Origin of the sequence: Halococcus sp. IIIV-5B (assembly GCF_003602035.1) — an archaeon.
Taxonomy (GTDB): Archaea; Halobacteriota; Halobacteria; order Halobacteriales; family Halococcaceae; genus Halococcus; species Halococcus salsus.
The window spans coordinates 56521-152502 of sequence record NZ_QZWE01000007.1 but is presented as its reverse complement, the minus strand read 5'-3'; the positions used below and the strand labels follow the sequence as shown (position 1 = coordinate 152502).

Below are 95982 nucleotides of genomic sequence, written 5' to 3'. Positions count from 1 at the left end.
TCCCACCCTCCCCATCCTCACGAAACGGACCACCGCGTCTCACGACGAGACCGTCCCCGAAAGGTGCGTGTTGCGATGGACTTTTGTCGTGTGGCTGCAAGACCAAGACGCAATGAGCACTCAGCGGCGGTGGAGGAGATGAATCAAGAACCGACGGAGATCACGGTCGTCGGGAACGACAGCACCGGACTCATCGCCAGGATCACCTCGTTGCTGTTCGACCGGGGAGTCAACATCGAGGACCTGGACCAAGCAGTCAGGGACGAGGTCTTCCGGATGACCCTCCGGGTCGATACCTCGGGGATGGACGGCTCCGAGGGAGAACTCCAACGTTCGCTCACCGACTTGTGTGACGAACTGGGATTAGATGTGAAAGTCCGGTTCCCGACCCGTTCGGAGCCGGACTCGATCGCCGTCCTCGTCACGAAGGAGCGCCACTGTCTCGAAGCGATGCTGGAGGCGTTCGCCACCAACGGCTCCGGGGCCGAGGTCGACGTCGTCATCGGGAACCACTCGGAACTCGAACCGCTCGCTCAACGGTACGACGTCCCGTTCCACGACGTCGGTGACGGCAAGGGCAGCCCGGACGAGGACGAACTGCTCGGGCTGCTCGCCGAGTACGACACCGACCTCATCGCCCTGGCACGCTACATCCGGATCCTCGGTCCGGAGGTCGTCTTCCGGTACGAGAACCGCATCATCAACGTTCATCCCAGCCTGTTGCCCGCCTTCCCCGGTGCCTCGGCGTACATGCAGGCTATCGAGAAGGGCGTCCGGATCGCGGGCGTGACCGCCCACTACGTCACCCCCGACCTCGATCAGGGGCCGATCATCACTCAGCGAGCCTTCAACGTCCCCGACAACGCCTCCGAGGCGGATTTAGAGCAGAGAGGCCAGCCGCTCGAAGCCGAGGCGCTCGTCGAGGCCGTCCACCTGCATCTCGACGGGAACGTCTCGGTCGGGCGCGGCCGAACGCACGTCCAGAACCCGGAAGAACGAGTGCTCGGGCTGCCGGACGAGGTCGACCGGTTGAACCCCTCCGAACCCGTCGACGCCGAAGCATCGCTTGACGAAAACGAGAGCCCTCCGAATCAGTGACCTGACGGTGGGATAGTCGACCGCCGAATCACCCGCTCCGCTACTTCGGAGGACATTAGCACCGACGTGCTTCGCTCTCTATCGATTTCGAGTAGGTCTCGGCGAAGAAGCGTGCAAACGAACCGGACAGCGACGACCGGACGGAAAGTCTACCGCTGGTCTTCGCGGTAGGGCGAGGGGGCGACCGTCGCCCTGATCTCCGTCTGGGTGTGCCGTTCGACCATCGGGTTCGACGAGCCCTCGGGTTCGCCCCAGGTGAACGCGACCTCCGTTCCCGGTTCGCTGTACTCGGTGTCGACCAGCGCCAGCGAGAGCATCTCGCGCTCGTTGTAGATGTAGCTCTTGTCGGTCGACACGCCGACGGTCTCCCCGTCCACGTGGATCTCGTCGTAGACACACGCCGAAGCCCGCGGGTGGGGGAACTCCATGAACTTGTGCGTCTCGCCCTCCTCGAAGAGCGACGCGAAGACGTCGAGCACGTCGTCGCTGTTCCACACCAGTGTCACCCGCTCGCGGTCGGGGTCGTCGATCTCCGCTTCGAGGGACTCCTTCCCGACGAAGTCGTGGTCGAAGTTGATGATGTGACCGTAGCCGAGTTCGACCGGCGAGACGTAGTAATCGGTGATGTCGTCGGAGTCGAAGCTCCCGCCAAGCGAGAGCAGTCCGCTCCGGACGTCCAGCCACTCCCGATACTCCTCCATCCCCTCGTCGAAGATCGCCGGAACCACGAGCGGGATCCAGCCGAGGATCACGTTCGGGGTCTGGTAGCTCTTGCCGCCGAGCCGGCGGATCCCGTACTCCTCGCCGGCGTCGAGAACCGCGTTCTTGATCTCGTCGCCCTCGTCGTAGGGCCCCCAGAACTCGAAGCCGGGCTGGCCGGCCATGCCGTGACGGAGGAGGTTGACGTCCTTCCCGTCGATCGAGACGGTCTCGAAGTTGAAGAACGAGAGGTCGGGTAGCGGCTCGTCGGTCGCGTCCGCCATGATCTCGATGGCCTCCGGCCCCTGCACCTGGAATCGGTAGTTGTTCGGATCGTCGCCGGTCGCGGCGGGTCGGGGCTGGAGGTCGCCGGTGACGTCGTAGTCGCCGGTCTCGATCTGGTAGAGGAGCCAGTTGTGCGCGGCTGCGGCACCCACACTCAGGAACTCCTCCTCACCGAGACAGAACAGAATCGCGTCGCCGATGAAGTAGCCGTTGGGGTTCGCCACCACCATCTGCTTGGCCTTTCCGGGCTCGAATCCCTCGAAATTGTTCACGGCGAACTCCGAGTAGAACTCGATCGCGTCGGCCCCCTCGACGTGGAGGTCGGTCATGTGGTAAGACTGGTCGGCGAGCGCACAGGTCTCCTGCCACGAGCGCTGTTCTTCGATCCAGTGGGTGTACTCGTCACGGGCCCTCGTGAACCGCCCCACGCCCAAGTCTCGAATGAGTTCCGTGGGACTACCGGCGGCTGCGATCGCCTCTTCCATACTATCGTCGACCGACCACGATCGTTGACTACTCATTGGTGCTCCGTACCATCACGACACCGTATACTCACTTATGCATTACGCATCCCGTATGTTCTTTCGGGATAATTTCGACGCGTTCGTGGTTCCGATCTACTGGGATCGTTCGAGACCCTTGGTGCTCCGGCGGTCGAGCTTGCCGGTCGAGGTCCGGGGGAGGGGCTCGTCCACGAAGTGATAGGTGCGTGGCCGCTCCAGTCTGGCGAGTTTGTCGCTTTCGAGACACCACTCGTCGAGGTCGTCGGCGGTCACCGCCGGGTCGGAGCGGTGGACGTAGGCGGTAACCCGCTGGCCGTACTCGTCGTCCTCGACACCGACGACGGCGGATTCGCTCACTCCTGGGTGGGCGTTGAGGCGTTCCTCGACCGGTGCGGGGTAGACCTTGATCCCTTTCGAGAGGATCATGAAGTCGGTGCGACCCTCGATGTAGAGATAGCCGTCCTCGTCGCGGTGGCCGAGGTCGCCCGAGTACCACCAGCCGTCCTCGAAGAGGTCCTCGGTGCGGTCGGTCCGTCCCCACGCCCAGACTGGACAGTCCGGGGCCTTGACCGCGAGTTCGCCGACTTCGCCCGTCGGCTTGGTGTCGCGGTAGGACCCGTTCCGGTCTATCACCCGGATCCGAGCGCCCGGCACCGGCTTGCCGACGCTCTTGGCACGCTCCTCGTTGAGCTCGTCGTTCGCCATCACCGTCGCGTAGACCTCGGTCGCCGCGTAGGAGTTCTTCACGACCTCACAGAGGTTCTCTCGGAGGCGGTTCAGCGTCGTCGGGTCAAGGACTTCGCCCGCGGAGACCACGGTCTTGAGCGAACTCGTGTCGTACGCTTCGAACCCGTCGACGTCGAGGATCTCCCGGTACATCGTCGGCACCATGTTGGTCACGGTGATCCCGTGTCGCTCCACCATCCGCAGGTAGTCCTCGGGGTCCCAGCGACTGAGGAAGAACGTGCTCGCCCCCGACGCCAGCGCCGGGAGCATCACCGAGTACCACGCCGCGAACGCGGGGCTGAACGTGTTCGGCTGGCGTGCGGACCGGTCCAAACCGAGAACGTCGACGTTGTTGATGCCGCGCAGGTAGAGGCTCCGATTCGTGTGACACCAGCCCTTCGGCGTGCCCGTCGTCCCCGAGGTCCAGAGAACCGCCGCGAGGTCGTTCTCTCGCACCCGCACGTCGGGGGCGGTGGTCGACCGTTCGGCGATGAACGAGTCGAACCCCCACTCGTGGTCCGTCCGTGGCTCGCCGGTCGTGACGAGCACGTCGACGTTCGTATCGAGTCCGTCCCGGACCCGTTCGTCGAAGAACTCGGCGGTCGTCTCGTCGACGACGAGCGCGCGCGGGCTGAACGAGTCGATGCAGTACTGGACCGACTCGACCGACTCCCGGCTGTGGAGGTTCGAGACCACACAGCCGGCCTTGAGCGCGCCGTTCCAGAGAACGGTGTGCTCGATGGAGTTCTGGCAGAAGAACGCGACCTTGTCGCCCTGCCCGAGGCGGGCGGCGAACGCGTTGGCCGCTCGAACGCTCTCGTCGTCGAACGTTCGCCACGTGACCGTTCGTCCGTCGAGTTCGTTGCCGAAGGCGACCTTCTCGGGGTTGTTCGCCGCTGCGGTACTCGAGAGGTCCTTGAGGACGGGTAAGTCGACCGTCGAGGTGTGGTGCATCGTTACTCGCTGCCCCGCTTCGAAGGGCGGTTCGCGTCCTGCGTGTCCGGCCAGTGCGGCCCGTCGTCGTCCGACCGCCGTGTCGACAGCGGGCGGTGGCCAACGACGTCCCCGGTCGAGTTTCGGGTCATCTCCCTCATGGTCTGTCGGGGTCGTTAATAAAAATTGTGCGGCGCGAGGTGGCCTGTCTTCACCGCTACCGATCACGGAGTACCCCGTCCGAACCGGACGGAGGGACACCGTACATTCAATACGTTCCGGAACGACGACTCCGTACGGAGACAATGGCAGCAAAAACGACATCCGATACAGTGGACGGTGTATCGGGCCTCCTCGCCGACCCCCGGTTCGAGCTGATGCCGTTCGATAGCTTCGACGACCAGCTGACCTACTTGCCCGACGGTGCCGAAGTGGCCATCACGACCTCGCCCTCGTTGGGTGTCGACGCGACCGTCGAGGCGGCGGAGAACGCCGCCACCCAGGGCTACGAACCCGTCCCACACATCGCCGCGCGGTACGTGCGTGACCGGGACCAGTTCGAAGGGATCGTCCGGCGACTCGCGGACGCCGGTGTCACCGATATCTTCGTTCCAGGCGGCGACCTCGAAGAGCCGGCGGGCGAGTTCGAGTCGGCGCACGACCTGCTCGTCGTTCTCGACGACCTCGACTACGAGTTCGAGGAGGTCGGGATCACCGGCTACCCCGAGGGCCACGACTTCATCTCCGACGAGACGCTCGCCGAATCGATAGCCGCGAAGGAACCGTACGCGACGTACATCGTGACGCAGCTCTGCTACGACTCGGACGCGGTCGTCGAGTGGGTCGAGACGATCAGGGACCGGGGTGTCGACCTCCCCGTCGAGGTCGGCATCCCTGGCGTGATGAAGTATCAGCGGCTCCTCGAGATCTCGCAAAAGGTCGGCGTCGGCGACTCGATCCACTTCCTCCGCAAGACGACGGGGATCGTCGAGTTCGTCCGCCAGCTCGTCGGCTCACGTGGGCAGTACGCGCCCGACGACCTCATCGACGGTCTGGCTCGCTACGCCGGGGATCCCGAACACCGAATCCGGGGAGTCCACGTCTACACCTTCAACCAGACACCCGACACCGAATCCTGGCGACGAGGCCGACTCGCCGAGTGACCCCTCGCTCGCTTCGCTGGCCTGCCGACGACCATCACGACGCCCCGCCACAACACGGCGAAGACGGTCGGGCTTTCGGAACCGGTTCCCGCGGAACTCCCCTGAGGCGATCGAAGCATCCAATCCGATAACGTCGGATGCAGACGTGCTCGGTCGAACGAGCACACGAGACGAGGGATCGACAGCGTCCACCCCATCTTCGGAAAGCTATTTAAGGACCGATCATCCATTCTCACGTGATGTTCCATTATCGATGGAAGTGTGCGTGGGGACACGCGGACCCGCAGGGGATCGCGTACTACCCTCGGCTGGTGAACGCGATGCACCGGGCTGGGGAGGAGTTCATGGATGAAGCCGGTGTCGCTTACTGGGATATCCCGGACGACTACGACGTTCACCTCCCGCTCGTCGCCGTGGACTTCGAGTTCGAGCGGCCCGTGACGGTCGGGGACACCGTCGAAATAACGGTCGAACCCGACCTCGGGACCAAGAGCCTCGGGTTCGATTTCACCGCCACCCACGAGGACGGGTCCGTCGCGTACACCGGCCACGAACAGCACGTCTGCGTCTCGGCGGCGGACAACCAGAGCAGGGAGCTGCCCGACGACCTCCGAGATATCGTCGACGAAGAGAGCAGTTGACCGGTAGATGCCGTAATCCGAATTGACCGGAAGCCACATTATCGATGATGCGCAAAGGGAAACATGACACGAGAACGGACCTCCCTCGGTTCGGTGCAGCGGGCCTTCGAGGTCATGGACCTGATCGGGGAGTTGGACGGGGTCGGTCCCACCGAACTCGCCGAACGGATGGAGCTCCCGAACAGCACCGTCTACGACTACCTCAAATCGCTGAGCAACACGAAGTACGTGACCAAAAGGGGCGGTGAGTACTACCTCAGCTCCTACATCCTCACGACCGCCGGCAAGATGCGGTACCGCAACCAGCTCTTTCAGGTGGCCAAGCCCGAGATGCGGCGGGTCGCGGCCGAGACGGACGAACTGGTTGGCCTCACGATCGAGGACCAGGGGATGGCGGTCATTCTCCACCAAGAAGAGGGCAATCACGCGCTCAGCCTCGGGACGTATCCGGGCACGAGGACTCCCCTCCACACCGTCGCGACGGGCAAGGCGATCCTCGCACATCTCCCTGAAGACACCCTCGACGACATCATCGGGACGGAGAATCTGACGAAACAGACCAAACACAGCATCTCCGACCCGGAGCAGTTGCGGTCCGAGCTCGCGGAGATCCGACGGGACGGCTACGCGATCGACTGGGACGAACAGGTGGTCGGGATGGGGATGGCGGCAGTGCCGGTCCACGTCCGGAACGAGGTACTCGGCTCGCTGGGCATCATCGTCCCGACGGGGAGGATCAAAAACCAGTCCCGTCGAAACGAGCTCCTGACCTACCTCGACGAGATGGAGGACACCGTTTCGGTCAACTACCAGTACGGCACGTGAGTGGACCGTGCGGACCCGCCGCTTTTATCCGACATGATCGGATTTCGAGTGCGATGCGGAAGCGCGACCGTCCGAGCGCGCTCCCGTGACACACATACCTCCGTTACTTCGCGTCAATTTTTCGCCGGATGTCACGCGGTACCCACGCGCTGCGAACCGTTTCGTCGGGTGGACGGCCATCGACCGTCCCTCAGGGTTGTCACAGCTGATCGCGGGTCCGTCCGCCGACTAGTTATCTTCAGTCCAGCCGACAACGCCCGGAAACCGACGGTTTCCTGTTCGGTTCGTGGTGAGTGTTCTCACGAATCCCGAATCGCGTACTGAAGCGAACGACATCCCCACCGAACCGCGAGCGTCGAACTACGTTTTGCCATCGAAAATACAGTCGTGGTGAGTGGACAGTCATTGAGGGAACCTCCGCACCGTCTTCGTGTCCGACTGGCTCCACGCGCTTACAGAAGCCTTTGTAGCGGATAGGATGCCTACCGCCGAATGATCTTTCAACGAGGTATCGTTCGTTTGTGCGAACGATCGACGTTTTCAAGACGAAAATATTTGAGCTCGATCCCGGACGCTCCATGGGGGCAACACTATTATACTCTCGTACGGCACCGTTGTGTATTGGTGGTACTATCATGAACTTCATCGACGTATTTCAGCGAACGGTGCGCTGTCACGGCGACGAAACGGCCGTCATCGCCGACGAGGGGACGGTCACGTACGACGAGCTGAACGACCGGGCGGAGAGGCTCGCGAACGCGCTCGAAGAACGCATCCCCGGTGAGCGGTGTGCCGTCTTGGCTCACAACGGTCTCGCGGCGATCGATTCGATGATCGCTGGTGGCAAACGTGGACGGGGAACCGTCCAGCTTCCCTACCGGGCTGCCCCGGCGGAGATCGAAGCCATGCTCGATACGGCGGACGCGTCGGGGCTCGTCTTCGACGATGCGAACGCCGACCTCGCACGGGCCGTCCTCGACCGGACCGACCTCGACTGTGCGCTCCGGACGGGCGACGGCTTTATCGAGCGCCCGCTGGTCGAGGACTACGGAGCCGCTCTCGATACGGCACCCGCCGGTGAACCGGACCGAACGGGGAACGAGTACGGTGTGTTCTTCACCAGCGGAACCACCAGCGACCCGAAGGCGCTGTTGTTCGACCAAGAGCAGCTGTGGCACGGCAGCACTCAGGTCATCATGGAGATGGGCATCGAGGAGACCGACCGTGCGCTGGTCACGACGCCGTGGTTCCACATGGTGACGACCGACGCGTGGATACTTCCCCACCTCCAGGCGGGCGCGACGCTCGTGCTCCAGCCCACGTTCGACCCCGACACCGCGCTCGAACACATCGCCGACCACGACCTCACGGGGCTGCTCGCGGTGCCAACGCAGCTGACCGCGATGATCGACGCCCAGGTCGAAGCGGAATACGACGTCGACACACTGTCGTATATCCGTACTGGCGGTTCGGTCGTAACGCCACGGCTGATCCGGCGCGCGTCGGAACACCTCACCGAGGGCGTCTACAACACCTACGGCCTCACTGAAGGCGGGCCGAACCTCGCGTTCGCCCATCCATCGCGACAGACCGACCACACCGGTACCATCGGGACGGAATCGTTCATGTGGGAGCTCAGGGTCGTGGAGGCGGCCTCGCCCGACGAACTTCCCGACGCCGAATCGGTGGTCAATCCCGGTGAAACCGGCGAACTCCTCGCACACGGCCCCGCGATGACCGATGGCTATCTCGGGGATCCACCGGCCGCGGAGACGCTGTTCGTCGATGGGTGGCTCCGCACCAACGACGTCGTTCGCGTCGACGAGGGGGGCTATCTCCACGTCGTCGACCGGGTGGACAACATGGTGATCACCGGCGGCGAGAACGTCTACCCACAGGAGATCGAGCGGATCTTTGAGGGCCACGACGCCGTGCGCGAGTCCGTCGTCTTCGGCCGACCGGACGAGGAGTGGGGCGAGGCCCTGTGCGCGGTGATTTCGACGACCGAAGCGGTCACCGAAGCCGAACTCGATGGGTTCTGTCTCGACCACGACGACCTCGCGGATTTCAAGCGACCTCGACGGTACGCGCTCACTACGGAGCCCCTCCCACGGACCGATACCGGAACGCTCCAGCGCACAGTGGCGATCGAGCGCTTCTTCGAATGAGGAGTGGTCCCTCCACACCGTCGCGGGGCTTATCGGGTCCGACGGCACGAATCAGCTCTCGCTCCACGACGGTCGCTTTCCCCGGCGCGGTTTGAGTGTCCCCTCGGCGGTCGAGTCGTCGCGTTTTCCGCTCGGGTCGCCCTCGGGATGGGTAGGGAACGAGACGCCATCGATCTCGTCCTCGGGGGCCATCAGTCCATCAAAAGGATTCCGAGGTGATTGGATTTTCTTGAACGAAAACGATCGAATCTCTTGGGGTTCGTCCCTCGATGAGTCGGATAGTCACTCCTGAGCGAGAAGGGCAACGTGAGCGCTCACGCGACCGTTTTCGAGCGAAACCATAACAGGTCTATGCTTGTTACAGAACATTCCGATATCCGTGAGCCAGTCCGAGCCCTGAAGATCCTCTGACCGCCTTCCGTGCATCGATTCAGGACACTCAAAAATGTCGTTCTGTCCGATGATCGGGGCAGTGAAGCAGTATTTCGAACGCCATCGTCAGATCGTCCGTGTTTTTTGGAATGTTGTGCGAAGTGTTGCCGAAATTTCGGATTTCAGTACGGTGTCGATGTGTATCTCGGTCATTCCAGATGACAATGCTTTAGTAACGGGGTTGCGTTGGGTGCTATAACATGAGCCAGACAAGCGTTGCAGAACACCCCGCCGAGATAGAGGCAAGCAACATCGGGGGGATCTCCGAGACGGAGATCTCGTTCTCCCCAGGTGTGACTATCCTCACGGGGCGGAACGCGACCAATCGAACCTCGTTCCTCCAGGCGATCATGGCTGCTCTCGGGAGCGAACACGCTTCGCTGAAGGGGGACTCGGACGAAGGATACGTCGAACTCACGCTCGGGGAGAACGTGTATCGACGGGCGCTCGAACGCGAACGGGGGACGGTCGTGATGGGTGGGGAGCCGTACCTCGACGACCCCGAAGGGGCCGACCTCTTCGCCTTCCTCCTCGAGAACAACGAGGCGCGCCAGGCGGTCGCACGTGGCGACGACCTCCGTGAAGTGATCATGCGTCCGGTCGACACCGACGCCATCCAGGCCGAGATCACGCGGCTCGAAACCCGCAAACGCGACCTCGACGACCGGCTCGACAGGCTGGATTCGCTCGACGACCGACTGCCGGAGCTCGAACAACGGCGCACACGGCTCGAAGACCGGATCGAGGACAAACGTGCCGACCTCGAAGCGAAGAACACCGAGATCGAGAACGCCGACAGCACCGTCGACGACACGCGCGAGCAGAAGTCCGCCTTCGAGAACGCGCTCGACGACCTCCAGTCGACCCGGTCGGAACTCGACAACGTCCGCTATCGAATCGACACACAGCGCGAGAGCATCCAGGCGCTCGAAGACGAGCGCGACGACCTCGAAACCGAGATAGCGGACCTCTCGGAGACGCCAGCCGGGGACATCTCCGAACTCGATTCGGAGATCGAGCGACTCCGGAACCACAAGCAGTCGCTCGAATCCACGATCTCCCAGCTCCAGCGGGTGCTCCAGTTCAACGAGCAGATGCTCGACGGCGACAACCCCGAGCTCCAGACCGCGCTGCAGGAGACCGCCCCGCGAACCGCTGCGAACGGGGGCGGGGACGAGGACGGTGCGCTCACCGACCAGCTGCTCGCCGACGAGGACGAGACGACCGTCTGTTGGACCTGTGGGAGCGAGGTCGACCGGGAGGCGATCGACGAGACCCTCGAAAGCCTCCGTTCGCTCCGCGAGGAGAAGGCCCACGAGCGCAACGAACTCAACACCGAACTCAGCGAGCTGACGTCACAGCGCGATGCGCTCCGCAACGAGCGCGACCAGCACGAGCGCCTCCAGCGCAAACTCGACGACATCGACCGCGAGGTCGACGAGCGCGAGGACACGATCGACGACCTGACAAGCGAACGCGACCGGCTCGAAGACGAGATCGGTGAGCTCGAAGCCGACGTCGACGAGCTCGAAGACCAGGACCACAGCGAACTGCTCGACCTCCACAAGGAGGCGAACCAGCTCGAGTTCGAACTCGGTCGGCTCGAAAACGATCTAGAGGACGTCGACGAGGAGGTCGAATCGGTCGAGGAGCAGCTCGACGAACGCGAGGAGCTCAAACGGGAGCGTGCCGACCTCCAGGACGAGCTCGCCGACCTCCGAACCCGGATCGAGCAGCTCGAATCCGAGGCCGTCGAGGAGTTCAACGACCACATGGAGACGATCCTCGGGATCCTCGAGTACGCGAACATCGACCGGATCTGGATCGAACGAACCGAGCGGACCGTGCGAGAGGGCCGGCGCAAGGTCCAGCGAAGCGTCTTCGACCTCCACGTGGTCCGGAGCACCGACGACGGCCGGACCTACGAGGACACGATCGACCACCTCTCCGAAAGCGAACGCGAGGTCACAGGGCTCGTGTTCGCGCTCGCGGGCTATCTGGTTCACGAACTCCACGAAAACCTCCCGTTTATCGTACTCGATTCGCTCGAAGCGCTGGATTCGGACCGGATCGCCGCACTCGTCGAGTACTTCAGCGACTACGCCGAGTACCTCGTCGTCGCCCTCCTCCCCGAGGACGCCGCCGGCCTCGACGAGCGCCACGAGCGCATCACGACCATCTGACGGGCGCACGCTTTTCGATCCCGGAAATCACCGGGACTCGGTTCGTCGTTCGCTCCGTTTCGAACGACGACGATTCGCCGAGAACGAACGAGTACATCCATCCGAGGTATCCGGAACCATCGACGATAGCCGTCCAGGTTTTATTTTTGAAAACGAAATTCGTGATGAGCACCCTGTCCGAAACCATCACGCCGTTCGGCAACGGAGCGGACGTCCCGCAAAGAAAACCGTGTAGAATACGAACGTATTTCATCGAGGGACCGATACAGAGAGTCGATGACACTTGACAGGGAGACGGTGGACGAACTCGCGGAGGCGCTGTATATCGCCCACCGGGACGGGGAACCGATCGACCCCTTCACGGCGAACCACGACCTGACAGCCGAGGACGCGTACGCGATCCAATCGCGGCTCGTCGAACGCCGGGTCGACGACGGTGCAACGACCGTCGGCCACAAGGTTGGGCTGACGAGCGAGGGGATCCAGAACCAGCTCGGTGTCGACACCCCCGACTTCGGTCGGTTGCTCGATACGATGTTCGTCGAGGGGCGACGGATCCCGGCGACCCAACTCATCGAGCCACGGGTCGAACCGGAGATCGGTTTCCTGATGGGCGAGTCGCTCACCCCGCCGGTGACGTATCTCGACGTACTGGAGGCGACCAGCGCGGTCCTCCCGGTGCTCGAGATCATCGACAGTCGAGTTCGGGACTGGGAGATCGGGATCGAGGACACCATCGCCGACAACGCGTCCTCGGCGCTGTACCTCACGGGGGAGACCACGAGTTCGCCCGAGGGCACCGACCTCTCGCTCGAAAGCGTGAAGCTCTATCGGAACGGGGTCCTTGAGGACAGCGGCGTCGGGGCCGCGGTCCTCGACCATCCCGCACGGTCGGTGGCGTGGCTTGCGAACCGCCTCGGCGAGATGCACGACCGACTCGATGCGGGCCACCTCGTTCTCAGTGGCTCGTTCACACCCGCCGTCGACCTCGCGCCCGGCGACGTGGTCACCGCCGAGTTCGCGTCGATCGGCTCGGTCACCGCCCGCGTCGACGGGTCGTGATTTTCAAACGGAAAACAAAGCATATACCGGCCGCGATCGTACGGGGGCCATGCCGAAAAAGGCGAATCACCCGGTGCGGACGACCGAGAAATCCCTCGCGCTCGTCAAGCGCCTTCGGGAGCTGAACGGCGCGCGCATCCTCGACCTCGAGGGCTATCGCGGGATGACGAAGGGAACGGTTCACAACCACCTGAGCACGCTCCGCGAGCAGGGGTTCGTCGTCAAGGAGGGCAACGAGTACCGGCTGAGCCTGTGGTTTCTCACGCTCGGCGGGCACGTCCGCAACCAGAACGCGCTCTATCAGGCCGGTCGAGTGCGGGCGAATCAACTGGCGACCGACACCGGGATGCTCGTCAACGTGATCACCGAGGAGGACGGGATGGGGGTCTACCTCTATCAAGCCCAAGGGGAGTACGCGGTCGACCTCGACACCTACGTCGGCTACCGGACTCACCTCCACTACACCGCCGTCGGGAAGGCCATCCTCGCGTATCTCCCCCACGGGCGAGTCGAGGGGATCGTCGACCGATGGGGGCTTCCGAAGGCGACCGAACGGACCATCACGAACGAATCGGAGCTGTTCGACGAGCTCGAACGAACCCGCGACCGGGGCTACGCGATCGACCACGAGGAACGAACCGAGGGGCTGGCGTGCATCGCGGCACCGATCCGACTCGACGACGAGGTGCTCGGGGCGATCAGCATCTCGGCACCGACACAGCGACTCGGCGACGAGGTGTTCGACGAGGAGATAACCCGGGAGGTCGAGAGCACCGCGAACGAACTCTCGCTCGCGCTCAAGTATCAGTGAGCGCCTGCATCCGCACCATTCGTTTTCGATAGCAAAACGACGTTCGACGCGCTCGTCCCGACGGCCGACCTACGCCGCGCGAACCTCGATCGAGCCGATCGAGCCGAATTCGATGTGATAGACGTCGCCCGGTTCGACGTCGATCGCCGCGGTGATACCGCCGGTCATCACGAGGTCGCCGGCCGACAGCCCGTCGTCCCGGTCTTCGAGCCGATTGCCGAGCCACGAGACGGCGCGTGCGGGGTGGCCCATGATGTCCGCGCCGACGCCGGTCTCCTCGATCTCACCGTTCACCGAAACCACGACGCTCTCCATCGGGAGGTCGACGTCGGTGACGTTTGCCAGTGACTCGCCGACGATGACGTAGCTCGCCGAGGTGAGGTCCGCGATGACGTCCTGAGCCGAGGGGATCGTCCAGCCCTGATACCGGCTTTCGAGGACCTCCGCGACGGGCACGACGGCGCGCGTCGCCGAGAGCACGTCGGCGGTCGTCACGGGTTCGGGGACGTCCTCGTCGATGATGAGCCCGATCTCGGCCTCGATCCGGGGGGCGATCAGCTCCTCGGTCGGGATGACGTTCTCGTCGAGCACCATCTCCTCGATGACCGGGGCGAAGATGGGTTCGAGGATCCCGAGCTGTTCCTGTTTGGCCTCGCTGACGAGCCCGAGTTTGTGACCGATCCGTCGGTTGTCCTCGTCGTGGATCCGGTCGAAGACCCGGGACTGCACCGTGTAGGCCTCCTCCGTCGTGAACTCGGTGTCGTCGCTCACCGGCTTGATCGCGGTCTTCGTCTCGTAGGCTTCGTAGAGGTCGTCCACGAGGTCGTCGATCTCGGACTGACTGAGAGCCATATCATGGCTGGCGAGAGGCGCTACTTAACCGTATCGCTCGCGTGAACCGCGTCGATCGGATTGACCGACATTTCTATACGCGGCGGGCGAGAACTGGCGGACGAAGCCAATGAGCCAACCGATATCGACGGACGCCGAAGCCGGTCTCTCGGTCGACGACGACTGGAACGCCATCTTCGTCGACGGGGAGTGGCGCTCGGTCGCGGACCGGGACCGTATCGCCGTGAAGAACCCAGCGACGGGGGAGCAACTCACCGAGGTGCCCGCGGGGACGGCCGAGGACGTCGACGACGCCTACGAAGCCGCGATGGAGGCCCAAGCCGATTGGGCGGCCGAGACACCGGGGACGAGAGGCGGGGTCGTCCGTCGCGTCGCGGGGCTCCTCGAAGACCACGAAGCGGAGATCCGCGAGATCATGGCCGTCGAGGGTGGGAGCCCGAAGTCTAAACAGGACATCGAGTTCGGCGGCACGGTGGGGCTCCTCCACGACGTCTCGTCGTATCCGCTCCGGGCCGGCGGCGAACACAACGAGTCGAACATCCCCGGCAAGGAGAACATGGTGCTGCGCCAACCTGCAGGGGTCGTCGGCGTCATCACGCCGTGGAACGTCCCGATGAAGCTCTCCTTCCGCGTGGTCGCGCCCGCCATCGCGCTGGGGAACAGCGTCGTCCTGAAGCCGGCTGAGGACACACCCATCGCGGGCGGGCTGCTCCTCGCCAAACTCTTCGAGATGGCGGGGCTCCCCGACGGCGTGCTCAACGTCGTCACCGGTGACGGGGAGACGGCCGGCGACCGCACCGCCGCCCATCCCGGCAGCGACGTGGTGGCGTTCACCGGGTCGACCAACGCCGGCCGCAAGGTCGCGAAGAACGCCGTCGAACACTTCGCGCTACCGGCGCTCGAACTCGGTGGCAACAATCCCCACGTCGTGCTCGACGACGCCGACCTCGACCAGGCCGTCGACGCGGGGGTCTTCGGGAGCTTCTGGAATCAGGGACAGGTCTGTATCTCGATCAACCGCCACCTGGTCCACGAGTCGATCGCCGACGAGTACGCCGAGCGGCTAGCCGAGCGCGCCTCGGAGCTGGAGATCGGGGACCCGACCGACGACGACGTGGTCATCGGGCCGATCATCAACGAGTCCCAGGTCGAGCGGATGATGGGCTACGTCGAGAGATCGGTCGAGCAAGGGGCCGACGTCCTCACCGGCGGGGAGCGCGACGGGCTGTTCGTCGAACCCACCGTTCTCACGAACATGACCAACGACATGGCCGCCGCCTGCAACGAACACTTCGGCCCCATCGTGCCCGTGATCCCCTTCTCGGACGACGACGAGGCGGTCGAACTCGCCAACGGGACCGACTACGGTCTCGCCGGCTCCGTCCACTCGGCCGACCGGGGACACGCCCGCGACGTCGCCGACCGAATCGACGTCGGGATGATGCACGTCAACGACCAGCCGATCCACGTCGAGCCCCACATGCCGTTCGGCGGGATGAAGGGATCCGGGACGGGCCGGTACAACGGCCAGTGGATCATCGACGAACTCACCGAAGTGAAGTGGACCTCCGTCCAGCGCGAGCCCCGCACCTACCCGTTCTGATCGGGATCGTTTCCCGGCTCCTCTCGGTCCCGAACGTCGGTTTTCGAACCACCAGCAGAACTATACGTGTCAGCCGGGTACTGCGTCCCACATGGCAGTAGACGCAGCTATCGTCGGTCCCGGGAACATCGGGACCGACCTCATGTACAAGATCCTCGACCGGGGCGAGGCGATCGACCTCCAGCGGATGGTCGGGGTCTTCCCCGTCGAGGAGTCCGACGGGCTCCAGGCCGCCGTCGACGAGGGTATCGACGTCGGCACCGACGGTATCGAGAGCATCGAGGACCACGCCGACGAGTTCGACATCGTCTTCGAGGCGACGAGTTCGCACGTCCACGAGGCGAACGCGCCGGTCTACGACGACCTCGGGCTGTTCGCCATCGACCTCACGCCCGCGGCGGTCGGGCCCTACACCGTCCCGGTCGTGAACCTCGACGACGTGGTCGGCGAGACGCGGAACGTCAACATGGTGACCTGCGGTGGCCAGGCCACGATCCCGATCGTCGACGCCGTGAATCGGGTCGCGAACGTCGAGTACGCCGAGATGATCTCCCACATCGCCTCGAAGAGCGCCGGACCGGGAACCAGAAAGAACATCGACTCGTTCACCCAGACCACCTCGGCCGGGCTCGAAGCAGTCGGCGGGGCCGACGTGGGCAAGGCGATCATCACGCTCAACCCGGCCGAACCCCCGATCATGATGCGCAACACCGTCTACACGAAGGTCCACGAATCGGTCGACGTAGAGGAAGTTCGCGACTCGGTTCGGGATATCGAATCCGCGATCCAGTCCTACGTGCCCGGTTACGAGGTGACCCTCGAACCCGAACGCAAGTCCCAATCCGACGTCGCGTTCGACCTCGGGAACTCGGCCATCCTCACCACGATGCTCGAAGTCGAGGGCGAGGGACAGTATCTCCCGCCCTACGCGGGGAACCTCGACATCATGACCAGCGCGGCGCTGGGGGCCGGCGAACGCATCGCGACACAGCACATGGAGCCGGAGGCCGTCGGGGGTGGGCTCGATGACTGAGAGCCCGAGGGTGGTCGACATGACGCTGCGCGACGGGATGCACGCCGTCGATCACCAGTTCACACCCGAGCAGATGGCCGACGTCGCGAGGGCGCTCAACGACGCGAAGATGGACGTCGTCGAGGTCTCACACGGCGACGGCATGGGCGGTTCGTCGATCAACTACGGCTTCTCGGCGGCGAGCACCGGCGAGTACCTCGACGCGGTCGCGCCCGAACTCACCGACACACAGCTCTCGGTGTTGCTCCTCCCCGGGATCGGCACTGTTGAGGACCTCGACCTCGCCGCCGAGAAGGGGGCCGACATCTGCCGGCTCGCGACGCACGTCACCGAGGCGGACGTCTCGGAGGAGCACTTCGAGTACGTCACCGACCGCGGGCTCGAAGCCGACGGGGTGTTGATGCTCGGTCACATGGCTCCGCCCGAGACGGTGCTGGAGCAGGCAGAACTCATGGAGGGGTACGGTGCCGACGCGGTCTACATCATGGACTCCGCGGGGGCGATGCTCCCCTCCGACGTCCGCGACCGCGTGGGCCTGCTGAGCGACGAACTCTCGATCGACGTTGGCTTTCATGCCCACAACAACCTCGGGCTCGGCATCGGCAACACGCTCGCGGCGCTCGACGCCGGCGCGAGCACCGTCGACGGCTGTCTCCGCGGGCTCGGTGCGGGGTCGGGCAACGCCCAGATCGAGGTGCTGGTGGGCGTGCTCGAGAAGGCCGGCTACGACGTCGGTCCGGAGTTCTTTGGCGTGATGGACGCCGCCGAGGAGGTCCTGACGCCGATGCTGACCGAGGACACGATGCCGACACTCGACAACGACTCATTGATGCTGGGTTACGCCGGCGTCTACTCGTCGTTCCTCCGGCACACCCGGCGTGCCGGCGAGCGATACGGCGTCGACCCGCGGGCCATTCTGACCCGACTCGGCGAGATGGAGGTCGTCGGCGGCCAGGAGGACCTCATCACCGACGTGGCCTCACAACTGGCGGACGGGCAGAGCACGACGGCCGACGACGACTGAAGTCGATTTCGGCGAAAAGCGCGATTCGTCCCGCGGAAACGGCCGGTCAGTCGAACTCCTCGACCAGTTCGATACCGTACCCGTCCGGGTCCTCGATGAACGCGACGCGCGCGTTCGCGCCCTCGGAGTCCAGCGGGCCCCGGTTCAGCGTACAGTCGGTCTCCGCGACGAGCCGTTCGACCGTCGCGTCGGTGTCCTCGACCGCGATGGCGACGTGGTCGTAACCCGCCGGTTCCGGTGCGTCTCGGTCGGGGAGGTACTTGAACTGGATCTCGGTGTCGCCCTCGCCGGCGACGAAGACGTTCCGCGCCCCCTCGCCGCTCTCGAACTCACGGGTCTTCTCGAGGTCGAGGGCGTCGGTGTAGAACGCGAGCGTTTCGTCGATGTCCGAAACCCAGACCGCGCTGTGGATCACGTCCATACCCCGAGCGAGGGCGGAGATCCGTATAGTTCCCCCGGAATCGTCGGGAGAGGACAAGTGGTGACCGGTGGGAACCGAAGACCTATTTCGCCGATGGTAGTACTCGAAGGTATGCCCGAGATCATCGACGGCTACACCCACATCCTCACCCAGGAGTTCCACGAGGCGCTTGTCGAGGAGTTCGGCTTTCAGGGGCTGTCTGGAACCCCGGCCTTCCTCTGGGAGATCGACCGACGGATCGAGGACATGACGGATTACGGCGTCGACAAGCAGGTCATCACGCTCGCGCTGCCGACGCTGTTCCAGGGGATGGACCCGGAGCTCGCGCTCGAACTGACCCGGTTCGCGAACGACGAGATCCGCCGGCTCGCCGACGAGCACCCCGACCTGTTCATCCCGGTGGCCACCATCCCGCGGCCCGGCGAGGCGTTCGTCGAGGAGTTCGAACGCTGTGTCGAGGACCTCGACATGGCGGGCGCACAGATCTTCTCGAACGTCGACGGTCGGCCGATCGACGACGATGCGTTCTGGCCGCTCTACGAACGCGCCGAGGCCACGGACACGCCGCTCTGGATGCATCCCCAGCTCTGGGAGTGGTACGACTGGGCCGACGAGTACATGGAACACCGGCTGTTCGGCTGGCCGTTCGACACTACGCTCGCGCTCTCGCGGCTGGTGTTCGGCGGCGTGCTGGAGGCGTATCCCGACCTGAAACTCGTCTCGCACCACGGCGGCGGGATGGTGCCGTTCTACGGCGACCGGATCGCGATGTTCCACGAGCAACGAAAGGCCTACCCCGAGAACTACCCGGGCTTCCACGAGCACGCTGCCGAGCTCGAACGACCTGCCGAGGAGTACTTCGAGCAGTTCTACGCCGACACCGCCGTCTCCGGGTCGGTGTCGGCGCTCGACTGTGCGAACTCGTTCTTCGGTTCGGCAAACGTCGTCTTCGGTACCGACTACCCCTTCAGTCCCGAGCGGGGTCGACGGACGATCGAGGTCTCGATCGACGCCGTCGAGTCGATGGACGTCGACGAGGCGACCCGCGACGCCATCTTCGCCGGCAACCTCCACGACCTCGTCGACTGAGCCTCCGCTCGCCGGGTGGAAACACGCGATCGAGAATGAACGATAGTCTTTAATAACGGTGCAGAGTATCGACCCGCATGGTTCCGAAAGCGGACGCTTCAGGGAGCGATACTTTCGACCGGTACGCCCGTCGGTCGAGCGAACGGGTTCGGCGCGCGAGGGGTGCCCACCGATGACGTCCTCCGACTCGAAGATCGCGAAGCTCGGTCACATCGCGGTCCACACCCCCGACCTCGACGACTCCCTGTGGTTCTTCGAGGAAGTCATGGGGTTCAAAGTCACCGAACGGGTCGACGGCACGGCGTACCTCCGCGGGATGCGCGACTGGGAACATCACACCCTGAGTGTCACCGAATCCGGGCGGACGGGCATCGACCACATCGGGTTCAGAACCACCACACCCGAGGCGGTCGGCGAACTCGCCGAGCAGTTCGAGGCCAATGGGACCGACGTCCGACGGGTGGCGGCGGGCGATGAGCGGGGACAGGGATCGGCGATCCGTATCGAGCGTTTCGGCCACGAGTACGAGTTCTACTACGACGTCGAGAAACCGAAGGCCCCGAAAGAACAGCGCTCGAAGCTTCTGAATCGGAACTACAGCGAGGCGACCGCCAACCGGATCGCGCCGCGACGTATCGATCACTGTCACGTTCAGGACGGGGTTTCAGCCGAACACGCCGCGTGGCTCACCGGGGAGCTCGGATTCAACGTCAACGAGCAGTACCGCGAGAGCGACGGGGAGCTGTGGGGCTGGTGGCTCTCGGTGACCCCGCTTCCCCACGACATCGCCATCCATCGGCTCCCGACCGGAGCCGACCCGAACCTCCATCACGTTTCCTACCACGTCGACTCGCGCGAGGACCTCTGGGAGTGTGCCGACATCCTCGCCGAATACGGGATGGAACCCGAAGCCGGACCGGGAAAACACGCGATCACACGCGCGGACTTCCTCTACGTCAGCGACCCGGCGAGCGAACTCTGTGTCGAGCTGTTCGCGGGACCGGGCTACCTCAACTTCGAACCCGACTGGGAGACGATCGAGTGGCAGGAGGACGAACTCGGGCCGGCGACCAGCCACCAGTGGGTCGGCGAGGGACCGGACTGGTACGGCGTCGGTATCCCGTACGTCGACTGATAGCTGGGCCGAGATCGACCGCCGAAGACGTCGATAACACGACCCAACCACGGACACAAATAATTAATCAGAGCTCTCGAACCCCCGTCTCACAGCCACCGAATCGGCGCTGGACTTCACACACCGACGATGGACGACAGCGGAAGGCAGGTCGTGAACCCGATCGACAGCAACCGGTCGTTTCGAGCGGTGTAGAAAACGTAACACAGTGATCTCCTGCTACTCATCGCTTTCCGGTATCCGCAATCGTCGTCTTCGACGTCTCGTCCGGTGTGTGCCTCGGTCGAGATCCCCGCGGGAGTTTGGGGGGAGTGCCGAAATAAAATAAAGTAAACTTCTTCCGTTCATCGGAAACGTTCTCGAAGGGAGATCCCTCGTCTCGAATCCTTATTGAGGAAAGGAATCCGACAATCGTACTCTCGAATATTCCATCCGGTGAACTGTGCTACGATCAATATATTGTGTCCACAGCCAGCGTTCGAGTAGTTCGGTTCGTCCACTCGTCTCCGAACTGCTCCGCGACCGCCGCAAGCGACCGCGCCTCGGAACCGTCGGTTCCCGTGGCGGGTTCGATACCGAACCATTCAATATATCGAGGAGAGTAAGGTTTTAGTTATCTACTTTCGGACGTGTAGATATGGGTGTTCAGATCGGACGCGCACTCAGTACCGGTCTCGGGAAGACGCTCACGAAGGCCGGGCTCGTGTTCGCCGTCGTGCTCAGTATCGTCCAGATAGCGCTTCTCGCAACGACGTACCGGCTCACCGAGGTGTTCCTCGCGAGTCTCGACCTGCCACCGGGACCAGCGGGGACCTCGACGTCGATCCCGATGTCGGTGCCGGTATCGGCGACGACCGCCGGGGTCCTCTTCGTCGTCGTCCTTCTCGTCATCCAGGTGATATCCATCGTCCTCATCCGTGTGATGGCCGCCGACCGACAAGCCATCACCCGTGAGAGCTACACGCGCCGGATGGGCTGGGTGACGCTCAACTCGATCGCCGCCAGTCTCGTCGTGAGCCTTCTGACGCTGATCGGGTTCGTTCTGTTGGTGATCCCGGGATTGTTTCTGGCGATGAGTCTGCTGTTCGCGGTCATCTACGTCGCCGACGAGGACGAGAGCTTCGTCGGCGGTATCCGACGTAGTTGGAGCCTCGCGTCCGGAAACCGCTGGCGGCTCTTCGGGTTGTACCTCGTCGTGATGGTGCTCTTCATGGTCGTCTCGTTCGCCACCGGATTCGTCCTCCCATCCGCTTCGACCGCCTCGTCGGTCGTAACGGCCGTCTTGACGGCGGTCCTAACCGTCTACCTGATGGCCGTACTGACCGATGCGTACCGCCAGTTGCGCGACGATACCCGCGCCGACCAAGGGACGGACCCCGACCGGAGTGTCGCGGGGACGTAGGTCGCACCGGTTCGAAGTCGGAATCGAGTGGGGTCCGTCGCGGGCGTGCCGTCGATTCCGCTGGCGAAACGATCTCGACGACACGGGGACGACGGTTCCGAAAGTCACCGAACGACGGTCACCGTCGTCGGCGACCGACGGACGACGTTCTCGGCGACGCTGCCCAACAGGACCCGAGAGACGCTTTCCCGTCCGTGACTACCGACGACGATCGTCTCGATGTCGTGCTCCTCGGCGAACGAGACGATCTCCCGCGACGGCTTCCCGAAAGCGGTCTCGAAACGGAACTCGACGTCCTCGGCCCTGAGGAACTCCTTGAGTTCGTCGGAGACGGCTCCCGTCGTCTCGCCGCGTTCCTCCTTGAGCTGTTCTTGAACGAAGTCGATGCCCGCGTCTATCAGCCCGGTGGGGACTTCGACGACGTGCAGGAGAACGATCTCCTCGGTGCTGCCGTTTCGAACCGCGTACTCGACAGCCTGCTGTGCCGGACTCGACCCGTCGTAGGCGACGAGGATCGTCATACCCCAATTGAGTCCCGATCCACTATAACGTTTGGTCAGGCTCTGGGACCCCTCCAATTCGAGGACGACTGGTCTGCACCGAGCGACGGTCGCGCATACCCGTCCCCGGCCCGCCACACAGCACGATTCTCTCCGGCGAACGCGCTAAGTGTCTCCCGTCCTTCGGTTTGACCGGAGTCTCCCTCCTCATGGAAACGTATCGGACGCTCGCGGGCGTGATGGGCTACGTCGACATGCGGGAATCGATCCCGCCGTGGGCTCGGGGCTACGCGGTCGGTGACCGGATCGCCTTCGAGGCCCCGGAAGGGTTCGTGCCCTACCTCCGCGGTGGCGAGGTCACCGACGCGGCCATCGTGGGCTTCTCGTCGTCGGTGGGGTTCGAGGGGTTGCCGGTGGTCGTTTCGCCGTCGAGCGGTCGCACGATACCGATCCCCGAACACCGGCACGTCGACCCGCGCTGAGGGGTCACCGGTTCGAGAAGCCGGAGTGATCGATGCAGCAAAACACAATTTTAGTTGTTCTAAGACAAATTGAACAGTGTTTTGTACCCCTTCCGACAACGCGGCTCATGCCGGAATCTCATGCGGCGGACGCGACGACCTTGCAGGAGTCCTATACGGAAATGAGCGAGATACTGATGCCGAACGACACCAACAACCTCGGTCGAGCGCTCGGCGGCTCGATACTCCACTGGATGGATATCTGCGGGGCGATCGCGGCGCGGCGGTTCTCCCATCGCCAGGTGGTCACGGCCTCGATGGACCACGTCGACTTCCTCGCCCCGATAGAGCTGGGTGACGTGGTGACGGTCGAGGGCTACGTCTACGACACCGGGAGGACGAGCATGGACGTCAAGATCGACGTCCGGGCGGAACGACCCAGCAAGGACGAGCGCAACGAGACAGCGAGCTCGTTCTTCACCTTCATCGCGCTCGACGCGGACGAGAGCCCCGACCCGGTTCCCGAACTCCGCTGTCCGACGACCGCCCAGGAACGGCTCCGTGACGCCGCGTTGACCGAACGCCGGAACCGACGGCGAGCGCTCGCCAGTACGGTCGAACAGTAGTCCAGACGAGCGGAATCCACCCACCAGCGACGGCCGTCCCGTCGTCAGGGAACCCCGTCCGGAAGCCGACGAAGACAAGTGAGATTGGTTTTCTTCAAGCTAGTTGGGGAAGTTTTATGTGCGTGTGGTGGACACCAGATGTTGGGGTCGAGCGGGCCCACACCCGGTATGTGGGGCGACGACCTGCGGAGTGAGTGACAACAATGCAATGCCCGGACTGCGGCGACGACCGAACGCGCGTCATCGACACCGAGACGAGCGCCGACCGGATGGCCGTGCGCCGTCGGCGGGAGTGCCAGCGCTGTTCGTTTCGCTTCACGACCTACGAACGGCCCGAGTGGGATTCCCTCCAGGTCAAAAAGCGCGACGGGGCCATCGAGCCGTTCGACCGCTCCAAACTCCGTTCGGGCATCGAGCGGGCGGTGGAGAAGCGCCGCGTCACCGACGAAGCCGTGACGGACCTCGTCGACACGGTCGAGACAGGCCTCCAGAACCGCGAGACGCGGATCGTCTCGTCGGGGCTGGTCGGCGAACTCGTCTCGGAGCACCTCCGCGACGTCGACAAGGTCGCCTACATCCGATTCGTCTCGGTCTACAAGGCCTTCTCCGAACCCGAGGAGTTCCTCCAGGAACTCGACGCCGTTCTCGATGCGGAAGTCGATGATTTCGAACCAGCCGACCGACCAAACACATGAGCCAGCAAACCACGAACGCCGTCGACGTTGCATCGATCCTCGAGAGAGCACGAAGCGAGTACGAGGGAGCTCTCCCCGAAGCGGCACGCGACGACCTCATCACGGAGGTCGAACACAGCATCTACGAGGGGGCGAGCCCCGACGAATTCTACCAGGCGACGCTCCAGGCCCTTTCCGGACGCGTCGAGCGCGAACCGGCGTTCAAACGTATCGCCGGCGAGGTGTTCCGCCAGCGATACTACCGGGAGGTCCTGGGCGAGGACCTCACCGGCTTCGACCTCGACCGCGCCTACCGCGACACGTTCGCGGCGAACCTCGAACGCGCCGTCGACCTCGACCTCCTCGACGAGCGGCTCGTCGAGCGCTTCGACCTCGAGGACCTCGCCGACTACCTCGAGATCGATAGAGATGGCAAATTCGAGTACATGGCGATGTCGACGCTCTACCAGCGCTACTTCCTCAAGACCGAACAGAACGGCGAGCATCTCGAACTCCCACAGGCCTTCTGGATGCGGATCGCGATGGGACTGGCGATGGAAGAGGACGACCCACAGGCACGGGCGAAGGAGTTCTACGACGTGCTCTCGAAGCTGGAGTTCACGCCCTCTACTCCAACCCTATTCCACAGCGGGTCGACCCACCCGCAGCTCTCGTCGTGTTATCTGACGACCGTCGAGGACGATTTGGAGGGTATCTTCGACGCCTACAAACACCACGCACAGCTCTCGAAGTGGTCGGGCGGCCTCGGCAACGACTGGACCAACCTCCGGGCGGGCGGCGCGCTCATCGAGTCCACCGGTGTCGAGAGCACGGGCGTGATCCCGTTCCTCCGGATCAGCAACGACGTGACCTCCGCGATCAACCGTTCGGGCAAGCGACGCGGCGCGGCGTGTGCGTATCTCGCCTGCTGGCACCTCGACTACCCCGCGTTCACCGACCTCCGACGGAACACCGGCGACGAGCGCCGCCGGACGCCGGACATGAACACCGCGACCTGGATCCCCGACCTGTTCATGAAACGCGTCGAGAACGGCGAACAGTGGACCCTGTTCTCGCCGGACGAGGTCGACGACCTCCACGACCTCACCGGGTCCGCGTTCGAGCAGCGCTACGAGGAGTACGAGCGAATGGCTGAGGACGGCGAGCTTCGCCAGTACGAACAGTTTGATGCCGAGGAGCTCTGGCGGCAGATGCTCACCCGGCTGTTCGAGACCGGTCACCCGTGGCTCACCTTCAAGGACCCCTGTAACATCCGTTCGCCACAGGACCACGTTGGAACCGTGCACTCCTCGAACCTCTGTACGGAGATCACGCTCAACACGAGCCAGGACGAGACCGCCGTCTGCAACCTCGGGAGCATCAACTACGCCACTCACATCGAAGACGGCGAACTCGACCGCGAGTACCTCGCCGAGACGATCGAGACCGCGATGCGGATGCTCGACAACGTCGTGGATCTCTGTTTCTACCCAACTGACCGGGCCGAGAACTCCAACATGAAACACCGGCCGGTCGGTCTCGGGACGATGGGCTTTCACGACGCGCTGATGGAACTCGAAGTCCCGATGGACTCGGAGGCGGCCATCGAGAAGGCCAACCGCTGGCAGGAGTTCGTCTCCTATCACGCGATCTACAACTCCTCGAAGCTCGCCGAGGAGCGCGGGGCTTACGAGTCCTACGAGGGTTCGAAGTGGGACCGCGGACTGCTCCCCCAGGACACCGTCGACCTCCTCGAGGACGAACGCGGCCGGACGATACCGACCGAACGCGAGGAGACGCTGGACTGGTACGTCGTGCGCGAGCAGATCGAGGAACACGGGATGCGGAACTCGAACACGATGGCGATCGCGCCCACCGCGACCGTCTCGACCATCAACGGCACGACGCCCTCGATCGAGCCCCTCTACTCGAACCTCTACGTCAAGTCGAACATGTCGGGGGACTTCACCATCGTCAACGACCAACTGGTCTCGGACCTGAAAGAGCGCGACCTCTGGGACCAGGAGATGGTCGACCGGATCAAGTACCACGACGGCTCCATCCAGGAGATCGACGCCGTTCCCGACGAGCTGAAAGAGCTCTACCGTGGGGCGTTCGAGATCGACCCGCGCCACCAGCTCAACCTGACGGCCCACCGCCAGACGTGGATCGACCAGTCGGTTTCGCACAACGTCTTCTTCCCCTCGACCGACGGCTCGCTCCTCACGGACGTCTACGAGACGGCGTGGCGGCTGGGGCTGAAGACCACCTACTACCTCCGCACGCTCGGGGCCTCACAGATCGAGAAGTCCACGCTGGACATGTCCGAGTACGGCAAGACCCAGCACAGGGGTGGCTCCGAGGGGGTGGCCTCCGACGGTGGCCGGCCCGAAGACGAGGGTGACGACCTCTGTCGCGTCGAGGACCCGACCTGCGAAGCCTGTCAGTAACGACTATCACTTCCTACTTCCACCAATGCCGATCCTCAACACCGACGCCGAACACGACCCGAACAAGATCCTCCCGATCGACTACGACTGGGCGCGCGAGTACTACGAGGCCGGGGTCAACAACAACTGGGTGCCCGAGGAGATCCCGATGCAGGACGACGTCACCCAGTGGAACGGCGGCGAGCTCTCGGACGCGGAGCGCCAGCTCATCGAGTGGAACCTCGGGTTCTTCTCGACCGCCGAGTCGCTCACCGCCAACAACATCGTGCTCGCGGTCTACGACTACGTCACCGCCCCGGAGTGCCGGCAGTACCTGCTCCGACAGGCCTACGAGGAGGCCATCCACACGGACACCTTCATCTACTGCTGTGACTCGCTTGGCTTCGACCCCGAGTACCTCTACGGGATGTACGACCGCGTCCCGTCAATCAAGGAGAAGGACGAGTTCGTCGTCGACCTCACGCAAGTGATAGATCAGGACGACTTCACCATCGAGACCGACGAGGACCTCCGAAACTTCCTCCGGGATCTAGTCGGATTCTACGTCATCATGGAGGGCGTGTTCTTCTACGCCGGCTTCGCCATGATGCTGGGGCTGAAACGCCAGAACAAGATGGTCGGCATCGGCCAGCAGTTCGAGTACATCATGCGCGACGAGTCGCTCCACGTCGGGTTCGGCGTCGACCTCATCAACCAGATCCGGACGGAGCACCCCGGCGTCTGGACCGACGCGTTCGGCGAGGAAGTTGTAGACCTCATCGCCGACGCCGTCGAGCTCGAAAAGATCTACGCCTACGAGGCCTGTCCCGACGAGATACTGGGCATGAGCCCCGACCAGTTCGCCGAGTACGTCGAGCACATCGCCGACCGGCGGCTCGAACAGCTGAACCTCCCCGAACGGTACGGCACCGAGAACCCGTTCCCCTGGATGTCCGAGCAGGTCGACCTCAACAAGGAGAAGAACTTCTTCGAGACCCAGGTCACGGAGTACCAGAGCGGCGGCAGCCTGGACTGGTAAGCGGCCGTCCGCCGACGGTCGTGCGGTCGTGGAGACCGAACCGTTCTTCAGACGCCGTTTCCGCTCCCGGTGATCTCCAGACCGATTACCCCGACGACGATCAGCGCGATGAAGCCAAGCCGGGCGATGCTCGACGACTCGCCGAAGAAGACGATCCCGAGGAGGGCCGTCGCGCTCGCGCCGATGCCGGTCCAGACCGCGTACGCCGTCCCGATCGGGAGCGACTGAACCGCCTTCGCGAGGAGGACGACGCTGATCGCCATCGAGACGACGGTGGCGACGCTCGGCAGCGGTTCGGTGAACCCGTCGGAGAGCTCGAGGCCGATCGCCCAGCCGGTCTCGAACACCCCGGCGACGACGAGGTACAGCCATGCGGTGTTCATCGGTCGCGAGACGGACGCCGGGGTGGAGTGACTACCGCTTCGAACTCGATGGTCACCTCGTCTCCGCCGCTTCGCTGAAATCCGTCGTTCGTGGGTCGTTCGACATCGACGGCAGTCATCCCGAAAACCGTCTTTCCCGCGGTCAGCGAAGCGTGAAATCGGCCGACCGCTGTTCCGCACCGTAGAACGCCGCGACCAACTCGTTCTCGTCCACCGAGTCTCCGTCCAACTCGGGAACGGTTCGCGTCGGCACGGACACCGTGAACGGGGCGGTATCGAACGGCGATGGCTCCACCCCAACGGTCGATGGCCCGAGCGGTTCGATCGTGAGCGAAGCCGTCTCGGAGTCGCCCGTCGGCGCGGGGCCGACCGCCGTCCGTTCGAGCGAGGCCGAGCCACAGAGGTAGAGCGAGAGCACGTCGACGGTCTGCAACAGGAGGTAGTTCCGCCAGAGTCGGCTCCCCGCCGCGGACGCATCCAGTTCCTCGATGGTACCGGTCTCGTGGAGCTTCGAGAGCAGCTCCCGTTCGTCCGCCCCGGCGTACTGGCCGTAGCGGCCGTCCTGTAGCCCCGCGAGGCACTCGCGCTGAAAGCGCTCCTGCTCCGCGATGAACGACTCGTAGGGGGGCCGGTTCGATTGGTCGGGGATCGACGGGCGGACGCCGTAGCCACCTCGATGGAGTCCGGTCGCGTGCATCGACGTCAGGAGACACGCGTACGTGTCGACCGCCCCGACGGCTTCGATCCCCCGTGTGTAGAACGACACCCACTCCTCGTCAGGAACGTTCGTGAAGCCCCGGAGCGTCCCGTCGTCGGCGCGGTGCGGCCGCAGGTCGTAGTCGTGCCAGCCGTGGTCGTGGTGGGTCGCCGCGAGACACACCGCCGAGCACGGGGCGGGCTCGTCGAATCGCTCGTTACCCCAGTGGCTCGCCAACCGCCCGGAGAGCGCTGCGTGGTCCGGTTGGGTCACGAACCGATAGCCATCGCCCACCTCGGTGATGATCATCGTCTCCCGTTGGGCGAGCGCCCCGATTTCCCTTTCGGTGATACTCGTTCACTTGTTTCGGTCGCCGAACTCGATACAGGGCTCGTGAACATGGACAGGGTTACAAACGACTCGTGACGAGCGATCGGTGTGACCACCGACCACGACTTCGAGACCACGATCCCGGTTCGGTTCCGCGATATCGACGCGATGGGCCACGTGAACAACGCCGTCTTCGCGACCTACCTCGAACAGGCGCGCGCCGACTACTTCCGCGAGGTCGTCGGTGTGGGACTCACGGCGGTCGAGACCGTTCTCGCGTCGCTGACCGTCGACTTCCAACAGCCCATTTCCCCGGACCAGACGGTCACGGTCGGTCTCTCGGTTCCCGACCTCGGGGAGTCCTCGGTCCCGATGGAGTACGAGATCCGCCTCGAAGACGGGACGGTGGCCGCCACCGCGGAGACGGTCCAGGTGGTCTACGACGCCGAGGCGGAACGCTCGCGGCCGATCCCGACGGCGTGGCGGACTGCGATCGAATCGACGTGAGGGCACCGCTGGAACGATCGGTACGGAAGTTCGGTCGAGTGGCTGGCACCGTGACCCTCGGTGCTCGGCAGCGTTGACCACCATCGTTGGTGATGTAGCAAGGGTAAAAAACGCGCGACGAGAAGGGGACACAGGAGAATCAACTCGCTCGTGAACCTGCTCTCGATACCGAGACGGACGGTTGCCGACCTCTGGGGTGGCAGCCGCGAGAAGATGCTCTTCTCGGTCGCCTTCGGCTGGTTCCTCTCGATCAGTCTTCGGATGGTCTACCCGGCGCTGTTGCCCTACCTCCGTACCGACTACGGGCTCTCGCTCTCCACGGCCGGTCTCCTGCTGTCGGTGCTCTGGGTCTCGTACGCGTGCGGCCAGCTGCCCGGCGGGGTCCTCGCCGACCGGGTCGGCGAACGGCTGTTGTTGGTCGTCAGCTCCGTTCTCGCGGCGACGATGCTCACGCTCGTCGTCACCTCGGGTTCGCCCAGCGTTCTGTTCGTCGCCACGGCCCTATTCGGCGTCGGGACGGCGCTGTACGGCGTTTCGCGGTTCACGATCCTGGAGAAGATCTACCCGGAGCGCCTCGGGACGGCGACCGGGGTCACGATGGCCGCCGGCGACCTCGGGAACTCGGTGATGCCACCCCTCGCGGGTTCGATCGCGGTCGTCGCGGCCTGGCAGCTCGGCTTCGGGTTCGCCATCCCGCTGTTCCTGGTCGCCGCCGTCGGGCTCTGGGTGACGCTTCCGGAGCGCTCCTCGACGGGGTCGCCGACCGGGTCCTTCGGCCTCGAGGGGGTCGTCTCGACCCTCACGCGACCGAGCGTGCTGCTCGGAACGCTCCTGCTCGTCCTCTGGAGCGTGGTGATGCAGGCGGTGATCGGGTTCTACCCGACGTACCTCACCGACGAGAAGGGGCTCTCGGTGCAGGCCGCGACCGTTCTCTTCGGGTTCTTCTTCGCACTGGGGATCGTGTTGAAACCGGTCGCCGGGCGGGCGTTCGACCGGGTCGGCGTTCGCGCCCCGCTCCTCGTGTTCATGGGCGGGGCCGGGATAGCCCTCTGCCTGCTCCCGTTCGTCGGGGACCTCTGGGTGCTCGTCCTCGTCACCGTGCTCGCCAGCGGGCTCCTCGGCTTCGAGACGATCGTCATCTCAGACCTCACCCAGCGCCTCCCGGACGGTGCACAGGGCACCAACTTGGGGACGCTTCGAACGGTCTACGTCGGGTTCGGGGGATTGAGCCCGATCCTCTTCGGGGCGATCGCCGACCGGGGCTACTTCGACGAGGCCTTCCTGGGTGCCGGCGCGCTCGCGCTGGTCGTCGTGCTGGTCGTGTTCGCCACGATCGACTACTGAGTTCGCGAGCGGCTCACGACGTGCGCCGGTCCAGCGCGGCTTCCCGCTCGGTTCTCACGCGTTCGTCGTCGACCGAATCGTCCGCGACGAACCGGTCGAGCTCGCGTTCGAAGGTCGTCTCGTCTATCTCCCCCGTAACGTATCGTCGTTTCAGGGCTTCGAGTTTCTCCTCGGTCGTCGGCTCCGGTGGCGTGAGGGCGTCCGTGATCCCGAGTTCGTCGAGGACCGGATAGCGCTTTTCGGCGCGTCCGGCCGCGCTGCCGAGACGGTCGCTCTTCGGGAGCGAGAGCCGACGCAGTATCCCCCAACTGACGCCGACGGTGGAGACGGTCAGGAGGACGACGAGCACCGCGACGATCGGGAGATATGGAACCGCGAGGTCGGTGACCACTCCGACGAGCGACACCCCTGCCGTGAGCGCGGCGTAGACGACCAGACTCACGTAGCCGAGAACGACGACCAGCAATCCCCCGGAGACGAGCAGCGTCCCGATGGCGATGGCGAACGCGTTCTCCCGAAACCAGCCCATACGGTGTCCGTTCGGGAGCCACCTACCTATACTTCGTGTCCCGTTCGAGCCCGAGAGCAGGACGACCCCCTCTGAACACGACGTGGTCGTGGCGACGTCAACCTTAGCCGTCGGTCGGATCGAGTCGCCGGTCGTCTAGAACCGGAAACTCGTTTCGGGTCCGCTCGACGGCGTCGAGGTCGATCCTCGCGAGCGTGACGCCCTCGTCGGTGCCTGCGTTCGCCCGCGGAACGCCCCACGGGTCGACCACGAGGCTGTTGCCGGCGAGGTCGACCTCGCGATTCCGTCCGGTGAGGTTTGCCGCCGCGAGGAAGACCTGCTCCTCGACGGCCCTCGTTCGCGCGAAGAGGGTCCAGTGGTCGAGCCGCCCGTGTGGCCACGCCGAGGTGACGAGGAAGAGCTCCGCGCCCGCGTCACACAGCGCCCGATACAGCTCCGGGAACCGGAGGTCGTAGCACGTCGTGAGCCCGACGGTCCCTATCGAGGTGTCGACCACTTCGATCCGTTCGCCCGGCGTGAGGAGCCGACTCTCCTCCGATTCGTACCCGAAGAGGTGGATCTTGCGGTAGCTCCCGACCCGCTCGCCGCTCGGGTCGAAGAGGAGACTGGTGTTGTAGAGATCTTCGTCACTGGCCTCGACGATGCTGCCGGCGTGGAGGTGGATCCCCAGCTCCTCGGCGAGGTCGGCGAGCCGTGTGGCCGTCGGCCCGTCGATCGGTTCCGCGTGTTCCCGATAGCCGTCGAACGCGAAGTAGCCGACGTTCCAGATCTCGGGCAGCAGCACCAGGTCCGCACCGCGGTTCGCCGCCCGTTCGATGTACCGCGTCGCCGTAGCCAGGTTCTCCTCGGGATTCGGGTTGGGTTCGAACTGGACGAGCGCTATGTCTATCGCCATCGCGTGGAGAAGGACTATCACCCGAACCGTGAAAGGGGCTTCCATGCCCGAGTTCGTCGTTCCGCCGCCGGTCGAACCCGGCGACAGCGTGGCCGTCCTCTCGCCGGCATCCAACGCGCCCGAGAGCGCCCGGTTCGTCTACGAGTTGGGCCTCGAACGCATGCGCGAGGTGTTCGGCCTCGAACCGGTCGAGTACCCGACCGCCACCGCCGACCCGGAGTGGCTCGCGGGGAACCCCGCAGCCCGCGCCGCGGACGTGATGGATGCCTTCCGCGACCCCGAGATATCGGCCGTCGTCGCGAACATCGGCGGTCACGACCAGATCACGGTCCTCCCACACCTCGACGGCGACGTGCTCCGGGCGAACCCGACGCGGTTCTACGGCTGGTCGGACAACACGAGTCTGGCGCTCTTCCTCTGGAACGAGGGAATCGTCTCGTTCTACGGGGGCTCGACGCTGACCGAGTACGCGATGGACGGCGAGCTGTTCGCCTACACGGAGGAGTACCTCGGTCGCGCGCTCTTCGAGGACTCGCTCGGCGAGTGGCGCGAGGCGGACGTGTTCACCGACCAGGCCGGCGACTGGGACGACCCGCGCTCGGTCGAGACGAAACGTGAGATCGAGCGGTCGGACGGTCGGGTCTGGTGCGGCGGCGAGGCGGCCGTCTCGGGGCGGATCTGGGGCGGCAACTACTCGGTTCTCGTCGAACAGTTCCTCGCCGACCGATACCTGCCCGACGAGGACCTGCTGGATGGGTGTATCCTCGCGATCGAGACCAGCGAACTCATCCCGGATCCGGCGGTCGTGGGTGCCAACCTCCGCGCGCTCGGCGAGCGTGGGCTGCTCGACCGGTTCGACGGGGTGCTCGTCGGTCGGGCGGCCGCCCGCTCCCACGCAGTGGACAACCCGCCGGCGTGGCGGGCGGACTACCGGGAGCGCCAGCGGAACGCCATCGAGGACGTGTTCCGGAACTACAACCCGGACGCGCCGGTCGTCTTCGACTGCGAGTTCGGCCACACGTACCCGACGTGTCCGCTCCCGATTGGAGCCGAGGTCGAGCTCGTCCCTGAAACACGATCGCTCCGATTCGTGTAGAACGGTGCACCCTACAGCGGTGACGGATGGGGAGGAGGGAGGGTCGGTGGGAGCCGTATGGCCCGAGCCGGCACTCGATTTCGGATAGTCACGCACATGTACGCCCCTCGTCTCCCGTGGGTATGAGCGACGACACGCAGACCACGCTCGGCGGCGGGGAGGCGGCCATCGACGAGGGAGACGACGAGGACGAACCGCGGACGAACGATTTCGGCGACGAACTCGGTGAGCACGAGACCCGCGGCGGGTACAGCCGATACACCGTCTCCAGCCTGCTCCAGAAGGCGGTTCGGCGCTCGGACGAGGAGTGTGCGGCGTGGGCCGCGTGGGAGCTCACGCGCTCGGGCTACGCCTGGAACCTCTGGGACCGGCTCGCGCTCTACGTCGTCGAGGACCTCCGTGCCGGTGACGAGGTCGTGCTCCTCGTCCATCGATACGAACGGCTCGCCAACGACCACTGGAGCCCCGAGGAGTGGGAGGGCCGTCTCTGTGCGATCCACGCCGCGCTCGCCGCCGCCCGCGCCACCTCGACCCGGGAGGCGACCTACGCGAACGACTACTTCGAGAGGGTCGCCCAGGAACGCGCCGAGGCACGGCGTGCCGGTCGCGAACCCGCTGACGACTTCCCGGTCGGCGACCTCGAACCCGGCGGCGAGTTCGACGTGATCTTCGACCAGCACACCTACGAGGGGGCGAAGATGGACCGCAACGGCCGCTACTTCACCGTCCACGGTGCCCGGGTCGGCCCCGAAGGCGAATCGGATCTCGGCGAACGCTGGCGACGGCGGAGCCTCGACCTCGACGACCGCGAGTACACCGACGCGGAGCGCGACCACGCGCTCGCGCCGGTCGACCCGAAGAACCGATGGACCGAACCGGATCCCTCCGGAGACGACGAAGAGAGGGAGTAGCGACCAGATCGTCGCCGACCAGTCCCGGTGGTTCTTCGGTCTCGGGACTGCTCGACGAACGTAGACCTGACGGATAGCCGCGCAACCGATACGCAAAGTACATACTCCCGTTGCGTAGTTGGTACGTATATGGTCGAGAGTGGGCGGCTTCGGACCACGGTGCTCGGGTTCCTCGGAGCCGTGGTCGCGTTCGCCGTCGCGATCTGGGTCATCGGCCCGACCGAGATCTACGGGGCGCTCGTCATGAGCCAGCCGGCGATCCTCGTTGCGATCGTCGGCGTCGCGGCGTGCTGGCTCACGGCGTGGGGACTCTCGCTGCGAACCGTGTTGGACGCGCTCGACGCCCCCGTTCCCGCCTCGACGGCCGTGCTGGTCTTCGCCAGCGCCACGTTCGCCAACAACGTCACCCCGTTCGGCCAGGCCGGCGGCGAACCCGTGAGCGCGCTGCTCATCTCGCGCGCCTCCGACCGGGAGTACGAGACCGGTCTCGCCGCCATCGCGAGCGTCGACGCCCTCAACTTCGTCCCCTCGATCGGGCTCGCCCTGGTCGGTTTGGGTTACTTCGCCACCACGCTCACGTTCGGGGCGGACCTCACGCTCGCCGCCGGTGCCGTGGTCGCGTTCGCGGCGGTGCTGGTGGTGGGTGCCGTTCTCGGGTGGCGATACCGCTACCGGATCGAGCGCGGCGTCGTCGCGACGCTCGCACCGCTGATCCAACGGGTTGCCGAAGCCCTCCCACGCGTCTCACCGCCGGAGCCCGACGCGCTCGAAGCCCGCATCGAGGAGTTCTTCGCCGCCGTCGAACGGGTCGCGACGAGCCCACGGAAGCTGGCGCTGGCGTTGCTCTTCTCGACGATCGGCTGGGTGGGGTTGGCGACGTCGCTGTGGCTCTCGCTGTACGCGTTGGGTTACACCGTTCCGCTGGCCGTCGTGTTGGTCGCGATCCCAGCGGGGGCGATGGCGAGCATCACGCCGCTTCCGGGTGGACTCGGTGGCGTGGCCGCCGTTCTGGGGGCGCTCGTCGACGGGACCACGGTCGGTATCTCGGTCGCCACGATCGCCGCCGCCGTCCTCATCCATCGGGGGGCGACCTACGTGCTTCCGACGATGGTCGGCGGCGGCGTCGCGGCCGTGCTCGTCGACCGGTGATCTCCCCACACCATCGAGGTGGGCCCCGGACCGCCGAGTTTATGATTCCCAACGAACGTACTCGAAACGAGAAATGACTACGGAACTGGCAGAACCGTTCTTCCGGGGAACCGTATCCAGCGCCGGGGTCCGATGACGAACCCCGAACCCGACCACACGACGTCGAGACGGCGGTTTCTGCTGTCGAGCGCCGTCGTCACCGGGGCGAGCGCGCTCGGGACGGGGGCGCTCGGAACCGGGTCCGCCCAGTCCGATTCCCAGCCGGAGACCATTCGTCTGGGTGGTGAGATCGCGGGCTGGCAGGGCCGAGAGCCCGAGGCGATCGCCGGGACGACGAACCCGTCCCTCGAACTCGAACCGGGCGTGGCCTATCGGATCGTCTGGGAGAACCTCGACGGGATGGGGCACAACGTCGCGGTCCTCGACGAGGACGACGCCGTGCTCACCCGAACCGAGGTCATGAGCGAGGAGGGTGAAAGACAGAGCCTGACGTTCACCGCCCGCGAGGGGATGGCCCGCTACGTCTGCCAGCCCCACAGCACGTCGATGAGCGGGTCGATCCGCGTCGGTTCGGGGAGCGACGCATCGACGACGACCGCGGGCACGACGAGCGAGGGCGATGGCGAGAACGCCCTGATACCGACCGGCCCGGCCGTTCGGACCGAGACGGTGGTCGACGGTGGGCTGACCGCGCCGCTGGCGTTCGAAGTTCCACCGGAGCGCCGGGGTCGGTACTACGTCGTCGACCGTGTCGGACAGGTCTATCTCGCGGACGACGACGGGCTGCGCGAGGAACCGTTCATCGACGTGAGCGACCAGCTCACCGAGATCACGGCGGAGATGGGACTGTTGGGGCTCGCGTTCCATCCCGACTTCGCCGAGAACCGGAAGTTCTACCTGCGCTACAGCGCCCCCAGCCGGGAGGGGACCCCCGAGGAGTTCGACCACACCGAGGTCCTCGCCGAGTTCACGGCGAGCGACGACGGCACCAGCGCCGACCCCGACTCCGAGCGTACGGTCATGGAGATCCCCTCGCCGTACGACACCCACAACTCCGGCGCGGTCGCGTTCGGTCCCGAGGACGGTTACCTCTACATGGGCATGGGCGACGGCGGCGGTGGATACGATATGGGTATCGGCCACGTCGCCGACTGGTACGAACGCTTTGGCGGGACCTCGGGGCCGAACGTCACCGGCAACGGCCAGGACGTCACCGACAACCTGCTGGGGAGCGTGCTCCGGATCGACGTCGATGCCCAGGACGGCGAGAAGGCCTACGGCATCCCCGAGGACAACCCGCTCGTCGGCCAGGAGGGTCTCGACGAGCACTACGCCTGGGGCTTTCGCAATCCCTGGCGGATGGGCTTTTCCAACGGGAAGCTGTTCGTCGGCGACGTCGGACAGGAGCTCTACGAGGAGGTGAACGTCGTCGAGAAGGGGGGCAACTACGGCTGGAACGTTCGCGAGGGTAGCCACTGTTTCGAGCCGAAAAGCCAGACGACACCCGACAGCTGTCCGACCAGTACCCCCGACGACGTCCGAGGCGGGGAGCCGCTCATCGACCCCATCATCGACTACCCACACACCCACGAGGGCGAGAGCGTGGGGACGGCGGTGATCGGGGGCTACGTCTACGACAACGACGCCATCCCCGGTCTCACTGGCGACTACGTCTTTGGGGACTACCTGACGACGAAGGGCGAGGAGGGCACCACCGGCCGACTGTTCGCCGGCATCCGAAGTGACGACGAGTGGTCGATCGAGGAGATCCGCGTCGAGAACAGCGACACCGGTCGGATCGGTGCGTCCGTGCTCGGGTTCGGACGGGACAACCGGGGTCGACTCTACGTTCTCACGACCGCCCAGCCCGGGGAGGGCGATACCGGCAGCGTCTACCGTCTCCGTCCGCCCGAGAACGCTCAGGCCGCACGTTCGACGGCCGCTACGGCCCGGACTGCCAACGCGACCGGAAGTTCGACGACCGGTATCGGGCGTCGGACGACCGATGGGACGACGGCCACGGCGGGTTCGACGGGCTCGACGACCGCGACGGCGTCCGGCTCGGCGACCGAAGCCACCCCCGATACCGGTGGCTCGACGAACGGTTCGTCGGCGTCGGGCTCGAACGAGACGACCGGCTCGACAGGCCCCGGGTTCGGTGTGGTCGCCGCCCTCGTCGGCCTCGGTGGACTCGCGGTACGCGCCCTCAAAACCGAGTGAACCGGCCGGCGGTTCGTCCGGCATGGGATCACGACCCGCTCGGAACATCCCGACGGGTCGACCTGGCGAGGTGGACCCGATTTTCTCGACGCGAGTCGTTCGGTTGATTCATTGCGTTTTTATCAGTGCATCATCTCTTTCGAGTCATGACGACTGACCAACCGAATAGTCCACGACGGGCGTTCCTCCGGAAAGCCGGCATCGCCACGGCGGTCGCTACCGTCGGAAGCACCGGTATCGACGCCGCCGCAGCCGAGTATCGGGATATGCCGCCCGAGGTACCGCAGTCGGACCTCTTCGAACGCGACCCGTTCACGCTGGGTATCGCCTCCGGCGACCCCCTGCCGAACGCGGTCGTCCTCTGGACGCGGCTCGCCCCGGAACCGCTCGCGGAGGACGGCGGTATGGCCGACCGGGAGGTGCCGGTGAAGTGGGAGGTCGCGACCGACGAGGGGATGACCGATATCGTCTCCGAGGGCAGCGTCACGACGAACGCGCGGTTCGCCCACTCCGTTCACGTCGACGTCACCGGGCTGGAGCCGGACACCACCTACTACTATCGGTTCGAGTCGGGTACTTACCAAACGGCCGTCGGAACGACCGAGACGGCACCGCCAACCGACGCGGACCTCGATGCGTTCGACTTCGCGTTCGTCTCGTGTCAGGACTGGCCCAAGGGCTACTACACGGCCTACGACCACCTCGCCGAGGAGGACATCGAGCTGGTGGTCCACCTCGGCGACTACATCTACGGGAAGAACATCCAGACCTCGCTCGACCGGAGTCACGAACCCCCACACGAACTCGAGAGCCTGGGCGACTACCGTATCCGTTACTCCCAGTACAAGACGGACGAGAGCCTCCAGAAAGCCCACGCCGCGTTCCCCTGGATCGTGACCTGGGACGACCACGAGGTGGTCAACAACTACGCGGGTGACGACTACAAGGAGGTCCCCCACGACGAGTTCCTCGAACGCCGGACGAACGCCTACCAGGCGTTCTTCGAACACCAGCCGCTCCGGCTCTCGCGGATGCCCGACGGCCCGAACCTCCCGCTGTACCGTCGGTTCTCGTTCGGGAACCTCCTCGAGTTCAGCGTGCTCGACACCCGCCAGTACCGCGACGACATCGTCAGCGAGGAGGAGCGAACCGAGTCCCCCGACCGGACGATACTCGGGGACGAACAGCGGGAGTGGTTGCTCGATTGGCTCGACGAGTCGGGTCCGACGTGGAACGTCCTCGCGAATCAGGTCCTCATGGCGGAGATCGGTATCAGCAACGACTGGTGGGACGGCTACGAGGCGGACCGCCAGGCCGTCCTCGATACGATGGCCGGAACCGACGACCTGAACCCGGTCGTGCTCACCGGGGACATCCACCGGAACTACGTCTACGACCTCAAAGCCGACTTCTCGAACCCGGATTCACGAACGGTGGCGACGGAGTTCGTCGGAACCTCGCTGACGTCCGGGATGAACGGTACCGGGATCACACAGTACGGCCGCTCCGCCCGCGAGCCCTGGCAGCGGTTCTTCAGCGACCACCGCGGCTACGTGCGGTGTACCGTCACCCCCAACCGCTGGCGCTCCGACTACCGGGTCGTCTCGACCGTCGAGGACCGAGACGCGTCGGTACGGACGCTGGCCTCGTTCGTGACCGAACCCGGATCACCCGGCGCGAAACCCGTCTCCGACCTCCCGGACCGGCGGTCGCTCGAGATCACCGAGATAACACGGGGGAAGACCGACGGTGACACCCCGCTTTCGGTCACCGTCCGGAACACGGGCTCCGAGCGGGTCGACCTCTCGGGGTTCAGGCTGGGCTTCCAGAGCGGGGCGTTGCGGGTGCCGACGAACGACCCGGCCGACGTCTACACGTTCGACGGGCCGGCTCTCGACGCTGGCGATACGATCACGGTTCGGGCCGGGGAGGGCGAGGACACCGAGTCGGTCGTCTACACTGGACAGGACAGCGCTCCGGATCGGGCCGTCTTCGTCGCCGATTCCGATGGGGTCATGCTCGACGAGGAGACCTATCCGGAACTGGACAGCGGGACGGTGTCGATCCCGACCGAGACGAGGCGAACCACCGAATCGGCGACGGTCGACACCACCGCGACGACGCTGGCGCGAACGGTCGCCGAAACGGCTCGGACGGCCGCGACGCCCCGCGCGAAGACCGGTGCGGGTCGGGAGTCGGCGACGAACGGTTCCCGCTCCGGGGATCGGACGGAAGCGGCCACCGCCGAGAGTGCGAACACGACCGGCGGGGCCGACGGGGACAGCAGCACGACCGGGCCCGGGTTCGGCGTCCTCGCCGCGCTCGTCGGGCTCGGCGGCATCGCGCTCCGCCGTCTCCGGCGGTAGGTCGACACCGGCACCGGGGAACGCCATCCGGGCCGTCGCCCGACGGGCCGACGTTCGTTCCCTGCCACACGGCCCGGTATAAAAGATATCTAACGCCGATCGGGGGATATCCGAACGTTCGTTTTCCCGCCGAAGCGCTTTTAGTGTGTTCCAACATTCGAGTGCTATGGCAAACCAGTTCCTCCGCGTCTGGCGGCGATATCGGTCGGTGCCGATCGTCTATCGTATCGCGGCCGCGTTCGTTCTCGGCTCGATAGTCGGGCTCGCCGTCGGGCCACCCGCCCAGCGCCTCCAGCCGCTCGGCGACCTGTTCGTCCGGCTGCTCGAGATGATCATCATCCCGATCATCGTCTTCACTCTCCTGATGGCGGCCCGGCGGCTCTCGCCGACCAACCTCGGCAAGATCGGAGCACAGACGGTCCTCCTCTACCTGCTCACGACCACCGTCGCCATCGCGCTCGGCTTGGGTGTCAGCAACCTCATCAACCCCGGTTCGGGCGTGACGCTCACGGGCGGAAACGTCGACACGGAACAAGCACCGTCGCTCGGCCAGCAACTCCTCAACGTCGTCCCGACGAACCCGATCTCCGCGATGGCGGAGGGGAACATCCTCGCGATCATCTTCTTCGTGCTGGTGTTCGGCATCGGGATGACGTTGGTGCGGGAGGAGTCCGACGCCGACTCGTCGATCCGGGACGGCATCGACACGATATTCGAGACGGCCGAGGCGGGTGCGGAGGTGATGTTCAAGGTCGTCTGGGGGATCATGGAGTACGGCGTGATCGGCGTCTTCGCGTTGATGGCGGCGCTCTTCGGCGAGATCGGGGTCGAGGCCATCAGGGCGTACGCGATGTTGGCCGCGACCCTCCTCCTCGCGGTCGCGATCCAGATAACGGTGGTCTACCTGCTCGTTCTCCTCCGCGGGGTGGTCGGTGTCTCCCCGATCTCCTTCCTCCGGGGCACGCGGGAGGCGCTGGTGACGGCGCTCAGCATTCGCTCGTCCAGCGGGACCCTCCCCGTCTCGATGTCGAACGCCGAGGACAACCTCAAGATCGACGAGGGCGTCTACAGCTTCTCGCTGCCGCTCGGGGCCACGATCAACATGGACGGAACCGCGATGTATCTCGGCATCGTCGCGATCTTCGCCGCGAACATTGCCGGCGTCTCGCTGACCCTCGCCCAGCAGTTCTCCATCCTCGTCACCGCGTTGCTCGCCAGCATCGGGACCGCCGGCGTCCCGAGTGCGAGCCTCGTGATGATGACCGCCGTGCTGACCCAGGTCGGCCTCCCGCTCGAAGTCATCGCGATGATAGCCGGTATCGACCCCCTCCTCGACCGCCTTCGCACGATGAACAATGTCGCCGGCGACCTCGCGGTGAGCACCGTCGTCGGGAAGTGGAACGACGCGGTCGACCTCACGGCCGGTGTGTGGGCCGGCGGGGTCGGCGAGGGCGACGTGGTGGCGAGCGAAAGCGCCACCGACTGACCGCTCGCCGGGAACGCGTTTTCGGATGACTGTCGCTCATCGACCCGTGCCGTCGTGACGAGTAGCCGACGATAGGACGACAGCGACGCACATAGCCGACGGAGCCGCTTCGAATTCGATAGAAACCAGCAGAAAAAACGACTCGAAGTAGAAGGTGGTTGTGGGATCGATAGCTCTCGAAAGCCATATCTCTCGTCGATCGGGAGAATCCGTCTCTGAACACGGCAGCAAGCCAAATTTGGAAAAACGAAAGGTGTCACGCGGTCGCATCTCGACCGACGCGTCGTGGTTCGGTATCATCGAGTGATCTGTTGCTGGATGTGGCCTCAGACGTTCCGAGTGGTTCGAAGCCTCGACAACACGACCCTTGGTTCGTTTTCACGTTTCGTGGCGGTCGGTCCGACCCGCCGAATCGAACGATATCTCGTTGTGTGGCTCGATCGAGTGATTTATTCTGTCATTTTTCCCGATCGCTGGTGAAACGATGTCACCGCTGCTTCGCTGAGAGGTCGGTTTCCTCGGCCTCGAACGAACGACTCGGTCCTCGGAACCGGTCTGAATACTCCGCGAACACGTCTACTCGGGATCCCGGGAAGTAGCAACCGGTCCGGTGGAAAGGAATAACTACCCGTTCCGCGAGGTGTGGACATGGTCGCCGACTGGCTGGACCCGGAGGTTATCGGCAGAAACCGAATCGACCCCCACGTGCCCGTGGTGCCGTACGCCGACGTGGGGACGGCCGTCACGGGGGACCCAACCGCCTCGCCTTGGTTCCGCTCGCTGAACGGGACTTGGCGGTTCTCGCTCGTCGAAACCCCGGACGACGCGCCCGACGGGTTTCACGACCCGGACTTCGACGACGGTGACTGGGACGAGCTGCGGGTTCCGCGAAACTGGCAGACGGCGGGCCACGGCGAGCCACACTACACCAACGTCGTCTATCCGTTCCCGGTCGACCCGCCGAACGTCCCGACCGAGAACCCGACCGGCCTCTACCGCCGGTCGTTCACGGTCCCGGACGGCTGGAGCGAGCGGCGGATCCGGCTCCAGTTCGACGGCGTCGACTCCGCGTTCCACGTCTGGGTGAACGGCGAGCGGGTCGGCTACAGCGAAGGGAGTCGGCTCCCCTCCGAGTTCGACATCACCGAATCGGTCTCACCGGGCGAGAACACCCTCGCGGTTCGCGTCTACAAGTGGTCCAACGGCAGCTACCTCGAGGACCAGGACATGTGGTGGCTAAGCGGCATCTTCCGGGACGTCTCCCTGTCCGCGAGGCCGACGGTCCAGGTTCGCGACGTGGACATTCGAACGGAACCCGACGACGGGTTCGAGGACTGGACGCTCCGAGGTGTCGCCGACGTGAGCAACGTCGGCGAGACGGGATCGAGCGCACGGGTCACGGCGACCCTCCGAGACGGGGACGGGACGGAGCTCGGGGTCGACTTCTCGGGGACGACCGTCGCGCTCGACCCCGGTGCGACCGAGGAAGTTCGCTTCGAAACGGTCATCGAGGAGCCCGACCGCTGGACGGCGGAGACGCCAACCCGATACCATCTCACGCTGACCGTGACGGAGGGCGATTCCTCGACCGTCGTGAGCCAACCCGTCGGATTCCGGGACGTGACGATCGAGGGCGGTCAGCTCCTCGTCAACGGCGAAGCCATAACCGTCCGTGGGGTCAACCGCCACGACTTCCACCCCGACTGGGGCCGCACCGTCCCCATGTCCGTGATGCGTGAGGACATCGAGCTGATGAAGCGCCACAACGTCAATGCCGTCCGGACGGCCCACTACCCGAACGACCCACGGTTCTACGACCTCTGTGACGAGTACGGGCTCTACGTCCTCGACGAGACGGACCTGGAGTGCCACGGGCTGGAGAAAGTGGGCTCGACGCCACATCTCAGCGACGACCCGACCTGGGAGGCGACCTACGTTGACCGGATGGTGCGGATGGTCGAGCGCGACAAGAACCATCCGAGCGTGATCGGCTGGTCGCTCGGGAACGAGTCCGATTTCGGGGGCAATCACGAACGGATGGCGACAGTGACCCGCGAGCGCGACCCGACACGGCCGATCCACTACGAACCCGACGAGGACCAGCGGGTGTCGGACATCATCGGGCCGATGTATCCCCCCTTCGACCGGCTCGACGCGTGGGCGGCCGACGACCTCGACCATCCCGTCATCCTCTGTGAGTACGCGCACGCGATGGGGAACGGACCGGGGAACCTCCGCGAGTTCTGGGACCGCTTCGACGAACACGACCAGCTCCAGGGTGGGTTCGTCTGGGATTGGATCGACCAAGGGCTCCGACAACGGACCGACGATGGAGCCGAACGGTTCGCGTACGGCGGCGATTTCGGCGACGAGCCCAACGACGGGAACTTCAACATCAACGGCCTCGTCTTCCCGGACCGCGAGCCGTCGCCGGGGCTCGTCGAGTACAAGAAGGTGATCGAACCGGTCGTCCTCCGTGAAGCCGACCGCCGGCATGGGGAGGTAGTCGTCGAGAACCGGTACGACTTCCGCTCGCTCGACGGCCTCGACGCGTCGTGGTCCCTGCGCGCCGACGGGGTCGCGATCCAGGACGGCTCCCTCTCGCTCCCGGCGATCGATCCCGGCGAGGAGGCGACGGTCGAGGTCCCGGTCGAAGCCGACCGGCTCGATACGGACGTCGAGAACGTCCTCACCATCGAGCTCTCGCTCGCGCACGGGACCCGCTGGGCGAAGCGGGGCCATACGGTCGCGACCGGGCAGTTCGAACTCCCGGGCAGCGACCTCGGGACGCGCTCCCTCCCGGGACCGAGCCGCGAGACGCGGGGCCACCTCACCTGCGACACCACCGACCGGGGGATCGTCGTCTCGAACGCCGCCTTCAAACTCGTCTTCGACGACACGTACGGTCGTCTCGACTCCTTTCGGTACCGTGGTCACGACCTACTCGACCGGGGCCCGATGGTCGGGTTCTGGCGGGCCCCGACGGACAACGACCGCGGCCTGCCGCTCTCCCGAACCTTCCTCTCCCGGATGACGCGGATACACGAGACGGAGGCGACGGTCGAGGCGTCGGACGTGAGGACCGTGGGCTTCGAACAACTCTGGCGCGAAGCGGGGATCGACGACCTCCGGTTCCGCGCCGACGAGGTCGCCTACGAGGCGACGGACGGCGAACGGGTCGTCATCGACGTCGTCGGTCGGGTCGCACCGCCGATATACGACCACGGGTTCGCCGTCGAGCAGTCCTACACCATCGAACGCGACGGCTCCGTCTCGGTCGAGACGGCCATCGAGCCCGAAGGCGACCTCTCGATGCTCCCCTCGCTGCCTCGCGTCGGGCTCGACCTCACGCTCGACGGGAGCCTCGACCGGGCCACCTGGTACGGACGTGGACCGGGCGAGTCCTACGTCGACAGCAAGGAAGCCACGCTGCTCGGTCGGTACAGCCGACCCGTCTCGGACCTCCACACCCCGTACGTTCGGCCACAGGAGAACGGTAACCGGAATGACACGAGGTGGGTGGCGTTCACCGACCGACGTGGCGTCGGCCTGCGGGTTCTGGGGAACGACTCGTTCGACTTCAGCGCCCACCACTACGACACGACCGACCTGACGGCGGCGGAACACGACCACGAACTGCCCGATCGCGAGGGGGTCTCCGTCTCGCTCGACCACGACCACTGCGGGCTCGGGACCGGTAGTTGCGGACCGGCGACGCTTCCGGAGTACCGCGTCGAGCCCCAGCCATTCGCGTTCCGGTTCGACCTCCAACCGTTCGACCTCGGTGGCGACGACCCCCTCGAACGGCTGTAACGCGGTCCGATCGCCGACCCCCGTTCAGTTCGCCTCGTCGTCGAGCAGGCCCTGTAGCCGCCAGTAGGCCTCCTTCGGCCGCCTGAACTCGTCGACGATCCCCTTGTTGTTCTTGGTCTTCGGGCGTTTCATCGCCTTTCGAGGGTCCGTTCTGGTGTCGCAGTACTGCCAGACCGTCCAGCCCGTGACGTACTCGGCCGCCTCGAACGTGTCGATAGATCGTTCGAGGAGGTCCGCCTGGTACGTCTCGCTCCACTTCTGGTTGTCCCAAGTGCGTTCGTTCTGGATCGCACCGGCCCCGAACTCCGAGACGAGGATAGGTTTCCCGGGGTGTCGATCCCTGACTTCCTCGAGGAACTCGTCCCAGTTCCGGTCGTCCCTGTACCAGCCCCAGTAGGCGTTGAGACAGACGAAGTCGACGTACTGGAGGCACCGGTCCTCGTGGCCCCGCCAGTCGGTGTTCGAGGCCAACGTCAGCGGCCGCGAGTCGTCCCGCTCTCTGGCGACCTCGGCGAGCCGCCTCGTCGCGTCGGCGACGCCCTCCTGGTGGTTGTAACACTCGTTGTGGAGGCTCCAGGCGACGACCGACGGGTGGTGCCGGTCGCGCTCGATCATCTCACCGAGCATCCGCTCGCCGCGTTCGAGGACCTGCTCCCGAGCGAAATCGTCCGCGTCGTACTGCCAGTACGGGACCTCCTCGAGCACGAGGATCCCCCGCTCGTCACAGCGGTCGAGGAATCGTGGATGGTTCGGGTAGTGGGAGGTCCGAATCGTGTTGCAGCCCAGCCGTTCGATGATGTCGAGGTCGCGTTCCATCAGTTCCGGGGGAACCGCGTGCCCCCAGTCGGGGTGGTCCTCGTGTCGGTTGACCCCGGCCACGTCGACCGGCTCGCCGTTGAGCAACAGCGACCGCTCGGTGACCTCGACCTCGCGGAAGCCGATCCGGTCCCGGAGTTCGTCCTCGACACCGGTCTCGTTCGAGAACGTGGCCCGGACGTCGTACAACGTAGGGTCGTCGAGCGACCAGCGGTCGACGTCCAGCGCGAGTTCGAGCTCGTGCACCGACTCGCCGCTCGGGACCGTGACCGCCTCGCCGACCCGCTCGTCACCGATTTCGACGGCGACCATCCCCTCGGATGCCCCACCCGTGTTTCGGATGGTCACTTCGGCGGTCGCCGTCGCGACGTCATCGTCGAGTCGATACCGGACCGTGAGGTCGTCGAGGTAGCACGTCGGGACGGTCTCGAGGAAGACCTCGCGGGTGATACCGCCGTAGGGGAACCAGTCCGTGTCCGGTAACGGGAGGCTGTGGGGCGTTCGCGAGTTGTCGACCCGGACCGTGACGTCGTGTGTCCCCGCGTCGAGCCCCGACAGGTGTGTCCGAAACGGCGTGTAGCCGCCGTAGTGGGACGCGACCTCGCGACCGTCGACCCAGACGGTCGCCTCGTGTGCGACGGCGGTGAACCGAAGCAGCGCGTCCGTCGGTTCCCGGAGGTGGAAGTTTCGATGGTACCAGGCGGGACCCTCGTGGTCGTAGTGGTCGGGGGTCGTGTTCCAGGTTCCCGGGACGTACTGTCCGCCGTGGTCGTCGGGGAACGAATCGTCATACGCGTCCCGCTCACCGATATCGTTCGGGTCCGGAACGAAGTCCCAGCGACCGTCCAGGGAGCGATACGTCCGAGTCCTTGAGGTGGGAAATGCCCGCTGCATACGTGGCCTCCAGCGGGTGGGGAATTAAGTCTGCGTGTTCGCGTCCGGACCACGAGACCCGCGAACCGTGGTCGGACCGACCCGTCGATCGACGATGGGCCGACCGCTCAGATCTGCGTTCGCATCGAGTCGATCTCGTCGGTCTTCGTCTTGATCGCCTGACCGGAGTCCGACTCGAAGAAGTAGACGGCCTCCTCCTCGAACGCAAGGCCGACCTCGTCGTCGGGTTCGGGTCGGATCGAGGAGTCGGTTCGTGCGACGACCTCCTGCTCGCCGAGTTCGCCGTAGATGAAGTTCTCGTTCCCCATCTTCTCGACGACGGTCACGGTCAGGTCGTCACCCCGCTCGTCGATGGCGAGGTCCTCCGGGCGAACACCCATTCGTGCGTGCGACCGCTCGCCGAGGTCGAACCCGGAGAGTCGGTAGGTGAACCCGCCCGGTCCGGCGAGGCGGCCGCCCTCGACGGTCACGTCGAAGAGGTTGATGCTCGGACTCCCGATGAAGTCCGCGACGAACTCGTTCACGGGGTTCCGGTAGAGCTCCTCCGGGACGGCCGCCTGCTGAAGGACTCCACCGTTGAGAACCGCGATCCGGTCGCCCATCGCCATCGCCTCGGTCTGGTCGTGGGTGACGTAGATGGTCGTGACGCCGAGTTCGTTCTGGAGTTCCTGGATCTCGGTTCGCATCCCCGCCCGGAGTTTGGCGTCGAGGTTCGAGAGGGGTTCGTCCATCAGGAACACGCCCGGTTCGCGGACGATCGACCGTCCGAGGGCGACGCGTTGTTGTTGGCCGCCCGAGAGCTCGCCCGGTCGTTTTCCGAGGAGGTCGTCGATCCCCATCATCTCGGCCGCGCCCGTCACGCGCGAGTCGATCTCCCCGCTCGACAGTTGCGAGGAGAGTTTGAGACCGAAGCTCATGTTCTGTTTGACCGTCATGTGCGGGTAGAGCGCGTAGTTCTGGAACACCATCGCGACGTCGCGGTCGCGGGGGCGGAGGTCGTTGACGACCTCGTCGTCGAACTGGATCTCGCCGTCGGTGACGCTTTCGAGCCCCGCGATACAGCGGAGGGTGGTCGATTTCCCACAGCCCGAGGGCCCGACGAAGACGATGAACTCCCCGTCCTCGATCGAGAGGTCGAGGTCCTCGACCGCAACGATCGCGCTGTCGTCCGTGTCGTACTCCTTCGTGAGTTCGTTGATTTCGATCTGTGTCATACTCTGTTACTCCTTCACCGCTCCCGCCAAGATACCGTTGACGAAGTGGCGCTGGAGCGCCACGAACACGATCAACATCGGAACGATCGCTATCAGCGCCGCGACCATGAGCTGGTCGAACGCCGGTGTCTGCTGGCTCACGATAGTCGTGAGCGCTACCGGGATCGTGAACTTGTCCTGCTGGAGGACCACCAGCGGCCACAGGAAGAGGTTCCACTGGAAGAGAAAGAGGATGACCGACAGCGCGGCCATCCCCGATCGGACCGTCGGCAGCGCGACCCGGTAGTAGAGCTGGAACTCCGACGCGCCGTCCATCCGAGCGGCCTCCAGAAGGGAGTCGGGTATCGATTGCATCGTCTGTCGCATGAAGAAGATACCGACGGGATACGCTGCCCACGGGAGAATGATCGCGGCGAACGTATTGGAGAGCCCGACGTTCGAGACCAGCAGGAACAGTGGGATCACGAGGAGATTGATCGGGATGATCAGTGTTCCGAGGATCCCGAGGAATATCGGCTCCTTGAACCGGAACTCGTACTTCGCGAACGCGAAGCCGCTCATCGAACAGAGGATCAGCGAGAGCACGGTGTAGACGGTGGCGACCAGAACGCTGTTGATGACGCTCTGATAGTAGTTTGCGTTCTGGCGACCGGCGAGCGCCTGTGCGTTGTCGAGGAAGTTCGTCCCCGGAAGTAACCGCGGGAGGCTACCCGCGCTGCCGAGGATTTCCGTCTGTGGAAGCGTCGAAGCGACGAGGAGCCAGTAGATCGGAATGATGACGAACATCGTCATCGCGATGATGAAGCCGTAGCCACCGAACTTCCACAGGGCCTCGCTACGTGCTTTCTCGTGCATCTCAGTCACCCACCCGAAACTGCATGAGGGAGATGACGCTCACGATCACGACCAGTAGGACTGTCAGTGCGGAGCCGTACCCCAACTCCAGGTTCTGGAACGCGACCTGGTAGATGTAGTAGACGATCGTCCGTGTCTCCTCCAGCGGCGCGCCCGAGGAGATCAGGATCTGCGGCTCGGCGAACTTCTTGAAGATCGAGATCGTGCTCGTGACGACGATGAACAGGAGCACGGGCCGGAGCTGTGGCACCGTGATGTACCGGAACTTTTCGAGCCGCGTCGCGCCGTCGATCTCGGCGGCCTCGTACAGCGAGCCGGAGATGGTCTGGAGCCCGGCCAGGAAGATGATCATGTTGTAACCGGTCCAGCGCCAGACCGACATGAAGGCGATCAGATTTCGGGACCAGAACCCGTTCTGCAGCCACGCGATCGGGTCGATCCCGATGAGGACGAAGAGGCTGTCCGCCAGCCCACCTTCGGCGACGATGGCGACGAACACCACGGAGTAGGCGATCGTGTTCGCCGCCGTGGGGATCAACAGGAGGCTTCGGAACGTGTTCCTGAATCGGATCAGCGCCGAGTTGAGTGCGATAGCCAGACCCAACGGAATGATCACCATCGTCGGGATCAGGACGGCGAACAGGTAGACCGTATTGAACAGGGACTGGTGGAGCACGCTATCGCTGAGCATCCGCTCGAAGTGCTGTAGTCCGACGAACTGGAGGTCGAGAACCTGTGGTATCGTGATGTAGACGAGACCGAGGTTGATCCCCAACAGCGGCTCCGCGGAGACCCCTTGATACACGAAGAACGAGAGAACCAGCGTGAAGAAGATCGGGAAGGCGAGGAACACCGCGAACAGGATGAGCATCGGGCTCAAAAGCACGAAGGGCGGGTTCAGCGTCGAGGGCAACAGACGGTTCAGCTGCTGACGCTTGTACCGGAATTCATCGTATAGTTCGGTTCGTCGGTCGATCGAACTCATTTATGCGACGTCCCGGTCGGTCTGTTTCGCCGCCTCCTGTACTGCTTTTTCGTGTGCTGCCTCCGGGCTGGCGTTTCCGTAGACGACCCGACGGAGCTGTGTGTTTATGACGTCCATGACCGTCGGGCTGTCGACGGTGAACCGGTATGGTGGGATGTCCGGGAGCTGCTCGACCCAGAGGTCGCCGAGCTTCTGTCCACCGAAGAAGTCGAAGCCCTGACTGAACGCGTCACGCTCGTGTGCCGGCCCGAAGGCGGGGAAGTTCCCGACATTTTTGAAGAGCCACGCCATCTCGTCCGCGTTGGCGTTCGTCTTGAGGGCGAAATCGAAGGCGCGACGGGCGACGTCGTCGCTCACCTGCTTCGGGATGCAGAGACCGGATCCGCCACGGTTGCTGGCACGATTCCCGCCTTCCTCGAAGGCGGGGAGCTTCATCGCTCGCCACTTGCCGGCGGTGTCCTTGACGGATTCCTGCAGCGTCGAGTTGAACCACGCGCCCGAGCAGTAACCGGTGATCGATCCGTTGCTGAACCCGCTGAACCACTGTTGACTGAAGTTTGCAACCTTGTTGGTCAGCCCTTCTTCGCCTAGTCGGTTCAGCAGTCGAAACACTCTAAGCGAAGTGTCGTTGTCGAATGCGAGCCGCCCCTGTTTGTCGAACTCCTGTCCACCCTGTTGCCAGTACAGCATCCGCCAATAGAGGTCGATCGCGGCCGAAGGGAGCGAAAGCAGCGCGACGTCGTCGGGGAGCTTCTTTCCCTCCTCGATCAGCTGGTCCCAGGTCTCGATATCGGCATTGAGCCCGTGTTCGTCCCAGACGTCCTTCCGGTAGAACAAACTCGTCGGGTTGATGTCGTACGGAATCTCGTAGATCTCGTTGCCGCTACCGGCGGTCGTCCAGATCGATGAAGGAAAGTCGCTCTTGATGCCCGCGTCCTCGATCCAAGGCGAAAGGTCACGGAGTCCACCGGTGTTCGCGACTTGCTTCAGCGAGGCGTACTCGACCAGCGCCGTTCCCGGCGCGTCGGTACCGGACAGAAGCCGGGTCTGCATCCGGTCGATGATCTCATCGTACCCCATGTTGGTGTGGTTGATCGTCACCCCGGTTTCGTCCTGGTACCGCTTCATGTGGTGATTCCAGCTCCCGCTCATCTCCCAGAAGCTGAAGGAACCGGCCATCGAACCGGAGTAGCCGTTGGCCGCGCTGTTGTTTCCGGAGGCGTTGCCACCGCCGGAGCCGTTACCGGATCCGTTTCCGCCACCGCCGCCGCCAGAATTGGAGGGCGGGTTCGTCGTGATACAGCCAGCGGCACCGGTGATCCCGAGACTGCCGAGGAGTGCCAACATCTCTCTGCGTCCACGCTGTTTGTGAGGGCTCGCCATGCCTACCAAGAGCGTTTCCTATGTAACTATAAATAATTTTCCCTTGTGGGCGTCGGTGACCGTCCCGATACGGGCGATCCAAAGAGATATATGAGGAAGGATGGCACCTACGGGCATGCATTTGCCAGAGATCGGGCTGGGGACGTGGCAGAACACGGATCCGACGACGTGTGCCGAGAGCGTGCGGACGGCGCTCGACGTCGGCTACCGCCACATCGACACCGCACAGTACTACGGGAACGAGGAGGCCGTCGGGGAGGGCATCGAGACCGCCGACGTTCCCCGCGACGAGGTGTTCGTCGGGTCGAAGGTCCACGCCGACAAGTTCGGCCTGGCCCACGACCAGGTGATCGAGGGGCTCGAAGTCACGCTCGACCGGCTCGGGCTCGACTCCCTCGACCTGTTGTACGTCCACTGGCCGGTCGGCAACTACGAGGCGGCCGAGACGATGCCGGCGTTCGACGAGCTCGTCGACCGGGGACTCATCGACCACGTCGGGGTCTGTAACTTCAGCACGGAACTGCTCGACGAGGCGATGGACCACCTCGACGCCCCGCTGTTCGCCCACCAGGTCGAGACCCACCCGCTGCTCCCGCAGGACGAACTCGTCGACCACGCACAGCGACACGACTACCACCACGTCGCGTACTCACCCCTCGCTCGCGGTGACGTCTTCGACGTCCCCGAAGTCGTCGACGTCGCCGAGGACCACGACGTGAGCCCGTCGCAGGTCAGCCTCGCGTGGCTCCTCTCGAAGGAGGCCGTGAGCGTGATCCCGAAGGCGACGGGCGAGGAGCACATCCGTGACAACTTCGATGCGCTCGACCTCGAACTGAGCGCGGCGGACATTGAGCGGATCGAGGCCATCGACCGAACCGAGCGGTACGTCGAACGCGACGGCGCGCCGTGGCTCGACGCCTGAGTCGGCCAGCACGGAGGAACGACGGAATCGATCTTTTACGGTTTCACCCCGACCGGCGCTTCGAACGGCTCACCAGGACGTTATCGGGACCGCACGGAGCGGCTGGGCGAGCGGGACGTCGACCGTCGACCCGGTGTAGTGCGAGAGGTAGAACCCGACGATGATTTCCAGCGACCGGGTGGCGTCGGTGCCGGGTGAGAGGTTCTCCTGCTCGCCGTTGAGGATGTCCTGCACGTGGACGGCCGCGTTCGCGAACGAGCGCCGGTAGTCGTCCTCCCAGGTCCACGCCCCGTCGATGCCCGGCAGCGGTTTCTCGACGTGCTCGCCGTCCTCGAGCGACCAGTACTGCCAGACGCCGTCGTCGTTGTTCATGTAGAGCTTCCCCTCGGTCCCGATGAAGTTTAGCGTCATCGAGGAGACGTCCCGAGGGATCGTACAGTCGACCGTCACGAACGAGCCGTCGTCCATGACGACGTGGCCACCGCCGCCGGCGTCGTCCACGTCGAGCATCGCGTCGAGCGAATCGACCGCCTCGTTCTCGCCGGTGATGTAGCCGCTGACCTGCTCGGCACGCGTATCGAGGAGATAGACCAGCGTATCGAGGACGTGCGTCGAGTTGCGCATGAGCTCCATCCGGTACTGCGTGCTCACCGACTTGACGTCGCCGAGCAGGTCCCGCTTGCGAACGAGGTCGCGAAGCCGCTGGAGCTTCTCGGTGAACCGGAAGGAGTGGTTGATCACCAGCTCCGTCTCCGTTTCCTCGCAGACCGCGACCATCTCCTCGGCCTCGTTGACCTGCGAGGCGATCGGCTTCTCACACCAGACCACGTCGGGGTCCGCGGCCGACCGCGCGGCGTCGACGGTGTGTTGGTGGTGGAGGTAGGAGGGCGTACAGACGGAGACGACGTCGAGGTCCTCGGCCGCCAGCATCGCCTCGTGGCCGAGGTACTGCTGGTTGGGTGAGAGGTCCCACGCGTCGCCGAACGTGGCGAGGTTCTCCTCGTCGATATCGGCGACCGCCACGAGCTCGATCCCGTCGGCGTGTTCGTAGCCGCCGGCGTGGCTCGCTTCGATCTTCTCCGTTCCGATCACGTCCTCGTCGTGCATCCCGAGGATCCCCATCCCGGCGATACCTCCGGTGCCGATGATTCCTGCGGTGTACGTCATAGATACTCGAACTCCGGTTTCGGTTGGTGGGTTTGCATGGTGTGGCGGGACCCTGTTCTCCGCCCGCACGGTGCGAACGGCAAGGCACGTCTTCGATCCACCCTCATCTGTAATAAATGTTTGAGTACGGGACGGCCCTCGCGTCGCTACGTTCGAAGCGACGGGTCGGCGAACTCCCCGTCGACGAACTCGATGGGTGCGGGCTCCTCGACCACCCGCAGGTCGTCGCGGTCGCGTGCCAGCTCCACCAGCTTCGTCGAGGCGTAGAGCCGGTGGAGGTGCATCGTATCCGGCGCTCGAACGACCCGAACCGTCTCGGTGTCGACGACCCCGATCGTCGACAGCGCGGCCACCAACCCCGCGTGGTCCGTCTCGACGACCGGCGGCAGCCGAACACCGCGGATCGTGCTCGCGGTCAGTGCGTTGATGAGCGTCGTCGAGGCGTCGAGCTTCGCCGCGATGTCCCGGTGGACGACGTCGGCCGACCCGATACCCATCGCGTTGCCGTGGGTCGTTTCAGTGAAGTCCCGCACGTAGATCCGCTTGATGTCCGGCCGTTCGGGTGCCGGCTCGTTTATCGCGAACGGTCGGCGACCGATCACGTTGGTGTCGATCCCCTGCCCGCTGATGTCCTTGCCCTGGCGGTCGAAGACGACGACGTCGAGCGAATCGAACGGCAGCTTCGGCAGCAGGTCGTACGACCGCTTCAGCAGTTCCTCCTCCCGGCTCAGGAAGCCGCTGGGCGGGACGCCCTCGACGAGCGCCGTCTCGTCGTACTGGTCCTCGACGATCGCGACACCGCCGACGACCGGGAGGGTCGCGAGGAGCTGGTTCGTGATCTCGGGGATCATCTCCCGGAACGACCAGTCGACGGCCCACTCGTGGGCGATCTTCGCGCCGCGCTGTTTGCCCATCCCGATGACCAGCATCTTCGAGAGGCCGCTCTCGACCGTCCCGTCGAAGTCGGTGTGGGGTTTGACCCGGTTGATCGGGATGATGCCGTCCGCGTCGGCGGCGTTCGCGTCGGCGACCACGGGGACGTCGCGGTCCGCGGTCCGACCGACCTCGACGACGTCCATCGCCGAGCGGACCTCGCAGCCGATCGCCGACTCCGTCACGCCGAGGTCGGCCAGCATCGCCCGCTGTCCCTCGCCGGTGGCACCGCCGTGACTCCCCATGGCGGGGAAGACGAACGGCTCGTATCCCAGTTCGCCCACGGCCTCGACCACGCCGGCGACGATCGCCGGGAGGTTCGCGATGCCCCGGCTCCCGACGCCGAGCGCGATCTCGCCACTGTCGGGGACGTCCTCGAACGGGAGCGAGTTCACCGCCCGCGCGGCGTGGTCGCCGATCGAGTCCACGGGGATCGAGTCGCTCTCCCATCGCTGTTCGATGACCCCCATCTCGGGGAGCGGCGGGTCGTCACAGACATCTAGCACGACGTCTTCCGGAACGGTGAGCGCGCGTGCGGCCTCGTCTGTGTCCATACCCGATCCATCAGCGAGTCCGATAATAAACCTGCCCGTGCCGGGCGACCGAGTGTGCGTTCCACCGCCCTCCAGTCGGACTCCGACGACGCCGAGAGCCCTACTCCGGCCCGTTCGAAGCGTCGAGGAGCCGCTCGCCGTCGGCGGTCTCGACCGCGACACCCGTCTCCGTCGAAACGGTCGTCATTTCCCCTTCCCAGGCGGCGTCACGGTCGGGACCGGCTCTGACCGCCGAACCGAACCAGTGGTCGCCCGGCTCGTAGGTCTCCCGCAACGTCGGCACGACGGTTCGTGAGTGGTGCAGGTTCGTGTTCGGCTCGCCATCGACGACCGTGGCCGGTCGGTCGTCGCCGAGGCTCGCGATGGCGCTCATGCCGTTCGGGTAGCGAGCGAGCGCGGTTCCGTCCCCCGTCTCGTGGACGAAGTCCCCCTCGTCGTCGCCCGTCCGGTCGAGGGCGAACCCGCCCTCCTCGGTGTGTATCGTTCGGTCCGAAACCAGTCGGTGGAGCCGGACGTGCGAGGGGAGCGCGGGCGCGACCCACGAATCCACCCGAACGCCCTCCCACGGCTCCCACCGGGAGACGAGCGTCGTCCCCTGCATCTCGGTCGCCGTCAGCGACCCGGGGGTCTTGAACTGGTCGCCGTCGAGGCTGAGCGCGAGCGCGCTGTCGTGGCCCCCCCGTCCCGGCCCCGGGGACCGCCCGGCGACGGAGAAGCCGAACTCGGTCGAGTAGGCGAACTTGGTGTATTTCTCCCGGCCGTGGGTGCTGTCCTGGGGGAGCGAGAGCGCGAACAGGTGGTCGTCGTCCCGGCAGATGACCTTGCCCGCTTCCGGCTGCACGGTTCGAGTCGAGAGGTCCGGCAGGGGTTCTTCGTCCGCCTGCCAGAACGGGTGGTCGGCGGGCAACGCGAGCGGGAAGAAAGCCTTCATCGCCCAGTACGGCGAGTTCGGGGAGTTGTAGTCCTCGGACATCTTGATGCTCGGGTAGCGATAGCCGACCGAGAGCAACCCGCCGTCGGTGAATATCGGCTGGTCGAGCCACCACCTGACGTTTCGCGCCCAGAGGCCCCGAATGACACCCCACGGGAGCGGGTTCAGCCCGGCGAACGCGAGCCCGCCCCAGAAGGACGCCTGCGCGAAGCGGTAGGTCAGGCTCCGACCGTACGGGAGCGCCCGACCGTCCTCGGCGAACCAGTGGACGTGATGGTTGGCGAACGTCTCGGCGCGGGCCCGGAACCGCTCCGCTCGCTCCGGGTCTTCCTCACCGGCGACGGTCGCGTAGACGAGCCCGTAGAAGTGCATGGCCCACGGGAGGTAGTAATCGACGGGGCTCCGGTCCGATGCCGGCCCGTCGGTGTACCAGCCGTCCCCACGATAGAACGATTCGAGTCGGTCGAGCGACTCCTGTGTGCGCTCCCAGTCGTGTCGTGCCCCGACCGACCGGAGCCCCACGTTCACCATGACTCGGAAGAACAGCCAGTTGCAGTCTGGGAGCTCGGCGTCGTTGATCTGGTTCAACCACGTGACGAGCCGGTCCCGTTCGGCCTCGGAAAGCGGCTCCCAGAGGTGTTCGGGGGTCAGCGCGAGCCCGACGCCTATCGCCGCCATCTCGACGTGTTTCTGTGAGTGATCCCCCGCCGTCCCCCAGTACTCCTCGTGAGAAGGGTCGGTACCGTTGACCAGTCCCTCCCGGAACGATTCCCACTGGTCGAACTCGCCCTCGACGCCCAGGGGGACGATCCCCCAGAGAGGACGGGCGAACCCCTCCAGTTCGGCCGCGACGTCGGGGAAGTGAGCGCCGGAGGCCATCGGCCGAACCCGGGCCTTCCCCGGACTGACGTGTGCCGACAGCGGTTCGAAGAGCTGTCCGACCGCGCGCTGGAAATCGTCCCGTGTTCGAAGCGGATTGTCCGCTACCGGATCCATGGCCGAACGAGACCGGTGTGGCTCATAAAGGTATAGCATACCGCCCCCGGAAACGCGCCGTCACTCGGCGAGTGTCGGCGACGGCGGGCGGTCGAAGGAGCCGAGAACCCGCGAGCTACCAGTACCGGGACCAGTGGTGCCCTGCCCGGACGAGGCCCTCGTAGTAGAAGTAATCGCCCCAGATACAGCACTCGTCGTAGTCCCCGTCGGCGGTGTCGTAGGCCGCGTCGGTCAGCAGGCCGTTGGAGTCCAGCCCGTTCGTGGAGTAGTTCTCCGCGAGGCTCCCGAGCGTCGTGAGCGCGGCGTTCCGGTAGCCGGGGATCCGCTCGTCGCCGAACGGGAGCTGTTTGGTGAGTTCGTCGAGGCCACAGACGGCGATGGCGGCGGCCGACGTGTCGCGAATGTCCTCGTCCCTCGGCGCGTCGAAGTCCCAGCGCGGAACGTGGTCGTCCTCCAGATTCGAGAGGTAGTAGTTCGCCAGCTTCGCCGAGAGCTCGGCGTACCGACCGTCACCGGTGTAGTCCGCGACGAGCGCGTAGCCGTAGATGGCCCAGGCCTGTCCTCGGGCCCAGCAGGAGTCCGCGTCGTAGCCCTGCGCGGTCTCGCCGCCGACCGGGTCGCCGGTCTCCACGTCACACTTGAAGGTGTGGAACGTCGAGCCATCCGGTCGGACGAGATACTGGGCGGTCGTGCGCGCGTGGGTCTCCGCGATGGACGCGTACGCGGGGTCGCCCGTCGTCTCGCTGGCCCAGAACAGCAGTGGCAGGTTCATCATCGTGTCGACGATCATCCGCCCCCGTTCCCAGGACTCCTCGGTGTCCTCGTGGTCGCCCCAGGCCTGGATGAGCGCGGGTCGGTCCCAGAACCGCTCGACGAGGTGGTCGGCGGCCGCCAACGCCGCGGACCGATAGCGCTCGTTCCCGGTGAGACGGTGGCCGGCGACCGCGGACAGCGTGTAGAGGAAACCGAGGTCGTGTGTCTTGACCTCGCCAGCGGTGAGGCGGCGTTCGAACGTCTCCAACTGCGTTTCGGCGGCGCGGCGATAGCGCGCTTCGCCCGTCGTCTCGTACGCGAGCCAGCAGAGCCCGGTCCAGAACGAGGTCGTCCAGCCGCTCATGTTGTCGGTCGGTGCGTAGACCAGGTCCTCGCTGGAGGCCTCGGGGAAGGTATCGTAGAACTCGTCCAGATTACCCCTCACCCGGTCGGTCGCCGTCCCGAGCGCTCGTTCGAGGTCGGCTTGCGGGGTCGTCGAAGGTTCCGAGTACCGGTTCGGAAGGCCGTGGTCCGTGACCGAAGCAACCAGTGCGCGTGGAGCCCGTGGCATGTGAACCGACACTCCAGGCCCACATCGCATAAATCCGTCGCTGAGCCCGTGAGAGCCGATTCGATCGTGGCTTCCGTTCCCCCGCCCGTCACTAACCCCCGAGACCTCGCCCTGGCATCTTCCCGTCCTCCCTTCCGTAGCGAGCGCTCCAGCCATTCCGAACAGAAGGTTGGAAGCGCCGGGTTCGGGCCAGTGTCGAGCCGGCACCGCTACGAACGCCCCGAAGATATCGTACCCCGAGACCGTTGTCGGGTCCGAGACACCACTGAACCGCGGAGTGAGGGTTTCGAGACGAAACACCGTCGTCTCGCGCTCGAACCTCACCAATGCTCGCACACAGAATGACTCCACTCCCTCGGCGTGTGGACCGTTTCCTCCACCGCAGTCCAGCAATACTGACTCACATACAGAATCGCACTATACAAGCTTATGATGAGTGAGTCCCAATCGAGTATCCATGGATCACGAACAATCCACGAACTACGTCAAAACGGCGCGGACGACACTCCGGATACTGGATGCGCTGAAGCACAAAAGGGGATCAACGGTCACCGAGCTGGCCGAAACGTTCGATCTTTCCAAAAGCAGCATCCACAATTACTTGACGACGCTCGAACACGATGGCTACGTCGTCAAGGAGGGGAACGCCTACCGGATCGGGCTCAAACTGCTCGACCTGGGTGGCCACGCACAACACGGACAGCCGCTCTACGACGTCGCGAGGAACGAGGTCGCGAGCCTGGCCGAGGAGTCCGGGGAGCTGGCGAACCTGCTCGTCGAGGAGAACGGGAAGGGGTTCTATCTCTACCGCGCGCACGGCAACAACGCCGTCCAGACGGACTCGTACGTCGGCCAGGAGGTCTATCTCCACAACACCGCGCTCGGGAACGCGATCCTCGCTCACCTGCCGCCGGAGCGTGTCGACCGGATCATCGAGACGCACGGCATGCCGGAGGCCACCGAGAACACGATCACCGACCGCGAGACGCTGTTCGAGGAGTTCGAGACGATCCGCGAGAACGGCTACGCGCTGGACGACGAGGCACGCGTGAAGGGACTCCGCTGTGTGGCGGTACCGATAGTCAACAACCACGACGAGGTCGAGGGGGCGATCAGCGTCTCGGGACCGAGCAGCCGATTCCAGGGCGAGCGCTTTCGCGAGGAGCTCCCGACCATGCTCCTGAAGGTCGCGAACGTCATCGAACTCAACATCACGTACAACTGAGTATCGACCCGATTCGGCATCCATGAACGGTCTTCCGCACCCATCGAGCCGAACAGTCGACGTTCGATCCTCGCGCCCCGCTCCGCGCTTGCTCCACCCCTCCCCCGGCCGAGAAGTAACTGTGATACGTCTGTTACAGGCAGTTCATCCACGAATAATCGGGTTTCGCTGGGTCGGATTCGAGTTCATCATCTCGCATCGTATTCCACCATGCTGAATCCGATATCACCGCGTGTGTGACTAGTTCTTTCGATAGTGCTCGCAACCACGTCCAAATATTGATGATGTTTTCCTCTCGTGCGTGTTCGTTCATGAATGTCCGACTATAACGAACATCGACTATGTATGTGATTTTCATGAATGCGAAACCTTCACACGGGCCCTCCACACTCTCGCGTTTCTCGGTCCGTCGACCGAAACGAGTCGGGTCTCGCCGCACGGGCCGGTGGGACGGTGGACACATCCCGACCAGCGAGCCTTCTCCTCATCCACGGGCCCGGAGGCGACCGATTCCACAGAGGCACTTCGACGGCCTTTTTTCGCACCGACCGCCGATCGGGAGATCGCCGCATAACAAAATATTCAATAATGAGGAATTCCGACGAGTGGTATGAGCAGACGAGCGACCTACGCGATCGGCTCCCTCGAAACCGCCTTCAGGATCGTCGACGAGATCCAACGACTCGACGGGGCCGGGATCTCGGAGCTGGCCGACCGGCTCGATATCCCGAAGAGCACGGTCCACAACTACCTGAGCACGCTGGTCCAGGCGGAGTACGTCGTCAAGGACGGCACCACCTACCGAGTCGGACTCCGATTCCTCGAACACGGTGCCTACGCCCGTTCACAGGTCCCGCTCTACAGGATCGCGAAGCCGGAAGTCGACAAGCTGGCCGACGGGACTGGCGAACTCTCCAACCTCATGGTCGAGGAGCACGGGCTCGGGTCGTACCTCCATCGCGCACGTGGGGAGACGGCGGTACAGGTCGAAGCCCACGTCGGAACGCGCGTTCCGCTGCACACGACGGCGCTGGGGAAGGCCATTCTGGCTCACCTCCCGGCCGAGCGCGTCGATGCCATCGTCGACCGCCACGGATTGAAGCCGAAGACCCCTCGAACGATAACCGACCGGCGGGAGCTCGACGAGGAGCTAGCCGAGGTGCGCAAGCAGGGGGTCGCCTTCGACAGGGAGGAGCGGATCGAGGGGCTCAACTGCGTCGCCGCACCGGTCTCGAGTACGAACGGCCGGATACTGGGTGCGCTGAGCGTCGCCGGGCCGTCGAACCGCGTCCGCGGTGAGCGGTTCACCGAGGCGCTTCCGGAGCGGGTGCTGGAGGCCGCGAACGTCGTCGAGCTGAACGTCACCTACTCGTGACCGTCGATGCGGATCAGAGCGGTCACCTCCGCTTTGGTGTGCCAACGGATCCGAACCCCTGAATTCGACGGTCGACGTATCAAGATTTATGCTTTGTCGAATAATTTCTTCGGTCGATGGCGTTCGACTGTCGGAACTGCATGGGGCGGATCACACGAACGAACGACTCGTGGCGGTGTGAGGACTGTGGATACGTTCCACCACACGGTGCCGACTGAGTGACCGACCGTCCGGAGCGCGGCCGCGACGACGATAGGCCCGAAGCGCTCCCGGCTCAACCGACGAGCCGACGAACGACCGCTTCGCTCACCGGTCGGTTCTCGCTCCCAGTCACGCGGAGCGTACAGACCGTCACCCGTCCGTCGCCGTCGTCGCGTTCGAGGACGGTCGCGCCAGGCTTCGAGAGCCATCCTTCGACGTAGCCGCCGTGGACGCTGTCGCCGTCCGCCGTCGGCGTGACGTAGGCGTAGGGATAGAGCCCCTCGAACGCCCAGCCGGGAACCCGATCCACGCCGTCGAGAAGCGTCTGATAGACGAAGGAAGCACAGAGGTTCCAGCTCTCGCGTTCGGGGAGGTCCCGGATCGGGAACTCGTCGCGAACGGAGTCCGCCATCGACCCGTCGGGTCGCGGCAGGAGGACGACGTGGCCGCCGTCGGTCGCGAACGCGCGGGCCCGCTCGTCGAACGCCGTCGTGACCAGCGTGTCGGCGTCCGTCGCTTCCTCCTGTAGGTCGTAGCCAGCGTCCGTTAGCGTCGATCGAACCGCCTCAGCCCCTGCAGGCGCGAAGACGCACGTGCCGGCTCTTCCTTCCCCCTCTCCGACGACGGTTATATCCGATTCCCAGTGTGCGTCCGTGTCCACGAGGTCTGCGGTGACGGTTTCCGTCACCACTTCTTTGCCGTTCCTCTCGTCGGTTTTCGGGGCTCGTACGTCGATCGCACCGTCGAGCCGCGTCGTTCCCGCCGGGTCGACGCGAACCGACTCACGACCGGATTCGCCGAACGCCATCCACTCGATCGCCGTTTCGAGCGGTTCGGGGCCGTCGTTGGCGACGGCGAGGTCCGCGACGAACCGCTCGCCCGCGCGGAGGGTTCTGGCATCGGGTTCGAGCCGAACCATCGTTCGTCCGTTCGCGGCGGCGAACCGCTCGGTCGAGGATTTCTCCCGTCTGAGGTAGTCGAGAACGCCGTTGAATTCCCACTCGATGTCGGTGAGCTCGGTGAGGACGTAGCCGGAGACCCCGTCTTCGAGGCGCATGTCGGCGACGACCTCCGCGACCGACGCGAACGCCCGGCGCTGCCAGTCGGCGGCGAGCTCGTCGAGCCCGCCGTACACGTCGCTCAGTGCGCTCCCCTCGAAACGCTTCTCGACGCCTTTGGGATGCTTCAGCCCCGAGAGGAACTCGTGGTCGAACCAGTCGGGGTCGCCGTCGTAGTGGGCCCGAAGCGACGATAGCTCGGGGAGCCCCCACGTGCCGAACTCTGAGACGACGGTCGGTACGTCTTCCGGGGCCGGCCCGTCGCCCGTCGCCGCGTAGTTGTCCGCCGGATCCGAGAGAAGCTCGTCGAGCCGGTCCCGCCACGCCTCGTTCCGGTCGGGCACGACGAAGTACTCGTGGTAGTCGTTGAGGTCGGTGGCGACGTGCGCCCAGCCGGAGTTGTCACAGACCAGCCGTGTGGGATCCAGCTCACGGGCATCCCGGTAGTAGTCGGCGAGGTACGACTGTTTCTCCGAGTCGTTCCACAGCCGAACCGGGTCGTCGCGGTCAGGGAAGTCGTGCTGGTCGATGCCGAACCCCCACTCCTCGTTGTAGAGGCTCCAGACGACGACGCTCGGCGAGTTGTAGTCCCGCACGACCAGATCCTCGAACGCCTCGCGAACCCGTCGCCGCGAGGTCTCGGTGTCGACGTCGGCGTTCGCCGGCTCCTCCCACACAAGGATTCCCATCCGGTCGGCCAGCTCGACGAAGCGGGGATGAGCGGGTTTGATGTGCTTTCTGAGCATGTTGAACCCGAGCGCCTTCGCGGTCGCGATCTCCTCGCGGTAGGTGTCGAGGTCGGCTGGTCGGTAGAGGGTGTCCGGGTAGTAGGCCTGGTCGAGCGCCCCGCGGACGCGGAGTACCTCGCCGTTGAGGTACCACTCGCCGTCCTCGACCGACACGCTCCGCATCCCAAAGTAGTCGGTGAGCGTGTCGACGACCGTTTCACTCTCCTCACCGGTTCGCTCGACATCCTTTTTATCGTCACCGGTCAGAAGCGATAGCTCGACGTCACACAGTTCGGGGTCGTCCGGCGTCCAGTAGGCCGGATCCGCGAGGGAGACGACCATCGAGACGGTCCCCGATTCGACCGGTAGTTCGTCCGTCCCGAGCGTGGTTCCATTCTGTGTGATGCGGATCCGAAGTCGCAGATCCTCATCTCGACCGAGGTTCGCGATGTCGACATCGGTCCGTGCCGCGTCCGCATCGAGGTCCGGGGTGACCCGGAGGTCAGCGATGTGCGTCTCCGGCACGGCGGCGATATCGACCGATTGCCAGATACCGCTCACCCGCGTGTACCACGGATAACCCTGCTTGCCGTGGGGTACCTCCCGGAGGTCCTCCGGATCGGTCACGCGAACCGTGACGACGTTCTCGCCTGAGACCACGGCCTCGGTCACGTCGAACGCGAAGGGAAGATAGCCGCCCTCGTTCGAGCCGACCTCGACACCGTTCACCCAGACGGTCGCCCGGTAGTCGACGGCGCCGAACCGGAGGCGGACCCGGTCGTCGACCTCGTCGAGGGTCACCGTTCGGCGATACCACGCGACGCCCGTGTACTCCTGCAGGTCGCCGTGTTCCTGCCAGGCGTGTGGAACGGTCACGCTTCTGGAATCCGGGAGGCGCTCGTCCCGTTCGTACCAGTGCTCCGCAGTACCGACGTCGTCCGGATCCGTCGCGAAGTCCCACTCCCCCGAGAGGTCGACGGTGGCCGGTCTGTCGAACGCGTGCATCGTGGCTCCACCCGACGACGGGAGGGGTTATCACGCTTTGCCTCGGTGTTCGCTCCCCCGGCGCGCGACCGACCGCTCAGCGCTGTTCGCCGCGGAGCCAGACACGCATGGGGCCGGGCTCGCGGTTGTCCCACGCGAAGTACGGAACCGCCGTCACCGTCGCGTCTTCCTGTTCGGTTTCGTCGGCAGGGCGGTAGAGTTCGCCCTCCCACCCCGAGCGGTCGGGCGCGCGTGCCTCGCCGCTGAGCACGCTCACGCCACCGAGCAGGTCCTCATGGTGGTCGACGTCGTACGTCCCGTCCGTCGGGAGCACGTACTGGTGGAGGGGCCGGTCGTTGTCGGTCGCTTCGAGACAGTAGACCAGCGGGCCGCGTTCGACGGCAACGAGTCCCGCGTCCGCCTCGACGGCCGGGTGGGCCCGCACCGTTTCCACGGTTTGTTCGAAGCTGAGCTCGACCGTGTCGTCGGCCCACTCGCGGTCGAGAACCAGGTAGCCGTCCTCGACCGCCGCATCTACCGACTCGCCGTTCACTTCGACCGTGGTTCCCTCGCTCCAAGACGGCACCCGGAGGCGGAGGGCGAACGATCCTTCTTCTGGGGCCGTCACGTCGAGCGAGACGTCACCGGACCACGGCAGATCGGTCTCCACGTCGAGGTCGACCGCCGTCCCGCCGACCTCGGTCGAGACGCCGCTCCCGATGTACTGGTGGACGAACAGGCTGTCACCGTCCGCCCCGTAGCAGTAGCCGCCGAGCGAGGCGAACAGACGAGCGACGTTCGGCGGGCAGCACGCGCAGGTGAACCAGCCCTTGCGGTGGTGGTCGCCCGAACTCTCCAAGGGGTTCTCGTAGAAGAACTCCTTGCCTTCGAGACCGACGCCGGCGAGGAATCCGTTGTAGAGGGTCCGTTCGATGAGGTCGGCGTACTTCGCGTCGCCCGTGAGTTCGAGCATCCGCTGGTTCCAGAAGATGCTCCCGATCGCCGCACAGGTCTCGGCGTAGGCGTCCTCGTTCCGGAGGTCGTAGTCCTCGGTGAACCCCTCATGGGCGGCCTCCGGGCCGATACCGCCGGTGACGTACATCCGGCGTTCGGTCATGTTCTGCCAGAGGTCGTCGAGCACCTCCAGTGGATCCGTCCCGTCCCGTTCCATCGCGAGGTCGGCCACACCCGCGTAGAGGTACACCGCGCGCACCGAGTGGCCCTCAACCGCCGCCTGGTCGTCGAGCGGCGCGTGCGCCTGCGCGTAGCTCCCGTCGTACTCGCCCTCGTCGTCGAGGAAGGTCCCCGCCGGCCCGTCCTCGATGGCCTTCCCCTCGCCGTAGCCCGCTATTTGGTCGTAGTGTTCGACCTCCCAGCGGAACCGGTCGGCGTCCGTCCCGCGAACGTCCACGAGGTACTCCGCGAGGTCGAGATACCGCTCCTCGTCGGTGACACGATAGAGCTCCACGAGCGCGAGTTCGAGTTCCTCGTGGCCCGGCGCGCCGTCGAAGTCCTCGTCGTCGAACACCGTCTCGATGTGGTCGACGAACGCCGTCGCGACGTCGAGCAACGCGTCGTCGCCCGTGGCGCGGTGGTTGGCGACGGCCGCCTCGACGAGGTGGCCCGCACAGTAGAGTTCGTGCATCATGTGGAGGTTCGTCCACCGGCCGTCGGGCTCGACGAGGGTGAAGTAGGTGTTGAGATAGCCGTCGTCGTCCTGTGCGGCGGCCACCAGGTCGACGACCTCGTCGACGCGTTCCTTCAGGTCCGGGTCGTCCTCCGTGGCGAGGACGTAGCTCGCGGCTTCGAGCCACTTGTAGGCGTCCGAGTCCTGAAACCACATCCCGCTGAACCCGCCCGACTCCCCCTCCGCGGCGCGCCGGAAGTTCTCCAGCGTGCCGGACTCCTCCAGCTGGTCGTACTGGTACTCGATCGTGACCTCACGGTTCGTCTCGATACGAGGTGACCAGAAGGCGTCGTCCATCTCGACGTTCGTGAAACCGACAGAGTCGACCACTTGCCTTCGACGTTCCATACTACTCCCACCCGAGCCGGTGGCATATACTCTTCGACGATCGGAGCGGAGCCAAGCGAAATGACGCCGTCAGCTGTCTCAAATATCATCGATTCTCGGGCAAGCACGACGGTCGTCACAGCTAGTCCAGTCCGTTTCGTACTCCTCTCGAAGGGAAGTGAAGCGGAACGAGATCAACGTTTATGTGTGCTTGGACCGACGACCTCGTATGTCGGAAACAGTCGTCGTTACCGGTGCGCTCGGTGGTGCGGGGAGTTGGGTCGTCGAGGATCTCCGCGACGATTACCAAGTCGTCGCCGTCGATTTGACACTTCCCACATCGACCGATATCGATGGAGTGAGCTTTCAGGCGGTCGACCTGACTGAACAGGGACGGATCTGGGAAACGGTATTGAGCGCCGAACCGACCGCGGTCGTCCACTTCGGAAACATTCCCCACGAGGAGAACCACGCTGGCGGCGAGGTCTACGAGAACAACGCAGTGAGCACGTTCCACACCCTCGAAGCCGCGGGCCGAGCCGGGGCGGACGTGGTCTGGGCGTCCAGCGAGACGGTCTACGGGACACACTGGCCAAAGCCGAAGCTTCCCGACTCTTTCCCGATCACTGAAGCACACCCACCCGCGCCGTGGAACGGGTACGAGACGTCGAAACTGGCTGGCGAAGCGGCTGCCGAGCGCGTCACGAACGCCTTCGACGTGTCGGTCGCTTCGATCCGTCCCTCCTGGGTCCAGTATCCCGGACGCTACGAGATCACCCCGATACGGGAAGCGTTCGACCTCGAAAGCGCGGGTCGGTTCGGCAACTTCTGGTCGTACATCGACGTCCGCGACCTCGTCTCACTCGTTCGTGCGGCGCTCGAGAGCGACTTCGAGGGCCACGAGGTGTTCAACGCGTTCGCCGGGGACAACTTCCTCGGTGTCGATACGGCCGCCGCGATCGAAGCGGGCTACGGCGAACTCCCGGATGATTGCGACCTCAGCGGCGAGGAATCGGCCTACTCGACCGACAAGGCTGCCAGGGTGTTCGGTTGGGAACCCCGACACTCCTGGAAGACCGCCGAGGACGAGTCGATCGAAGGGCCGGACTTCGTCTGAGCTGATACCTCACCACGAAGCGGGGATTTCGACGGTCAGTGAAGGCCGCCCAGCGTTTCGATGCTGTTCAACCGTTCCAGTTCGTGTTCGGACAGCGTGAGGTCGAGCGCCGCGAGGTTTTCGTTTAGCTGGTCGACGGTGCTACAGCCGACGACGGGGATCGTCGGCGGGTCGCGTTGCGTCAGCCACGCGAGGACGACCTGATTGCCAGACACGGCACGTCGCTCGGCGATATCACGAACCGTCTCCATCTTCTGGCGGTTCTCGGTCGTGACGTACCGTTCCGGGATCGAGCGGTCCTCACGGCCGTAACATCCCTGCAATAACGGCGAGTACGGCAGCATCGGGATGTCGTGGTCGTCACAGTACGTGACGAACTCGTCGGTCGCCGGGCGCTGGCGCTGAAAGTCAGAGTTGCGGTGCGGGATGAGGTACGAGAATCGTGGTTGGACGCAGCTGAACGGTGTGAGGCCGCGCTCCTCGGCGAGGGTGTTGGCGCGGGCGAGTCGCCAGCCGTAGTAGTTGCTCGCGCCGAGATGGCGGACCTTGCCCGACTCCACGAGTCGGTCGAAGGCCGCCATCGTCTCGGCGAGCGGTGTATCCCGGTCGTCCACGTGGGCATAGAGCAGGTCGACGTAGTCGGTTCCGAGCCGGTCGAGACTTCGGTCTATCTCCCGTTCGATGAGCTCCGGATCGAGGGACTGGGGCACGTCGCCGTACTCGAAGCCGACTTTCGTCGCGACGAACATGTCCTCACGGTTCCCACGGTCGGCCATCCAGTCGCCGAGAAACGGCTCGCTCGTCGGTCCCTCGGCACCGTCCACCCACGTCGCGTAGATGTTGGCCGTGTCGAGGAATCGACCGCCGGCCTCGTAGTACCGGTCCAGCAGTGCCCGAGAGGTCTCCGTGTCGGTCTTGCTCCCGAAGAACATCGTACCGAGACAGATGGGACTGACGGATTCGCCGGTCGTTCCGAGTGGGATCGAATTCATGCACTGACAACCGTGGGTGCGTACATAAGCGCTCGGGACGGAATTCGATCGAGGAGGTACCGACACTGAGGGAAGACAGGCGGAATAACCGACCGCGCATGTTTCCGTGACGGACACGAAATCACCCCCAGTATCGCCTCCGATCGTCGAGGCGGGATGTGGCGACTAGAACTCGTACCCGGTCGTGATCCCCTGGATGAACCGCTCTTGGGTGAGCGCGAAGAGGATCAACACTGGGATCGTCGTGAGCACGCTCATCGCCATCAGCTGGTTCATCGCGATCTGTCCCTGCGTCCCCTCGAAGACGGTCAGTCCGATACTGATCGTGTACATCTCCTGTTCGTTCAGGAAGACGAGCGCCCAGAAGAACTCGTTCCAGGCGAAGATGAACACGAAGATCGCGGCGATACCGATCGCGGGCTTGGCGAGCGGCAACACGATCCGCACGAAGATCTTCCACTCGGGGACGCCGGCGATCCGCGCTGCGTCCTCGACGTCGCTCGGCAGAGTCTGGAAGAACCCGCTCAGCAGGAACGTCACGAACGCGGAGAACAACAGCGTGTAGGCGATGATCAGCCCGATGAACGTCTCCAGCAGCTGGAGCTGTGCGAACTGGATGAAGACCGGGAGCACCAGGATCTGTGGGGGGATCATCAGGAAGGCGACGATCGACGCGTACACCAGTCGGTCACCGAGAAACTCCCGCCGTGCGAGCGCGTACGCGGCCGGCACGGCGACGATGAGTTCGAGGATGACCGCCCCGATGACGACCAAGAACGTGTTGAGGAACCACTGGACCCACGGGCCGGTCGTGAGGGCGTCGATCGTGGGTTCGAAGCTGGGGTTTTCGGGGATCAGCGTCGGCGGGAACGCGGTGAGGTCGGAGCCCGTTTTGAGCGCGGTCGAGACCATCCAGAGCAGCGGGAAGGCCACGAGGGCGGTCGTCACGAGCAGTATCGCGTAGCGAGCGATCAGGTCGAGGTCGAGGCCACTCATCCATCCGTTCGATTGCCCCCCGTCGTTGGTGTCAATTGCCATTGGTTAGCTCCTCCGTGCGTATAGCAGCACGCCACCGCTGAGCACGATCGAGATGACGAACATGATGACCCCGATCGCCGCGCCGGTGCTGAAGTCACCGGACGCGAACGCGGACCGGTAGAAGTAGACCCCGAGGGTCTGGCTGGCGTTGCCCGGTCCTCCCTCCGTCATCACCCAGATCGCGTCGAAACCCCGGATCGCGTTGATCATCCCGAGCACCGTCGTGATGACCAGCGGCGTCTTCAACAGCGGAAGCGTGACGTGGCGGAACGTCGCCCACCTCGACTTCCCGGCGACCTTCGCCGCCTCGTAGATCTCGTCCGGGATCGACTGGATGCCCGCCATGAAGATGAGCATGTTGAACCCGAGGTTTTTCCAGACCGTGACCGTGATCACCGTCGGCAACGCGAGCGTCGGGGAGCTCAACCAGCCGATCGGCTGGCTGATCAGACCGATCTCCATCAGTGCCGAGTTCACGACACCGAACTGGGTGAACATCCAGCCGAAGAGCACCGACGCGACGACGATGGGGAGCACGTAGGGGAGGAAGATGATGCTCTGGAACACCGTCTTGCCACGGATCCGATCCGAGTCCAACACCAGCGCGAGGAGCAGGCCGATAGCTATCGAAACGACCGTTCCCAGCGAGAAGACGAGCGAGTTGACGACCGACTGCCAGAACTCGGGTTCCGAGAATATCTGTGCGTAGTTCGAGAGCCCGACCCACTCGACCTGATCAACCGTGACGAAGTCGGTGAAGCTCATCCAGAACGAGTAGCCGACGGGATAGACGACGAATATCGCGTACAGCAGGATGATCGGGAGCAAGTAGAGGTACGGTTTCAGATCGAGGGACGACCCGCCGAGGAGGAGTCGCCGTGTCCGTGAGGCTGGCGTGCCTGGTTCGGTTTGTGTGCTGTCGGCCACGTTTTGTCTCCAGTATGCAACGAGCGGGGGCATGATAATATTCTTTCGGGTGAGACGGCGTCCGTGCTCGCTCCTGTCGCCCGTCTAGCTGTCCATCAGCGTCGTGTTCGCTTCTCGCGCGGCGCTCCGGAGTGCCTGCGCTGGATTCGCCGTCCCGCTGAGTGCCCTCGACCACGCGTTGGTGATGATGAGGTCGATCTCCTCGTAGTCCGCGTAGATGGGCGTGTTTCCGTTCTCCAACGTCTTCTGGTACGCATCGAGGAGACGAGGATAGGGTTCCTGCGTCGCGAGACCGACCTCGAACCCCCTCTCCCGACCGGGGAGGAATCCGAGTTCGAGGGTCGTCTGCATCCCCTGGTCGGTGTTCGCCCAGCGGACGAAATCCCGAGCGGTGTCGAGCTCGTCGTCCGTCGCGGAGGTCGTGATGGTGAGGTTGTCGCCACCCAGGAAACTGGTACGGGTTCCACCGGCCGGCTTCGGAAAGAGCGCCGTCCCGAGCCTGTTGTTGAAGAGGTCCTCGTTGCCTTGCTGGACGGTGCTGAGTCCGAGCCCACCGGTGAACATGATCGGTATCTGTTCGTTCACGAACATGTTGTGCCAGTCCTCCCAGTTCGTCGCGAGCGGGTCGGTCATCAGCCCGGCGTTGTTGATGTCGACCCAGTATTCGAGCGCCTCGATCGACGGGCGCTCGTCGAAGAGCACGCGCGTCTCGTCGTCGTTCACGATGCGGCCGCCGTTCGACCAGATGAACGGATAGCCGAGAAAGCCGACGAGACCGGTCGTGAAGGCAGCACCGAGCGGCGGTCGTGGGAGGTCGAGCTGGCTGTCGAGCTGTTCGAGCGCCTGTCTGAACGCCGCCCACGTCCCCGGCGGCGACTCCGGATCCAGGCCGGCCTGTTCGAAGAGGCGCTTGTTGTAGAAGTACAGGCTCGAATCGATCCAGTACGGGACACCGCGTTTCGCCCCGTCCCGGGTCGTGAACAGCTCCCCGACGCTCCCCAGGAAGTCGTCGGTGTACGGGAGGTCGTTGTAGAAGTCGGTGATGTCCCGGAGGACTTCGAGTTCGCTGAAGTACGCGAACCGAACGATGTCGAGCCCGAGGAGCGGTTGGACGTTCGCCCCGGCCTTGACCTTCGTGATGATGTCCCGATATCGACCGTCGGTGAGCGTGAAGTCGATGGGGGTGCCATCGGTCTGCTGATTGTAGACCTGTGCGTATCGGTCGGCAGTGTCCTCCCGATCGCCGTAGACGACGGCGTTCTGTTCGGAGCCGAGCACGCTGGTCGTACAGCCCGCCGTGGCGAGCATCGCCCCCGTGCCGGCCGCCTGCATGAAACGGCGGCGGCTGAGGCGGTCGGATCGTGTACTGTCTATCATGGGAATAGTTGGAAGGTACCCCGTAATAATCTTTGTGTCGGCCCGTTCGCGGTCTCGTCGACGGCCGACGTCGTCGGCGAACGGTCGAGGAGAAAAATACATATATTACAATGGGCATTTCAAACTATGGCAGTTGAGCTGTCGAACATCAGCAAGCGGTTCGGGTCGATCGTTGCCGTCGACGATATCTCGCTCACGATCACGGACGGGGAGTTCCTCATTCTCGTCGGCCCCAGCGGCTGTGGGAAGACGACGACCCTTCGGATGATCGCAGGGCTAGAGACGCCTTCGAGCGGTCAGATCTACTTCGACGGGGAGGACGTGACACAGTACTCACCACAGCAACGACACATCGCGTTCGTCTTCCAGAACTACGCGCTGTATCCGCACATGACGACCCGGAAGAACATGTCGTTCGCGCTGGAGGACCAGGGGATCCCGAGCGACGAAGTGGACCAACGGGTCACGAGTACGGCCGAAAAGCTCGGAATCTCCAGCCAGTTGGACCAGCGACCCGGCGAGCTTTCAGGTGGGCAACAACAACGCGTCGCGCTCGGACGAAGCATCGTCCGGAACCCGAGCGTGTTCCTCCTCGACGAGCCGCTCTCGAACCTCGACGCCAAACTCCGGACGAACATGCGGGCAGAGCTCCAAGAGCTCCATCAAGACTTGGAGACGACGATGGTGTACGTCACTCACGACCAGGAGGAGGCGATGACGATGGGCGACCGGATCGCGATCATGAACGAGGGAACGATCCAACAGGTCGCTCCGCCCAACGAGGCGTACAACCAGCCCGCCAACCGGTTCGTCGCCGGGTTCATCGGCAGCCCGTCGATGAACTTCTTCGATGCCAGCCTCGAGGACGGTCGGGTTCGTGCGGGGCCGTTTACCATCCCCGCGCCCGACGGTGTCTCGGGCCCCCTCTCCGAGCTGGGCATTCGACCGGAGGACGTCTCAGTAAAGCCAACCGCGACCGGTGAGGACGTCTCCGCGACCGTCACCGTCTTCGAGCAGGTTGGGTCCTCGAACATCATCTACCTTGGGATCGATGGCGAGACGATGATCGCCGAGACGGACGCGTCGGTCCAGCTCGCCCCCGGAGACGAGGTTGGGGTCTCGCTCGACACGGACCGAGTCCATCTGTTCGACCAAGAGGGCGGCTCAGTCCACAGTCCGTCGCTCTACCAGCGAACGATCGAACAGAGCGCGTAGACTCCCCGATGAAATCCTCGTAGGCGGCCTCCGGGCCGATACTGCCGGTGAGGGACATCCGTCGCTGGGTCATGTTTCGCTAGCGGTCGTTGGGCACCTCCAATGAGACCGTCTCGCTCCATCGCGAGGTTGGCCACACCAGCGTAGAAATATATCGCGCGCATCGAGTGGCCCTCGACCGCCTCTTGACCGCCGAGCGGCGTGTGCGGACGGGTCGTTGGACGGCAGTGGTCCGATGAGGCTCGTCGTTTTGGATTCAAGCGGGTCCCGATAGCCCCGTCTGTGGGATGCAAACAGTTACGTCGAGCGGTGGCGACCCTGCACGCATGGGTCGATCAACCTACGATTTCTCGGACGAGACGGTGGTCGTGACCGGCGGCGCGTCGGGTATCGGGCGGGCGGTCGCACGCCGGTTCGGTGACGCGGGGGCGACCGTCATCGTCGCCGACATCCGCGACGAACCGAAGGACGAGGGCGAATCCACCCCCACGCACGAGGCCATCGAGGACGGTCCCGGTCGGGCGACGTTCGTCCAGACGGACGTCTCGAAACCCGCGGACATCGAATCCGTTGTGGAGGCCGCCCGGGAGTTCGGCGGCATCGACGTGATGGTCAACAACGCCGGTATCTACCGCGAGGCTTCGATCGTCGAGACCCCGGTCGACGCGTTCGACCAGGTGATGGCGATCAACGTCCGGGGCGTGTTCCTCGGCTGTCGGGCCGCCGCGCGGGACATGCTCGCGCGCGACGACCCCGGCTGTATCGTGAACACCGCCTCGATCTCCTCGGAGTACGCACAGCTCGGGCACACGATGTACGACGGCTCGAAGGGAGCCGTGATGATGATCACGCGGGTCGCGGCGCTCGAACTCGCCCGGTTTGGTATCCGGGTCAACGCGGTTGCACCCGGGATCATCGAGACGACCTTCGGCACCGGCAACCCCGAACCGCCGGGCGGTTCCGAGGAGACGTTCTTCGTCCCCGACGACGACGTCCCCGCGGTCGACGACGTCGAGATCACCCCCGAGATCCCGATGGACTACATGGGGACGCCCGACGACCTCACGGGGTCGTACCTCTTCCTCGCCTCCGACGACGCCGACTACATGACCGGCCACCTCCAGTACGTCGACGGCGGCTACCAGATCCTGTAACGTCGTCCGTCGTCGAACCGAAAATCGCTCCCTATCGGTTGTCGAGTCGCCAGCTGTCGATCGGGACCTGGCCGCCGTCGACGCGGAGCTCGTGGCCGTTGACGTAGTCGGCGGCGGGCGAGGCCAGGAACGTGACTGCGTCGGCGATCTCCGACGGTTCCGCGAACCGCCCGAGCGGGTTGTTCTCCTGGATCTGTTCGGTGACGGCCTCGGAGAAGCCCTCGACCATCCGGGTGTTCGCCCAGCCCGGCGCGACGGCGTTGACCCGGACCCCTTCCCGCCCGAGTTCGAGCGCGAGGCTCTTCGTGAGCCCCAGCAGGCTGAACTTCCCGACGTCGTACTGCGGCGACATCCCGACCCCGTTCTTGGTGTGGATCGAGGTGATGTTGACCACCTTCCCGTAGCCCGCCTCGACCATGTCGTCGACCGTCGCCCGAAGGCAGTTGAGCGACCCGCGGAGGTGGACGTCGAGGTTCAACTCGAACGCGTCGTCGTAGTCGGTATCGAGGAAGGGTCCCGAGGTCCCGACGCCGGCGTTGTTGACGAGCACGTCTATCGTATCGAACGCCTCCGTGCCGTGTTCGACCATCGCCTCGACCGCGGCCGAGTCGCTGACGTCCGCGCCCACCGCGACCGCGTCGCCGCCCGCATCTTCGATCTCCTCGGCGGTCTCTTCGGCGACGGTCTCGTCGAGGTCGTTCGCGACGACGTTCGCACCGTGGTCGGCGAGGGCGTGCGCGATCGCGCGGCCGTTCCCGCGCCCGGCACCCGTGACGAGCGCGGTTCGTCCGGAAAGATCCGTATCCATATCGAGAGGTTCGATGGACGACGGTTAAAATCTACCGTACCACGGCCCCCCGCACCGGGGTGGGAACCAGTTGATTTATCATCCATCACTGAGCAGTATGGATCAGGATGTCGAACGCACACGTTACCGTCCACACTGAGGCCGCTATCGGCCGTATCGAGCCCGAAGTTCACGGTCACTTCTCCGAACACCTCGGTCGCTGTGTCTACGACGGGCTCTGGAGCGACGATACCGCCGACACCGACGGGTTCCGCGACGACGTCGTCGACCTGCTCGCCGACCTCGAGATCCCCGTCCTCCGGTGGCCCGGCGGCTGTTTCGCGGACGACTACCACTGGGAGGACGGGGTCGGTCCCCGCGAGGACCGCCCGCGCCGCCGGAACCTCTTCTGGGCCCAGGGTATCGACGAGGACCCCGAGGAGTCCAACGCGTTCGGCACCGACGAGTTCCTCCAGCTCTGCGAACGCGTCGGGACGGAGCCATATCTCGCGGCGAACGTCGGCTCCGGCGACCCGCAGGAGGCGGCCAACTGGGTCGAGTACTGCAACTACGAGGGCGACACCGAGCTCGCCGACCGGCGACGGGCGAACGGCCACGAAGACGGCTACGGGGTTCGCTACTGGGGCCTCGGCAACGAGAACTGGGGCTGTGGCGGTCGGATGAGCCCGAAGCAGTACGCCCGGGAGTACCGCCGCTTCGCGACCTACGTCGGTTCGATGGACGACTTGATGCTCGACGAGGACCTCGAACTCATCGCCTGCGGGTTCGAGAACCACGAGTGGAACCGGCTCTTCATGGAGGAGGTCGGCGAAGCCGAGTGGGGTGTGGAGTTCCCCCTCGACCACCTCACGCTGCACCACTACTACGGCCGGACGATGAACGTCGACGAGGCCGGCGAGGAGGGTTACGACCAGATGTTGGTCGAGGCGCTCGAGATGGACCGCCACATCGAGCGGATCGCCGCGGCGATCGACGCCGTCGCCACGACCCGCGACATCGGCGTCATCATCGACGAGTGGGGGACCTGGCACCCGGAGGCCGTCGCCTCGAACGGGCTCGAACAGCCGGGCACCGTCTTCGACGCCCTCTCGGCCGCCGCCGTGCTCGACATCTTCAATCACCACAGCGACGTGATGACGATGTCGAACATCGCACAGACCGTGAACGTCCTCCAGTGTCTGATCGAGACCGACGGCGACGACGCGTGGGCGCGGCCCACCTACCGCGTGTTCGATCTCTACGCCTCACACAAGGGCAACGAGTCGGTTCGAACCTCGCTCGAAACCCCGACCCGCGACGTCGGCGAGGACGACCTCCCGCTCGTCGGCGCGTCCGCCTCCGTGGACGGTTCGGAGACCTTCCTCACTCTCACCAACCTCGATTGCCGCGCGGCACACACCGTCGACGTCGGGGTCGAGGGCATCGACCTCGGCGAGGCATCCGTCGACGCCGAGGTTCTGTTCGCAGGTCAGGACCCCGATGCCGAAGTCGACGCCGGCAACGCCGACTCGTTCACCGCCGAAGACCTCGACGTCACGACCGACGGCGACGGGCTCAGCGCCGACCTCGAACCCGCGACGGTCGCCGGGATCACCATCCGATAGGGGTCGCAGGCGTCCTCGAACCGTTCTGCTTTTGAAAAATCCGTTTTGCCGAACCGATAGCTCGAAACGACCTGGAACGAAACGACGGGAGGCTATCGACCGCTTACGTCGGCGTGCTCTGTATCGGGGTGTCCGACTCCCGTTCCTTCGAGACCAGGTTCGCCCCGGTCGATTTGTCGAAGATGTGGATGTCGGACTCGTCGAACGAGACGGCGATCTCGTCGCCTTCGGTCTGGTCTATCTGCCCGAGCACGCGCATCGTGAACTCGGTGTCGTTCGACCGGAGATAGAGGTAGTTGTCGTCGCCCACGGGCTCTTTGACCTCGAGCACGGCGTCGATGCTGTTCGCGGTCGACCCGTCGGAGAAGGTCATGTGTTCCGGTCGGATACCGAGCACCAGTGCGTCCTCGGTGGCGCGTTCGGCGACCTGCTGGGCGTACTCCTCCGAGAGCGTGTACGTGATGTCCTCGCCGCGCAGCGTCGTGCCGTCGAGGGCGACGTCGAAGAAGTTCATCGCCGGGCTGCCGATGAACTCGGCGACGAACTGGTTGACCGGTTCGGAGAAGACCTGCCGGGGGGTGCCGACCTGCTGGAGGACGCCCTCGTTCAGGATGATCACTCGGTCGCTCATCGTCATCGCCTCCTCCTGGTCGTGGGTGACGTAGATGGTCGTCGTGCCGAGGTCCTCCTGGATCCGCTGGAGCTCCGTTCGCATGTGGGTCCGGAGCTTGGCGTCGAGGTTCGAGAGCGGCTCGTCCATCAAGAACGCCGAGGGCTCGCGGACGATCGCGCGACCGGTCGCGACGCGCTGTTGCTGGCCGCCCGAGAGCTCGCTCGGTCGTTTCCCCAGCTGGTTTTCGATCCCCATCATCCCGGCCGCCTCCCGCACCCGTGACTCGATCTCGTCGTCCGAGAGGTCCGAGTTGAGCTTCAGACCGTAGGACATGTTGTTCTCGACCGTCATGTGGGGATAGAGCGCGTAGTTCTGGAACACCATCGCGATGTCGCGGTTCTGGGGCGGGATGTCGTTCACCTTCCGGTCTCGAATGTAGATCGCCCCGTCGGTGATGCCTTCGAGTCCCGCGATCATCCGGAGCACCGTCGACTTCCCGGACCCCGACGGACCGACGATGGTGATGAACTCCCCGTCGTCGATATCCAAACTGAAGTCGTCCACGGCCACGATCCCCTCGCCGTATTCCTTCCGTACGTTTTCCAGGCGGATCTCGCTCATCCTAAACTACACCAATCATTCATGTATATATATGGCTTTCCCTCAGACCGCCCACGACACGTCGCGTGAACGGTCGATCGTCGAGCAGCGCTCTCGGACCTCGTCGCACCGACTCACGACCGGGTCGGCTCCACTCTTCGAGAAGGGAACCGACGCGTCGCGAGTCGAAGGCCATAAACATTTATTATGGTGCGCGCCTCGATTCCACTATGGTAGCGTCCGAGAGGGTACACACGACATCCTCACGACGACGATTTCTCGCCGGTCTGGGAGTGGCCGGTGGCATGGGATTGGCTGGCTGCGGGTCCCGAAACGCTCTCGTCGGGGACATCTCCAGTGACTCCGGCACCACGGTCGAGTTCTGGACCCTCTTCAGCGGCGGCGACGGTGCCACGATGGAGTCCATCGTGAGCCGATTCAACGACGAACAGCCACTCGGGAACGTCCAGATCGACCGGCAGCGGATCCCGTGGAACGACTACTACACCAAGGTCTACACGGCGCTGGTCGCCGACAAGGGCCCGGACATCGCGATCATGCACCAGGCCCTCATCAGCCGGTTCCAGCAGATGCTGACGCCGTTCAACCGCTACATCGACGACTCCACAGCTTCGCAGTACGTCCCGACCCTCTGGAACCGGATGCGGTTCAACGGGAACCAGCACGCCCACCCGATCGGCGCGTACTACAACCGCTCGGTGTTCGAGGAGGCGGGGCTGGACCCCGACTCCCCGCCGACGAACTTCCGGGAGTTCAAGAACGTCTGTGACACCATCGTCAGCGAGACGGACGCGAACGCCTTCGCCCCCTCGGCCGCCATGAGCCCCATCGAGCTGCTCCGGACGTTCATCGCGTTCGACCGCCAGCGGGGTGGCCAGCTCTTCAACGACGACCTCACGAAGGTCCGGTTCAACAATCAGGACGGCCTGCGGATCGCCCAGCTCTACCACAACAGCACCGGCAAGTACAACTGGGACCTCCCGAACGCCTCCAGCAGCCGAACGGACGTCGCCTTCCAGGACGGGAACCTGGGGATAATCGTGAACGGGACCTGGTACGCGGCCGTGCTGCAGACGCTCGACGGGATGGACTGGAACATGTTCAAGCCGTTCGTCGCCCCCGGAAAACAGCAGAACTGGACCGAGTCCGGGAGCCACACGATCGTGCTCCCCCGCAAGAACTCCAGGGACCGAGAGCAGACCCAAACGGCCGTGGAGGTGGCCGAGTGGATAACCCAGGAGAACCCGATCTGGGGGACGCAGGCGGGCCACCTGCCCGCCGCTTCGAAGCTCCAGAACTCCCCGGCGCTCCGTGAGTCACCCCTCTGGCCGAAGTCGCTCTCGAAGTTCTCGGAGATGGCGAGCAAGGACCAGTTCGCGTACCTCCCACGGACCCCATTCAACGTGAACGAGGCGTCGACGTGGGACTTCCTGCTCGACATCTACTCGCACAGCACCTCCCCCAAGGCCGGGCTCGAACGCGGGGCGGAGACCGTCCAGGGGTTGATCGACGATGTCAATTAGGGACCGATTCAGTCGGACGGAAGCGACCGAGGGGAGCCTCCAGCGACGGGAGACGGTCGACGGGGTCCTCTTCGCGGTCCCCTACATGATCTTCTTCTGTGTGTTCCTCCTCTATCCGTTGTTGCAGGGGCTCTACATGAGCCTCTTCGAGTGGAACCCGCTGTTCCCCGCCCAGTCGGAGTTCCTCGGGATCCAGAACTACGCCTCGATGCTCCAGGACCCCGCGTTCTGGAACGCACTGGTGAACACGGTCTACTTCGTCGTGTTGACCGTGCCGGCGATGGTGATCTTCGGGTTGGCGCTCGCGCTGGGTGTCAACAAGAAGGTGATCGGCCGGCGCTACCTGCGGACGATCTACTTCAGCCCGTACATCCTGACGGTCTCCATCGTGGGTATCGTCTGGAGCCTCTTCCTCTCGTCCGGCTTCGGGCCGATCAACTACTACCTGGGGTTCATCATGGACACGCCGCCGAACTGGCTGGGTTCGTCGGCCCTCGCGATGCCCGTGCTCGCCGTCGTCACCAACTGGTGGCTGCTCGGGTTCAACTTCGTCATCCTGCTGGCCGCCCGGCAGAACGTCCCGGAACGGCTGTACGAGGCCGCACGGCTCGACGGGGCGGGCACCTGGCGCGCCTTCCGGGACATCACCCTCCCGCAGATGCGGAACGCGATCGCGTTCGTCGTGATCGTCCAGTTCATCCAGCAGTTCCAGGTGTTCGGCCAGCCCTACGTGATGACCGACGGCGGACCGAACAACTCCACGATGACGCTCGTCTACTACCTCTACAACGCGGCGTTCAGCCAGCAGCGGTTCGGCTACGCCGCGGCGGTGGGCTACCTCCTCTTCGGACTCCTCGTGGTCGTATCGTACGTGAACTACCGGTACATCGGAAGTGATTCAGCATGAGCGAAGCAACCGCCAACGGACGTCGAGGTATCCTGAGCAACGCCACCACCCGAACGGTCGCGGTCCACGTCGGGCTGTACGCGGTCGCGATACTGTTCATGGTCCCCTACCTCTACATGATCTCGCTCTCCCTCCAGCCCCAGGAGATCGCGATCAGCTCCGTCCCGCACCTCATTCCCCCCGAGTTCACGCTCGCGAACTACACCGAGCTGCTCTCGGGGACCCTGATCCTCCAGTGGGTGCTCAACACGTTCATCGTCGCGACGACGGCGACGGTGCTCGTCCTGATCGTCGACTCCATGATCGCGTTCTCGCTCACGCGGCTCAACTGGCCCGGCCAGTCGATACTGCTCACGATCATCATCGGGAGCTTCATGGTCCCCTTCTACGTCAACCTCGTCCCGCTGTTCACCACGGTCTCGGACCTGGGGCTCGTCAGCAGCCTGTTCGGCGTCATCCTCCCCGCGGTCGCGAACCCGCTCGGGGTCTTCCTGCTCTATCAGTTCTTCCGGGACATCCCGGAGGAGTACGGTGAAGCCGCCCGGCTCGACGGCTTCTCGAACTTCCAGATCTACTCCCGGATCATCCTGCCGATCTCGCGACCGATCCTCTCGGCGCTCGCCATCTTCATGTTCGTCTACAACTGGAACCAGTTCGTCTGGCCGGTCGTCGTGCTCCAGAACCAGGCCTCGTTCACCCTCCCGCTGGGGCTGGTGATCCTCCGTGATACGTTCACGTTCCGGCCGGGTCTCTTCATGGCCTCCGGGATCATCGCGTCCCTCCCGCTGTTCGTGCTGTTCCTCCTCCTCCAGGACCAGATCATCGAGGCGGTGCAGTTCCAGGGTACGACCGGATGAGGGCGGACGACGGGAACGAGGGATCGTTCGGCGGGGCACTCAGGGACGCCCTCGGCTTCGCGTACCGACACAGCCTCGTTCTCGTCGTCGTAAGTGTCTGCTGGGTTGTTAGTTCGCTTCCGGTCGTCACCTGCGGAATTTCGACTCTCGGTGCGTACGCGGCGATCCGTTCGCTTCGTTCCAACAACGAGGTGAAATTCGGTGAGATAACGGCAACTATCCGGCGGCATGGCGTGAACGCCTCCCTCCTGATATACGTACCAATTATCATAGGGTTCGCCACGGCTACCTACTTCCTGACATACGTTCGGACCGACTCGTTCCAGTACCTCGCCATCGCCATCGCCGGCACCTATCTGTTCATCTTCTTAGCGCTCGTCGTGCTGACGACGTTCGCGGTTCTCTCGCGGGACCGCTCGTTCGTCGATTCGCTCTCGGCGAGCTACACCTGGGTGGTGGGCAACCCGACGCACTCGACGACCCTGATCTTCGTCTACGCCGGGCTGTTGTTGCTCGGTGCGGTCTCCGTCATCGGACTGGTGATCATCGTCCCGGCGCTCCTCTTCACGCTCCACGAAGGGGTGGTACGAGACGGGACGCTGCACTCACCCTCGAAAGCGTGAATCTCGAAAGCGAACTTTTACCACGCGGTAGCGAGCGTCGGAGGGAAATCACGAGCGCGAACCGGCCGTCGACGGCCCGTCGATGACCCGATAGAAACGGCTTTCAGTTCGACGCGGCGAGGGGGTCCAATGACCGACCAGACCACTGAGCGACCCCATCACCTTCACCGGCGAAAGGCCATGAAGGCGGCCGGTGGACTCGGGGTCGGTGGGCTGCTCAGCGGCTGCTCGTCCAACACTGCGCTCCTCGGTAGCACCGATACGTCCCAGCCCCGCAACATCGTCTTCGTTCTGAGCGACGACCACCGGTACGATTTCATGGATTTCGTGGACGAACCGGGAACGCCCGAGTTCCTGGAGACGCCGAACATGGACCGGATGGCGAACCGGGGCGCACACCTCCCGAACACGACGGTCAGCACGTCGCTGTGTGCGCCGAGCCGGGCCTCCATCCTCACCGGTCAGTACGCCCACGAACACGGCGTCATCGACAACCAGCATCCCCGGTCGGACCATGACCCGTTCTTCGTCGACCACCTCAAGGACGCCGGTTACGAGACCGCCTTCATCGGGAAGTGGGACACGTTCCGGATCAACAGCGCCGAGCCCCGGCCGGCGTTCGACCGCTGGGTGAGCTTCGAGAAACAGGGCAACTACATCGACCCCCAGCTCAACGTCGACGGCGACTGGGTACAGCACAACGGCTACATCACCGACATCCTGACGAAGTACGCACTCCGGTGGCTCAGGAACCGGAGCGGCGACAAACCGTTCTTCCTCTATCTCTCCCACAAGGCCCCACACGCCTGGTTCCGCCCCGCGCCCCGTCATCGGGGCCGATACGCCGACGCGCCGATCGAGTACCCGGAGACGATGGCCAACTCCCCGGCGAACTACCGGGACAAACCGGACTGGGTGCGCGAGCAGCGCGACAGCGTTCGCGGGGTGGACTACGTCTTCGGCGGCAACTTCGGGTTCGGCGGCCCGTCCGGGTTCGACACCCTCTACCGGAAGTACTGTGAGACGCTGCTCTCGCTCGACGAGAGCATCGGCGCGGTGATGGACCAGCTCGATACGTCCGGTGTCGCCGACTCGACGTTGACGCTCTACATGTCCGACAACGGCTTCTCGCTCGGCGAACACGGTCTCATCGGCAAACAGACCGCCTACGAACCCTCGATGCGGGTTCCGTTGCTCGCGTGGGCACCGGGGCTCGTCGAGTCCGGCACGACCATCGACCGGGCGGTCTCGAACGTCGACCTCGCACCGACGTTTCTGGAGGTCGCCGACATTTCTCGACCGGGCTACATGAGCGGGGAGTCCTTCCTCCCCGCGTTGGCCGGCGAGGGAACCGCCCGAAGTCAGGACCCGTACTACGAATCGTTCTGGGGCGGCTTTCCGAAACACCCGACCATGTTCAGCACGCGGCGGGGTCGGTACAAGTACATCTGGTACTACGGGCCGATGCAGGACGAGCTCTACGACCTCCAAGCCGACCCCGCAGAGGCGAACAACCTGTTCGACGACGGAAAGCACGAACAGCGCCGGAAGGCGATGCACGACCGGCTCTTCGACTGGATCGAATCGGGCGGCGGCGTCCCGATCCCGCTCCAGCGCGAACGGCGCGGGGACAACCGCAAGAAGCGCCCGAAGAACGCGCCGAAGACCGCACCGGACGACCTGGCCGGCGAAAGCGGGAGGAACAACAGGAACGGGAAGAACGGGAAGAGCGGGAAGAGCGGATAGACCGGGGCCGGAGACCGCGCGTCACGCCACGGAGTTCTCCTGTCCTCACTCCGTATCGGTGAACTCGAACTCGGCGTCGATGTCGTGGGTCCCCTCGTCGTCTATCACGACGGCCGTCGAGAGCACCCGTTGGAGGGGGTCCTCGTACTCCCCGGGCGAGACCCCCGCCTCGCCGGGGACCCACTCCCAGGCGATCTCCCAGCGGAGTTTCCCGGTCCGCTCGGCCGGGGTCGTCCGTGAGTTGACGACCAGTACGACCAGTTCGGTGTAGGGGTCCGGGTCGGTCGCCGCCAGTACGGGCCCCTGAAACGCGCCCATCGTCTTCGGGATGTCCGTCGTGAGGACGTCCCTGATCTCGTCGGCACCGCCGACGATGGTCGCGTACTGGACGACTATCGCTTCGTGGTCGGCGTCGTAGTCGACCCACTCGACGTCGAACCCGTTGTCCTCGAGCGCCGCCCTGACGCCGGTGAGAACGGCGTCGTGGTCAGTTGGTTCGCTCAATGCCCGTCGATAGTCACCGCGGGTAGTTACGGATTGCGCACCCGACATCCAGCCTGGTCGCTGGGGTCGAGGTCCGACGAGTTCGGTCGGTCTCAGGCCGCCGAGGTCTCGGTCAGGGCTTCTTGGAGTACTTCCAGCGGGTGGGTGATCTCGTAGCCGGTGCCGTGTTCCATCTGCATCGCACACGTCGGACACTCGGTCATACCCTCCTCGCCTGCGCCGGCCTCCATGTGCTCGAACATCTCCTCGCCGATCTGCATCGATTTGTCGTACTTCTCCTCTTTCCAGCCGTAGGTCCCGGAGATCCCGGAGCACGACGGCCCGACGTCCTCGATGTCGACCCCGTCGAGGTCGCGGAAGAGTTCGACCGCCTGGCGGTCGAGCCCCTGATTCCGGGCGTGACACGGTGCGTGGTAGGCCATATCCGGACGGTCGACCTCGCTCTCTTCGACCGCCCCGCGGAGGTCCTCGTTGATCCGGAGGTATTCGAGGCCCTCGTAGGTGTGTTGTGCGACCGTCTCGATGTCGGTGATGTCGAAGAGTTCGGGGTACTCCTGACGGAGCGCCATCGAACACGAGGTACAGGAGGCGATGACGTCGGCCCCGTCGTTGATCGCCGCCGCGAGCTCCTCGACGTTGGTCCGGGCGTGCCGGCGGGCGTCCGTGAGCATCCCGTTCGCGAACATCGGCGTGCCCGAGCACTTCTGGGGTGGCACCAGGATCTCGTAGTCGAAGTGCTCGTAGACGTGGACCATCGCCTTCGCGACCTCTGGAGTGTTATAATTCGAGTAACAGCCGTGGAAGTAGGCCACCCGTTTGTCGGGGTTCTCGACGTGGGCCCCGCCGCGCTCGGCCCACCACTCGCGGAAGGTCTGCTGGGCGAAGGCGGGGAACTCGCGTTCGGCCGTCACGCCGAGGGTCTTCTCCATCGCCCACCGCGCCGGTCCGAAGTTCATCGCGAAGTTCGCGATCCGTGGGACTTTCGAGGCGAACCACGCCGAGGTCCGGTAGTTGGCGAGAATCCGATTCCTGACGTACTCGGTCGAGAGCTTCTCCATCTGGCGCTCGACGAACGCCCCGCGCGCCTCGTTGTGCATCTGACTGAGCGGCACCGACGAGGGACACGCGTTGTCACACCGCATGCAGTTCGAACACGAGTTGATCGAGGGGTCGATGTCGTCGTCGCCCTTGCGTTTCAGCCGCCACTGCTCGGGGCCCTGGAACTTCGGACCGGGGAAGTCGTCGTCGACCTCCGCTACCGGACACGACGTATCGCAGGTCGTGCACTTGTAGCAGTCGTCCGCGCCGGGCCGGAGGTCCATCGGTTCCCCGGAGAAGACGTCGACTGGTTCGAACGAGTCGGTGCTGGCGTCGGTCGGGGTCGTGTCTGCGTCGCTCATTGTGAAAGTTAGATCAGGGCTCCTGCACGCTCGCCGGCCACGTGGCCGGTCGCGAGCGAGACGCCGCTCCCGCACTTCTGGGCGGCGAAGTCCGCACCGCCGAGCACGCTGCCGGCGGCACGGAGGTTCGAGAATTCGACATCGCCGGCCGCGTCGAGCGGTCGGAGGTCGTCGTCGGGGACGACACCGAAGCGGGCGAACGGCTGGTCGCCGAAGGCGTCGGTCGCGGACCAGTCGTATCGGTCCTCGGGGTGGGGGATGTGACAGTCGAAGACCGGCTCGCGAACGCCATCGCGCGAACTCCCGATCCCCTTCCCCACGAGCCCGCCCGTCGCGAGCACGAACTGGTCGGCACCGTAGGGCACCCGCTGGCCACTCTTGTCCGTGTAGACTGTCGTGAGGGCCCCGTCCTCGGACTCGTAGTCGACGACGGGGTTGCCGGTGGTTCGTCGGACACCCGCCTCGTCGAGCGCCGCGAGGAACAGGGATTCGAGGCGCACACCGGGCAAACTCGGTGGTGACGCCGCGAGCTCGAACACGGGGACGCCGAGACGCTTCTCCAAGTCGTCGCGGACCGCGTCGTTCTCGTCGTCGCCGACGAGGGAGGGGAAGCCGACGCGCTCGGCCCCGTCGAGTTTCGGTCTGACGAGTTCGGCCAGCGCTCGCCGAACCCCGTCGAACCGCGGCGCGCGGTCCTTGTCGGGTTCCTCGTCGCGGTCGAGCGCGCGCGCGTACCGCGTGAGTTTGGCGTCGGCGCGGAACTCCTTCGGGAAGCGGAGCGTCACACCTCGGACATCGAACGGGACGCCCGCCGCGGCGAGACGGTCGGCCGCGAGCGGCGCGTCGAAGTCGCTCAATCCCTCGAATCCAACCAGTAGGGTCGAGCGGGTGTCGCTCGCGAGGCCCGCCGCCATCGAGGCGGGGTAACGTGCCGTCGGTTTGATCGTGCCGGCCTGGGTGGGGACGAGCGCGTTGGTGTCGGTGTGGTTCCCCAGATAGCTATCACCGACCACGCTATCGAAGCGGTCGAACCCCTCGCGGATCGCGGACTCGCCCACGACCCGGTAGGGATGGTCGTCGGGGAGGTCGGATAGCCCGGTGTACGGGTCCGCGAGCGGACCGTCGTCGCCGGTGTATCCCAGACAGTCCACGAGACCGCTGGCGTGACGGAGCGTGCTCTTCTTGTGCGAGAGCAATCGGACTGTGGCTCCGGTCTCGGCCGCCGAGAGCGCGGCGCTCATTCCGGCGAGGCCACCGCCGACGACGACGACGTCCTCACGAATCGCCATCGGGCCCCTCGTTCGGTGGAAGTCGACCGCCGTCGGCGGCGGTCTCGCGCGTGCCGCGCGAGGTGCTGGGTTCGACGTCGTCCGTCGGTCGGCCGTCGTCGAACGCCGCGAAGTCGAGGTCGGACTCGCGTGCGGCGGGGTCGCGGTCGCGGTTCAGCGTCGTGGCGTGGAGGGCGTACTTCAGCGCGGCCTGGGAGAGCTGTTCGCCCCAGAGGCCGTGGCGCTCGCCCTTCCAGCGCTCCTGGTAGAGTTCGTCGTAGGCGTCGCGCACAGTGGGTTCGTCGTAGGTCGGGTGGAGCTGGCTCGCGATCCCCTGACAGCAGAACGCCCCCTGACAGTTGCCCATCGACGCCCTGGTGCGGAGCCGAACCGCGTTGAGGTCGGTTCCCGATTCGTCGATCGCCTTGTCGATCTCGGCGCTGGTCACGGCCTCGCAGGTACAGACCACGGGGTTGGGGTCGCTCCCGCCGAGCACTTGGGGAGAAAAACTCCCGAGGCGTTTCGTGCTCCGCTTCGCGATCGGTGATCGAAGCCCGAACGCGTCCATGTACTCTTCGAGGTTTCCGATGTCCTCGCTCCCCGGCAGGGGTTCGTCGGCGGTACGACACTCGGCCTCGATCCCGAACTGTTCGCAGACGTGGTCGGAGATCTTCTCGGCCATCAATCGATACGTGGTGAACTTCCCGCCGACGATGCTAGTCATCCCAGGCAAATCGTCGCGCTCCTCGTGGTCGAGCAGGAAGAAGTCCCGCGTGATATCCGTGGGATCGGTCGTCCCGGTTCCTGGGGGCTCGTAGAGCGGCCGCACGCCCCAGAAGGAGCGAATGGTTCGGGCCTCTTTCAGGATCGGGACGAGTTCGGAGAGCGTGTCGATCATCAGGTCGACCTCCCAGCCCTCCTCGGGGTAGTCCTCCGGGTCCTCGACCTCCTCGTCCGTCGTGCCGAGGATCGCGGCGGTCTCGTGGGGCACGATGATGTCGGCGTCGCCCTTCGGTCGGCAGCGATTGACGACGGTATCGACCTGTCGGGTGTTCATCACGACCATCACGCCCTTCGAGGGCCGAACTTCGACGTCGACGCCCGCCATCGCGCCGACCCGGCCGGCCCACGCGCCCGTGGCGTTCACCACGTAGTCGGCACGGATCTCCTCGGTCGTGCCGGGCTTTCGGTGCACCCGCTTCCCCGGCCCGTTCTCGTGTTCGACCTCGATACCGACGACCGCGCCGTCCTTGACGAGCACGTCGGTCACCTTGGCGTGGGTCTCGACGCGCGCGCCGTGTTCGATCGCGCTCGCGGCGTTGGCGACACACAGCCGGAACGGGTCGATCGCGCCGTCGGGTACCCGGATCGCGCGCTTGACGTCCTTCGCGAGGTAGGGTTCGATCGCCCGGGCCTCCTCGCCCGAGACCACCTCGGCCGGGATGTCGCACTCCCGACAGCCCTCGAGCTTCTCCTCGAAGTACTCGTCGGCGTCGCCCTCCTTCTGGACGAACAACCCGCCGGTCATCTCGACGCAGTGGGTCGCGATCTCCCGGAGAACCCGGTTCTCTTCGATACACTCGCGGGCGCTCGACCGGTCGGAGACCGCATACCGACCCCCGCTGTGAAGCAGGCCGTGCATCCGGCCGGTGGTCCCGTGGGTGAGGTTGCCCTTCTCGACGAGCGTCACGTCGAACCCGCGCATCGCCAGGTCGCGGGCGATACCCGTCCCCGTGGAACCGCCGCCGATCACCGCCACTGTTCCATCCATTACGTGACGATTCGGCTCCGAATACTTTACTCTATGCCCACCGGATCACTGACGTGTCGTGTTCGGGTTCGAGGCGACCTGCAACAAACCATCGCAACACGGATTCTGTACGGAGATCTCGATTCGGTTCCCGAGCAGACTTCTTTATTCGAGGTCGAGTTTTCGGTCGGCCGGCGAGGGCACTCGCCCGGTGGCACGTATGTCTCGATGACCGCGTACGGGTATTCTTTATTCTCTATCGTGAATAACGTACCGGCCCCCGCAAGCCATCGACCCATGTCGACCCCTCACGTAATCGGTCGTGGACCGAACGATTGTCGCAGCGGAATGGAACGCTCGGCACCGGTTCGTCCGCGATTTCAGCCCCGTAACGGCTCGGATCGCTCATTTCCGCGCCACGGCGAGCATCGTCGGGTGGTGCGGAAAGCATCAGATACAGATACCCCATACAGGTAGGGACGTCATGCGATTAGGACTGGAAGCCGAATACTGGGTGGTCGACGGGAGCGGGAGGTTGTGCGACGGGCGTGACCTCGTCGAGGCGCACGACCGTGTCTCGCCCGAGTTCGTCGACGCGATGATCGAGGTCGAGACCCCGCCGGTCGGTTCGATCCCGGCGCTCCGCGAGACGCTCGTCGAGGTGCTCGAAGCGGTGATGGGGGCCGCCGCGTCCGATGGACGGCGGCTCGTGCCGCTCGGAACGCCGCTCTCGTCACAGACCGGAGCGGTCCGGTCGGCCCGCGGGAAGCTCCTCGAACGCATCTACGGCGACGGCATCGAGCCCGCGAAGAACTGTGCCGGCACACACGTCCACTTCGAGCGCGAGCGCGTGACACGACAGCTCAACCTCCTGACCGCGCTCGACCCCGCGCTCGCGCTGGTGAGCTCGTCGCCGTACTACCGTGGCGAGCGGGTCGCGAACTGCTCGCGGGCCCACGTCTACCGTCACGAATCGGGCGCGCGATTCGAGCGCTATCGTGACCTCTGGGAGTACGCGACCGACGTCGCGGAGTGGGAGAGCCGCATCGAGGCCCGCTACCGCGAGCTGCGAACGATCGCACACGAGGTCGGCATCGACGACGCGGTGTTCGACGAGCACTTCCAGCCCGAGAACGCGGTACTGACGCCGGTCCGACTTCGAGGGGCGCAGCCGACGGTCGAGTGGCGTGCACCCGACACGGCGCTCCCGAGCCAGGTACTCGAACTCGTCGGGACGGTCGCGGACCTCGTCGAGCGCACGAACGACACCCCAGTGCAGGTCGGTGACCCCGCGGTGGGCGACGAACGGATCGGCGTTCCGCCCTTCGCCGACCTCCGTGAACTGACCGACGCGGCCGTCGAGGACGGCATCGGTGCGCCGGACGTCCGTGACTACCTCGAAACGATGGGCTTCGACCCCGCGAACTATCGACCGCTCACGGGCTCGATATCGGGACCGGCCCGTCTCGACGAAACGACCGCCGAACGGCTTCGACTCGACGCGGCCGACGCGCTCGAAGCGGACCTCGCGGCGCTCGATTGACGGGTGAAAAACGGCCATGTCGATCCGGCTGTCCAGCTCCCTGGCCGCTGACGTTCGGTGTCGAGAACTGGCGCGCGAAGGGGTCCATCGGAGGATAGCAAGGGGAATGGGGTGAATCCTCCTTCACCCCGAGTCGTCGTATCGCCGTCCACCGGTTGTCCCTTCGGCCTTCGAGCGCCGGTCCGTGCCGTCGGCCGGTGTGACCTCCGCCCGCTTTCGTCAGTCGGAGTCGTTGTCCGAATCGCTGGCGTTCGAATCGGTGTCGCTGTCGCTGTCGTCCGACCCGTTACCGCCGTCCGAACTCGTCTCGTTGTCGCTGTCCGAATCGTCGTCCGAATCCGACTCGTTGCCGCCGTTCGAGTCGACGTCGGTGTCCGCGTCGTCACTCCCGTTCGACTCCGTTCCGTTGTCGGAATCGTCGTCGCCATCCGATTCGTTGTCGGCATCCGAATCGGTGTCGTCGTCGCTCTCGTTCGAATCCATGTCGGTGTCGGAATCGGAGTCGTCGGAATCGGTCCCCGAATCGGCATCGCTGTCGTTCCCCGACCCGGCAGCCGTGTCGCTGTCGCCGTCGTCGTCGCCCTCGGTACCGCCGCTTCCGCCCCCGCCGCCACTGTTGTTCCCGCTGTCGCCGCTGCTACAGCCCGCGAGGAGCCCGGCCGATAGCGCTCCGGCTGTGATCAGGTATTTTCGTCGGCGCATGACGCTCCGTCGTTCGTCGCCGTCCCGTAAAAACTCGCTCATCAGTGACGTCGTTCGGGGAGACGTCTCACAGCGTACGATCGAGCGCAACGGTGAGGATCAACAGGAACAGCCCGAAGAACATCATCCAGACCCCCAGTCGGGACGGGAGCTGGAAGACCAACCGCCGCATGAGCCCCAGTATCAGCCCGAGGGCGATACAGAGCGCCGCCAGACGCTCCATGCCGGACAGGACGTGCTCCGAGCTCACACCGAGGTTCACGCTATCACGCCCCGCCGACGAACGGTTTCGAACGATCGGGCCATCGTGGGTGGATAACGGATGTCGGTATAAATCCTCGCCGGCCGTTCGGACCGCTTCAGAACTCCCGGAGTCGGACTTCGGTGTCGTCGATGGCGTCCACGTGTTCGCCTTCGAGTTCCTGAATTGCGCTGTCGTCCCAGCCGAGACTCGTCGTGATCGCGTCGACGACGCTCTCCTCACCGGTCTTCTTCACGTAGCCGTTGCCGTCCCGAACGTCCGTGATCTCGCCGATCACGTTCCCCTCCCGGTCGACGACTCGTTTCCCCTCGTCGCTCTCCTCGAAATCCATGCCGAGCCGTTCGCGATCGGCGGACAAGTAGTTGCGTCTCGCGGAAGCCCGCGCCCCGATCCGCGGCCGTTCCTACCCGTTTGGGACGGTTCCCGTCAGCGCTCCTGGTCGGTCGGTCGAACCAGCATCTCGTTGATGCTGACGTGCTGGGGCTGGGTCACGGCGTAGGCGACCGCCCGGGCGATGTCCTCGCTCTGGAGCGGCGTCATCGAGTCGAACAGGCCCTCCTCCATTTGCTCTTTGACCTCCTCGTCGGGGATGTGCTCCGGGAGCTCGGTCTCGACCGCGCCGGGTTCGACTATCGTCGTGCGGATCCCCTCCCCCGTGACCTCCTGGCGGAGCGCCTCGGTGAAGCCGTTGACACCGAACTTCGTCGCGTTGTAGCCCGAGGAGTTCGCGTTCGCCTGCCGACCGGCCGTCGAGGAGACGTTGACGATGTGGCCGCTCCCCTGGTCCTGCATCACGGGCAGGACGGCGTGGGTGAGGTTCATCAACCCGAGGAGGTTGACCTCGACCATCTGCCGGAAGTTCTCGCGGTCGGCGCGTTCGACGGGTTCGAGCAGCATCACGCCGGCGTTGTTCACGAGGACGTCGATCGTCCCGAAGGTGTCGAGCGTGGCGTCGACGAGCGCGTCGAGGTCGGCCTCGTTCGTGACGTCGGTGGGAACGGCGAGCGCACGGCCGCCGTCGGCTTCGATCGCCTCGGCGAGCGATTCGAGTTCGTCCTCGCGGCGCGCGGCGAGCACGACGTTCGCGCCGTGGTCGGCGAGCGCACTGGCCGTCGCTTCGCCGATCCCCGAGGACGCACCGGTGACGATCGCCGTCGAACCGTCTATCTGGTCGGTATCGAGTGCCATCGCCCTTTCTTGTCGAGCCGGTCGGAAAAGGGTGTCTGCGGCCGTCTGAAGCCGATCATCGTTGATTTACGACCTCATCTTACCTGGACGGGTCGCTCATCGATGTCCTCTATCGGGAAGAGGGTGTAGTCGACGGTCAGGGCTTCGTCCACGGCGCGAAGCTTTCCGACGAACGACGATATCTCTTCGAGGTCGCCTTCGAGAACGAACGACTCCATGCAGCCGTGCTTCTCGCCGACGCAGTCGTGGGTGGTCGAGGAGAGGAGGTCGTCGTACTCGTGTCGGAGCCGCCGCATCCGGGTCTCGACCCGCGGGCTGTCGTACTCGAACAGCGCGGAGACCGTACTCATGAGCGTACGGTCCGCGAGCCGGTCGTCGTCGAACTCGTCGAGCAGCCCCCGGGCCGCCTCGCGCATCACTTCGCTTCGACCTGCGTACCCGTGTTCGTCCGCGAACCCGTCGATCCGGTCGAGAAGGTCCTCCGTCATCGAGATGCTAACGACTTCCATATGATAAATTAGCTCTCCTAATTATTAAAAACGATCGGTCGCCCCGTCACCGATGAGCGACCGGACCCGTTCGGTGTACGCGACGAACGCCTCGTCGGTTCGGGAGCGTGGCCGCGGGAGGTCGATGTCCACCGCCTCCACCACCCGGCCGGGGTCGGCACCCATGACGAGGACTCGGTCGCCGAGGACGACGGCCTCGTCGACCTCGTGGGTCACGAACAGCGTCGTCTTCTCGGTCGCCCGCCAGATGTCGAGGAGTTCGTTCTGGAGCCGCTCGCGGGTCCGCGCGTCGACGCTCCCGAACGGTTCGTCCAGCAGGAGTATCCCGGGGTCGACGGCGAGCGCGCGGGCGACGGCGACGCGCTGTTTCATGCCGCCGCTCAGCTCCTTCGGGTAGGCGTCGGCGAACCCGTCGAGCCCGACGAGGTCGAGCATCTCGTAACACCGGTTGTCACAGGCCTCCCGCGCCATCCCCTGGCGTTCGAGGCCGAAACAGACGTTCTCCTGAACGGTGAGCCACGGGAACAGACCGTACTCCTGGAACACCATTCCACGATCGGTTCCCGGGCCGTCGATCCGCTCGCCGTCGATCACGACCGCCCCGTCTATCGAGGGTTCGAGCCCCGCGATCGCCCGGAGGAGCGTCGTCTTTCCACACCCTGAGGGGCCGACGAGACAGACGAACTCGCCGGTCCCGACGCTGAAGCGGACGTCGTCGAGGGCTTGGATCGACTGACGATCGGACTCGTAACGCTTGCTCACCTCGTCGACGAGGATCGCCGGCGTTTCGTCGGCCTCGTCCCCGTCGTCGGCACGTTCGGCGGCAGTCGTACGGTCGTCGGTCCGTTCGGGCGGCTCGCCGTCGCTCACTCGCGCCACGCGAGCACCCGCCGTTCGAAACCGCGGAACGCCCCGTCCATCACGAGATAGACGAGGCTGATCACCAGCATGTACGCGACGCTGGTGTCCATTGCGAGGTTGTTCGAGGCGTTGAGTATCTCGTAGCCGACCCCGGGAGCCCCGAAGAGCTCCGCGCCGACGACGATCATCAGACACCGGCCGATGCTCGTCCGGAAGCTCGTCAGGATCTGCGGGGCGGCGCTCGGCAGAACGACGTGGCGGATCATCTCGAGGTCCGCCCGCACCCCGAGGCTCGACGCGACCTCCGTGAGCCGCCCGGGGGTGTCCTCGACGCCGCTGTACGCCCCGTAGAAGTTGAGCCAGAACGCGCCGATGAAGACGATGAACGCCGCCCCGGCGTGCCCGATCCCGAACCACACGATCGCGAAGACGACCCACGCCAGCGGCGGGATCGGTCGAAGGATCCGCACGACCGGGGTCAGCGCGTCGTCGAGCCGCCCGCTCCAGCCGAGGGCGATCCCGAGCGCGATACCGGACGAAGCGCCGACGAGCAGCCCCGGAACGTAGTGGAGCAGGGTCTGGGCGAGCTTCACCACCATGCGCGACGTCTGAACTTCGGCACCGACCAGCGGAACGGTGAACCGCGCGCTCATCGTGAGCTGCTCGACGAAGGCGCTCGCCGCCGCCGCCGGTCCAGGGAGGAGATACGCCGGCTCGATCAACGACGACGCGACCCACCAGACCAAGAGAAATCCCCCCGTCCCGAGGGTTCCTCTCACGATCCGACCCGGGTTCAGGTCGGGAAACAACCCGTCTTCCGTGGCCGAGTCGGTGTCGCTGGTTTCGACGCTCATCGCTTCGAGACGGCGTCGTAGACGCTGAAATCGAACAGCTGTTTCGGCGAGACCACCGACTCCGTGTTCCCGATCTCCTCGACGAGTCGAGCCATCTTCTTGGATTGGGTTCGTACCTCGTGGGGATCCGAGAGGAAGTCGGACGCCTGCGAGTCGATCGCCTTCCGTGCCAGGTCGGTACTGACACCGGAACCGATGACCGCCGCGGCGTCCTCGGCCGCCTTCTTCGGGTTCTTCCGGACGAATTTCGTCGCCTTGCTGTGCTGTTCGACGAACCCTTCGGCGATATCCCTCGGAACGCTGTTCTGGACGAACGTCACCGTGACCGGGTGGCCCGGCAGGATATCGCCCGACCAGGCGACCTCCCCGAAGCCCTGCTCGTTCTCGATCACCGTCGCGAACGGCTCCTGGATCATCGTCGCGTCGACCCCGCCGCTCCCCATCGTCTGTGGGGCCTTCGCCGGGGAGACCTTCACCTTGTCCACGACCGACTCCAGCTCCCCGAGACCGAGGTCCCGTTCGATCCAGTATCGGAGGGCGATGTCGGGAACGCTGCCGTCGGGCGGGACCCCGAACTTCACCTTCCGACCCTCCCGCTTTTCGAACGCCGAGAACGCGTCACCCTGCTGGTCCGCGTACAGGTCGCCGAAGGCGTTCGTCGCCATCACCCGGAAACCGTTTCGGCTGTTCGCCGCCAGGACGTCGGCCCGCTTGCCCTTGTCCGTGAGCACCATCGCCGGCGTGACACCGAACAGCGCGACGTCGACCTCGTCGCTCGCGAACGCCTTGACCACGCTCGGACCGTCGGAGAAGCGCTTGGCCGTCACCTCGGTATCGAGGGCGTCGTAGTAGCCCTCCTCCTGCATGATGTAGTGCTGCATGTTCGGGTAGATCGGCACGTAGGCGACCGTGAGCACCCCGCCGCTGCTGCTCCCACCGCCGGCACTGCTGTTCTCCACCTCGTTGTTGGTGCCGTTGGCACTGTCGTTGCCGCTCGGACTACTCTGACCGACGCAGCCGGAGAGCCCCATTACGGAGACGGCTGCCGCTCCGCTCGCCGTGAGAACCCGTCGTCGAGTGCGTTCGTGCATCGTATGTTGTTATCTTTATTCTCTTTCTTAATAAGGGCTACTATCACGAAATGGGGTTTTGATAATCGAGGGGCGGGAACTGGTGTGGCAACTATGCGCTCGCTGCAAGCCCCGACCCGCGTCGAGGACGACCCGTTCTGAACACTGACACACGTCCGCGTTCGTTCAGCGATAGTCGGGAACCCGGCAGGACGCTGCTCGATGGGAGGGCGACGGGTCGCGGTCGTCCCGTAGCTACTCTTGGACAGCCGAACGACTCTCGCTCTCGACCTCCTCGCGGTAGCGTCGTTCCTGTTCGTCGAGGACCGCCTGACGGCGTTCCTTGGCGTCGTCGGTCATCATCTCCTCAGACCACTCGAAGCCACCGTCCGTTTCGAGCGACACCGACTCCACCTCGTGAAGCGCGCCGACACGCTCCCTGGTCTCCTTGATGAAGTACGGACCCATGTGACACGCAGGCGTCGTGAGCCGCATCCCGATACGGGCGTGCCCGTCGGAGACCTCGATCGATTTGACGAGCCCCATCTCGACGATGTCGAGGTTGGACCCCGTCGCCGCGCTGCACGGGTCCACGATCCCCCGAAGCGCGTCGCGGACGGTCGCCGTTGGTGTCATGAGGCTACCTCGAAGTCCGTCGTCGACCACGGCTCGGCCACCGTCGCTCCGGTGCTGGACTCGCCGCGCGCTGCTCGGTCTTTCAGTTCGTCGAGGTCGAAGTCGTGTGCCGCCGCGAAGTTCTCCCCAAGGATCTTCCGTTTGTCGTCCTCCGTTATCGTGAAGCTCCCGGAGAAGCTCTCCATCTCGGGGAAGTCGAACGCCCAGAACC

At 64.9% G+C, this 95982-nt stretch carries 83 protein-coding genes (1 of these 83 only partly in view); 41 read left to right on the top strand and 42 right to left on the bottom strand.

The genetic code is table 11. The features are described from left to right. The first annotated feature begins 138 nt into the window (after window positions 1-138). On the top strand, window positions 139-1098 hold the full coding sequence (locus D3261_RS07460) for a formyltetrahydrofolate deformylase (RefSeq protein ID WP_120070978.1): 960 nt from the start codon (window positions 139-141) through the stop codon (window positions 1096-1098). A gap of 149 nt (window positions 1099-1247) precedes the next feature. Here D3261_RS07460 and D3261_RS07455 read toward each other — a convergent pair whose 3' ends face one another. From D3261_RS07455 to D3261_RS20845, 3 genes are all read right to left on the bottom strand, one after another. Next, window positions 1248-2567 (bottom strand): aminomethyltransferase family protein, encoded by a 1320-nt coding sequence (locus D3261_RS07455; protein ID WP_120070951.1) that lies wholly within the window; start codon window positions 2565-2567, stop codon window positions 1248-1250. 132 nt (window positions 2568-2699) lie between these two features. Next, entirely contained in the window at window positions 2700-4265 is a 1566-nt protein-coding gene (locus tag D3261_RS07450) for a class I adenylate-forming enzyme family protein (RefSeq protein WP_120070948.1), read from the bottom strand. Window positions 4266-4267: 2 nt separating this feature from the next. After that, on the bottom strand, window positions 4268-4396 hold the full coding sequence (locus tag D3261_RS20845) for a hypothetical protein (RefSeq protein ID WP_255409210.1): 129 nt from the start codon (window positions 4394-4396) through the stop codon (window positions 4268-4270). A 153-nt stretch (window positions 4397-4549) separates the two neighbouring features. On the opposite strand from D3261_RS20845, the gene D3261_RS07445 reads away from it, so the two are divergent. The 4 genes from D3261_RS07445 (at window position 4550) to D3261_RS07430 (ending at window position 9041) form a co-directional block, all read left to right on the top strand. Next, window positions 4550-5407, top strand: coding sequence for a methylenetetrahydrofolate reductase (locus D3261_RS07445; protein WP_120070945.1), 858 nt, complete (start codon window positions 4550-4552; stop codon window positions 5405-5407). 239 nt (window positions 5408-5646) lie between these two features. Continuing rightward, on the top strand, window positions 5647-6048 hold the full coding sequence (locus D3261_RS07440) for a thioesterase family protein (protein WP_233553928.1): 402 nt from the start codon (window positions 5647-5649) through the stop codon (window positions 6046-6048). 63 nt (window positions 6049-6111) lie between these two features. Continuing rightward, the gene (locus D3261_RS07435; RefSeq protein ID WP_120070940.1) at window positions 6112-6873 is read left to right on the top strand and encodes an IclR family transcriptional regulator; all 762 of its coding nucleotides are present in this window, start codon (window positions 6112-6114) and stop codon (window positions 6871-6873) included. Window positions 6874-7508: 635 nt separating this feature from the next. Next, on the top strand, window positions 7509-9041 hold the full coding sequence (locus D3261_RS07430) for a class I adenylate-forming enzyme family protein (protein ID WP_120070937.1): 1533 nt from the start codon (window positions 7509-7511) through the stop codon (window positions 9039-9041). 51 nt (window positions 9042-9092) lie between these two features. On the opposite strand, the gene D3261_RS19980 is transcribed toward D3261_RS07430, so the two are convergent. Further along, window positions 9093-9233, bottom strand: a complete 141-nt coding sequence (locus D3261_RS19980) for a hypothetical protein (protein WP_158589363.1) — start codon at window positions 9231-9233, stop codon at window positions 9093-9095. A 440-nt stretch (window positions 9234-9673) separates the two neighbouring features. Between D3261_RS19980 and D3261_RS07420 the strand changes: the two genes are divergently transcribed. The 3 genes from D3261_RS07420 to D3261_RS07410 all read left to right on the top strand — a co-directional run bounded on the left by D3261_RS07420 (window position 9674) and on the right by D3261_RS07410 (window position 13529). Then, window positions 9674-11656: an archaea-specific SMC-related protein gene (locus D3261_RS07420; RefSeq protein ID WP_120070931.1), complete on the top strand. Its 1983-nt coding sequence runs from the start codon at window positions 9674-9676 to the stop codon at window positions 11654-11656. Window positions 11657-11932: 276 nt separating this feature from the next. Then, window positions 11933-12718, top strand: a complete 786-nt coding sequence (locus D3261_RS07415) for a 2-keto-4-pentenoate hydratase (protein ID WP_120070928.1) — start codon at window positions 11933-11935, stop codon at window positions 12716-12718. A 49-nt stretch (window positions 12719-12767) separates the two neighbouring features. Continuing rightward, window positions 12768-13529: an IclR family transcriptional regulator gene (locus tag D3261_RS07410; protein WP_120070925.1), complete on the top strand. Its 762-nt coding sequence runs from the start codon at window positions 12768-12770 to the stop codon at window positions 13527-13529. Between the two features lie 69 nt (window positions 13530-13598). Here the strand turns inward: D3261_RS07410 and D3261_RS07405 are convergent, their stop codons facing one another. Continuing rightward, entirely contained in the window at window positions 13599-14381 is a 783-nt protein-coding gene (locus tag D3261_RS07405; RefSeq protein ID WP_120070922.1) for a 2-keto-4-pentenoate hydratase, read from the bottom strand. A 109-nt stretch (window positions 14382-14490) separates the two neighbouring features. On the opposite strand from D3261_RS07405, the gene D3261_RS07400 reads away from it, so the two are divergent. The 3 genes from D3261_RS07400 to dmpG all read left to right on the top strand — a co-directional run bounded on the left by D3261_RS07400 (window position 14491) and on the right by dmpG (window position 18041). Then, window positions 14491-15984 (top strand): aldehyde dehydrogenase family protein, encoded by a 1494-nt coding sequence (locus D3261_RS07400; RefSeq protein WP_120070920.1) that lies wholly within the window; start codon window positions 14491-14493, stop codon window positions 15982-15984. Window positions 15985-16075: 91 nt separating this feature from the next. Then, window positions 16076-17017 (top strand): acetaldehyde dehydrogenase (acetylating), encoded by a 942-nt coding sequence (locus D3261_RS07395; protein WP_120070917.1) that lies wholly within the window; start codon window positions 16076-16078, stop codon window positions 17015-17017. Further along, complete coding sequence (gene dmpG, locus D3261_RS07390) at window positions 17010-18041, top strand: 4-hydroxy-2-oxovalerate aldolase (RefSeq protein ID WP_255409209.1); 1032 nt, start codon at window positions 17010-17012, stop codon at window positions 18039-18041. The genes D3261_RS07395 and dmpG overlap by 8 nt, the downstream gene beginning before the upstream one ends. Window positions 18042-18087: 46 nt before the next feature. On the opposite strand, the gene D3261_RS07385 is transcribed toward dmpG, so the two are convergent. Then, on the bottom strand, window positions 18088-18462 hold the full coding sequence (locus D3261_RS07385; protein WP_120070911.1) for a VOC family protein: 375 nt from the start codon (window positions 18460-18462) through the stop codon (window positions 18088-18090). Between the two features lie 111 nt (window positions 18463-18573). Between D3261_RS07385 and D3261_RS07380 the strand changes: the two genes are divergently transcribed. The 3 genes from D3261_RS07380 to D3261_RS07370 all read left to right on the top strand — a co-directional run bounded on the left by D3261_RS07380 (window position 18574) and on the right by D3261_RS07370 (window position 22088). Then, complete coding sequence (locus D3261_RS07380; RefSeq protein WP_120070908.1) at window positions 18574-19551, top strand: amidohydrolase family protein; 978 nt, start codon at window positions 18574-18576, stop codon at window positions 19549-19551. Window positions 19552-19723: 172 nt separating this feature from the next. Further along, window positions 19724-20686: a VOC family protein gene (locus D3261_RS07375; protein ID WP_120070905.1), complete on the top strand. Its 963-nt coding sequence runs from the start codon at window positions 19724-19726 to the stop codon at window positions 20684-20686. A gap of 637 nt (window positions 20687-21323) precedes the next feature. Continuing rightward, a complete protein-coding gene (locus tag D3261_RS07370) occupies window positions 21324-22088 on the top strand; it encodes a hypothetical protein (RefSeq protein WP_233553926.1) in 765 nt (254 codons plus the stop codon). Between the two features lie 104 nt (window positions 22089-22192). On the opposite strand, the gene D3261_RS07365 is transcribed toward D3261_RS07370, so the two are convergent. Then, complete coding sequence (locus D3261_RS07365) at window positions 22193-22609, bottom strand: universal stress protein (protein WP_120070903.1); 417 nt, start codon at window positions 22607-22609, stop codon at window positions 22193-22195. 188 nt (window positions 22610-22797) lie between these two features. Between D3261_RS07365 and D3261_RS07360 the strand changes: the two genes are divergently transcribed. The 5 genes from D3261_RS07360 (at window position 22798) to D3261_RS07340 (ending at window position 27817) form a co-directional block, all read left to right on the top strand. Further along, entirely contained in the window at window positions 22798-23070 is a 273-nt protein-coding gene (locus D3261_RS07360; RefSeq protein ID WP_120070901.1) for a hypothetical protein, read from the top strand. A gap of 107 nt (window positions 23071-23177) precedes the next feature. Then, window positions 23178-23675: an acyl-CoA thioesterase gene (locus tag D3261_RS07355; protein ID WP_120070898.1), complete on the top strand. Its 498-nt coding sequence runs from the start codon at window positions 23178-23180 to the stop codon at window positions 23673-23675. Between the two features lie 203 nt (window positions 23676-23878). Beyond that, a complete protein-coding gene (gene nrdR / locus D3261_RS07350) occupies window positions 23879-24370 on the top strand; it encodes a transcriptional regulator NrdR (protein ID WP_120070895.1) in 492 nt (163 codons plus the stop codon). Further along, on the top strand, window positions 24367-26799 hold the full coding sequence (locus D3261_RS07345; protein WP_120070892.1) for a ribonucleoside-diphosphate reductase subunit alpha: 2433 nt from the start codon (window positions 24367-24369) through the stop codon (window positions 26797-26799). The genes nrdR and D3261_RS07345 overlap by 4 nt, the downstream gene beginning before the upstream one ends. 25 nt (window positions 26800-26824) lie before the next feature. Further along, entirely contained in the window at window positions 26825-27817 is a 993-nt protein-coding gene (locus D3261_RS07340; protein ID WP_120070889.1) for a ribonucleotide-diphosphate reductase subunit beta, read from the top strand. 47 nt (window positions 27818-27864) lie between these two features. Here the strand turns inward: D3261_RS07340 and D3261_RS07335 are convergent, their stop codons facing one another. Together D3261_RS07335 and D3261_RS07330 are read right to left on the bottom strand one after the other, a co-directional pair. Then, on the bottom strand, window positions 27865-28200 hold the full coding sequence (locus D3261_RS07335) for a multidrug efflux SMR transporter (protein WP_120070886.1): 336 nt from the start codon (window positions 28198-28200) through the stop codon (window positions 27865-27867). Between the two features lie 142 nt (window positions 28201-28342). After that, window positions 28343-29206, bottom strand: a complete 864-nt coding sequence (locus tag D3261_RS07330) for a DUF3891 family protein (protein ID WP_233553925.1) — start codon at window positions 29204-29206, stop codon at window positions 28343-28345. A gap of 129 nt (window positions 29207-29335) precedes the next feature. On the opposite strand from D3261_RS07330, the gene D3261_RS07325 reads away from it, so the two are divergent. Next, window positions 29336-29734, top strand: coding sequence for a thioesterase family protein (locus D3261_RS07325; protein ID WP_120070883.1), 399 nt, complete (start codon window positions 29336-29338; stop codon window positions 29732-29734). A 150-nt stretch (window positions 29735-29884) separates the two neighbouring features. Further along, window positions 29885-31078: a nitrate/nitrite transporter gene (locus D3261_RS07320; protein ID WP_120070880.1), complete on the top strand. Its 1194-nt coding sequence runs from the start codon at window positions 29885-29887 to the stop codon at window positions 31076-31078. A gap of 13 nt (window positions 31079-31091) precedes the next feature. Here the strand turns inward: D3261_RS07320 and D3261_RS07315 are convergent, their stop codons facing one another. Beyond that, entirely contained in the window at window positions 31092-31607 is a 516-nt protein-coding gene (locus tag D3261_RS07315) for an SHOCT domain-containing protein (RefSeq protein WP_120070877.1), read from the bottom strand. Window positions 31608-31710: 103 nt separating this feature from the next. After that, window positions 31711-32547 carry a carbon-nitrogen family hydrolase gene (locus D3261_RS07310; protein WP_120070875.1) on the bottom strand — a complete coding sequence of 279 codons (837 nt, stop codon included), beginning with the start codon at window positions 32545-32547 and terminating at the stop codon, window positions 31711-31713. Here D3261_RS07310 and D3261_RS07305 point away from each other — a divergent pair. The 7 genes from D3261_RS07305 (at window position 32546) to D3261_RS07275 (ending at window position 45543) form a co-directional block, all read left to right on the top strand. Next, the gene (locus tag D3261_RS07305; protein WP_120070872.1) at window positions 32546-33598 is read left to right on the top strand and encodes a S66 peptidase family protein; all 1053 of its coding nucleotides are present in this window, start codon (window positions 32546-32548) and stop codon (window positions 33596-33598) included. The genes D3261_RS07310 and D3261_RS07305 overlap by 2 nt on opposite strands. A gap of 122 nt (window positions 33599-33720) precedes the next feature. Continuing rightward, on the top strand, window positions 33721-34509 hold the full coding sequence (locus D3261_RS07300; protein ID WP_120070870.1) for a hypothetical protein: 789 nt from the start codon (window positions 33721-33723) through the stop codon (window positions 34507-34509). A gap of 129 nt (window positions 34510-34638) precedes the next feature. Further along, entirely contained in the window at window positions 34639-35658 is a 1020-nt protein-coding gene (locus tag D3261_RS07295) for a lysylphosphatidylglycerol synthase transmembrane domain-containing protein (RefSeq protein ID WP_120070867.1), read from the top strand. Window positions 35659-35790: 132 nt separating this feature from the next. Then, window positions 35791-37878, top strand: coding sequence for a PQQ-dependent sugar dehydrogenase (locus tag D3261_RS07290; RefSeq protein ID WP_120070864.1), 2088 nt, complete (start codon window positions 35791-35793; stop codon window positions 37876-37878). Between the two features lie 146 nt (window positions 37879-38024). After that, a complete protein-coding gene (locus D3261_RS07285; protein ID WP_120070973.1) occupies window positions 38025-40244 on the top strand; it encodes an alkaline phosphatase D family protein in 2220 nt (739 codons plus the stop codon). A gap of 166 nt (window positions 40245-40410) precedes the next feature. Then, a complete protein-coding gene (locus tag D3261_RS07280; protein WP_120070861.1) occupies window positions 40411-41730 on the top strand; it encodes a dicarboxylate/amino acid:cation symporter in 1320 nt (439 codons plus the stop codon). Window positions 41731-42378: 648 nt separating this feature from the next. Further along, window positions 42379-45543: a glycoside hydrolase family 2 TIM barrel-domain containing protein gene (locus tag D3261_RS07275; RefSeq protein WP_120070858.1), complete on the top strand. Its 3165-nt coding sequence runs from the start codon at window positions 42379-42381 to the stop codon at window positions 45541-45543. A 24-nt stretch (window positions 45544-45567) separates the two neighbouring features. Here D3261_RS07275 and D3261_RS07270 read toward each other — a convergent pair whose 3' ends face one another. The 5 genes from D3261_RS07270 to D3261_RS07250 form a co-directional block, all read right to left on the bottom strand. Further along, a complete protein-coding gene (locus D3261_RS07270; protein ID WP_120070856.1) occupies window positions 45568-47253 on the bottom strand; it encodes a glycoside hydrolase family 2 protein in 1686 nt (561 codons plus the stop codon). A 107-nt stretch (window positions 47254-47360) separates the two neighbouring features. Continuing rightward, window positions 47361-48467, bottom strand: coding sequence for an ABC transporter ATP-binding protein (locus tag D3261_RS07265; RefSeq protein ID WP_120070853.1), 1107 nt, complete (start codon window positions 48465-48467; stop codon window positions 47361-47363). Window positions 48468-48473: 6 nt separating this feature from the next. Continuing rightward, window positions 48474-49322 (bottom strand): carbohydrate ABC transporter permease, encoded by an 849-nt coding sequence (locus D3261_RS07260; protein WP_120070850.1) that lies wholly within the window; start codon window positions 49320-49322, stop codon window positions 48474-48476. A gap of 1 nt (window position 49323) precedes the next feature. Then, window positions 49324-50307, bottom strand: a complete 984-nt coding sequence (locus tag D3261_RS07255; protein WP_120070848.1) for a carbohydrate ABC transporter permease — start codon at window positions 50305-50307, stop codon at window positions 49324-49326. Further along, on the bottom strand, window positions 50308-51654 hold the full coding sequence (locus tag D3261_RS07250) for an ABC transporter substrate-binding protein (RefSeq protein ID WP_120070845.1): 1347 nt from the start codon (window positions 51652-51654) through the stop codon (window positions 50308-50310). It abuts the gene before it with no gap. A gap of 151 nt (window positions 51655-51805) precedes the next feature. Between D3261_RS07250 and D3261_RS07245 the strand changes: the two genes are divergently transcribed. Further along, on the top strand, window positions 51806-52612 hold the full coding sequence (locus D3261_RS07245) for an aldo/keto reductase (protein ID WP_120070842.1): 807 nt from the start codon (window positions 51806-51808) through the stop codon (window positions 52610-52612). A gap of 69 nt (window positions 52613-52681) precedes the next feature. Here the strand turns inward: D3261_RS07245 and D3261_RS07240 are convergent, their stop codons facing one another. The 4 genes from D3261_RS07240 to D3261_RS07225 all read right to left on the bottom strand — a co-directional run bounded on the left by D3261_RS07240 (window position 52682) and on the right by D3261_RS07225 (window position 58517). Continuing rightward, window positions 52682-53779 (bottom strand): Gfo/Idh/MocA family protein, encoded by a 1098-nt coding sequence (locus tag D3261_RS07240; protein WP_120070840.1) that lies wholly within the window; start codon window positions 53777-53779, stop codon window positions 52682-52684. A 146-nt stretch (window positions 53780-53925) separates the two neighbouring features. Further along, window positions 53926-55266 (bottom strand): DUF362 domain-containing protein, encoded by a 1341-nt coding sequence (locus D3261_RS07235; protein WP_120070837.1) that lies wholly within the window; start codon window positions 55264-55266, stop codon window positions 53926-53928. A 100-nt stretch (window positions 55267-55366) separates the two neighbouring features. Next, window positions 55367-57193, bottom strand: coding sequence for a DUF2264 domain-containing protein (locus tag D3261_RS07230; RefSeq protein ID WP_120070834.1), 1827 nt, complete (start codon window positions 57191-57193; stop codon window positions 55367-55369). A 115-nt stretch (window positions 57194-57308) separates the two neighbouring features. After that, window positions 57309-58517: a glycoside hydrolase family 88 protein gene (locus D3261_RS07225; protein WP_120070831.1), complete on the bottom strand. Its 1209-nt coding sequence runs from the start codon at window positions 58515-58517 to the stop codon at window positions 57309-57311. Between the two features lie 457 nt (window positions 58518-58974). Between D3261_RS07225 and D3261_RS07220 the strand changes: the two genes are divergently transcribed. After that, window positions 58975-59742, top strand: a complete 768-nt coding sequence (locus D3261_RS07220; RefSeq protein WP_120070828.1) for an IclR family transcriptional regulator — start codon at window positions 58975-58977, stop codon at window positions 59740-59742. Window positions 59743-60352: 610 nt separating this feature from the next. After that, window positions 60353-61117: an IclR family transcriptional regulator gene (locus tag D3261_RS07215; RefSeq protein WP_120070825.1), complete on the top strand. Its 765-nt coding sequence runs from the start codon at window positions 60353-60355 to the stop codon at window positions 61115-61117. Window positions 61118-61391: 274 nt separating this feature from the next. On the opposite strand, the gene D3261_RS07210 is transcribed toward D3261_RS07215, so the two are convergent. Both D3261_RS07210 and D3261_RS07205 read right to left on the bottom strand, forming a co-directional pair. Further along, the gene (locus tag D3261_RS07210) at window positions 61392-64109 is read right to left on the bottom strand and encodes a sugar-binding domain-containing protein (RefSeq protein ID WP_120070822.1); all 2718 of its coding nucleotides are present in this window, start codon (window positions 64107-64109) and stop codon (window positions 61392-61394) included. A 76-nt stretch (window positions 64110-64185) separates the two neighbouring features. Further along, entirely contained in the window at window positions 64186-66123 is a 1938-nt protein-coding gene (locus D3261_RS07205) for a glycoside hydrolase family 127 protein (RefSeq protein ID WP_233553923.1), read from the bottom strand. A gap of 208 nt (window positions 66124-66331) precedes the next feature. On the opposite strand from D3261_RS07205, the gene D3261_RS07200 reads away from it, so the two are divergent. Continuing rightward, window positions 66332-67219 carry an NAD(P)-dependent oxidoreductase gene (locus tag D3261_RS07200; protein WP_120070817.1) on the top strand — a complete coding sequence of 296 codons (888 nt, stop codon included), beginning with the start codon at window positions 66332-66334 and terminating at the stop codon, window positions 67217-67219. Window positions 67220-67254: 35 nt separating this feature from the next. On the opposite strand, the gene D3261_RS07195 is transcribed toward D3261_RS07200, so the two are convergent. The 4 genes from D3261_RS07195 to D3261_RS07180 all read right to left on the bottom strand — a co-directional run bounded on the left by D3261_RS07195 (window position 67255) and on the right by D3261_RS07180 (window position 71553). Beyond that, a complete protein-coding gene (locus D3261_RS07195) occupies window positions 67255-68211 on the bottom strand; it encodes an aldo/keto reductase (RefSeq protein ID WP_120070814.1) in 957 nt (318 codons plus the stop codon). A gap of 165 nt (window positions 68212-68376) precedes the next feature. Further along, window positions 68377-69249 carry a carbohydrate ABC transporter permease gene (locus tag D3261_RS07190; RefSeq protein WP_120070811.1) on the bottom strand — a complete coding sequence of 291 codons (873 nt, stop codon included), beginning with the start codon at window positions 69247-69249 and terminating at the stop codon, window positions 68377-68379. A 3-nt stretch (window positions 69250-69252) separates the two neighbouring features. Then, window positions 69253-70176, bottom strand: coding sequence for a carbohydrate ABC transporter permease (locus D3261_RS07185; RefSeq protein WP_233553922.1), 924 nt, complete (start codon window positions 70174-70176; stop codon window positions 69253-69255). 84 nt (window positions 70177-70260) lie between these two features. Beyond that, window positions 70261-71553 (bottom strand): extracellular solute-binding protein, encoded by a 1293-nt coding sequence (locus tag D3261_RS07180; protein WP_158589362.1) that lies wholly within the window; start codon window positions 71551-71553, stop codon window positions 70261-70263. Window positions 71554-71679: 126 nt separating this feature from the next. Here D3261_RS07180 and D3261_RS07175 point away from each other — a divergent pair, with 126 nt between their 5' ends. Next, window positions 71680-72768, top strand: coding sequence for an ABC transporter ATP-binding protein (locus D3261_RS07175; protein WP_120070806.1), 1089 nt, complete (start codon window positions 71680-71682; stop codon window positions 72766-72768). A gap of 326 nt (window positions 72769-73094) precedes the next feature. After that, on the top strand, window positions 73095-73922 hold the full coding sequence (locus D3261_RS07170; protein WP_120070803.1) for an SDR family NAD(P)-dependent oxidoreductase: 828 nt from the start codon (window positions 73095-73097) through the stop codon (window positions 73920-73922). A 31-nt stretch (window positions 73923-73953) separates the two neighbouring features. Here the strand turns inward: D3261_RS07170 and D3261_RS07165 are convergent, their stop codons facing one another. Next, window positions 73954-74730 (bottom strand): SDR family NAD(P)-dependent oxidoreductase, encoded by a 777-nt coding sequence (locus D3261_RS07165; RefSeq protein WP_120070800.1) that lies wholly within the window; start codon window positions 74728-74730, stop codon window positions 73954-73956. A gap of 107 nt (window positions 74731-74837) precedes the next feature. Here D3261_RS07165 and D3261_RS07160 point away from each other — a divergent pair, with 107 nt between their 5' ends. Next, a complete protein-coding gene (locus D3261_RS07160) occupies window positions 74838-76334 on the top strand; it encodes an alpha-N-arabinofuranosidase (protein WP_120070797.1) in 1497 nt (498 codons plus the stop codon). A 103-nt stretch (window positions 76335-76437) separates the two neighbouring features. Here the strand turns inward: D3261_RS07160 and D3261_RS07155 are convergent, their stop codons facing one another. After that, window positions 76438-77568: an ABC transporter ATP-binding protein gene (locus D3261_RS07155; protein WP_120070795.1), complete on the bottom strand. Its 1131-nt coding sequence runs from the start codon at window positions 77566-77568 to the stop codon at window positions 76438-76440. Window positions 77569-77852: 284 nt separating this feature from the next. Here D3261_RS07155 and D3261_RS07150 point away from each other — a divergent pair, with 284 nt between their 5' ends. The 5 genes from D3261_RS07150 to D3261_RS07130 all read left to right on the top strand — a co-directional run bounded on the left by D3261_RS07150 (window position 77853) and on the right by D3261_RS07130 (window position 83224). Beyond that, window positions 77853-79091 (top strand): extracellular solute-binding protein, encoded by a 1239-nt coding sequence (locus tag D3261_RS07150; protein WP_120070792.1) that lies wholly within the window; start codon window positions 77853-77855, stop codon window positions 79089-79091. Continuing rightward, complete coding sequence (locus tag D3261_RS07145; RefSeq protein WP_120070789.1) at window positions 79081-79998, top strand: carbohydrate ABC transporter permease; 918 nt, start codon at window positions 79081-79083, stop codon at window positions 79996-79998. The genes D3261_RS07150 and D3261_RS07145 overlap by 11 nt, the downstream gene beginning before the upstream one ends. After that, entirely contained in the window at window positions 79995-80855 is an 861-nt protein-coding gene (locus D3261_RS07140) for a carbohydrate ABC transporter permease (RefSeq protein ID WP_120070786.1), read from the top strand. Before D3261_RS07145 ends, D3261_RS07140 begins: the two co-directional genes overlap by 4 nt. Then, window positions 80852-81478, top strand: a complete 627-nt coding sequence (locus tag D3261_RS07135; RefSeq protein WP_120070783.1) for a hypothetical protein — start codon at window positions 80852-80854, stop codon at window positions 81476-81478. The genes D3261_RS07140 and D3261_RS07135 overlap by 4 nt, the downstream gene beginning before the upstream one ends. Window positions 81479-81607: 129 nt before the next feature. Further along, window positions 81608-83224, top strand: a complete 1617-nt coding sequence (locus D3261_RS07130) for a sulfatase (RefSeq protein WP_120070781.1) — start codon at window positions 81608-81610, stop codon at window positions 83222-83224. 45 nt (window positions 83225-83269) lie between these two features. Here the strand turns inward: D3261_RS07130 and D3261_RS07125 are convergent, their stop codons facing one another. From D3261_RS07125 to glpA, 4 genes are all read right to left on the bottom strand, one after another. Then, window positions 83270-83728, bottom strand: coding sequence for a hypothetical protein (locus tag D3261_RS07125; RefSeq protein WP_120070778.1), 459 nt, complete (start codon window positions 83726-83728; stop codon window positions 83270-83272). 92 nt (window positions 83729-83820) lie between these two features. Next, window positions 83821-85128: an anaerobic glycerol-3-phosphate dehydrogenase subunit C gene (locus tag D3261_RS07120; protein ID WP_120070775.1), complete on the bottom strand. Its 1308-nt coding sequence runs from the start codon at window positions 85126-85128 to the stop codon at window positions 83821-83823. 8 nt (window positions 85129-85136) lie between these two features. Then, window positions 85137-86417: a glycerol-3-phosphate dehydrogenase subunit GlpB gene (gene glpB / locus D3261_RS07115; RefSeq protein ID WP_120070773.1), complete on the bottom strand. Its 1281-nt coding sequence runs from the start codon at window positions 86415-86417 to the stop codon at window positions 85137-85139. After that, window positions 86404-88167: an anaerobic glycerol-3-phosphate dehydrogenase subunit GlpA gene (gene glpA, locus D3261_RS07110; protein ID WP_120070770.1), complete on the bottom strand. Its 1764-nt coding sequence runs from the start codon at window positions 88165-88167 to the stop codon at window positions 86404-86406. The genes glpB and glpA overlap by 14 nt, the downstream gene beginning before the upstream one ends. Window positions 88168-88630: 463 nt before the next feature. Here glpA and D3261_RS07105 point away from each other — a divergent pair, with 463 nt between their 5' ends. Then, window positions 88631-89689, top strand: coding sequence for a glutamate-cysteine ligase family protein (locus D3261_RS07105; protein ID WP_158589361.1), 1059 nt, complete (start codon window positions 88631-88633; stop codon window positions 89687-89689). 219 nt (window positions 89690-89908) lie between these two features. Here the strand turns inward: D3261_RS07105 and D3261_RS07100 are convergent, their stop codons facing one another. The 10 genes from D3261_RS07100 to D3261_RS07055 form a co-directional block, all read right to left on the bottom strand. Beyond that, the gene (locus tag D3261_RS07100; protein ID WP_233553921.1) at window positions 89909-90433 is read right to left on the bottom strand and encodes a hypothetical protein; all 525 of its coding nucleotides are present in this window, start codon (window positions 90431-90433) and stop codon (window positions 89909-89911) included. A gap of 25 nt (window positions 90434-90458) precedes the next feature. Then, window positions 90459-90641 carry a hypothetical protein gene (locus D3261_RS07095; protein ID WP_158589360.1) on the bottom strand — a complete coding sequence of 61 codons (183 nt, stop codon included), beginning with the start codon at window positions 90639-90641 and terminating at the stop codon, window positions 90459-90461. A 109-nt stretch (window positions 90642-90750) separates the two neighbouring features. After that, window positions 90751-91011, bottom strand: a complete 261-nt coding sequence (locus D3261_RS07090) for a hypothetical protein (RefSeq protein WP_233553920.1) — start codon at window positions 91009-91011, stop codon at window positions 90751-90753. Between the two features lie 68 nt (window positions 91012-91079). Further along, the gene (locus D3261_RS07085) at window positions 91080-91841 is read right to left on the bottom strand and encodes an SDR family oxidoreductase (protein ID WP_120070764.1); all 762 of its coding nucleotides are present in this window, start codon (window positions 91839-91841) and stop codon (window positions 91080-91082) included. Between the two features lie 74 nt (window positions 91842-91915). Then, window positions 91916-92350, bottom strand: coding sequence for a CopG family ribbon-helix-helix protein (locus tag D3261_RS07080; protein ID WP_120070761.1), 435 nt, complete (start codon window positions 92348-92350; stop codon window positions 91916-91918). A 24-nt stretch (window positions 92351-92374) separates the two neighbouring features. After that, entirely contained in the window at window positions 92375-93229 is an 855-nt protein-coding gene (locus D3261_RS07075) for an ABC transporter ATP-binding protein (RefSeq protein WP_120070759.1), read from the bottom strand. Then, complete coding sequence (locus D3261_RS07070) at window positions 93217-94065, bottom strand: ABC transporter permease (RefSeq protein ID WP_120070756.1); 849 nt, start codon at window positions 94063-94065, stop codon at window positions 93217-93219. The genes D3261_RS07075 and D3261_RS07070 overlap by 13 nt, the downstream gene beginning before the upstream one ends. After that, the gene (locus D3261_RS07065; RefSeq protein WP_120070754.1) at window positions 94062-95156 is read right to left on the bottom strand and encodes an ABC transporter substrate-binding protein; all 1095 of its coding nucleotides are present in this window, start codon (window positions 95154-95156) and stop codon (window positions 94062-94064) included. The genes D3261_RS07070 and D3261_RS07065 overlap by 4 nt, the downstream gene beginning before the upstream one ends. A 234-nt stretch (window positions 95157-95390) precedes the next feature. Next, on the bottom strand, window positions 95391-95771 hold the full coding sequence (locus D3261_RS07060; RefSeq protein ID WP_233553919.1) for a metal-sulfur cluster assembly factor: 381 nt from the start codon (window positions 95769-95771) through the stop codon (window positions 95391-95393). Beyond that, window positions 95768-95982: the 3' portion of an amidohydrolase family protein gene (locus D3261_RS07055; protein WP_120070749.1), read on the bottom strand. It continues 859 nt past the right edge of the window; 215 of the gene's 1074 nt are visible here — the last part of the coding sequence; its start codon lies beyond the right edge, outside the window; it ends in the stop codon at window positions 95768-95770. The genes D3261_RS07060 and D3261_RS07055 overlap by 4 nt, the downstream gene beginning before the upstream one ends.

Coding starts and splice junctions, on each gene's coding strand:
- D3261_RS07460 (WP_120070978.1), top strand. CDS start 139: ATGAATCAAGAACCGACGGAGATCACGGTCGTCGGGAACGACAGCACC.
- D3261_RS07455 (WP_120070951.1), bottom strand. CDS start 2,567: ATGGAAGAGGCGATCGCAGCCGCCGGTAGTCCCACGGAACTCATTCGA.
- D3261_RS07450 (WP_120070948.1), bottom strand. CDS start 4,265: ATGCACCACACCTCGACGGTCGACTTACCCGTCCTCAAGGACCTCTCG.
- D3261_RS20845 (WP_255409210.1), bottom strand. CDS start 4,396: ATGACCCGAAACTCGACCGGGGACGTCGTTGGCCACCGCCCGCTGTCG.
- D3261_RS07445 (WP_120070945.1), top strand. CDS start 4,550: ATGGCAGCAAAAACGACATCCGATACAGTGGACGGTGTATCGGGCCTC.
- D3261_RS07440 (WP_233553928.1), top strand. CDS start 5,647: ATGTTCCATTATCGATGGAAGTGTGCGTGGGGACACGCGGACCCGCAG.
- D3261_RS07435 (WP_120070940.1), top strand. CDS start 6,112: ATGACACGAGAACGGACCTCCCTCGGTTCGGTGCAGCGGGCCTTCGAG.
- D3261_RS07430 (WP_120070937.1), top strand. CDS start 7,509: ATGAACTTCATCGACGTATTTCAGCGAACGGTGCGCTGTCACGGCGAC.
- D3261_RS19980 (WP_158589363.1), bottom strand. CDS start 9,233: ATGGCCCCCGAGGACGAGATCGATGGCGTCTCGTTCCCTACCCATCCC.
- D3261_RS07420 (WP_120070931.1), top strand. CDS start 9,674: ATGAGCCAGACAAGCGTTGCAGAACACCCCGCCGAGATAGAGGCAAGC.
- D3261_RS07415 (WP_120070928.1), top strand. CDS start 11,933: ATGACACTTGACAGGGAGACGGTGGACGAACTCGCGGAGGCGCTGTAT.
- D3261_RS07410 (WP_120070925.1), top strand. CDS start 12,768: ATGCCGAAAAAGGCGAATCACCCGGTGCGGACGACCGAGAAATCCCTC.
- D3261_RS07405 (WP_120070922.1), bottom strand. CDS start 14,381: ATGGCTCTCAGTCAGTCCGAGATCGACGACCTCGTGGACGACCTCTAC.
- D3261_RS07400 (WP_120070920.1), top strand. CDS start 14,491: ATGAGCCAACCGATATCGACGGACGCCGAAGCCGGTCTCTCGGTCGAC.
- D3261_RS07395 (WP_120070917.1), top strand. CDS start 16,076: ATGGCAGTAGACGCAGCTATCGTCGGTCCCGGGAACATCGGGACCGAC.
- dmpG (WP_255409209.1), top strand. CDS start 17,010: ATGACTGAGAGCCCGAGGGTGGTCGACATGACGCTGCGCGACGGGATG.
- D3261_RS07385 (WP_120070911.1), bottom strand. CDS start 18,462: ATGGACGTGATCCACAGCGCGGTCTGGGTTTCGGACATCGACGAAACG.
- D3261_RS07380 (WP_120070908.1), top strand. CDS start 18,574: ATGCCCGAGATCATCGACGGCTACACCCACATCCTCACCCAGGAGTTC.
- D3261_RS07375 (WP_120070905.1), top strand. CDS start 19,724: ATGACGTCCTCCGACTCGAAGATCGCGAAGCTCGGTCACATCGCGGTC.
- D3261_RS07370 (WP_233553926.1), top strand. CDS start 21,324: ATGGGTGTTCAGATCGGACGCGCACTCAGTACCGGTCTCGGGAAGACG.
- D3261_RS07365 (WP_120070903.1), bottom strand. CDS start 22,609: ATGACGATCCTCGTCGCCTACGACGGGTCGAGTCCGGCACAGCAGGCT.
- D3261_RS07360 (WP_120070901.1), top strand. CDS start 22,798: ATGGAAACGTATCGGACGCTCGCGGGCGTGATGGGCTACGTCGACATG.
- D3261_RS07355 (WP_120070898.1), top strand. CDS start 23,178: ATGCCGGAATCTCATGCGGCGGACGCGACGACCTTGCAGGAGTCCTAT.
- nrdR (WP_120070895.1), top strand. CDS start 23,879: ATGCAATGCCCGGACTGCGGCGACGACCGAACGCGCGTCATCGACACC.
- D3261_RS07345 (WP_120070892.1), top strand. CDS start 24,367: ATGAGCCAGCAAACCACGAACGCCGTCGACGTTGCATCGATCCTCGAG.
- D3261_RS07340 (WP_120070889.1), top strand. CDS start 26,825: ATGCCGATCCTCAACACCGACGCCGAACACGACCCGAACAAGATCCTC.
- D3261_RS07335 (WP_120070886.1), bottom strand. CDS start 28,200: ATGAACACCGCATGGCTGTACCTCGTCGTCGCCGGGGTGTTCGAGACC.
- D3261_RS07330 (WP_233553925.1), bottom strand. CDS start 29,206: ATGATCATCACCGAGGTGGGCGATGGCTATCGGTTCGTGACCCAACCG.
- D3261_RS07315 (WP_120070877.1), bottom strand. CDS start 31,607: ATGGGCTGGTTTCGGGAGAACGCGTTCGCCATCGCCATCGGGACGCTG.
- D3261_RS07305 (WP_120070872.1), top strand. CDS start 32,546: ATGCCCGAGTTCGTCGTTCCGCCGCCGGTCGAACCCGGCGACAGCGTG.
- D3261_RS07310 (WP_120070875.1), bottom strand. CDS start 32,547: ATGGAAGCCCCTTTCACGGTTCGGGTGATAGTCCTTCTCCACGCGATG.
- D3261_RS07300 (WP_120070870.1), top strand. CDS start 33,721: ATGAGCGACGACACGCAGACCACGCTCGGCGGCGGGGAGGCGGCCATC.
- D3261_RS07295 (WP_120070867.1), top strand. CDS start 34,639: ATGGTCGAGAGTGGGCGGCTTCGGACCACGGTGCTCGGGTTCCTCGGA.
- D3261_RS07290 (WP_120070864.1), top strand. CDS start 35,791: ATGACGAACCCCGAACCCGACCACACGACGTCGAGACGGCGGTTTCTG.
- D3261_RS07285 (WP_120070973.1), top strand. CDS start 38,025: ATGACGACTGACCAACCGAATAGTCCACGACGGGCGTTCCTCCGGAAA.
- D3261_RS07280 (WP_120070861.1), top strand. CDS start 40,411: ATGGCAAACCAGTTCCTCCGCGTCTGGCGGCGATATCGGTCGGTGCCG.
- D3261_RS07275 (WP_120070858.1), top strand. CDS start 42,379: ATGGTCGCCGACTGGCTGGACCCGGAGGTTATCGGCAGAAACCGAATC.
- D3261_RS07270 (WP_120070856.1), bottom strand. CDS start 47,253: ATGCAGCGGGCATTTCCCACCTCAAGGACTCGGACGTATCGCTCCCTG.
- D3261_RS07265 (WP_120070853.1), bottom strand. CDS start 48,467: ATGACACAGATCGAAATCAACGAACTCACGAAGGAGTACGACACGGAC.
- D3261_RS07260 (WP_120070850.1), bottom strand. CDS start 49,322: ATGCACGAGAAAGCACGTAGCGAGGCCCTGTGGAAGTTCGGTGGCTAC.
- D3261_RS07255 (WP_120070848.1), bottom strand. CDS start 50,307: ATGAGTTCGATCGACCGACGAACCGAACTATACGATGAATTCCGGTAC.
- D3261_RS07250 (WP_120070845.1), bottom strand. CDS start 51,654: ATGTTGGCACTCCTCGGCAGTCTCGGGATCACCGGTGCCGCTGGCTGT.
- D3261_RS07245 (WP_120070842.1), top strand. CDS start 51,806: ATGCATTTGCCAGAGATCGGGCTGGGGACGTGGCAGAACACGGATCCG.
- D3261_RS07240 (WP_120070840.1), bottom strand. CDS start 53,779: ATGACGTACACCGCAGGAATCATCGGCACCGGAGGTATCGCCGGGATG.
- D3261_RS07235 (WP_120070837.1), bottom strand. CDS start 55,266: ATGGACACAGACGAGGCCGCACGCGCGCTCACCGTTCCGGAAGACGTC.
- D3261_RS07230 (WP_120070834.1), bottom strand. CDS start 57,193: ATGGATCCGGTAGCGGACAATCCGCTTCGAACACGGGACGATTTCCAG.
- D3261_RS07225 (WP_120070831.1), bottom strand. CDS start 58,517: ATGCCACGGGCTCCACGCGCACTGGTTGCTTCGGTCACGGACCACGGC.
- D3261_RS07220 (WP_120070828.1), top strand. CDS start 58,975: ATGGATCACGAACAATCCACGAACTACGTCAAAACGGCGCGGACGACA.
- D3261_RS07215 (WP_120070825.1), top strand. CDS start 60,353: ATGAGCAGACGAGCGACCTACGCGATCGGCTCCCTCGAAACCGCCTTC.
- D3261_RS07210 (WP_120070822.1), bottom strand. CDS start 64,109: ATGCACGCGTTCGACAGACCGGCCACCGTCGACCTCTCGGGGGAGTGG.
- D3261_RS07205 (WP_233553923.1), bottom strand. CDS start 66,123: ATGGAACGTCGAAGGCAAGTGGTCGACTCTGTCGGTTTCACGAACGTC.
- D3261_RS07200 (WP_120070817.1), top strand. CDS start 66,332: ATGTCGGAAACAGTCGTCGTTACCGGTGCGCTCGGTGGTGCGGGGAGT.
- D3261_RS07195 (WP_120070814.1), bottom strand. CDS start 68,211: ATGAATTCGATCCCACTCGGAACGACCGGCGAATCCGTCAGTCCCATC.
- D3261_RS07190 (WP_120070811.1), bottom strand. CDS start 69,249: ATGGCAATTGACACCAACGACGGGGGGCAATCGAACGGATGGATGAGT.
- D3261_RS07180 (WP_158589362.1), bottom strand. CDS start 71,553: ATGATAGACAGTACACGATCCGACCGCCTCAGCCGCCGCCGTTTCATG.
- D3261_RS07175 (WP_120070806.1), top strand. CDS start 71,680: ATGGCAGTTGAGCTGTCGAACATCAGCAAGCGGTTCGGGTCGATCGTT.
- D3261_RS07170 (WP_120070803.1), top strand. CDS start 73,095: ATGGGTCGATCAACCTACGATTTCTCGGACGAGACGGTGGTCGTGACC.
- D3261_RS07165 (WP_120070800.1), bottom strand. CDS start 74,730: ATGGATACGGATCTTTCCGGACGAACCGCGCTCGTCACGGGTGCCGGG.
- D3261_RS07160 (WP_120070797.1), top strand. CDS start 74,838: ATGTCGAACGCACACGTTACCGTCCACACTGAGGCCGCTATCGGCCGT.
- D3261_RS07155 (WP_120070795.1), bottom strand. CDS start 77,568: ATGAGCGAGATCCGCCTGGAAAACGTACGGAAGGAATACGGCGAGGGG.
- D3261_RS07150 (WP_120070792.1), top strand. CDS start 77,853: ATGGGATTGGCTGGCTGCGGGTCCCGAAACGCTCTCGTCGGGGACATC.
- D3261_RS07145 (WP_120070789.1), top strand. CDS start 79,081: ATGTCAATTAGGGACCGATTCAGTCGGACGGAAGCGACCGAGGGGAGC.
- D3261_RS07140 (WP_120070786.1), top strand. CDS start 79,995: ATGAGCGAAGCAACCGCCAACGGACGTCGAGGTATCCTGAGCAACGCC.
- D3261_RS07135 (WP_120070783.1), top strand. CDS start 80,852: ATGAGGGCGGACGACGGGAACGAGGGATCGTTCGGCGGGGCACTCAGG.
- D3261_RS07130 (WP_120070781.1), top strand. CDS start 81,608: ATGACCGACCAGACCACTGAGCGACCCCATCACCTTCACCGGCGAAAG.
- D3261_RS07120 (WP_120070775.1), bottom strand. CDS start 85,128: ATGAGCGACGCAGACACGACCCCGACCGACGCCAGCACCGACTCGTTC.
- glpB (WP_120070773.1), bottom strand. CDS start 86,417: ATGGCGATTCGTGAGGACGTCGTCGTCGTCGGCGGTGGCCTCGCCGGA.
- glpA (WP_120070770.1), bottom strand. CDS start 88,167: ATGGATGGAACAGTGGCGGTGATCGGCGGCGGTTCCACGGGGACGGGT.
- D3261_RS07105 (WP_158589361.1), top strand. CDS start 88,631: ATGCGATTAGGACTGGAAGCCGAATACTGGGTGGTCGACGGGAGCGGG.
- D3261_RS07100 (WP_233553921.1), bottom strand. CDS start 90,433: ATGAGCGAGTTTTTACGGGACGGCGACGAACGACGGAGCGTCATGCGC.
- D3261_RS07085 (WP_120070764.1), bottom strand. CDS start 91,841: ATGGCACTCGATACCGACCAGATAGACGGTTCGACGGCGATCGTCACC.
- D3261_RS07080 (WP_120070761.1), bottom strand. CDS start 92,350: ATGGAAGTCGTTAGCATCTCGATGACGGAGGACCTTCTCGACCGGATC.
- D3261_RS07070 (WP_120070756.1), bottom strand. CDS start 94,065: ATGAGCGTCGAAACCAGCGACACCGACTCGGCCACGGAAGACGGGTTG.
- D3261_RS07065 (WP_120070754.1), bottom strand. CDS start 95,156: ATGCACGAACGCACTCGACGACGGGTTCTCACGGCGAGCGGAGCGGCA.
- D3261_RS07060 (WP_233553919.1), bottom strand. CDS start 95,771: ATGACACCAACGGCGACCGTCCGCGACGCGCTTCGGGGGATCGTGGAC.